We start from the raw sequence: 115,343 nt of genomic DNA on the forward strand, positions 1-115,343 counted from the left end.
CATATGACAATCAGTACAAGTTACGTTGTTTTTACCATGAACGCCTAGTTTCCAAGTTTCATAACCTGGGTGCTGTGCTTTTAACATTGGTGTTTTAGATACTGCATGAGTCCAGTCAGAGAACTCCATAGTGTCATAGTAAACTTCCATCTGCTCAACTGTGGTCCCCATATCCCATGGGAATTTCACAAAGCCAGGATGTTCAGCTGTTTTCTCGAAGTAGTATTCTACGTGACATTGACCACATACCATTGACTGCTTGTCTTTACGAGAAGCTTTATCAAATGGCGTACCAATTGTTTCCATTGCACGTGCAGCGAATGGACGAGATAAACGTAATTTTGCAGAGCCTTTTTCATGACAATCAGCACAACCGATAGTATTCACTATCTCTGGGCCGCCTTTAGCCCACTTGCCAGCAAAATAGCCGTTCTCACCTTGTTCTTCGATTACACGAGGAACGTCAGGGCTTTTACAGCTCCAACATGCCATTGGCATTGGGCCGTCTTCTGCATTTTTTGGCGCGCCAGTACGTAATGTATTGGTTACGTCAGTCACTGCATACATGTGGCCACGAGGTGCATTATAGTCCTTAGCAAAACCATAACCAGCCCATAGCACAACTAGGCTTGGCACTTCTTCAAGCATATCAACAATTTCTTTGCTTTCAGCAGTATCATGCCAAGATTCATATTGCGCAGCATATTTATCTTTGTATACTTCATTGCGGGGTTCAGTTTTATCGCTTGCCATTGCTCCAGCAACCATAAAGCTGGCCGCAATAACAGCACTTAGTGCAGTTGTTTTTACGTTCATCTTCATCACCTTTAACTCCGTGTTACTTTTTATTTAATTAATAACCACGATATCTCCAAGGTCAAAATTAGCTAGTTTAACCCTAATAAAAAATACCCCTTTAGGGGTATAGTTATAGAAGTATGCGCCAGATCAATATGTGAACGTGTTGTAACTCACATTTTTTCAAGTTTGTTAATGTATTAAAGTGACCGCTAATGTAGAACTCTCTGTTTACAAGACTTTCAGCCTGTTTTAAACAGTAAAATATGACACAATAATAACGCAAAAAATATCAACAAAATGGATCAAAAATGTTAAAGCGCGGTAGTCTTACCTCTACAATTCTAGGACTAATGTTAGTCCTCATTTTACTTTCTTCCAGTTTAGCGCTGTACGCAATTGTGAATTTATCATTTAGTTTAGGTGACTCAAGAGCCATTAACGCATCAGGTTCACTGCGAATGCAAAGCTATCGATTACTGATGCTAAACGATTCGGGCAAGCAGATAGTCACAGATAAAATTAAAGAGTTTGAAAACACACTTAATTCACAAGTATTGCAAAACTCCTTAAAGTGGTACACGCCAAAAACCTTATCAAATCAGTATCTGTTAGTTATAGATAAATGGCAGGTTATGAGAGCTTACGCAGAAGCTGCTAATACACAAAAATACAGTGCGTCGTTAAAGGATTTTGTCGACACCATAGATATTTTAGTAATGGAAATTGAACTTTTTGCGGCGTATAAACTAAAACTTTTAGTATTAAGCCAGGTCATAGGTTTGACCCTAATGCTTATCGTTGCAGGCGTGGCGGTTATTTTTACACGCAGGCGAGTCGTAAAGCCTCTACAACTTTTGATGGATAGCGCGCTGACTATTTCACAAGGTAATTTCAAGGTCGATATGCCTAAAACAGATTATATCGAACTCACGGCATTGAGTAATGCATTGAAAAAAACGGCCTCTGAACTATCCAATTTGTATGAAGATCTTGAAAACCAGGTTGCGGAAAAAACCTTAGCGCTGACTCGCACCAATAATGAGCTGAATTTCTTATACGATAATCTGATCATGTTGCATTCAGACCGATTAGATTATAAAGCGCTTAAATTAGCTTTGAACCAACTGCAAAATTATGAAAATTTGAATTTTCTCCGATTAGTTATTGAGCATGAAGATCAGTCGCAGGATATTATTGAAGCCAGTAATGGCTGGCCAGAAGACAGCAACAACAGCGTATGCTTCCATTTACAGTTAGACAAAGTCCGTAAAGGCTACTTAGAGGTTATCTCATCAGAACAGCTCAATAGCCCATTATTTAACAATTTTGCCGTGATGTTAGCTAGGTCGATCACTATTCATAATGCCACCGAGCAAAGACAACAACTGGCCTTGATGGAAGAACGTGCAGTCATTGCGAGGGAGCTTCATGATTCTCTGGGGCAATTACTCTCATTTTTAAAAATTCAGGTCAGTTTGTTACGTAAAAAACTGCCCGACAATTGTCGTAATGCAGAAGTCGAGAATCAGATTGTTGAAATTAATGACGGGGTAAGTTTTGCCTACGTTCAACTGCGGGAATTATTGTCCACATTCCGCTTAACCATTAAAGAGCCTAACTTAAATCACGCATTAGAAGTGATGCTTGAACAATTAAGGTCGCAAACGGATATTCAGTTAAGCTTGCATTACAAACTGTCAGCGCATTTGCTTGAAGCAAAACAACATATTCATATTTTACAATTAACCCGTGAAGCAACTTTAAATGCAATAAAACACGCAAAAGCTAAACATATCGTGATAGATTGTCAGCTATCAGCTTTAGGAATAATCAATATCGCTATTTCAGATGACGGTGTTGGGGTATCGCACTTAAAAGAACGTGATCAACACTTTGGTATTGGGATCATGCATGAGCGAGCCAGTAAATTAAATGGACAATTGTCTTTTAGTGCCAATAAAGATGGCGGCACAACAGTCACTCTTAGTTTTCCACCACAGCAGGAGCCTTTAAATGGGTAAGCCATATTCAGTACTCGTTGTCGACGATCACCCCTTACTTCGTCGTGGTATTTGCCAACTCATTACATCCGATGGCGATTTCACTTTATTTGGTGAAGCTGGCACAGGTTTAGATGCCTTAACCGCCTTAAGTGAAAATGAACCCGACATCATCCTGTTAGATCTCAATATGAAAGGCATGTCAGGCTTAGATACGCTTAATGCCATGCGCCAAGAAGGCGTTACAGCAAGAATAGTCATTCTAACAGTATCGGATGCAAAACAAGATGTCATTCGTTTATTACGTGCAGGCGCTGATGGCTATCTACTAAAAGACACTGAGCCAGAATTGTTACTTGAACAACTTAAAAAAGCCATGTTAGGCCATCGCGTGATCAGCGAAGAAGTCGAAGCCTATATGTATGAATTAAAAAATGCTACCGATGACAATGAGTGGATTGGCAGCCTGACACCACGTGAACTGCAAATTTTACAAGAGCTAGCTGAAGGTAAAAGTAACCGAGTGATTTCAGAACACTTGCACATTAGTGAGGGCACGGTAAAAGTGCATGTTAAAAACTTACTGCGTAAAGCCAATGCTAAATCTCGCACTGAAATGGCGGTTAGGTATTTAAATCAATAGGCTGAATAAGTTACTTTAAGTTTGTTACAGCAGCGATCACGATGTTCGTGTGGGCACCGTGATTGCTTTTCTTGTGACACTTGATGTTGTGAATACTTCGCTCATTTCAATAAAGATGTGTTTTAAGCGCGAAGATATCACTCAGGTGTGCGCGTAATGACATTATTCTTGAATAAAAACCAACCAGCTTTTCAAGGCTTTATCAAAATCTTCAAGTCCGCAGTAGCCTTCAGATTCAGCATCATATAATCCCATGCCGTCTTCGAAGTCATGTTCTTCATCAAAATCTATCGCATTAACAAAAATTCGCACCTGCTCCGAGTCAGCATCTATGGTCAAATCGGTACCTATATCACGCCAATGATTAGCGGCTCCTGATATCAATTGTGAAATACTGGCAACTATCTGCTGAGTTCGGCTGACATCTGCTCCTAACTCTTCAGCAAACCAACGCCCAAATACCTCATGATCCATTGTAAAATTGGCAAACACAGTGCCATCAAGACGATTACGTCGAAATTCGTATTCCATTTTCTACTCTTATCTAATTGAGAATAGCGCTCAAGCCCGTTTCATCTTATTTTAAACCATAAATGGCATTTTGCTGCAGATGAAAACACGATAACTATTGGGGTAATGCGTAGATATATCGTAAAGTATCAATATTAATAACAATTAATTGCTTAAATTTACTAACAAAGGATATTCAATGCACAAAGGATTTATTTATTGTTTGCTCCTAACTGGCCCCAATGCAGGTCAAGCCTTAACCGAAGAGCAGCTGGCCGATTGGAAGCCTGAAGACGGTTTACTTTGGGTGCATTTGAAATATAAATCCACAGATGCGCGTCATTGGATTTCAAAACAGAAGTTGGAAGTTGCCGAGCGCGATACCCTATTAGCATCAGATACTCGCCCCCGGGTCGTTCACTCAAATAATGGCATACTGTTAACTTTACGTGGGGTTAATTTAAACCCCAATTCAGACCCTGAAGACATGGTGTCAATTCGTATATATATTGAAGAACACCGCATTATTTCGACCTGTGAGCGCCAATTACAATCTATTGTCGAAGTGGCTGAAAGTATTAAAGCGTCTAAAGGTCCTTTTGACAGCGCAGGGTTTATTTTATCTGTGGCAGAGCATCTCACACAGCGTCAAGTCGGTTATATCAACAAACTTGAAGAACTAATGGATGAACTAGAAGAGCGGGTAGTAACGGATACCAATAAATCTCTTCGTATGGATATTGCTGAATTACGCCGTCAAACTGTGGTACTAAGACGATACCTCGCTCCACAGCGTGAAGCTTTAGGGAAAATTTTGCATGAAAATAGCCTTTTATTGGATCACAATGACAAGATTAAATTAAGGGAGACACAAGAGAATCTGATCAGAGTAATTGAAGATCTCGACGCTATTCGCGATAGAGCAAGTGTTACCCAAGAAGAACTTCAATCCAGACAAGCAGAACAGCTTAACCAAAGATTATATTTTTTATCGCTTATTTCAGCAGTCTTTTTACCACTGGGTTTTTTGACCGGCTTATTAGGCGTCAATATTGGTGGTATACCAGGCGCTGAAACCGATTGGGCATTCGCCGCTTTTTGCGCAGGATTACTGACTTTAATCGGTTTGCAAATGTATGTGTTCTATCGTTTAAAGTGGATTTAATTATTCCATTTTAAGTTATAAAAAAGGGCGCTATCTGCGCCCTTTTTTAATACTAGCAAAGCTAATTATTGAGCAGGAGCTTCAGCAGCAACGGCTTTTTCAATAGACAATAATTCAACTTCAAATACTAAGGTTGAGTTAGCAGGAATAGTACCAGTATCGCGATCGCCATATGCTAATTCAGCAGGGATCACAAACTTGTATTTAGCCCCAACACTCATTAACTGAACGCCTTCAGTCCAACCTGGAATAACACGATTTAATGGGAACTTAGCGGGTTCGCCACGAGCATAAGAGCTATCAAACTCAGTGCCATCTGTTAAGGTACCACGGTAGTGAACTTCTACAGTATCTTCTGCAGCAGGTTTATCACCTTCGCCAGCCGTTAATACTTCATACTGTAAGCCAGATTCTGTGGTAACAACGCCTTCTTTTGCTTTGTTATCATTTAAGAATTTTTGACCTTCTTCAACCGCTTTAGCTGCCAATGCTTCAGCTTGCTCAAGGCGCTTATCATTTAATTTTTTGTCTAAGCCTTGCAGTACGGTTTGCATTTCTTCTTCTGTCAGATCAGTTTTATCCGCTAAACCATCACTGAACCCTTGAATAATCAATGAACGGTCAACAGCAAATCCTAATTCTTCTTGTTCTTTGATATGACCAGACATGTATTTACCGATAGATGCACCAACACTATAAGCTTCTTTTTGCGCTTCAGTTGTTAGCTCAACTTTTTTCGCAACAGCTTCTTCTTGATTACATGCAGAAAGACCAACAACGGCCAATGCAACTAACGATAATTTATAAATTGATTTCATTAAAGCTTCCTCAGCATCCTTAAGTGGTTACAATAAGCACATGACTGTCCGTATTTAGACAATTAGGCTAATGTTAGTAGGCCACTTTATACTAACTATTTCTGATATACCATTGGGTTGAGTCCTTATGGACAACTTTTTAAGGAGCAAGTTCATGTATCGCGTTTTACTGACTATTTTTTGCTCAATCCTGCTCAGTGCTTGTCACCCTAATGCTGATCAAACTTTGGTATTAACCACTGACGCAACTTATAGCGCCACCTTATCTGAAGATGGCCAATATGCGCTTATTAGCACCGCCAATAATGGGGTCCAGCTATGGTCATTACCCGAAAGCAGCATCAAGTATCACTGGGTACATGGCGCAACAAACGACAGTAATGTATTTGATACTGCAATTTCCAATAATAATGCCTTTGCGGCTACCCTTTCGAGTGATTCTCTCGCTCTTTGGGAGCTTGCTACCGGACATTCTGTTGGCTGGTGGACATTACCGTCTTACGCTCAAAGTGTTGCTGTGGCTAATAATGGGCATACATTGGTGGGATTAGCTGATGGGTCGGTTATGTCACTTCAGCCTGAAAACCAAGGCTTAATTCAATTCCTAGGTCACCAGGAAAAAGTCAATAGCGTGGCCATTTCTAATGATGGTTCAGTCGCGCTCAGTGGCGGTAATGATGGACAAATTAGATTATGGCAAACTCAAACCGGACAACCACTACAGCAATGGCAGCTTAGCTCTCGCATTACCAGAGTTGCCCTGAGTGGCGATGGCAAATTAAGTTTTGCCTCAGATATAACGGGTAATGCAGCAATATGGCAGTCATCAACAAGTGAATTCGTCAGTAAGTTAGCCATAAAAAGACGTCAAATGAACTTTTCAACCGCCAGATTTGTCAATCAAAATACGCAAGTACTCACAGGAACGCCATCAAAAGAAATGTTTTTATGGCAAGTCAGTTCTGGTAACCAAATGCAAAGATGGCAAGTGCAAGTGACTAAAAACAGCCAAAATCGAGGTGCTGTAGTATACTCGGTTACCCAAGCCACACCCCAAACGGTAAGCAGTGTGAGCAGCCAAGGTTTGTTAGAAACTTGGCAATTATAAATGTTATTTACGAGGTTTTGATGGAACAGCTGTTAGCCAAAATTGATGACTTAGAAACTAAAATGTCATTTCAAGAAATTACCTTAGAAGAATTGAATCAAGAAGTGATCAAACTCAACGATCTTGTTGCGCGTCAGCAACACCAGATCATGTTAATGGTCAGTAGATTACAAGCCATAGAGCCAAGTAACATGGCCAGTCAAGCGGATGAAACGCCACCCCCACATTATTAAAACCCATCCATATTTAGGTGTTTCATTAGGAAATGATCATGTCAAACTCAGCGGTATTACCCATTGCCACCGTAGGCGAAAAAATATTAGATCGACAGGCACAAGCTGTTACTGAATTTGATCATTCCATCCAATCACTTGCAAGCGATATGCTTACCACCATGATTGCGGCAAATGGGGTAGGTATTGCGGCGCCGCAGGTATTTAGCTCTGTGGCCATGTTCATTATGGCATCCAGACCTAATCCAAGATATCCAGATGCTCCGAACATGAGTCCTATCGTTGTGGTCAATCCACACATTATTGAAGCCTCAACGCATATGGAACTCGCTGAAGAGGGTTGTTTATCTATCCCAGGTCAACGGATAAAAATATGGCGACATGCACAGATAAAGGTGCAATACCATGATCTAAATGGTAATTTAATCTCTGATACACTCGTTGGTTTTATTGCGCGTATTTTTCAGCATGAGTATGACCATATTCAGGGGATAACCTTACTTGAGCGCAGTAAGATGTCTGAACAACAACCTGAGACAGTTAATTAACTGCGGTGTTAAAGCATTCCATTAGTAAGTGACCCAAGGTGATAATGAATGAAACTGTGTACTGACTTGATCCCTCGTTCAACCATAATCATTATATTGATGTGTTTGACCTTATCAGGCTGTGCATTTAACAGTATCTTTATTAATTACCCATCCCAAATCGCCCCCTACAAACAACAATTGAATAGCCCTAGCCCCACGGTTAATCTTGAAGAAATCGTCAAAGAAATTAGCTCAAATGACGGCCTACTTTACGCACAAGAGTCGGGACGAATTGCACAAGTCAATGGTCAATTTGATCAAAGTAAAACCTACTACCAACAAGCTATTTCTGCCTACAAAGCGTTTGATGTTCAAGCAAAGGTTAGCGTTTCAGATATGGGCGCAAAAGCCAGCAGCTTACTACTCAATGACAATGCAATCCCCTATCGTGGTCCAGGCTATGAGCGGATCATGCTGCACCAATATCAAGCGCTTAACTATTTATTTGCCAACGATGCACAGGGGGCAATGGTTGAAGTCAGACGCAGCAATGAATTACAAGCCAGCGAACAGGCTCGCTATCAAAAATCCCAAAAATCCGTACAATCCATGGCAAATGGCACCATTAATGCCGAAATCGATAAACTGGGAAAAGCTGCAGGAACTGTCACTAGCTCGTTTTTAAATGCTTACAGTTATTACACCACAGGGTTACTCTATGAATTACTAGGTGAGCCCAATGACGCTTTTATTGACTATCGCAAAGCGGCACAAATATCTCCTGACAATCCATTTTTACAACAAGATTTAGTCCGACTTGCAAAACAACTGGCCATGCCACAATATGATGAATTTAAACGTCGCTGGGGTGATGCTACATTAGCAAAAGCAGGGCAAGGACAAATTGTCATGCTAATTGAACGCGGCTTTGTTCCTGAAAAACAAAGTCTCACCGTCCCCTTTACTATTGATGGCAACTGGCAAACGATTTCATTAGCAACCTATCAGGCTTCAGGTCGACAAGTTGCTCCAACTTCGATTCAAGGGCTTGGAACGGTATTAGAAGCCGCTCCTATTGCCAACATTGATGCGCTTGCCATTAACGCCTTGAAAGAAGATTTACCCGCCGCCTTGGTAAGACAGGCATTACGGGTTTATGCTAAAGCAGAAATGGCACAAAGTGTAAGAAGCGACAGTAAGCGTCGCAATGATCAAATTGATGCAGGCGCTATAGCGATGCAAATTTTTAACGTGGTAACCGAACAAGCTGATCGCAGAAGCTGGTTAACTTTACCTAAACAAGCACAAATTGCGAGGCAGTACCTTGACCAAGGGCAATATGACATTAGCTTAGGTAACGCGCAAAACACTAAAATTGAAGTAAAAGCTGACAAAACCACATTAATTTGGATTATAGATACTGGTAATCGTACCCGTTTTTATTCAATAATCCTTTAATTGCACTATCAACTAATGGAATTGATTATGAAACCAATGAAACTAATATTTGTTCTTGCTGCCGTGCTAGGTTTAGCGGCATGTCAATCGAAAGTAGAGTACGGCGATGCTACTGAAGTTGAAACCGTTAATGAAAACTTTGGTTCAACCGATTTACAAGCCATTACTGCTAAAATGGTTGATAGCATGTTGACCTTTCCACCTGTGATTGCCATGACACAAAATGATCGTCCAATCATTTTTGTCGATAAAATTAAAAATAAAACTTCTGAACACATAGATACCGAATCGGTAACAGACAGCATTAGTAATAAACTATTACGCTCAGGTAAATTCCGCTTTATTGATATGACTAAAGTGGATGCTGTTCGTAAGCAATTAGATTATCAAAACAATGCCGGTATGGTTGACCCAACTACCGCCATTAAATTTGGCCGCCAAATAGGCGCTCAGTACATGCTTTATGGCAACTTATCTAGCATCGTCAAGCAAGATGGGAGCACTACAGATGTGTACTACAAAATGACTATGCGTTTAATGGATTTAGAAACCGGCTTAATTGAGTGGTCGGACGAAAAAGAAATTCGTAAAACCCGATCTAAATCCTTTTTAGGCATGTAACACACCAAGCATTATTTATAAGCCGACATTCGTGTCGGCTTTTTATGTTTTAACGACTTTTATTACCGCTGTTAGGGAACACTTACGTGAAATTGCGACACTCTTCGATATTAACACTGGCCAGCATCGGCTTATTGGCATCTACTTTATCTGGCTGTATGAGCACTTCATCTACCACTGCAAGCCAAAGAGATAATTCTCCTTATATTAGCCAATTTCAAGCAAGTGAACGCTCTCGGGTGATCACCAATGTCGATTATCAACTGACGTTTTTTCTCAGTGAGCAGAGTCAATTTCGAGCAAAATCTGTGGTCAACTTTGACCTCACTGGCACAGCTAAAAACCTCACTCTCGATTTAAACAAAGCCAATATTTTATCCATGCTAGTAAACGGTACTAAAATCTACCCGAATTACAACGGCAGTTACATCACCTTAAGTCCGTCCTTGTTACAGTCTGGTTTAAACAGTATTGAAATTGAATTTACCCGAGAACACAGCACTAATGGTGAAGGCCTGCATAGATTTGTCGACCCGGTTGATGGCAAAGTCTATCTTTACTCGCATTTTGAACCAGCAGCGGCTCAGCAAATGTTTGCAGTGTTTGATCAACCTGATTTGAAAGCGACATTTCAATTAACGGTTCAAGCCCCTAAAGATTGGCATGTGATTAGCGCAATGCGCGAGTCGAGCATTACCCCTGACGGCAATAATAATTTATGGGCATTTCCAGCAACACCTAAATTAAGCCCATATAATTTTTCACTGCATGCGGGTCCATACCATGTTTGGCAAGATGATACAGGCCCTTATCCAATGCGCCTTTTCTCGCGTCAATCGGTCACTGAACAAGTCACTCCAGAAGACTGGTTCCACTATACCAAACAGGGCCTTTATTTCTTCGATCGCTATTTTGGTATTCCTTATCCTTTTAAAAAGTACGATCAAGTTTTAGTCCCTGATTTTTTGTATGGCGCAATGGAAAATGCTGCAGCCATTACCTTTGCTGAAGATAGATTTCTGTTTAATGCCAAAATGACCGCCTCGCAAAAAGAACGCTTAGCGGGCGTTATCATGCATGAAATGGCGCACCAATGGTTTGGCGACTTAGTCACCATGAAATGGTGGAATGGTTTATGGCTGAATGAGAGCTTTGCAGCCTTTATGGGGACACTTGCTACTGCCGAAGCCACCGAGTTCAGTCATGCTTGGCGCACCTTTTACGCTTCAGGCAAACAGCGCGCTTACGAGTTAGATTCACTGGTAACGACTCACCCGATAGAAGTCCCAGTTGCAACCACCCAAAATGCGTTTGATAACATAGATGCTATTACCTACCAAAAAGGCGCATCAACCTTAAAGCAATTACGCCACTTACTCGGTGAAGAAACATTCCGACAAGGTGTGCAGCAATATCTAACCAAATTCAGTTATCAAAATGCCGAATTAGATGATTTTATTGGCAGCTTGGCTAAAGCCAGTAATCTAGACCTCAGCCAATGGACTCAAGAGTGGTTATACAAAGCCGGTGTAAACAGTATTCAAGCTGAATATATGTGTGCTAATGGGGTCATCAGTGAATTCCAACTAGTGCAACGTCCTGTCAGTGACGAGTTTCCCACATTGCGCCAGCAAAAAGTGAAAATAGGCTTACTTTATCAACGCCGCCATGGCTTAGATAATCACCAGACAGCAATTGTAACTTACAAAGGTGAGCACACAGAAGTACCTGAATTAGTAGGTGAAGCCTGCCCAGACTTGGTGTATCCAAACATAGATGATTGGGGCTTTGTAAAGGTAAATCTAGATAAGCGATCAACAAATACCGCTAAACAATCACTCAACAAAGTGAATGACCCATTACTGCGTTCAATGCTATGGCAAAGTATGTGGGACAGCGTAGTTGAAGGTCAGGCACCGCTGAATGATTTTATCAATGTGGCGCTGATTAATGCGCCGCTTGAGCAAGATTACACCATTTTGGGACAGGTTATTTCCAACCTTTATCGAGCGAAAACAATGCTTGATTTAATGCAACCGACTCACAAGCAATACAATGAAAAAGTGAGCCGCGCGTTAAGCCAAATGAGTTTACGTATGGCAATGGAGCATCATCAAAACAGTGACTTCCAACGTCGTTGGTTTGCCGCATACATCCACTTCTCATCTCAAGCGGCATCCTTATCCCACCTTGAACAATTATTGATAGGCAAAACAAAGATCAAAGGGTTAACTTTAGACCAAGATTTACGTTGGGATATTATCAAACAACTTAACCGCTTTGATTATGGCAATGCCAATCACTTATTAATGCGAGAAAAAGCCAAAGATAACTCAGATTCAGGGGAAAAAGCGGCATTAGCCGCAGAGGTGATTCGCCCACATTCTCAGCTTAAACGCCAATGGCTTAATACCATTGCGCACAACGAAGCTGTGCCATTTTCTAAATTACGGGTTGCCATGTTTAATTTGTACCCTTCAGAGCAAAACTTGCTTAGCGCAGCGACTGCCGAGCAACGTTTAGCAGAGCTCATCGAGCTTGATAAAAAAGGCCCAGTATTTATGCGCAGCTATACCCAAGCATTGATCCCTGAGGCTTGTTCAACGGATAATATTTCCATGATAGATCAGGTGCTCAATACCCAAACAGGATTGTCTAAACTCACCCGCCGCGCCTTATTAGAAACCCGTCAAAATGAGTATCGTTGCATAAACATTAAACAACAGCTAACTCGATAGACGCATCGTTCTCGATAAAAAATGGCCAGTAATTACTGGCCATTTTTATAGTTTTCCGGCCAAACTCAATGGCAAAATTCATGGGAAAATTAATTAACGTAAGCTGAATGTCATCATAATCGGGGCATGATCGGTACTGTCGCTGTCACGCTCAAAATCAGGGCGAACTAAATGCCGATCAAAGGTTTGATAATCTTCTATGTGGGCTAAGTTTTTCAATTGTTTAGGGTCAAACTCACTGGATACCAAAATATAATCTAATACAGAGCCTTCGCTGCCATAATAATGGGTTGCTTGCCGTGAACTAACGGCTGAATGCTCAGCAAAGCTTGTCGACTCATCTTCATCGGAAGCCAAACTGACATTACATTTGCTGGTCGCTTTATGTAACTCATAGCTATCATAAAGACGACATTGATTTAATTCGGCAAATAATTGCTGCTCACTTAAACCCGCTAACTGTTTGTCTTCAATATCACTTCGATAAACCCGTAAATTTTGATGAAACGCAGCCAGTAAATCACTGTGTAATTTATCATTAAAATCGCCCATTAAGATAAATGGATGACCTTTCAAATGGCGCCGAACTAGCATTTGATGGCACAGTAATGTTGCTTCGTTTCCTCGCTGTAAACTGGATGCCCAACGTCCTAATACTTGCCTTGCGATAAAGTCAGCCGCACCTGACGAGCCAGAGTGGGCTAAATCCTCTTTATCAAAACCACTGCGTTTAGACTTTAAATGAATTACATAACAATCACATGGGCCAAATTGGGGTAAATCAATGGTCGCACGCAAAGGTTGGCGGCTAAATGTAAACTGCGCTAGCCCTAACGCTTCACAAGCGGCCGGATCCACTGTCACATTGTCCATTTCAATGATCGGATAACGTGAAGCTAATGCGACTACGGGATGACGATAAACATAGTCGCTTTCTATCTGCGGCTCATCTAGTACCGCAAAATGTTTATAGCCTAATGGTCGCAATAATGCCTGTAACTCATCCGGACTAAACACCTCTTGGAAACCGATTATGTCAGGTTGATTTACCAGCATAAAATCGCTGATCCAGGCACACTTTTTCTGCCATTGTTGCTTACTATAAATGTTTTCAAAATCGTAGTAGGCATTAGGTGGCGCAATAAAGTTAAACAAATTTATTGAGGCAACACGATATTGGATGACAGCGGGAGAAGATGACAAATTAAGTGATTTTTGTTGTTCCATAATGGCAAACATCATAGGCGCAAACCGTAAATGACTCAATCACCTTAAAAAATATTAAACACATTAAATTAAAAATCAGTCATTTAGGATGATTAATAAATAAAATTAATTTATTTGTTAGTTTTTTGTGAACCGCTAAAAAAATCTTCCCGTATTCAAAATGGTCACATTACTCTACGAGGAATTACTCAAATGAAACGGATTTATCCTTTTGCGTTATGCGTATCAATGCTTGGTTTAACTGCTTGTTCAGATGATGATAATGCTGCAGAACAAGTCACTCCGACACCTGCGCCAGTAGAACTTTCCCATGTCCGAGTCATTCATGCTGGCAGCGATGCTCCAATGGTGAACATCATGGCCAATGGTGCTGAATTGCTTGCCGATGTCGACTACGCAGTGTCCAGTGGCTTACTTGAAGTCAACTCAGCAACCTTTGATATTGATGTCGATGCCATTTTAGCTGATGGTTCAACCGCCACAGTGCTTGAAGCACAGTTAGTCGCTGAAGATAAAATGGAATATACCGCTGTCGCATTAGGCAAGGTTGCAGATGAAAGCTTAATGCTAAAGCTGATACAAAACCCGATGGCAGAGATCGCCAGTGGTTATTCAAGAGTACAGGTACTTCATGCCTCTCCAGCTGTTGGATTAGTTGATGTTTATGTAACAGCACCTGGCGATGATATCAGCAGTATGTCTGCAACACTTTCAGCCGATTACATGGATGCCAGTCCGCAACTTGAAGTCGCTGCCGGAGATTACCAAATCCGTATCACAGCCGCTGGAATGAAAGACGTTGTATACGATTCAGGTACTGTGTCATTGGCTGACATGCAAGACTACTTTATCAGCGCGATCCCAAATACCTGGTCAGGAATGTCACCTGTAGCGCTTCATGTGGCACTACCAGAAGGCCAGGTAATATTAAATGACATCAATAGTGGCGCTGATTTACGTGTTGTTCATGCGGTTGCTGATGCACCTGCAGTAGATGTGTTCCTTGATGGCAGTACAACTCCCGCTGTAGACATGTTGGAATTTGGGGAAATCGCTGGATATGTCAATGTAGCAGAAGGCGCGCACACAGTGACTGTCGCAGCAGATGCTGATAACAGTGTGGTTGTTATTGATGAGGCTGAGGTCGATTTAACCCTAGGCATGAGTTATAGCACCCTAGCGGTAGGTTCATTATCAGACAGTATGATTGAACCCTTAGTTTTAATGGACAACACCAGACGTGTTGCGACTGAAGCAAAACTTACCGTAACTCATGCAGCTTACTCAGCACCTGAAGTGGATATTTACCTCACGGCATCAGCAGATATCAGCGAGGCAAGCCCTGCCCTTGAAGATGTGCCATTTAAAGCATCATCTGGCAGCATTAGCGTGACCCCAGGCACTTATACCATCAGTGTTACAGTGGCGAATACTAAAGATGTTGCCATTGGCCCATTAGAAGTCACTTTAGACGCTGCTGGCGTATATGGTGTGGCGGCGGTTGACAATGTTGGTGGCGGCGCACCTTTTAGTGTGATCCTTTTAGATGACTTCAACGTAATGTAGTTTGTTCATCCACTTTTTCTCTGTAAAACCCTTTAGGCTTATCTCTGACCCAGATAAGCCTTTTTTTTAATGAGAACAACCATGATAAAATTTATCAGTGCCAGTATTTTTTGTATTTTCTGCCACACTGCATTGGCGGCTAACTTATCGAATGAGGAAACCATGAGATTAAATTTTGCCAAAGACTTCGATTTACGTCAGATCCAAATCAATAACGATACCGTGATGGGTGGCCTATCTTCAAGCCGGATCAGTATCAATAACAACGCGGTTAATTTTAGCGGCTTAGTGTCACTCGATAATAACGGTGGCTTCGCCTCAACTCAATTTAATGTTATAGGTGACATTCCTGACACCATACGCTGTAAGCTAATTGTTAAAGGTGATGGCAAACGCTATCAACTGAGATTAAAAACAGCCGCATTACAATTTGGCGAAGCATTTATTGCGGAGTTTACTACACTGGATGGTGAGATCAGTGAACACATCTTTACAATTGATGATTTCCGTATTGGCTTTCGTGGACGCACCATTCAAAATGGTCCTGCGCTAGACTTTGCCAAAGTGAAACAAGTGGGCATCTTGATCGCAGACAAACAACAAGGCGGCTTTAGTATTGATTTACATACTGTCGCATTTGAACAATAAGGTTAATTGCCCCTATGATCCACGGTATTATTTTTGATCTAGACGGAACATTAGTCGAGTCCAGTTTAGACTTTGCCCTTATAAAGCAACAAATAGGCTGCCCAGCCGATCTAGATTTATTAACCTTTATCGACCAAATAACTTGCCCTATTACTCAGCAGCAAGCGAATGAGATTGTGCTTCAACATGAAAATAGCGATGCCAACACAGCAAAGGCGCTCACTGGCATGGGTGAACTATTAAACTACATTAATCGCCAAAATTTACCTTGCGCGATTGTGACACGTAACAGTAAAACAGCCAGTGAAATGAAATTAAAGCAAAACAATATCAACATAGATATTGTTCTCACCCGCGAATGCTACCCCGCAAAACCCGCACCGGACGCGTTGAACGCCGTTGCGGAACTATGGCAAATACATCCCAAAAACCTCATCTATGTCGGTGATTATTTGTATGATATCCAAGCGGCAAATAATGCAGGCATGATTGCATGCTTTATTAATCATGGTATTGATACTCACTATCAACACTTAGCGGATGTCATTGTTAAAAGCCTTGCTGAGCTTTTAACAATCCTCAAAAAACATAGCATAAAAAAGGCGCTATAACAGCCGCCATTGCATGGTTTTCAGTCACACGCTTTCATATTGAAAACTAAATAAACTCACAAATCTGATCCAGTGCTTTTTTATCTAATGCATGTAAAGGCACTGTCGCATCCTCAGCGGGATACCCTGCAATAATCAACATATATGGGCGTTCATTGTCATTATCTCGGCCACAAATTTTAGATAAAAAACTCATAGGTTTTGGGGTATGCGTTAAGGTGGCAAGGCCAGCATGATGCAATGCTTGAATTAAAAAACCGGTCGCGATACCCACCGACTCATGCACATAATAATTTGTTTTTTGCTCACCCTGTTCTTCTTTACGTTTTTGGCTAAAAATAGCAATTAACCAAGGCGCATGTTCTAGGTAAGGCTTACTGGCATTGGTACCTAAGGGTTTTAAAGCATCAAGCCATTCTTCACCCGCTCGCCCTGCATAAAAAGCCTGCTCTAATGCTTCTGCTTGTTCGCGAATTTGCGCTTTAATCTCAGGACTTTTAATGGCAACAAAATGCCATGGCTGATGATTAGCACCATTAGGTGCTGTACCGGCGGCCAAAATACATTGTTCAATAATGGCTTGGGGCACGGGACGGTTGGAAAACTTACGAATCGAATGACGGCGTTTTACCTGTTGATAATTATCTTGCGCCCTAGCTAACATTTCATCTTGGGAATATTCAATAAAATCGTTTAGCGGAATGTGTTCATCTGACATTGTCGGTCCTTGAAAAATGCTGAGTTTTAGCTAAGAAATACTATGCCATAGATAAGCAATAAAAAGAAAACCGACTTCTTTCAATCCTTTGATTGCAACTGATTCATTAGCTAGATACAGTTAAGTGAGATTGTTTTCTAAAGGTGTCATAAATGATAGCTGCGATCGTAGGCGCAACAGGGTTAGTCGGAAAATCGTTACTAGAGTTATTACTAGACAGCGAAATTTATCAAAAAGTCTATGTACTGGGGCGCGCTAAACCCCAACTTGCCGCGCATCATTGGGGCGAGGAAAAACTCCACTACATTGCATGTCAGTTAGATGAACTGCATGAAATTGAACTGCCAGACACAGTCGACCACGCCTTTTGTTGCCTAGGTACCACAATCAAGCAAGCTGGAAGCCAACAAGCCTTTATTGAGGTTGATAAGCTGGGCGTACTGGCCTTTGCAAAACTGGTGCATAAACAACAACACCCAAAACTGGTTTTTCAAGTAATAAGCGCCCTTGATGCAAGCCCAAAATCCAGTATTTTTTATAATCGAGTTAAAGGTGAAATGGAGCAACAACTGACACAGTTACACTTGCCTCATTTACATATTTTTCAGCCCAGTTTATTAATAGGCCAACGAGAAGAAAGCCGCCCAGCAGAGCAAATTGGCCAATGGCTATTCGCTTTTACGTCATTATTTTTTATCGGCCCTTTACTGAAATACAAACCTATTCATGCCACTGACGTTGCCAAAGCCATGTTTGAATACGCTCAAACAGCCATGCCACCTCTGGCCATTATTGATAATAAAACCTTGCATCAATAACGCATTTCCCAACGTTTCATTGCAGATTGTCTATACTAATAAAAAACAAACATCGAGTAATATTTACTGCCGGAGAACACAATGAGCGATAAATTATTAACCCTTGAAGAAGTGTGCAAAATTTTAGATAAAAGCCCTGCCACAATTAAGCGTTACGCTAGAGAGAACCTATTATCCAGCCACCAGGATGGTGACGAACTCACTTTCCCCGAAGGTGAAGTTATGCGCTACTTAGATTTTTCTAAACGTCTAGGTTAATGCTAACGGAAAACTCCCGGCAGCACTTTAGGTAAAGATCTGATTCAACGATATAAAAAAAGGGAAAGCTATGCTTTCCCTTTTTTGTGCTATTTAACTGGCGATGCTAGCGTCTGTATGTGGCCTTAGTCACCAAAGTCATCAAGAAGAATGTTTTCTGACTCAACACCTAGACTTTCCAATAACCCAATAACCGATGAGTTCATGATTGGAGGGCCACACATATAAAACTCACAGTCCTCTGGTGACTTATGGTTTTTAAGGTAGTTCTCAAATAATACATTATGAATAAAGCCCGTATAACCAGTCCAATTATCTTCAGGTAATGGATCTGACAGAGCAACGTGCCATTCAAAATTATCATTTTCAGCCGCCAGCATATCAAAATCTTCTTTATAGAAAATTTCACGCTTTGAACGAGCACCATACCAGAAGGTCATTTTGCGTGTGGTTTTAACCCGTTTCAACTGATTAAAAATGTGCGAACGCATGGGGGCCATACCCGCACCACCACCAACAAAAACCATTTCGGCATCGGTTTCTTTGACAAAGAACTCACCAAATGGACCTGAAATAATCACCTTGTCGCCGGCTTTTAAATTAAAGATATACGATGACATTTTGCCCGGTGGTAAATCATCAGATGGCGGCGTAGCAATACGCACATTCAACATGATCCGACCTTTTTCATCGGGATAGTTTGCCATTGAATAAGCTCGTAATACGTCTTCATCAACCTTTGATACGAGTTTGAATAAATCGTATTTTTCCCAATCATCACGGTACTCAGCTGGAATATCAAAATCAGCATAGCGGACTTCATGCGCTGGTGCTTCAATTTGAATATACCCACCCGCTTTAAAGAGTACCTCTTCACCCTCAGGCACTTTAAGCAGTAATTCTTTAATGAAAGTCGCTTGGTTATTGTTTGATATAACCTCACACTCCCACTTTTTCACGCCAAAGATTTCTTCATCGATTTCCAACTCCATGTCGCTACGTACCGCGACCTGACAAGCCAGACGACAACCTTCTTTGGCTTCTTTTTTGGTAATATGTTCAAGCTCTGTAGCAAGAATATCGCCGCCACCAGACTTTACGGTGACACGACATTGCCCACAAGTACCACCGCCGCCGCAGGCCGAAGGAATAAAGATATTATTCCCCGCTAATGCGCCCAGCAGTTTATCTCCCGCTGGGGTGCGAACAGCCTTTGACTCATCATCATTTATGCCGATGGTCACAGCACCTGTGTTCACTAATTTACTTTTGGCGACTAAAATCACCATCACTAGCAGGCTTACCACTATGGTAAACATGCCAATACCAATTGCCATTTCCATTAAATGCACCTTCTCATTAATCTGTCATTCTGCTGTAAGGAATTCATATGCTGTTTCCCAATGCTTTACAGCGTAATGCCAGCGAAAGACATAAAACCTAATGCCATCAAACCTGTGGTAATGAAGGTAATACCAATACCTTGCAGGCCTTCTGGAATTGCGTTGAACTTCATCCGTTCCCGCAATCCCGCCAATAATACAATCGCCACAGCCCAGCCCACTGCACTGCCCGCAGCAAACACGGTTGATTCAGCTAAGTTATAATCGCGGTTAGCCATAAAGATCACCCCTGCAAAAATCGCACAGTTAACCGTCAATAGAGGTAAGAAAATACCTAGGCTCTGGTACAAAGTTGGGATGTACCTTTCTAAGAACATCTCTAAAATTTGTACTAATGCTGCAATCACACCGATGAAGGTAATTAACTGTAAATAGCTGATATCAAGATCTGCCATTCCAGCCCATGCCAGCGCACCAGGCGCAAGCACATTGACATAAATGAGCTGGTTAATTGGCACGGCTAGCATCATGACCACAATCACAGCAATACCCAAACCAAAAGAGGTGGAGACCTTTTTTGATACCGCTAAAAACGTACACATACCCAAGAAAAACGACAGCGCCATGTTGTCTATAAAAGCTGCTTGGATAAATAGATTAATATAGTGTTCCATGCTTATCCTCGCTTACGCTGAACAACGTTAATGGCCCAAATCATCACACCAATCAAGAAGAAAGCGCTCGGTGGTAAAGTGAACATTTCGTTAGGTAAATACCAACCATCATTCGCTACCGTGGTAAATATCTCATGGCCGAAGAGTGAGCCTCTACCTAATAGCTCACGCACAAAGGCAACCCCAAGTAAGATGACGCCATACCCCATGGCATTACCAACAGCATCGACAAATGCCAAATGCGGCGGGTATTTCATCGCAAATGCTTCCGCGCGCCCCATGATGATACAGTTAGTGATGATCAAGCTTACAAAAACAGATAACTGTTTTGACAGCTCATACGCCACATCTTGTAGCACCATATCCACGATAATGACCAAAGAGGCTATCACCGTCATTTGCGCAATAATGCGCACACTGTTTGGAATAAAGTTGCGGATGGTTGAAATAATCAAATTAGAAAATACCAACACGAATGTTACCGCAAGGGTCATCACTAATGCGGTTTGCATTGAGTTACTGACCGCAAGGGCTGAACACACACCTAACACCTGCATAGCAACAGGGTTATTCGCAAAAATTGGCGAAGTTAGTATGTCTTTTGTAGAAGTTGACCGACTCATTTACTTCACCTCCGTTTTGGCAAATGTGTGTAAAAAGTTTTGATAACCTTCAACACCAAACCAGAACTCAACCGCTTTTTGAATACCGACACCCGTTCTAGTGGCACCTGAAACGCCATCAACACCGTGTACATCACCCGCTTTGGCACCACCTTTAACCACTTTGATAGCAATCTTGCCTTTTTCATCAAAGAGTTTCTTACCTTGCCACAATGCATTCCATTCTGGGTCGGTCACAAAATCAGCGATACCTGGGGTTTCACCATGTTCATAAAACACAATATTCTTAATGGTGTTTAGATCAGGCTCTACCGCTAAGTAGCCATACATCATTGACCACAAACCTTTACCATAAATTGGCATAACAATACTGCTTAGCTTACCTTGGTCATCAAACACTTCAAAAATACGTACTTGATCTGCACGGCTTTTAATTTTGGCAGTGTCTTTTTTGGGTTTGCGCGAGGTTTCAGGATTAATCGCCGCCATACGGCCATCAAAATCTAAAATATTCTCTTGCTCAATGAACTGGCCGCTTTCTAAATCCACAAGTTTAGCTTGTACTCGGTTGGCAAATAATTCACGGAAATCACCTGAATTGCTTTCAACACCCGCCGCTTTTAACACAAACTGTTGTACTTCATCGCGCTTTTTAACCAGCTTTCTTTCTTTCAAAATCTCGGCTGTGCCAGTTATCATGAAAGAACACACTAAACTCAGGCTGATAATGAAAACCATGGTTCCCACTACTGAATCTTTTTTAAAGGCCATGGCGTTTTAGTCTCCGCTTGATGTTGGCTCTCGCCACCAGATAATCGAATAACGGTGCCCATAAGTTGGCAAATAAAATGGCTAACATAACGCCTTCTGGCAGTTTCACGTTAAGCACTCTGATCAATACCGTCATAAAACCAATCAATGCACCATAGGCATATTTGGCATTGCGAGTGTATGAGGCCGTTACTGGGTCTGTTGCCATAAACATCATCCCCATAGCAAAGCCACCTGTGACTAAGTGCCAAGTCCAAGGCATGGTTGCCATCGCATTTTTAGCAGGGCCAAATAAATTAAACAAAATAGCCGTGGCTATCATGCCCAATAACACCCCAGCAACTACACGCCAATCTGCTACGCGGGTCATCAGTAAGATGCCGCCACCGAGTAAAATAGCTAACGTGCTGGTTTCACCGATTGAACCGACAGTAAACCCAAAGAAGTTTTCCCACCATAATGGGTCACTTAATGCGCCAATCCAGCTCACATCTGCAAAGCTAATTTTATTCGCTGCAGCTAAGCCTAAGGTTGTTGCCCCAGAATAACCGTCTACCGCAACAAACTGGCTTATCGCAGCGACTTCTGTTGGATATGCAAAATAGATAAATGCATACCCCGCTAAAGCTGGGTTTAAGAAGTTGTATCCCATGCCGCCAAACATTTCTTTGGCAACAATAACGCCAAAACTAATGCCTAACGCCATGATCCACAAAGGTGTCGATACAGGTAAAATAAGCGAAAATAATAACGCGGTAATAAAGAAACCTTCATGTAACTCCTGGCCACGCATTCTGGAAAATATCACTTCCCAGAATAAGTTAACCAGTAAGGCAGTCAGATAAAAGGGTACGTAAAAGCTGGCACCATATGCGAATAAACTTAATACACCCGATTCAGACGTTAAGCCTGAAAACAGCATATTGAAAATCGCTAAATGCCATGATGCTGGAGCGGTTGCCCCTTCGATAATCGCCAGTTGAGCCTGCAAACCAATGTTGTACATACCAAAGAAAACGGCAGGTAATAAACACATACCCACAATATGCATAGTACGTTTTACATCAATCGCATCCCTTACATGAACCTGTCCTTTGGTGCTACGACCATGGGCAATCCATAACGAACGTAAGTATTTGCGCATCGAGTCGCCGTGCTCATAATACTTGTCTTGGGTTGACGGTTTTTTAATTGGCTTACTCATTAACCTTCCCTCTCGATAATATCTAGGCAAGCACGTAATTCTTTACCAAAATCATACTTTCCGGGACAAACAAAGGTGCATAGCGCAAGATCTTCCTCATCTAATTCCAGTGCACCTAATAACTGAGCTTCATCGGTATCACGAACCACAAGGTCACGAATAAGTAAGGTAGGTAAAATATCTAGCGGCATAACCCGTGCTAACTGACCAAATGCCATCATGGCGCGGGCAGAACCACCAGCATGGGTGGTGAAATCGAATAATTTTTTAGTGCGGCTAAAGCCCGACATCATAATGCCTGTTAAGCTGAATTTATTTTTATCGTTGCGCACCCAAGGTAACAATTCGTGTTTGTCATCTTCAGACAACACACAAATTTGATTATGGAAACGTCCTAAATAATCATATACACCTGCTGCGGTATGGCCGTTTAGCACACTGCCAGATACCACTCTAGAATGAACGTCTTTAATTTTATCTGTAACGATGGGCGTGAGTTGTGCGCCTAATTGAGTACGAATTAAGCATGGTTCAAGCACGTTAGGACCAGAAAAAGCCACTACGCGATCGGTATATAGCTCACCGGTCAAAAATAATTTGCCGTAAGCTATGACATCTTGATAACCCAAATGCCAAACCGGACGTTCAACGCTAGCAGGTAATAAGAAATGAATATGAGTGCCGACTAATCCAGCAGGATGAACGCCATTGAACTGATGAACTGAGACCTGTGTCAATTTAGCTGCAGCTTCTGCACTGAGTAAACAGGTTTGGTCGTCCTGACACAGAAACACCTGACCTTCAGTTAAATAACTCAGCACTTGTAAACCTGCTTCAAAGGCTTGGCTTTGTTCAGCAATAACAATGCGAGGATCAGCTGCAAGTGGGTTGGTGTCGATAGCGGTGACAAATATGCCCGCAGGTTGACTGTCTAACTGGGGCACGCGAGAAAATGGCCGAGTACGTAATGCCGTCCATAAACCGCTGTCGACTAAGTTATCTACCACTTGCTGGCGAGACAATTGGCTTAAGTCATCATAGCAAGTAAAGCTTTTCGCTTGTTGCACTTGATCGCATTCGATCACCACAGCTTGCAAAACCCGCTTTTCACCGCGTTGTATCGCGCTGACTTTGCCGCTAGCTGGCGCAGTAAATTTGATCCCTGGGGTTTTCTTATCTTCAAAAAGCGCTTGCCCTTTGATGACATGATCACCTTCCTCGACCAACATGGTAGGTTTTAAACCTACATATTCTTCACCTAATAAAGCTACGGTAGTGGCTTTTTCACCGTCAAACACTTGCTGAATGGGCTCGCCTGCAATAGGCACATCCAAGCCGCGTTTAATGGTTATTATTTGGTTTGAAACACCTGCCATTTGTATCACCATCAAGAAAAATTCGATGAGTAATTTTAAATCTTTGCTAATGCTAATGTACGAACCCAGATCACACTAACGAGGTATTGTGTAATTTTAAAACATGATAATTGGCGACTATTGTGAAGCAGATCACTTGTGGGGCTTAAGAATACAAAAAAATGTCATTTTTACTACAAAAACAATATCCATCTTAGTAGGTAAAATAGCCTCGCCTAAGCCCGTAGATTAAGGGTTTAGGCGGCTCATTTTAACAAGGCAATGGAAAACTTTGTAACTTACCATCAATAAGTTGATAACAGCCATCCATTTGATTTAGTGCTGTGGTGCGGTGACTTATCATCAACACAGTTTTATGTTCTGCAAACGCAAATAAAGTGGCTAGAATTTCGCGTTCAGTATGCTTATCTAAGCCTTCTGTGGGTTCATCAAGCAAGAGTAATGGCGCATCACGAAGCAGTGCTCTGGCAACACCAATACGCCGTTGCTCGCCGCCGGATAACTGCCTACCACCCTCACCCATCCACATGTTCAACGGTTTATCTCCCATTAACAAATGACCTAAACCCACTTGTGACAGCACCTGTTTTAGTTTGTCATCGTGTGCAGAGCGTTTTTCATTAGCGATATAAGGTAATGCCAGCACTAAATTGTCTCGCAAGGTACCACTAAATAGGTGCACCCTTTGGCTGACTACCGACATTGCCGCGCGTAAATTTGCCTCAGTGTAATTGGTAATCGACTGACCATCTAAAAGTATCGAGCCTGCATTTGATTGCCACTCTCGGGTGATCATATTCAACAAACTGGATTTACCACAGCCTGTTTTTCCTAAAATTGCCACTTTGTCTCCCGCGGCTAATTTAAGATTGATCCCTTGTAATATTGGCTGATTTTCTTGATAACTAAAATGTAAATTACAGATATCTAATGCCCCTGTTTGGGCAATAACATGCTGCTCTGTAGCAAACTGCACCGCAGGAGCTTGTTCAGTTAGCCCACTGACTCGCTCAGCAGCCAGCACGGTACTCGATAAATGTTGAAACGCTCCAGCTACTGGCATCATCATTTCTAAACAGGCCATAGTGGCAAACACTACCATCGCAAATAAGGGACCTGGAGGAACTGCCTCACCGACACCTTTTGCGGCAACATATAACATCAACAATACCGCAAAACCATTGGTTAGAATTAAGATAGCTTGGCTTAATCCGGTAATTTTTGCCATGGTCAATTGGCTGCTAAAAAAGCGATGTTGTTGTTGATATATTCTGGCTAAATAATCTTGATTCGCTGCAAATAAACTTAACTCAGCCTGCCCTTGGATCACATCAAGCAGTTGCACTCTAAACCTTTGCTTTGTTTCAATTAACGTCTGGCCAGGCACTTTACCTAATCGATAAAAAACAGCCGGCAACACCAATAAAACCACCAGCAAAAAACCACAAAGTGTTAACGCTAAACTTGGATCAAACCAGGCAATGAATACGTATAGCGCAGCTATCATTAATAATGATGCGCTCATTGGGATCAGTAAACGTAGATAAAGATGATCTAAGGTATCGATGTCGGCAACTAAGCGATTCAATAAATCGCCTTTTCTTAGGCCCTGTAAATTGGCGGCACTAAGAGGTAATAACTTTTGCCACGCCCAAACGCGTAAATCAGTTAATAACTTAAATGTTGCCTCATGGGTAGCCAAACGCTCACCGTATCGACTTGCTGTGCGAGCTATCGATAAAAAACGCACTCCACCTGCTGGAGTGAAAAAATTAAAAGATTGTGCTGTCAGTACAGTTAAACCCGCAACTGCTGTGGCAGATAAAAACCAACCAGATAAAGATAACAACCCGACCCCAGCCAACAGAGTAATAAAGCTGAGCAACAAGCCCGTTACCATCATTAACCACTGGCGCCGGAACAGTTTTAGAAAAGGAAGCAAGACCTTCATACGTTGGCCTCCTGTTGGATCAACTGATAAAACTTGCCCTGTGTGGCCATTAATGAGGTGTAATTTCCCTGCTCAATCAACAACCCTTTATCAAGCACGATAATGCTATCAAAACTCGTCAATTCTTCGAGTTTATGGGTCACCATAATCGCGGTGTTATCGGTAATGGCTTGCGAAAGCGAGTCCATCACGGCATTTGCACTTTGTTCATCTAAACTGGCTGTCGGTTCATCCAGCATAAAAACACTGGCTTGCTGACTCAGTGCTCTGGCCAATGCAATACGCTGAGCTTGTCCAACCGATACCCCTGATGACTGATCGCTAATCATAGAATGTAATCCTTGGGGATGTTGCTGCACAAAATCGGCAAGGTGCGCTTTTTCAAGTAAATCCATGATCGCCGACTCACTCAAATCAGCTCTACCTAAAGCAACATTTTCGGCAATCGTGCCATGAAATAACTGCGGGTCCTGGCCTAACCAGGCAAGATGCCTGCGCCAATGGGTCATACTGATTGTGTTAAAGGGTTTGCCATTAATCAGTAACTCTCCCTTGTAAGGTAAAAAGCCCAACAGTGCTTGTAACAGGCTGGTTTTACCTGCACCGCTAGCGCCAACAACCGCAACATGTTGCCCAGCTTTGATTTGAAATGACACGGGTCCAAGTAGACACTGTCCATCTGAACTCATTACCCTTAAATTATTGGCAACAATGTCGACCTGACGAAGATCAATCATCTCATCGCCGGATTGCGCAGCTGTATGCGTTAGCGGGTAATCAAGTAATTCAACTAATGACTCTGCGGCACCAATAGCTTGTGCTTTTGCATGGTAATGGGTACCTAAATCTCTCAGGGGTTGGTAAAATTCGGGGGCTAATATCAGTACAAACATACCGGTAAATAAACTGATTCCTAAGCCATAATGGCCAAAATCTAGATGGTGTAGATAACTAAAACCGAAATATACTGCCAATACGGCAATGGATAACGCAGCAAAAAACTCTAACACGGCTGAACTTAAAAAAGCTAAACGTAAAACCGACATAGTGCGGCTTCTAAAATCTTCTGACGCCTGATGAATTTGGGTCACTTCCGCTTCACCACGATTAAACAGCTTTATCGTGGTTAACCCTTGTAAGCGATCCATAAAGTGGCCACTTAAACGGCTTAGGGCGGTAAAGTTTTTACGGTTGGCATCAGCAGCGCCCATTCCGACTAAAATCATAAACATTGGGATTAACGGAGCCGTTGCTAATAACACTAAACCCGCAGCCCAATTTAATGGAAATACCACCACTAAAATACACAGGGGGATGAATGCCGCTAACATCATTTGTGGCATATACTTGCTGTAAAAGTCATGTAAATCTTCGACTTGTTCAAGCACAATACTGGCCCAGGCACCTGCGGGCTTACCTTTAATAAACGCCGGGCCTAATGCCACCAACTTATTTAACACGGCTTGCCTTATGTCTTGGCGTAACCGCTTACCAGCCTCAAAGCTAAATCGTTCTCGTCCATAAGCTAAACCCGCTCGAGCAATCAGCAAGGTGGCTACGCCGATAAAATAGGGCATTAATTGATTAACGGCTAGCTCTGCCATAATCACACCCTGTAGAATTTGGGCTATGCAGTAGGCTTGACCAATAATGGCAACACCGTTAAGTAAACCACAAAGGATAGCGAGCTTTAGGTAAATACCGCATGCAGATTGCTGAGACTTAAGCCATTTAGCTAATGTCTTTTCTAACGACTTATCCATGAAACTCCAACAACATTTCTTGATGCCAAACCATAATGATTGGCAAAAAGAAAACAGATTATAAACTAGATAAAATAGCGTGTTAGCAAGCAGTATCGCAGTAGTGGCTTATCTAATACAGTTGATCAATTAATAATGTTAACTGCCGCACAGTTTATGAGAAGTCCCCTTAATTAATCTAAGGGAATAGCGCCGTATTTTACTAATACATGCCATAACAATTTTAAATCTTGAATTTTTTTAGCATGGCTGGAGCGCTCGCTCCAGCTAGTAGGTTGTTTGCACAAAACATAAGCTGCGTCGCCAATAATGGCAGCATTGATAAGCTGTTCTTGAGCAACGGCATGTGCCACATTAGGCATATTTGCACCGCGAAAATCACTAGGCACGTCATCAAGCAGAAGTTGATAGCCGCCGTGCCAGGCTAATTGAATATCATACTCGTCGCATAAAGCTTGTAACGATTCGCCTACTTGAGTTTGTTTAAAACTTGGGTCAGCTACCAACATGTCGATGTCATCATCTAACGACACTTCACCATGAATTTGAGCTTCAATATAATGATCAAGGTTACAGCTAGGCTGTCGCTTAAATCGGCCTTCTAACGAGTCGGCTAATTCAGCCACTAGGTGATCAATCAATATTGTCGGTTTAAGCCCTGTGATCCCCAAAGCATAATGGCGCTCAAAGCTTTCACTTAATAATGCCGCCAATACACCATCAAAACAGTTAATGGTGCCTTTCTCTTTAGGTAAGCGATACGAGTCCATATAACTAAAAGTACAACGAGACAATATTTGCGGGCGGGTGACAAAATAGCAACTGCCAAAACGAGGCGCTGGCCCCAATGCACACAACCCTAAATCTAAAGCACCATATTTAGGACGATGCTTAATGCCTGAATAGCATTGGCCAAATAGCTGGTTCTCCCAATGATCCCTTGGACCGCCTAACTCTGGAGAAAGCTGACCGTTGGAAATATGCGTCTCAAACTGACTTTTGTAGTGACCGTCTTTAATCAAGCCATCAACCACTTTTAAGCCGCGACTGTCTAATCTATCGGGGTGAAAATGCAATGCCACTCGCCCATGCTGTGTTAATTGGCGCATAGCCACTTGTAAAGTATGGGTAGAAATATTAGACATTAACAGCACATTTTTAATTAACGCATGGGCAGGATCGCGAAGCCCTAAAGCGATCTTTTCAATATGTGTGAGTGCCGCTAATTTTGAAGTCATTGATGCCTTAATAGCAAATAAGATGAAAATAAACGCGAAATAAACCAAAGTGAATGCGCAATAATCGACAGCCGCATCACAGTATTTGGATTTTAAAATGCACCAAGTAATTCATTGTATGCAATATTGCATCATTTCGCACTGATGATTAACACTTTTTCACCCTTTGCTACAATGTGTTTTAATAGCACTGGTAAGGCTTTTCAGGTAAGATGCACGCCCGCCGATATTGGCCACCTTTAATATATTTAACCGCTTAGGCTGTTAATTGAGATGTAATCTATGAGTTTTGAAAACCTAGGACTAAGTGCTGCAATTTTAAAAGCAGTTGCCAAACAAGGTTATGACACCCCATCCCCTATTCAAGCCCAAGCCATTCCAGCAGTGTTAAAGCGCCAAGATGTCATGGCCGCAGCCCAAACCGGAACCGGTAAAACAGCGGGATTTACACTACCAATCCTCGAATTATTATCTCAAGGTACTCCTGCTAAACGCGGTTATGTACGTACTTTAGTATTAACGCCAACCCGTGAACTAGCAGCGCAAGTACAAGAAAGCGTGGCAACTTACGGTAAGCATTTACCGCTTAAGTCTGCCGTGGTATTCGGTGGGGTTTCTATTCAGCCTCAGCTTGCGGCATTAAAAAATGGCGTGGATATTCTGGTTGCGACACCAGGCCGCTTATTGGATCTATATCAGCAACGTGCAATTAACTTTGATCACCTTGAGATCTTAGTGCTTGATGAAGCCGATCGCATGTTAGACATGGGCTTTATTCGTGACATCCGTAAAATTCTGTCTTTCTTACCAGCGAAGAGACAAAATTTGATGTTTTCGGCCACGTTTTCGGATGAAATACGCGAACTAGCCAAAGGCCTAGTGAACAACCCAGTTGAAATATCGGTAACGCCAAGAAACAGCACAGCCAATAGTGTTGAGCAAAGCATTTATGCATTAGATAAAACGCGTAAATCAGCGGCATTAATTGAACTCATAAAAATCAATGATTGGCATCAGGTGTTGGTGTTTTCTCGTACCAAGCATGGCGCAAATCGTTTAGCCAAAAGTTTAGAAGCCGCAGGCATCACAGCCGTTGCAATTCACGGTAATAAAAGTCAAACAGCACGCACCAAAGCGTTAGCCGACTTCAAACGTGGCGCAGCTCAAGTGATGGTTGCCACCGATATTGCTGCACGCGGTATTGATATCGACCAACTCCCGTTTGTGGTTAACTTCGACCTTCCTCAAGTGCCTGAAGACTATGTTCACCGTATTGGCCGTACGGGTCGTGCGGGTGCTTCAGGGCAAGCTGTTTCGTTAGTAAGCGAAGAAGAAGGTAAATTATTACGTGACATTGAAAAACTGATTAAACGTCAAATTACCCGTAATGTCTTACCGGGTTTTGAAGCCAACTTTAATCTTGCTGACACCCAGCTTAGTGGTGGCGCAGCGAAGAAATCGACTGGCCGTTCAACCAGTTCACGTACAAAAAGCTCTGCCTCTGGACAGGATAATAAAATTCACCAAAGAAGAAGCAATAATAGTGAGCCCAAAAGCCACAGTAGTAATACATCGTCTGAAAGCGCAGCAACAAAAAGCCGCCCACCTAGACGTAAAAAGCCATTGGTTGATTTAGGGCCTAAATTTGCTAATAGAGCGCAAACACCAAAAACGAGTGAACCAAAAGCCACTGACACTAAGGCGAATAAGCCAAATAATCCTAAGCCACAAAAAGCACCAACTGGCGAAGGCGCAGCGTCAAAGCAAAAGGTAGATCCTTATGTCAATGCAAGATTAAAGCTAAAGTCGAAAGAGTAAGCTTAAATCGGGCAAGCACCGAATCGCAAAAATGAATTAAAAATGGAGGCCTAGGCCTCCATTTTGTTATTTAACCTGTCTTAGCTGAGCGATAAATCTAAAGCTTATTTATCGTTATAGTCTGAAATGGTAACCCGCTCTTGATTGGATAAACGTATTTCAATGCCGTCCACTGTGGTTATTTTTCGCGCGTGGATATCTTTTTTACGTACTTGATATTGGCTCGACATCGCTTCGATAGGCGAGCTAATTTGCACAGTAACTATGCGATTATCGTCATATAAGTTCCATCCCCAAAAAACCGCCGTAGACAACATAGAGAGTGCAATTACGCCATAAATAATCACTTTATTCGTTAGAGGATGCTTGGTTTGTTCAACTATTGCTTGTTGTGTTTTAGTGGGTGTTTTTCTGCCGCGACGTAAATAAAATAACGCCCCAATAATCACCAATAGTGTGACTAAAATTTTAGTTAGCACATAAAACTCCTTTTAATAAGAAGTACTATTGTACATAAAAACCATCACAATACTGTGACGCTTACACGCATTAAAGAGGCCTGCACTCTACCGATATTGAACAAGACTAAAAATGGTGAGAGTTATTATTAATAGGAAAATGATGCAGCAATTCAAACCGTTCTAAAAGGCAAAATATTGGCAGTATTAAAACCCTTTAAACAACTGTAATTATTAGTGATAAATCCTTTGTAAATTTATGAAGACATTTTTATGACGTATCTAACCCGCAAAATGATAATGATTTGTTAAAAAATTTGAACAAGTTGTCACAATTGGTTATCTTGTGCGCTGCAAAGGAAATGCGTAAACAATATTTTTACGCTCAGCAATAATTAGAATCAGAAAAAATGGTCATGGAAGATGTAAGCAGAGTAACGTTTTGTGAATCATCACATTCTGCGTTTTAGGGTATTTTTCTCTTACATAATGGGCTCAAATGACATACGCAGCCACTTTCTGAATTTTTACTTCCGCAAACTGAATACCAGTATTTACTAATTTGATCTAACACATGATAACGCTAAAGCATCAGCCGCACTGTAATTGGCGTTAAATAGCGATAAAAATAAAAATAAAAGTCTATTAGTTACATATTTGCAAGGGTGAATAACAATGAACGAAGCTAGTCAACCTAGCCAACAGAACACGATTATCGAAGAAATTAAACATCGTGTATTAGAAGTAGACGCCCTTCGAAATGGCGCTAAGCACCCAGATGACATTGAATTACCGCTTGACTATATTGCGGCATTAGATGAAATCACTACCATCGATCGAGAAGAAATTGAAGATATTGCTCGTGATGTCATTGCCAAGCACAAAAATATTACCCGCATTATTCCGCAGAAAAGGCAGAAGAATAAACAGCGCGATATGAATCAGTGGTTAATTAATATCTCGTTGTTATTAATTGTCAGTGTGGCAGTTAAAGTGTTATTTCTCGATGACGGCAGCCCCAAAGACCCCAATGAGAAATCCTTCGCCACAAAAATAGCTTCTACCGATTTCAACGCATTACAACAAGATGCAAGTGATATATTGAGCGATGTAGCCCGTTCTGCCGAGGCGTTAATCCCAAGCTCTGATGCTATCACAGACTTGCCCTTTACTTTAGATGATATCCAAAAATCAGCGACATCGACCTTTTCCTCGATAGTACAATCTACTCAAGATTTATTCCCTGAAGCTGAAATGCTTACAAACGAATCGGCAGAGGTGAGTGCTGTAACAACTCCCTCACAGGTTATAGAGACATCGGCGTCAAAAGAAACCGCTTCTGCAAACAACAAGCTGACAGAAGATATTGCGCAGGCCAGCACACTCGCACTTAACACCAACACTACAACTGCAGATGAGGTACTTTTAACTGAGAATGCTCAACCTGTTGTCGCAATCGAAAATACACAACCGACTGAAACTGAAATTGACGCAGCCACACTAGAGGCTGCAAACAAAGCAATTGAAACCGCGATGACCAAAGGCACAACCGTTGCCGAAGAACTGGAGAAAATTGCTTTTACTGAGGTTATAGATAATAACCCGGATACTGCCAATATCGCATTAACTGACGATATCGAGCATGCTGCCAAGCAAGGTAACCCAATAAACTCAGATGAAATGGCAGTCCAGTCAGATGAAATACTGTCTCTCGCATCTAAAGCGTCATCGGATCCAGATCCAGTCGCTAATATAGCCCATGCTAGCGAGATTAATCCTACTGAAACGAATTCGATTGAATCTCTATCTAGCAAATCAATCTCTAGCAAACCAATCTCTAGCAAACCTATGACTAGCGAGTCTGAGTTGATTGAAATCACCTCCACTCAGCCGACGAATGAAGCGAGGGCTTTGGTCGCAGAACAATCCAGTTTAATTGTCGATGCAAACACTGAGAAGTCGCAACCTGCAGAACAACCCACTGCTTCTTCAGAGGTAAACATTGCTGTAGAGCCTGAATTACAAGTTGCGGAGCTAAAAGCTGTTACCGAAGAAAACAAGGCACTAGCCGATGATACAGCTTCACAAGACACCGAAGAGGTAATACTCGCCTTAGAGAGCACTACCACGACTGATACTAATACTGATACAACAAAAGCTGATACTGTAACGGCTAATAATGTAGATATAACTGAGACCAGCGCAATTGAAGCTCAGTCGAGTACAAGCATAACCAAAGACAAGCCAAAGCCAACCTCTCAACAGGCATCTGAAATAGCTTCCACACAAAAAAAATCCAATGCACCTAAAACCGCTGAGGAATATATTTCATCAAGCGTAATGCCTGAAACTGGCTTATTAACAGCGGTAAAACAGGCTTTTTATCAATTAGCCAATATAAAAGCTTTACCGTCATCAAATACCATATTGGCTAACAACTCAATAAACGAAAAGACCTCTGCAGACAAGACTGAAGCTGTTGAAGCTGTTGAAGCTGTTGAGATTACCGACACAGAAATAGCCGCTAGTAACATGCCATCAGCAGAAGTCATTAATAACAGCGCGGTTGAGAGTAGTGAGGTAGAAATTGACCCAGTTACTGAGGTGGAGGTTGTAACAGCTAAAGCGGTTGAAATTGCTAAAGTGAATAACGAAGCTGATGTCCAGGGTATTGAGAATATTCAGGTTGCTGATGTTATTGAGGTTGCTGACAATAGCCTGGTAGAAAATACCGCCGCAGTCACAATCGCTGAGTCGCCAAACACAGCTGTCACTTTACCTGAACCGCTAGTCGTAGAAGAAGCCAGCATTGCGACCATAGGTAACTCTCAGCCAATTTCAACTGCACCGATTGAGCCATTGATGACTGAGATGCCAGCCTCAGCTGAATCTTCATTAGCGATAAATACTCAAAAACCAACATCGAATGACAAAGTATCGATAGCGGAAAATAACTATCCTTTAGCCACAACCATTGCCGCGAAACCCATTTCTACTGAACCTGAAGTGTTAGCAACGACATTAGTGACAAATGCGGCAGAAAAACAACCAATGCTTAGTGCAGATAAGACCACACTGGCTGTAAATGAAACAGCCAGTACTCTGCAGACTCAAAGTGGTCCACAAGTATTGCGGGTCACACTCGGTAATGATGATGCCATAGATGAAGTGACCGAAAAACTTATCGCCGCCCAACAAGCGCCGCTAACCACTAACACCGTAAATGCAGAGATAATTCAAGCACCAGCATCAGTTGCAACGGTACAAACTGCATCGAATAATAATATCTCCACCGCCAAGGCCCCAAGTGCTAGCTTCAATGGGTTAAATCTTAAATTACAGCTAAATTCGATTGTCGATTTATCACAACTGGCCAAAATGTCGGTTTCACAATTTTATACTTACCAAGCAAGGTTACCTAAGCCGGCTGACAAAATTGATTTACCTATTAATGATCTTAAAGCACATCCATTAATTAGTGATATTTTCTTGTCAGAACAGAGTGATGTGATTGTAAAATTAGCAAAATATTATGGTGAAGGTTCACAACTGACTTTTACTCCCAGCATTGACAATGATGGTAAATTGATTAACTGGAAGTGTAATGCCAATATCGACCCCGCATTACTCACAGGCCCAGGAGAGTCACCTTGCCAGTTGACCAAGAGTGCTGCTTTGCCAGCAGTAAACACCAAGCTGTAATTCCTAGTCGAACTGCGGCGCTACAAATACCAAAGGCATAAGCTTTCGCTTATGCCTTTATTTTTGTTATCAATTTATCAGAATATTTACACGCTAAGCATTAAAATCGACTCTTCTCTTCCATACACTTTAGCTAGTTTTAGTTAATGATTCTCCATGCTTTCACACTGATAGCCTTGACGCATTGAATCAAAACGACAGCGTAAACCACATTGCCATGGTGCCTGTGCAAATTTATCCGATAAGCGAGTCGCAAATGACTTACATGAAGGGTAATCCTCAAACCCATCTTCCATTTCGTACTTTGCCGATTGGTAACCATTCTTATAAATGAATGCGGTCCAGGTTTCTGGAGAAGTTTGTTGATGGCTATGATTTATGCTGTACACCGCTATCGATGTACTCAATAACAGAACCACGACAAAAATGATTGCTGGCAAGTTATTGGTTTTATGAGTCTCAGTATTCATAAAGCTTATTTTGCTTGGTTTAAATAATGTTTACCGTTAAGTCGCTCAATAATTTGTGTTGCGGTTAAATCATGCACCACATTGATGACGGTAGAAGCGGCGTCGGTAATGGCCCCTAACACCACTAGAATAGGGATCACTTCCAATGGTAAACCGAGTGTCGTTACAATAAAAATCTCACCTAAAAATGCCCCACCGGGTACTCCGCCAATAATGAATGCCGATAACACAGAAATAAGCACAGTGATCATAAATACATCGGCGCTAAAATCTAGACCGAGTAAAGAATAGATGAAGACGATTTTTAGTGCGGTAATCATTGCCGCACCGCCTTTATTCAAATTAACCAACAAGGGCAAACTGATTTCACTGATTTGTTCGTTCAACCCCATTTTATTAGCACTGCGAATGGTAACAGGCAAAGTGGCGAGTGATGAACTCGTGCCTAACGCGGTAACAGCTGGCTCTAACATATTTTGCCAAAAGCGTTTTATGCCTTCAACACCACCACCAAGCCAGGCATAACAGGTTGAGCCAATAGTTAAATACAATACCGTCGCCAGCATAAATAAACCCACTGCGCGGGCAAATGTTCCCATTAACTCGGCATCTTGGCTCGCCATGGTAGAGGCAAAATAAGCGCCTAATCCAACAGGAGCTGCATACATTAAAATAGCGATAATCTTCATAATGACAGTGTTCAAGCTATCTAATAAGTCAGCAACCTTGCGACCATCCTCTCCAGATTGCCCTATCGCAATACCACTGATCACCGACATAATAATTAACGCCAGAATGTTTGATTTCGATAACAAGCCGACAAAATCATTGGTGGTCAGTAAACTGACAAAGTCCATGGTTCCACCGGCGTTATCAATGGTTTCTGCCAATTCTAATGTAACGCCTTGGGCTGGGTCGAATGCAGATGCCAACAAGATAATTCCGATAGCGGGAATGAGTGCCATCATGATTGACACCGCCATAATAGAAACCAAAATCGCGCCTAATTTTTTCAAATCTGTCATTCTGGCAATAGAGGACATCACACTGACCGCCACCAATGGCACTATGATCATAAATAGTAAATTAAGGAAAATTTGTCCTATGGGTTTAAGTCCAAGTGCAAATTCAGGTTGCCATAATCCTAATGCGCCACCGAGCATCAAAGCCAACAGTAATATAATTGATGATTGGTAAGCGCGAAGCGTGTTCCACATGAGATGTCCAGAATAAAAAAGAATAACATGACTAACTTAAGTGAAATTAACCCATAGTACAATTGTATTAGTGAACAAGATGATAACTGGTGACTGGGTGATGTATCCTCAACCATAATTAACGAGAAAGCCCGCATGAGCTAAACACGCGATCATTTAACAGTTTCAAACATCTCCCTAATAAATCGGTCAATTTATTGCTCTGAATCAATACCATGGCCGCACTGTAAAAATACTATTCACCCCACCCTACAAAGCAAATATCCGTATGCCTATCGATCTGTCTACCCAAGTTGCAGGGGTCAAACTGCAAAGTTACCTGATGAATGCCTCAGGGCCACAATGCACTACATTCGATGAACTGGAACGTATTGCGCATTCAAATTCAACGGCCATTGTCACTAAATCATGCACCCTGCTCCCACGGGAGGGCAACCCTGAACCTAGATATCAAAACCTACCCTTGGGCGCTATTCAATCTATGGGATTACCCAACTTAGGATATCAAGCATACCTTGAAATGATCCCTGCGCTAAAAGCAATGAATAAACCCGTGGTCGTCAGCATTTCTGGATTTAGCATTAATGACAATATTAAAATGGTGAGCGCTTTTCAAAAAAGTGCCGTTGATTTAATTGAAGTCAATTTCTCTTGCCCAAACATTCCAGGCAAAGCCCAGGTTGCTTATGATTTTGAACAAACAGATCAAGCGTTAGCTGCAATTACTGCGCTGGGTGACAAACCCATAGGTATCAAACTTGCGCCCTATTTTGATATGTCACATTTCACTGCTGTCGCTAATATCATTAAAAAATACCCGGTAAAGTTTATTACCTGCATTAACTCAATCGGAAACACCTTAGTGATTGATCCTTATACCGAACAACCTATCATCAAACCCAAGGGTGGCTTTGGCGGCTTATGTGGCGATTATGTCAAACCGATAGGATTGGCCAATGTCAGAGCCTTTAGGGAATTACTTGGTGATGAAATCAGTATTATCGGTGTTGGTGGCATTAAAAGTGGCATAGATGCGTTTGAATATTTGCTTGCTGGGGCGGATGCGGTGCAAATTGCTACCTGTTTAGAAAAAGAAGGGCCTAAATGCTTTGCCAGAATTGAACATGAGCTCAAAGCGTTTATGGCCGCAAAGGGCTATACGCAATTAAGTGATGCTAAAGGTAAACTAAAACCAATGTAATTGTTGCTAACTAAACTCAGAGATTAACAATAAACTAATATTAAACAATACCTTGAACAACTAACTGTATTAAATTGTCTTACAATAGGCTGGGATCCGGTGTCCATATCAACAGCTAGTTTGATCAAAAAGATCTTTACTGGCTGGGTATGAGACAAAGGTACAAGTTGAGCAATTGAGTCACTGCTTGCCTAAATCAGCAGCTAACGCTTTTATTGGTTTTGACAGTAAAGAGTTATCAATTGCATACAAGGCGTCGGCTTTGCTAAAAGCTCCTTGTTGTAACACAGCTCCAAGCAACTCAAGTCCTTTGGTTAATGTCGAGCCCCTGCGCAGCCATAAAAAGAAAACCAGTTGAATAACAACTGGTTTTATCTGTTTACTGTTATTTAGTTAAATCTAGGCTGGTGCGCTTTGCTTAGCCGCAATATAGCTGTCGATAACACGTTCCAGTAAATCTAACGGCATAGCCCCATTTTTCAATACCGCATCATGGAACTCACGCAAGTCAAACTTATCACCTAAACTGTCTTTGGCTTTTTGGCGTAAGGATAAAATTTTCATCATGCCCACTTTATAAGATGTCGCTTGCCCAGGCATCACAATATAACGTTCGATTTCAGCAACAACGTCGCGCTCAGCACGACCAGTATTATTAGCCATATAGTCGATTGCCTGCTCACGAGTCCAACGCTTATGATGTAAGCCGGTATCAACCACTAACCTTACCGCTCGCAATAATTCATCCGTCAGACGACCAATATTATCGGCGGGTGTCTTTTGAAACCCTTGCTCATAAGCCAAACGCTCCGCATACAAAGCCCAACCTTCTATATAAGCGGTAAAAGGCGCAAAACGGCGAATAAATGGCATATCTTCAAGCTCCATTGCAATAGAGATTTGAAAATGATGCCCTGGGATCCCCTCATGGTATGCCAAGGTTCTCATGGCATATTTAGGGGTGGTTTTCGTATCATATAAGTTGGCAAAAAAACGTCCTGGTCGAGAACCATCCAACGAAGGTGCTTGATAATAAGCACCAGGTGCCGTTTTTTCTTTAAATTCAGGTATGCGTACAACTTCCATGCCCGCTTTAGGCCTGATATTAAATGCATCCCCCAATCCTTGGTCAATTTCATCAAGTATGGTTTGGTAGTCCGCTAAAATCTGCTCGCGACCTGTGTCTGAATCTTCATAGTAAAACTCAGGTCTGGCAGAAAACTCATTCATTGCAGCCAAATACCCATTTGAAATGTCAACGCCCTCTGCCTTAAAAATGGCGAGCATTTCCTGATGGATACGTGCAACCTCAGATAAACCTAACTGGTGGATCTCATCGGCACTGTAATTGGTAGTAGTAAAAAACCTTAGTGCCAAAGCATAGGCTTTATCGCCGTCTGGTAATCTCCAATACCCATCATCAGTCCCCGCGGTCGTCTTTAACTTGTCGAAGTAATCGATAAATAATCCATACGCGGGATACACTGATTCTCGAATTGCGATATCGGTTTTTGCTAGGATGGTTTGCTTATCTTCGGCACTAAAACTGTCAGCCTTATCCATTTTGCTTTGTAACGAAGTATAAAGAATATTTTCTGTGCTTGGAGTGGCGACAAAACTCCGCATTTCATCTAATACTCGATCGATCACAAATCGTGGCGGAATAATCCCCAGCGACTCTCGTTTTTCGAGGCCTATCAGATGTTGAGTATATTTTCGCTTCACCTCACCTAATCTAGACAGGTAATTGTTTGCATCTTCTAAGGTATTAACTTGGTGCGATGACTCCATGAAGCTAGGGAAAGCACTTTGAATACCAAACATCTGATTTGCAGGGTAATTATGGTATTGATATTTTTCAAACTCATCTAACATATCTAATAAATAAATTGCGATATCTTTAGACAGTTGCTGATTTTCATCGAGATCAGCATCTTGATATTGCATTAGCCCCTTTCTGAAGGTAATGAGCTCGGCAAACAGGGCTTTATCATTGGCTGGATCGACATCATCCAAGTGGGCATTATGGCCTTTGATACCAATGGATTCTAAAAAACCTAACGAGGTTAACGTTTCAGGGTTTTCGAACGCCATTTTAACCATGGCACGATCAAGATATGCCCTGAACAGGAAAGGCTTTTCAGCATACCATTCATGCGCAGCAAAACTGGCTCCCAACGTTGTAATACTTAACGCACTAATTCCAATCCATTTTAATGTTTTTTTGATCATACCCTAACCTTTGAAAAACCAATCTATTGATGAGTTATCAGGAAAATATCCTGTTTTTTGTCGTGTATACCCCGACAAAATGTTAACGGTAAGTTAACACGGTAAAATCTTATTTGCTGATTTTTGCACAATCTTTGAAGATAAAATAAGTAACAGAGTATTAATTCAACTTTTGGTGGTTAGCGCTAAGCTAAGGTAAATCAAGAATAATTGCTGGAGGCTGCTTAAATGCATGATAATCATGCCCTCATGGAGGTTATTTATGCTAGCCGCTGTATATAGCTGTCCTTGTTTAGTTGTTGTGGCGACATGACTGCTGCAGCAGGCTTTGAACATGGAAGATTTTAATCGATAAATTAACAAAAAACCATTACACCACAGTAAGATAACAACTGAAAAACAATTGCCTTACAAGTTAGTGTTCAGCGCACATATTTTAGATTACCATCAACTTTCAGTTTCCACCCGCTTGCCATTTCACGTAGAATTTAATTGAATATAGTGTGCGCTACCAAAAGACAAAGCAACTTCAACACACTTAATGCACAAAGCTTAGTCTTATACTCAATCATTGAACGGTAATAGTGAATGAAGAAACAAGCAGGGTTTCAACAGTCTTATGCAGATGCCGAAGCGGAAACGCTATCATTAGCAGAATTACTCGATTCGGTTGAAAAAACGGCATCGCCAGCAGATGACGTGTTAAATAAAAACCAAGCTGCTATTGAACAAACCAATGATCGTCTTGATTTTATCGTCTATTTGACCATTAAAGGGATTGATATTACATCCCAAGAAATGATTGCGAAAATTGCTTACAAGTTTGACTGTGATCCACATCAGATCATTGAAGACATGCACACACTAACCAACAAAAATACCTGGAAACAGCATAAAGTCCGCTTAAAAGATAAGATCAATCAGCAGCTGTTACGTAAGTCAGCCTTAACCGCAGCGAGAAAGAATGATATATCGAATAAAATGCTACAGTCTTTTTCGTTTGATGCTGAAACCTTACTTAATCTGTCGACGCAATTTGAATGTCGTCCCGTACACATAGTCGATGATATTCGTCATTTCAAAAAATTCTCAACTCAAAAACAATTGTTAATTGAGCAACGCAGTAAAGCACCGATTATCCGTGCATTTACCCGTTTTGCACGTTTCAATATTCAATATTAGTGCTTCGTTTTGATAGCATCATCTGCCTCACTACTACACTAGATAAACAACACTCTCACTCCCAAGTGATACTCTCGCCTCATTTAACATCATATTAAGCTCAGATTAATCTGTCCCCTATAGGCTGTAATTTAAAATTTGCTAACAATTCAATGTTTGACTTTTAAACTCATTCTTAGAAGATGAGGGTGAATTTTTAGCCCTAAAAAGCCAGTAAGGAAATAGATAACAATGAAAAAGTCCTTAATTGCCATCGCACTAGCAAGCACCTTTCTTAGCGCATGTGGCACCTCAGAAATCGCCAAAACAGACAGTCCAGCCGTGAAAAACATTGCGGTAAAAAAAGCTGAATTAGGTGAATTTGGTATTGATTTAACCGCCAGAAACGAAGCCGTTAAGCCAGGCGATGATTTCTTTATGTATGCCAGCGGCACATGGTATGACAACTTTGAAATGCCTGCAGATAAAACACGTTATGGTGCATTTACCGCATTAGCTGAACGCAGTGAAGTACAAGTCAAAGCCATCATTGATGACATTACTAGCCGTCAAGATTTAAACGCCGAAGAGCAATTAATTGCTAATTTTTACCATTCTTACATGGACACAGACACCATAAACAAACTTGGTGTATCGGCAATTCAACCAACTTTAGATCAAATTAGCGCGATCAAAAATACCGATGACTTAACCAAGGTATTTGGCCAAGCTTGGTTAACTAATACGACATCACCGATTTATGGTGGCATGTGGTTTAATCGTCTTGATCCCAACCAATATGAGCTTTCTGTCGGAGCAGGCGGATTAGGCTTGCCCGATCGCTCATACTATTTAGAAGACGATGAACGCTTTATTAATATCCGTAGCGCTTATGTGAACCACATTGCCCAAATGCTGACCTTTGCAGGCATAACAGAGGGTAAATCCCGTGCAGAAGCAATTTTAGCGCTGGAAACCAAAATTGCCCAAGGTCACTGGCCACGAGAAAAGCGTCGCGATCGCGACTTAACACTAAACCAAGTAAAGCGTGCAGATTTAACTCAAGCTTATCCAAATTTTAATTGGGATCTTTATTTCGAACAAACGGGTTACAAGGTGCCGCAACTTAACATGTCGCAGCCTGAACCGATTAAAGCAATGATTGCATTAGTGAATGAGCAACCATTGAAAGTATGGCAAGACTATTTAACCTTCCATACCTTGAGCAACAACGCAGACTTGTTATCTGAAGACATTTACCAAACCAACTTTGACTTTTATGGCAAAACCTTAAATGGCCAAGAAGAACCACGCCCTCGTTGGAAACGCGCTGTGGATGAAATGTCAGCAACTGAATCATTAGGTTTTGCAATTGGTAAAGTCTATGTAGCTCGTTATTTTCCTGAATCATCTAAAGCTCAAATGGCTGATTTAGTTGAAAACTTACGTACAGCTTTAGGCCAACGTATTGATGGGTTAACTTGGATGAGCGATGACACTAAAGTCAATGCTCACGCCAAACTGGCAGCTTTTAATCCTAAAATTGGTTATCCAGATGTATGGCAAGAATTTGATGGTTTAACACTATCGAGTGAAGATTTAGTGGGCAATATTCACAAATTACGCCAATACTTCCATGCCGACAGCGTCGCTCAAGAGTTGCAAAAAACTGACCGTAACCGTTGGGGCATGACACCTCAATATGTTAATGCTTATTACAACAGCTCATTCAACGAAATTGTGTTTCCAGCGGCCATTTTGCAACCGCCATTTTTTGATCCAAATGCCGATCCAGCCGTCAATTATGGTGGTATTGGTGCGGTAATTGGTCACGAGATGGGTCATGGGTTTGATGATCAAGGATCAAAATCTGACGCTAACGGTATTCAACGTAACTGGTGGACCGATACCGATCGCGCGGCATTTGAAGCCAAAGCAGATCAATTAGCTGCGCAATACAGCTTATATGAACCAATCGCAGGTAATTTTGTGAATGGTCGCAACAGCCTTGGCGAAAATATTGGTGACGTAGGCGGTATAGCAATGGCTTACCATGCCTACCAGTTAAGTTTAAACGGCAAGGAAGCACCAATCATTAATGGTCTAACCGGTGACCAGCGCTTCTTCTTAGCGTGGGCACAAGTATGGAAAGAGAAACGTACTGAACAAAGCATGCTAAGTCAGCTTAAAGCGGGCACCCATGCACCAGGTCATTATCGTGCACTTGCGCCTCGAAATCATGATGCTTGGTACAAAGCATTTGATGTAAAACCTGGCGATAAGTTGTATTTACCAGAAGATCAACGCGTACGTATTTGGTAATCCAGTCCTTTACTGAGGATGATTCTCGCGCCGCATTGTTTTGCTAATCAATGCGGCGTAATAAGTAGATAAATCCATAGTACAGTCATTTACAGCTTTAAAAAACTAACATGCCAGTCAGCTAACTGACTGGCATTTTTATAGTAATTTTAAATCTAACCAAGGCTATTTTCTGGTTGAATTGGGTTGGTGTGAAAACGTTTGCCTTGAGACGGATGGAGTGATGATTAATCACCTAAGCGTGAACATTCAATAAAGAGTAAAGTGTTTTTAGCCAACTTGGACAAGGATACGTCCGCGAATATTACCGGCCATCAAGTCATTTGCCCCTTGGATGACTCCCTCCAGTGTCATCTCAGTAGCAATATCAGCCAACATTTGTGGTTCAATAATGTCAGCAAGACGCTGCCAGGCCGCTTCACGATCAGCAATTGGACGCATTACACTATCAACACCAGCTAATGTTACGCCACGTAAAATAAATGGCATAACAGTGGCAGGAAGATCCATACCTTGTGCCAAACCGCAGGCGGCCACAGTGCCACCGTATTTAATATTGGCACAAATGTTGGCTAAAGTATGACTGCCAATAGAATCAACAGCCCCTGCCCAGCGTTCTTTGGCCAATGGGCGTCCTGGCTCAGACAATAAATGGCGATCAATGACTTCTTTGGCTCCTAATTTATGTAAGTAAGCAGCCTGTTCAGTGCGTCCCGTTGAGGCCACCACGTGATATCCTAGCTTAGCTAGAATCATCACGGCAAAGCTGCCAACACCGCCATTTGCGCCCGTAACTAAAATGTCGCCTTTATCTGGTGTGACGCCATTTTTTTCTAATGCCATGACACATAACATGGCTGTATAGCCCGCCGTACCAATAGCCATCGCCTGACGAGGAGAAAACGCTTTTGGCAATGGGATCAACCAATCACTTTTTAAGCGAGCCTTTTGTGCCAAACCTCCGCAATGGGCTTCGCCTACGCCAAAACCATTTAATAATACCGTATCGCCTATCACAAACTCGTCCGAATCTGAATGTGAAACAAGCCCTACAAGGTCAATGCCTGGCACCATAGGAAATTGTCTCACAACAGGAGCTTTACCTGTGATCGCTAGACCATCTTTATAATTTAATGTGCTACAAAGAACATCGACACACACATCGCCCTCTGGCAACACAGATTCATCAATATCTTTTAGGGTTGCACGATAACCTTGTTGATCTTTTTCAATTAAAATGCCACGAAACATAAAACCTCCAATTTAGACCGACCGTCTATTTAAATGCAAAAAATTTTTATTACCACCACTCAATCAACAGCAAACAGCTAACATCCAACTGGGTTTATTTCGATTGAGTGACTAAGCCCGCGATAAAAAAATCATAATAATCTTGTAATGGCTTGGCACTTTGTACCAATTTTGCACGACTAACCGCACCTTCCCAACCTACCCAAAATAGTTCAGCTAATAGGGCACAGTCGATATGAGGGTGAATATCCCCTTGGTCTTGAGCCGCTTGAAAACACATGGCTAATCTTGTCTGCCAACTGACAAAGATATCAATCAGTTGTTGACGGTAACTTTCAGGTAATAAATCCACTTCTTGGCCTAAATTACCTATCAGGCAGCCACGTTTAAATTGATAATTTGTCATGCCAATTTTGGCTTTTGCGACAAACAAATTTAAGCGATTAATTTCTGCAACTGACTCATCCGCTAAGCACTTATCCAGTTGGTGCATGAAATAGGCAGCATAGTTTGCGATAACTTCCTGACCAAATGCTTCTTTACTGGCAAAGTAATGGTAAAAAGACCCCTTGGGTACGCCGACCTTCTTCAAAATAACATCAATCCCCGAACCGGCAAATCCCGTTTCGGTTAGCTGCTCAAGCCCGCTGCGAATTAAAGCCGCTTTGGTATCTTGATTATCTCGACTCGCGTTAGGCGGTCTACCACGACGTGGTTTAGTGATTATTTCATTCATGCACCAATATTAGACTGACTGTCTAGTTAAAGGCAAGCTGGCAATTCAAAAGTGTGAAAAGCGCACGAATAGATTGTGCCCCTTAAAAGGATGATTCGATAATAATCCAATGATGAAAGCAATGAGCGTTTAAATACCATTCATAATGGTTGATCTAGATTAGTCATCTGAGTGAGAAGTTTAGGGAAATAGAAATGCTAAAAGTATTAACGCCAGAACCTCAATCATTTAAGCGGCTTGCTATTCATCCTATTGACAGCACAAGCGATGGCATAAAACATAAATTATCGATTTTACAACGCACCATTGCAGTGCACCAATTTACGCCACCAGTGCACTAAAATAGTACAAACTCAAACATCCTAACTTATTAAAAGCATTCAATTAGGCAGATTTTTGCACCAACAAGGCACATCACAGTTATACATTTAATTAACATTTTCATTATGTTGCACCAATGACAAACATCTTTTTCCTTATCCTGAATAAACAGGAATGATTTTTGCTTTTTAAGGCTAAGATTGTTTCCCAACCACATCAGGACTCTTAATGGATAATAATATTAGTGATGCCATTGGCGTGATCGCTCAAAGTGCCGATACCGTGTTTATTTTATTGGGTGCCATTTTGGTACTCGCAATGCACGCAGGTTTTGCATTTTTAGAGGTAGGTACGGTTCGTCATAAAAACCAGGTGAACGCTTTAGTTAAAATCATTACTGATTTTGCTTTTTCTGCTGTGGCTTACTTCGTGATTGGATATCAAATTGCTTATGGCTCACATTTTTTTGTCAGTGCAGAAACATTAGGCGCAAACCATGGTTATGAGCTCGTGAAGTTTTTCTTCCTGCTAACCTTTGCTGCAGCGATCCCCGCCATTGTCTCTGGTGGCATTGCCGAACGCGGTAGCTTTAAACCATTTCTGTTTGCTTCAGCCCTCATTGTGGCATTTGTTTATCCGTTTTTTGAAGGGATTATTTGGAATGGTAACTTTGGTTTTCAAGCGTGGTTAGAATACACTTTTGGCGCACAATTCCATGACTTTGCTGGATCTGTTGTTGTACATGCTATGGGCGGTTGGCTGGCGCTGGTAGCCATTTTATTATTGGGTTCAAGACGTGGACGTAAACCCGGTATCGCTTTTGCTCCTTCAAATATTCCATTTCTTGCATTAGGCTCATGGGTACTGATTGTAGGTTGGTTTGGATTTAACGTCATGTCAGCACAAACATTAGATGGTATTAGCGGCCTTGTTGCGGTTAACAGTCTAATGGCAATGGTTGGCGGTACTATTATTGCCTTAATTGTGGGTAAAAATGACCCAGGTTTTATTCATAACGGCCCTTTAGCTGGTCTGGTAGCGGTTTGTGCAGGCTCTGATTTAATGCACCCTGTGGGTGCATTTATTGTGGGTGGTGTGGCAGGTGGATTATTCGTGGTGATTTACACCAAATTACAACGCAGTTCGAAAGTAGATGATGTACTCGGGGTATGGCCTTTACATGGACTATGCGGTGTATGGGGCGGTATTGCTGCAGGTATTTTTGGTCAATCGGCTTTTGGTGGTTTAGGTGGCGTCAGTTTTAGCGCGCAAGTGGTGGGTACCATTGCTGGCGTCATTGTTGCCATCATCGGCGGGATATTAGTTTATGGCACCATTAACAAAGTTAGCAGTTTACGTTTAAGCCAGGAAGATGAATTTCACGGCGCTGATATAGCCATTCATAAAATAGGCTCAACCAATTCAGACAAATAACTTGTATATACCCAAACAACCTGAAGATGCTCGATTTCAGCAAGAATTTACACGCGTTTAGGCAAGGCATTGATTGCTGGGAATGGTTATTCCCTTTTCAAAATCAATAACGCAGCATAAACGCGTGTAAAACTTGCCCTCAGGGAGTTTCACCGTGTTCCCCTGATTTTTAAATCAAGAGCGTTGTTGCGCTAATTTATAAGGTACCTACATTACCGCATTAACGCGCCTAGTATTGAAAACACGGTGAAGCTCTGAAACACGTATCTTCAAGTTGTTTGGGTATAAATAGCCTAATAAATCGACTTATTAATTCACCTAGGTAACTAGCCTGGTGCAAATCACTGTAACTAAGTGCAATAACGCCAGCTCGTCTAGACTCATACACATCAAGACTTTTTAATACGGGCGATATATAGCCCGTATTAAACTACAGAGCAAATATTTCACTGCTCAATTTCCTGCCATTGATGTTGAATCAATACCTAAACGCACTAATAATGTAAGGTATTACCCAGAACTAGATATGTTGGGTTTTAATCTAATAGACATTATAGCCTGCACCATTTGTATTAGATTTTGTAAATGTAAATCCATCATTCAGCATGCCACTCTATCTATCACTAGGTTAAAAGACCGGATGACACTCCAGCTGCAACTACTTTACGATAGTCATCTATGGTGCTGTCAGGCTTATAATATGCAATGAATAAGTGGCACCTGGTTGGTTAAAGTGATGCATGAAAGCGTTGCTTTCGGCATCACTTTCAATCAAATCTACATTCTTCCGACAACAGATAATAGCGAGCTAATCAGTTATCAAATAATATAACAACATCAATTAACTGTGCGTTATCTTCATATGAGTCAAAAGTAGCAAATAACTGCTTATTACCTTTAAACACCATCACAGTGTCAAAATTGTCTTCTGCATCTGGGTACAAGGTCAGAAATTCAGACTTTAACATTGGTATATTATATCCCGACAATACCTGGTTAAACTCTTGCTTGCTTTGATCTCGAATAATTGACTCAGTCACTCTTATTTTATTAACTAAACCATCATCATTAACCGAAAAAAGAAGGTTCTCATTGCCAATCACCCAAATGCCTTCTTCAGTTAAATTAATTTGGTTGATACGTTGTTGATTATTTAGTTGATATACATCTTGGGTGTCCATAAAAAAAGCATGGCTAATATCGATAGATGCCGTCGCTGAAAAGTCAAGATTGGCAGACTTTTTTACACCACCTAAAGGCAATACCGTAAAACCATTTAATAATAGTTCTGCTTCTTTAGACTTATCTTTCTTGAAACTCTCAAAATTTAATAAAAGTTGGGATTGTTTTCCATAAACCACGATATCATTATTACTATTAACCAGATCTAATATTTTACTAGCCTTTTGGTATGTATCTCGGTAATTCACACTTCCAATATACCAATCATCGATATCATAGTTCTCGCTAAATTCGATAAGATTTGTTCCGTGACTGTTCAGAATATTATTACTTTTTTCAATGCTAATTACTTTATCATTTTTTACATGAAACCATAAACTTCTGCCATAACCTAAAATTTTAGTATCATCATCAGTTAATAATTTAATGCTTTCTGGCCCCATTTTTTCTGTTAATTTTAAAAAAGAGTCACCTAGTATTATTTCGTAAGCTCCATTTACCGACACACTGGATTTAGGAGGGGTATGGTTTTGTGCCTGACGAATCAACTTTTCACTATCAGGTAAAGCCATGGCTATAGAAACATTAGTTGAAATAATTTTCTTACCATGACGATTAAATGGCGTTGACTTATTACTAAGTTGTTTATTATCACAAAGTGAAATATTTTTTGTTTTTATTGTAATGTTAAATTTTCTAATTTCATTTTCAAGCCTTTTGCCACTATCAGAATAAGTTTTTAATTTTCTAGCAAAACTATTAACTAATAACTGCTCAACAATTATAGCTTCAGCTCCTGATTTCTTGCCATTTTCTTGAGCGGACAACAATACATTATTAATCGAAAGTTCTCTAAACTGTTCAAGACCTAGTTTATCTGGATTATCTTCATCTACATCACTTGAAAAACTAAATTCCTGATTAAATTCACTAAGGACTGTCGGTTCACATATAGGCAAGAAATCCAGAATAGTAGGGAGTTCGGCGGCTACAGTAATATTGGATAGGCTGGCTAACAAAATTGTATTAACTAAAATCTTAGGCATAAATCATCCTTGAGGTTGTTTAAAAATTAAATCATTCCATTTAAAAAAACTTCTTACTTGAATTCAGAAATACTTTTCAGAATCCTGAAAAGGCGATATTAGAATGGATAGTAGTACTACAATAAGTATGAGTATTTCATATCACAATAAAATAACAACCTTTATATTTACATTTTCTCAACAAAAACAGTTGTTAACAGGGTTTATTGATTAGAACTTAAACTACAAGAAGAAGTAATAAAGTCATTGATGGTTCAAGCCTTGTTTTGATAGCAAATAGCTCTCTCTCATTTTGATAGATTAATTCGATTACAAATATTCACTGAGAAACACAAGGGCACACCAAAGACGAGAGAACCATAATCACCACTCATTGAAATCTATAAAATTTGATTCAAATCAATGCAAGACAACTTTGTTGCAAAAAAGTTCACAAAAAGTTGCACTAATGAATAACTATCCTAATCTTAATGACGAATATACCTAACTTTAAGGTTTTTCTATGAAAAAGAAGATAGCAATTGCAATAAGTACCCTACTACTTTCATCCTCAGCAGTAGCCGAAGTGCATATTTCAGGTTTTGCATCTGTCGTCGGCGGTAAAGTATTAGATGGTACGGGTGTAGAAGAGTTTGATTTAGGGCCCTCTTTTCTAGCGGATTACCCGTTAGTGGGAGTTTACGAAGAAGAAATAAGCTTTAACCCTGATACCTTATTTGGGCTTCAATTTAGTGCAGATCTCATGGATGGATTATCTGCAACTGCACAAGTAGTATCTAGAGGGGCAAACGACTTCTCAGCAGACTTTGAATGGGCTTATATTTCCTATGAAGTCAACGACAACTGGACTTTTCAGGGCGGTAAAAAACGACTTCCTTTATACTACTACAGTGACTTTTTTGATGTAGGTTATGCCTATACTTGGATACGCCCGCCAGCAGATAACTATACTTGGCAGGTCTTTAATTATACAGGGGTTAGTGCACTTTATAATTATCTCGTCGGTGAATGGACAGTATCAGGTCAAGTATATTATGGCCGAGAAGACAGTGATGATAATAAACTATTATCTGAGTTTTTCTTTTTAGAAAGTACCCGCGAAATATGGAAAGACATTGGCGGTATTGTTGTCCAGTTTAATCGCGAATGGCTAGATATCCGCCTAACACACATGCAGTACACTAATGAGAGATACATTGGTGATGTACAGCAAGTATGGGATGGCAGCACTGAACGGAAAGGCAAATTTTACGGTTTATCAGTAAATATCGATTATGAAAACTTTTTACTGTTAACAGAATTAAATCGCCTTTCTTTACAAGGCTCTGATCTTGATACTTATCTAGTTACCCTCGGCTATAGAATTAAAGATTTTACGCCTTATGTATCTTATTCAGATTTCGATGATGGAGAGCAAGGCGAGGTCCACAATACCACCTCATTCGGTGTTCGTTGGGACTTTCATCCTTCAGCAGCATTTAAACTTCAATATGATGACGTCGAAGATAATGGTGGTCCGGGCTTAAAAGTGGCCGGTGACTCGCAATCCATTAGTTTCGGTATTGACTTAGTATTTTAGGAGGGAGACATGAATAAATTACTTTGCTCAATCCTGTTGAGTTTTGTTTCGCTGCAAGCTTCTGCTGCAATTGCAGTAATTGTTCATCCAAGTAATGCAGATAATATCGATAAAAAGGCAATCGAGAATATTTATCTAGGTAAGACAAAATCATTTCCTGGTGGTGAACAAGCTGTACCTGTAAATATGGATGCTTCACAAAGTATTAAAGAAACATTTGATACCACTGTGGTAGGTAAATCTTCTAGCCAGCTTAAGTCTTATTGGTCAAAGAAAGTGTTTACAGGTAAAGGGACTCCCCCAAAAGAAGTGCCGAATGCCGAAGATATGATTAAATTAATTTCCTCCAACCCTAACATGATTGGTTACATTGATAGCAGTGCGGTAAACGATACCGTAAAAGTTATCGGCGAATTTTAATTTATAGTAAGTAAAATGCCAGTCGATTACTCGGCTGGCATTTTTATTTAAGATAACTACCATTACAAAGCAGCAATTATCTTATGTCATATTGTGCTCATGCTATTCAGCAGCACCTGCTGTACTACTTTAACTTAGCGACAGCTTTACGCGCCTGATGTAATTTTTTATAACTTTCAATCAAACGTAAATGTGGTTCAATACCCTCTAACTTCATGCTGGTTTTAGTTAAACCATAAAATCGCACTTTTCCAGTAACAGAACCAACAACGTTTTCCATCACTTCTTTGCCAAACATACGGTTAAAGTTATCAATGAAGTGCTCTAGCTCTAACTCTTCATCTAATGTTACTTCCAGTACCGCATTAATGGCTTGATAGAACAAACCCCGTTGTACTGTATTATCGTTAAACTGAAGAAACTCGCCGACTAATTCAATTGCCTCTTCATGCTCACCTAAAGCTAAATAAATCAGAATTTTAAGCTCTATAATAGTCAATTGCCCCCAAACCGAATTCTCGTCAAATACGATGCCAATTAATGTAGGGATATCGGTTTGGTTATCTAGCTGGCTTTCTTCTAATCGATTAACTAATTTACCCAACGCTTTGGTGCTTAAAGAATGTAAATTAAGAATATCTTCACGGTATAGCAGCGCCTTGTTGGTATTATCCCAAATCAGGTCATCAACTGGGTAGACTTCAGAATACTCTGGTACCAAAATTCGGCATGCTGAAGCACCTAAATCAGTAAACTCAGCAATATAAACTTCTTTGCCCATTGCCGATAAAATACCAAATAACGCCTCAGCTTCTTGTTCATTCGTACCCGAAAAATCCCATTCACAGAAATCAAAGTCGAACTTACTGCTAAAGAAACGCCAAGAAATAACGCCTGTAGAATCGATAAAGTGCTCAACAAAGTTTTCTGGTTCGGTCACAGCCATACTGTTAAACGTGGGCTTAGGCACATCATTTAAACCTTCAAAGCTTCGGCCTTGTAATAACTCGGTTAAGCTGCGCTCTAATGCCACTTCAAAACTTGGATGTGCACCAAATGAGGCAAAAACTCCGCCTGTTCTTGGGTTCATTAGGGTTACGCACATCACAGGAAATTGTCCAGCCAACGATGCATCTTTCACAACAACCGGAAAGCCTTGCTCTTCGAGGCCTTTAATCCCTGCAAGTATGCTTGGGTATTTTTCTAACACAGCCATAGGGACATCAGGAAGAACAATTTCTTGCTCGATGATTTGACGTTTTACCGCTCGTTCGAAGATTTCTGATAAACATTGAACATGCGCTTCTTGTAAGTTATTACCCGCACTCATGCCATTACTTAAAAACAAGTTTTCAATTAAGTTTGATGGAAAATAAACGGTCTCACCATCTGATTGGCGCGTGTAGGGTATAGCACAAATACCGCGTTCTTTATTACCTGAATTGGTATCAATTAAGTGTGAACCACATAATTCTTCATCTGGGTTATAAATATCTAAACAATACTCATCTAAAATGCCTGTTGGTAATGCATCATCGTCTTCAAGTGCAAACCACTTTTCATTTGGGTAATGCACAAACTCACTAGCCGCAATTTCTTCACCAAAATATTGATCATTATAGAAAAAATTATTATTTAGACGCTCAATAAACTCACCCAATGCTGAACACAGTGCGCTTTCTTTAGTCGCTCCCTTACCATTGGTGAAACACATAGGCGATGCCGCATCGCGAATATGTAACGACCACACATTAGGTACAATATTTCGCCAAGATGAGATTTCAATCTTCATCCCCAGCTCAGCTAACATGCTGGTCATATTTTTGATGGTTTGTTCAAGCGGCAGATCTTTGCCTAAAATAAAGGTACTGCTATCGCTATCAGGCTGCCCTATTAACATCGCATTGGCGTCGGCATCTAAATTTTCAACGGTTTCAATTTTAAATTCAGGGCCCGTTTGCACCACTTTTTTAACGGTACAGCGATCGATTGAACGCAGAATACCTTCACGGTCTTTGTCAGAAATATCTTCTGGTAACTCAACCTGAATTTGAAAGATCTGGTTGTAGCGATCTTCAGGATCTACAATGTTATTTTGTGATAATCGAATGTTTTCAGTAGAAATGTCACGAGCTTTACAATACACCTTAATAAAGTACGCCGCGCACAATGCTGATGAAGCTAAAAAGTAATCAAAAGGACTCGGTGCAGAACCATCGCCTTTATAACGAATGGGCTGATCTGCTGTCACCGTAAAGTCGTCAAACTTGGCTTCGAGTCTTAAATTATCGAGAAAATTTACTTTGATTTCCATTGAATACACCTACAGTCATTCACAGCCTAACGGCCACATTATCTAATTAAAGTGAATTATCGGTGTTTTTGACCCAATAGTCTTGGTTTTATTGAATAAATGACCCAAGAAGACTTTTTTGAGGTGAATAATTAGACCAGTAATTGACAATAAAATACCAAATTGAATGGTGCATACCGAATTAATGTCGACTATATTAGGATAAGGAAAAGTTCAGTGGCTCTAAAATCATTGATAAAAGAAGGAAAAGGAAAAGGAAAACCATTTGAAATATATCTGGCTAACGCTGTTACTGATTTGTTTTGACCTATGGGGCGCATCACCGCCTCAACGTAAAGTCATGTATCTTTACACATATCATTATATGCCCCCTTATGTTATCAATAGCTCAGAAAAAATTGGTTTACTATATGATATTGAACAATTTTTTAACACTCACCAACAAACTTATCAGTTCAGCGTCTCTTACATTCCTCGTAAACGCTTAAATTACTTGCTCAACTCCGACCAATTTGAAGGGATGGTAATTGGAGTTAATCCGATTTGGTTTCAGGATGTTAAAAAAACAAAATATTTATGGTCTGAAGCCTTTATTAACGATCAAGATGAAATCATTTCGCATTCGAATAACCCGATTGAATTTAGCAGTAAAGAAGCATTGATAGGCAAAAGTATCGGCGGTATTTCAGGTTTTCGCTATCACACAGTCGATACATTAGTTGCTGATGGTTTAATGACCCGAATTGATACCGCAAATGAATCTCAATTAATCAACATGCTACTTAAAAAGCGCTTTGATTGCGCTATCGTCTCGAGGGCCACCACAATTTATTATCAACAATTATTAAATGCTGATACCCCTATTTATTTTTCATCTAAGCCGCATGACACCTTTACCCGACATATTTTTGCCCCTAAGCAACTACAAGCCGAGTTTGAAACTGTCATTAGCTTAGTAAAACAATTAAACGCTGATCCAGCCTGGCAAAACAAAATGCAGCAGTATCAAACCTACCTATTACCAGAAACACCTCTGCCAAATAGTGGTTCAGGGCAAGCAACACCTTAAAAGTTGGCCTTGGGATTGTGTTAATATTGAGGGATTTGAATTTCTGAGGGTTTAAGATAGCCAGATGCAAAGGCTTAAAGCTGAAGTTCACATCAGCACTCAATCACAAAAGATCTGAAGCTTCGCAATATCAATGAGTTTAAATCAAAATCTAAACCATCCCCCAGAGATAAACCATTAATCTATCGGTTATTGCTCTTCTCGCTTAACTAACAAAAAAGTCAGGTACATTTTGGTAGGCAATGACAACACCATGCCAAATGCCACGCACATAGCGCTAATAATAATGCCCCGTACGCCCATGGCTTCAATAGTCTCATTAAAGTTATGCAGGTATATACCTAATAATATTAAGCATATACCAATAGTAATAGAAGTTTTGAGCAAAAAAATTAACGTTTTATTGGTCACGATATTCACTTAAGCCAATTTGATATAGCTAGGGTCAGCTAACCTTTTAAGATTAAATTTTGTTCGAGATAGAATCGTTTTAGGCGCGGCAAAGAGCATGTAGCCTAGCAGGCTAAGTAAATATTTCTTAACAAAGCATAAAGCGATTCTAGCCGCCCCCTTCGGCCAGCCTTTGTAGTCCATTTCTACTACGTTATCGGCTTTTTAAGTAGGCCAGCTAAACGTCAAAGCCTCTGCCTAGTATAAATTCCCACAAAGTGCTGCTAAAACCAGCTTAAAAGGTCAACAGATCCTAATATAGCGTGATTTATCGTAAGTGTGTTGATGTGGATCATTTATGTGTTTGTAACCTTTAACTACCTTCACCATCTAGGGTTAAACAATGAAGCTCTTTATCGGGTTTAGCATAACTTAGTCTAGTTAACCTTCGGGTTATGTGATAACAATCAAGCCCTGATACTGTAACCGTTTCAAGTGATTCAATATCAATATAGCCATCCGCTTTGATGGCATCGGGCATACAATATAAGTGGCAGATCTCACCGATTACTAATATGGTATTGTTAGTTGATAGCGGGATTATTTCACGCATTTCAACTGCAAATTTGAGCTGACTTTCAGCCACAAAGGGCGCACTAACACCTTGATGATATTCTGGTGTGAGTCCCACTTTTTCAAATTCGGATTCCTGAGCATTATAACGAGCTGATGCTTGATGGGCTTGCTGAAAAATACCAAGACCGACATGGTTAATGGTATAAAAACCGTTATTTTTAATATTGGCTAAAGTGTCTCTTGGTACTTCATCAGGACGTATAATCATCCCTACTAAAGCTGGATCTGCGCCAATATGAAATACTGAACTTACCATTGATAAATTTGTGATCCCCAAAGCATCTTGCGTTCCAACTAAATTCGCACTTTTAAAACCCGATAAACTGTTAATTAGTTTGGCTCGATATTGTTTATCAAGAATGGCGAAATCTTGTGTTGAAAAGTGCTTCATGATATCTCCTAAATGAAGTCCTAAGGTTAAATCGGTAGTCAGCCAAATGGAGCTTAAATGTTGTGTAAATTATTCAGCAAATACTCTGCTCGTTTTAAAATAGCTTGCTGATCATCAATTGGTTTTTTTTGCCAATTAGCAAAAACCATTTTGTTACGTGGATTATTGGAAAAAAGTTGTTGATGTTTAGCCATAAAATTCCAATACAAGGCATTTAATGGGCACGCATTGTCGCCAATTGTTTTACTGACGCTATATTTACAATCACTACAATAATCGCTCATTTTATTAATATAATTACCACTAGCAGCATAGGCCTTAGAACCAACAATACCCCCGTCGGCAAACTGACTCATGCCTCGAGTATTTGGCATTTCCACCCATTCAATCGCATCGATATAAATGCCTAAATACCAATCATCGACCTGCTTGGGATCAATCGCAGTTATTAAACAAAAATTACCAGTTACCATTAATCGCTGGATGTGATGTGCATATGCATATTGAAGTGACTGTTTGATCGCATAATGTAAGCAATTCATGTTGGTTTTGGCATTCCAAAACCAGTCAGGAAGTAAATTATCGGCATTAAGCACATTCAATTGGCCATATTCAGGCATATTGCTCCAATAAACGCCCCTAACAAACTCTCGCCAACCGATAATTTGCCGTACAAAACCTTCAATTTGTGCCAGAGATATTTCGCCTTCAGACGACACATACTGTGCAATGGCGGTATCAACAACACATTGAGGACTTATCATTTTAGTATTAAGTGCGAACGACAATCTAGAATGATAGAGAGCCCATTGCTTAGACTCGCCTAGGGCATCTAATTTTGCTGTCATGGCATCTTGAAACTGACCGAATCGAACCAAACAAAAACGACAAAAATAATCTAACAACAATAAAGATTGTTTGCGGTTGACGGGCCATAATAACGCAGTATTCATCTCACCTATGGTATTGATGTTATGCCTCTGAATACGCTCCCATATTAATGTAACGTCATGACTAAATAACAAGGGTTCTGGTACCGCTACAAAGTCTTTAGGTTTTATTTTTTGACGATTTTGCTGATCAAAATTCCATTGACCACCTAAAGGTTCATCACCTTCCATCATAACGTTAAATCTAAGCCGCATTTTGCGATAGAAATGTTCTAACCGATGCTTTTTCCCTTGCTGGAAATAATGAGCTAACTCTGCATCTTTTAAATAAAAATGTTCGGTTTCATAAGGTGTTACCTTAATAGTTAACCCTTGAGTAAAATTCTCAAGTTGATGACGTAAGCGGTATTCATCCGCGAGTTGATACTCAAAATGGTCGACGTTATGGCGCTGGAATAATGCAGCTAGCAAAGCCGGTAAATCTTGGTATTGGGCCGTTTCATCTAAAGTCAGGTGCAATACACGATGACCGGCTTGCTCAAGTGCATCTGCAAATTGCGACATTGCGGCAAAAAAAGCCGATATTTTTTGTGCATGATGTTTGGTATAACTGGCTTCTTGGTGCAACTCGGCAATCACATATAAAGTACCCTGATGCTTTTCTCGAAACCAAGAGTGTGAAGCATTCAGTTGATCCCCTAAAACTAACCTTAATCTTGTTGCTGATTTCATCTCTTGCCCCAACACTTTTCATCGATCTGATTTGGTGACTTTGAGGTAGCTTGGCTCAAGTGAGGTTTATCGGCTGATAAATGCCCACGAACAAGGTGACTATCATTAGCTATACCAACTAGTATGCGGTTTCTTCCTCCCGCACAACGTTTTGAACAGTACTTCACATTTTGCCAATCCCTTTGCCATTTTTTGCGCCAATTAAAAGAACGTGAGCAAGTCAGGCACACCTTAGATGGGAGCTGTGATTTTTTCATTGAGTCAGTCCCCATATTTTGTTGCAATCGTCATTATCACTATCTGTTGCTCTCATGCTTAGCGCGTTAGGTTAGAGTAAACATTACCCTGCTTTATCAGTTTGGAATAAGTCATCAAAAAATGAACAGTAATCTTTACCTATGCTCACTTAATAGGTAAAGGCCTCTATGGCGGAAGCTGCTATAGAGACAAATTCAATCGAACGTTTACCTGAATGCCAGCTAATAAATACCCATTGATGTCTGTTGAAAATGAATGGGGTTGCAGCTATGGATATCAAAAACTGCTGCAAAAATATCGAAGTTATTGTGTATCAAGGCCTTTAATTTCAGAACAACGGTTAATCTAAGCTCATTAAAAAACACCGAAGGAGTGATATGAGAGCATGAGGCATTCGGGCATAGTAATTACATACCGACCATTACGTGCTGAAAGCCAGAAAAGTTTACCTTTTTAAGAAATAATGCCTTTAACCGCTATTTATTCGAAGAAATCAGCCAATAAAAAAGCGCCAGCATTGCTGGCGCCTTCATCAATTCATGTTGGTCGTACTAAATAATTGAATCTTAGCGTTTAGGTTTTCTTGACGGCCCTGGTTTACCTTTACCCTGCTGTGCCTGACCTTTAGTTTGCCCTCGTGGAGCGCCTTTAGCCTGGCCTTTATGTTTAGTGCTGCGGTTGTGTTGCATAAAGTGTTCTGGGCCTTCGATTTTATCCCGAAGAGATTCTGCTTTAGGTTTTGGTTTAGATTTTTTCTTCGTTGCAGATTTTTTATCTTCTGAAGAGGAGTCTTTGATCATCTCAAACAATACATCAAGTTCTTGCTTATCGAGATCGCGCCACTCACCAATCGGCAAACCTTTAAGGCTGACATTCATGATTTTTTGGCGTTCAAGCTTAGTGACCTCAAAGCCAAAATATTCACACATGCGACGAATTTGGCGATTAAGCCCTTGTACTAAAATAATTTTAAACGCATAAGGTGATACCTGCTCAACCTTACACTTTTTTGTCACGACCCCAAGGATCGGCACACCCGCGCCCATACCTTTAATAAAATCATCAGTAATGGGTTTATTTACCGTTACCACATATTCTTTATCGTGGTTATTGCCCGCGCGCAATATTTTATTAACCAAATCACCATTATTGGTTAAAAAAATCAGCCCTTGCGAGTCTTTATCTAACCGACCTATTGGGAAAATACGAGTTGAGTGGTTTACAAAATCAACAATATTGTCGCGCTCGGTGCCTTCTGTGGTGCTGACAATACCCACAGGTTTATTTAAGGCTATAAATACTAAGTCTTCCGCATCTCGTGGCTCAATATCATGACCATTCACTTTCACTTTATCGCCAAAATTGACCTGATCACCAACTTGAGCACGTTTGCCGTTAATAAATACATTACCTTGCTCAATATAACGGTCTGCATCACGTCGAGAGCAAATGCCACTTTCGCTGATGTATTTATTTAGGCGCATCGCTGAATCTGTCACGTTGGTTTCCTATAAATTAAGGTCTTCTGGTCAATAAGTTATGCATAGACATTAAAAGTCGCGGTAGAGTTTAGCAATTTTTAACTAAGTTGCCTAAGGCTGAATAAACAAAATAATGCTAATTAAAAGGGGGAATTAAAAGCGGAAGGATTAATTTAGCGGCAAATAACAGATAAAAAAAAGCGCAAACAGTCGTTAAACCATTTGCGCTGTCTTTAAAAATAGAACTTAGATAGCAGTAACGTTAGCTGCTTGAGGACCTTTTTGGCCTTGTTCTACTTCGAAAGATACTTTTTGGCCTTCAGCTAAAGTTTTGAAACCTTCTGAAGTGATTGAACGGAAATGAACGAAAACGTCCGCGCCGCCGTTATCAGGAGTGATAAAACCAAAACCTTTATCTTCGTTGAACCATTTTACTAAACCAGTAGTTTTAGACATTTTGTGTCCCTTATATAATAAATTAATAAATCTATCGCGATAATGCGATGCACTGAAGCTTGAATTATTGAATGTGACTATGAAGCTAAGGGAAACACTTTGGATAACAACGATAACGCAGAGATCTAGAGCTTTACTTTTACTTGATATTCATTAATAACTCTGTTTGCCAGAGCAGGCTATAGAATACATCAGTTTTAACTATTGTAAAGACAAATAATAAAATAATAACTACAGCCATCTAACTCTATGATGTAAAAGTAATGTTCAAAATATGCAAAACACTCACTTAAGCCTACTCCGCCTTGCTGGCGCACCTTGCCACTATCTGTTCTACAATTTATTGAGCATAAAAAACTTAAAGACCACAATATGAAATATCAGATTTACTCAGCCATATTTATCTTCACTTTCGCCAGCGCTGTGATGGCTGAAAAGCAGTAAACCACTTTCATTACTGAAGCCGCTTACTTACAAAGTCAGTCTGAATGGCAATTCACTCTAGATACTCGATTTCAACAATTGCATAAGCCTAATGTCAGTAAAACGGCATACTCTTTTACTGTGGAATACGGCATAACTGAAAATTTACAAATTGAGCTTGGCACGGAGCGCGCGACTACATTTGATAACATTGATGAACAAGAAACGGAACATGAATGGGAATTAGAGTTTGCATAATCTATGAGCTTGAAAATGATTTAGTTGTGGGTTTCGCTTACGGGGTGTTCGATCCTAAAGACGATTTAAACAGTGAATTAACTGTAAAAGTCAGTTACGAATTCTAAACAAAAATGCCGCAAAGTTTGCGGCATTTGGATAACGACCCAATATTAAATTATATTGGTCTAAGCCATCACTGACTTAATTACCCCAAGGATTTTTAGGGTCCTGTGACGGCGCGGGGCGCTTGCTGCTGGTACGCTTATTTTGCGCGTAGTTATCTTGCGCTTTTGGCTTATCCTTACCGAATTGTGGACGTCGATTATTACGCTTCATTTCTTGATAATCCGTCGCGGCTTTATCGCGCATTTCAGCAATTAACTCAACCGTCAATTCTTGGGGTTTACGAGGCATAATGCCATGAGCAAAACCACGTTCACGCGGCTTTAATTCAAACTGCGCCGCACTTCCCTTAGGCATACGCTTAAAGCGATAAAGGTAAAAGCTTTCTACTCTTTCTCTGGCCCACTCGGTCTTCTTTAAAAATTTTAGGCACGCTTCCATACTTGGGTTGGTATTAAAGCATTCTAAACGCAGTGCTGCGTAGAGGATTTTCCAATCATAAAAGTCGACCAGTTCTGCCACCATGGTCTCTAATTTCAAGCCATGTAGCGGGTTATTCTGTTGCAGTTCAATCATGTAAAATTCCAGTGTCTAACAATTGAGAGTTATTGTATCAATTAAATAAGACAAAAACGCATTGTTTCGTTTAATGACAGTATAAAAACACATAACATCGAAAGTGAATCGTAGCGATTAAACAGGTTAAACAACCTCAATCAAAAATGCCGTTATGCGGTGTGATATCGTTCTAGAATCTTACCTAAACTTTCTGATGCTTGAGACAAATTCTTTACACCTTCTGAAGACTGTTTCGCAAGCCCTTTGATCGCATTTGCTTTTTGACGAATATCACTTAACTCTGAAGCAATATCGTTGGCAACCGCACTTTGTTGTTGTGAAGAAGCTGCAATTTGGAAGCTCATATCTATCACGGTTTGTGACGACTCATTAATTGAACTTACATCGGTGCCAATATGGCTGATAAGTTCACTACTGGTTTGAGCTTGCTTCACCGTATTTTGAGTGATGCGATCCATATTATTAGTTTCCGCTTGTAAATTTTCAATCATAGATTGAATCTCTACGGTAGCCGCTTGTGTTCGGCTTGCCAGTGTACGCACCTCATCAGCAACAACGGCAAAACCACGGCCCATCTCACCAGCTCGTGCGGCTTCAATGGCAGCATTGAGTGCCAGTAAGTTAGTTTGTTCAGAAATAGCATTAATGGTTGTAATGACTTCATTGATATTTACGGCATTGGTTTTCAATGTGGTCACAGAGTCTGATGTTTGTTCAATCAATGCTGATAACTGCTCAATTTCACCAATGGCTTTTTGCACTCGCTCGAAGCTTTGGCTAATCGATTTTGAATTCAGTTCAACCTGACTAACAGAACTTTGTGAAATATTAGACACTTCAGCTGCTGAAGCGGTCATTTCTTCCATTGCTGTCGCCACTGAGTCTAATGATGAATACTGATGATCAATTTGAGATTCGCTTTCGCGATTTACATTAGCGAACGAAGTTGAAGTGTTATGCAAGGTTTTGGCGTTATCTTTTACCGTAACGACAAGCTCTGTTAATGTGTCCATCGCCTTGTCTAAAGCACAGCCGATCGTACCAAATTCATCTCGCCCAGGATGAAATCCTAATCGCGATGTTAAGTTACCTTTGCCAATATTTTCAGTGGTATTCCAAAGCACCCATAATGCGCCGCCAATAAATGTGGCATTCCAATATAAAATCAAGCCAAAAGGTAACAACCACAAAGTGGTTAATAATAAGCTGGTAAAGGCATCATTTTTAGCCGACTGTTCGGCATTTAAAACAGACTCTGTTAAAGAATATATCTCACCAGAAGAGGCTCTGACCACCGCAGTAACAGAGTTACCATTGCGAAATGACTCAGTTACACGCGATGATTGGATGTTAAGACTGTCCAACTTTTCGGCTTGTCCGTCACCGTCTGTGGCTTGCAAAATGCCTTTTAACTGACTTTCAAGCCCAACCTGTGACTGCTGCTGAATTAAGTCAATATTGTCTTGGTATCGTAAGGCTGCCACGCTTGTTATGGCTATTGTAAAGGCGATAAAAATTACCCAAAACTTGTCATTGATAGACATCTTAATAAATAATTTATCAATACTTCTAAAATCAACTTCTTTCATGTTCAATTCAATCCTAATTCATACATGCCTGAGGCAATCTTAGATGATAAATTAAGAAATAACAGTAACAAGATGCATATTGTTGAGCAGAAAAATAACTACATTTTTGATTCCGCTAGCTCGTTTGCTGTACAGAACAAAAAACCAAAATGCCTGCTTTAACAGAAAACCGATTTAGAGCATTCCATCCTGTGCAAAATTACGGTATAAGGACGCAATGAAAATCCCGAAACGAATCCAACCTCTGGTTGAAGAAGGCTTAGTAGACGATGTCCTAAGTCAATTAATGAGTGGCAAAGAAGCCAGTGTTTATGTCGTCCGTTGTGGCGAGGATATTCGCTGCGCTAAAGTCTACAAAGATGCCGACAAACGCAGCTTTAAACAAGCGGTTCAGTATCAAGAAGGCCGAAAAGTGCGTAACAGTCGCCGTGCCAGAGCAATGGAAAAAGGGTCTAAATTTGGTCGAGATCAACAAGAAGAAGCTTGGCAAAATGCCGAGGTAGATGCCCTGTATAAGTTAGCGGATGCGGGCGTGCGAGTACCTAAACCCTACGGCTGCTTTTCCGGTGTGTTGTTAATGGAATTAGTGACAGATGATGATGGCCTAGTTGCACCTCGATTAAATGATGTGGAAATGAGCCATGAAGAAGCTGTTCGCGATCATGCCAGCATGATCGAATATACCAAGTTAATGCTGTGCGCGGGCATTGTTCATGGGGACTTATCCGAGTTTAATGTACTAGTAGATAGCAAAGGCCCGGTGATTATCGACTTGCCCCAAGCTGTTGATGCTGCTGCCAATAATAACGCACAATGGATGTTTGCCCGCGATGTAAACAACATGACAAGTTATTACAGTCAATTTGCCCCTGAGCTAGCAAGCACAAAATTTGCTAAAGAAATGTGGGCATTGTTTGAGGCGGGTGAATTAACGCCAACATCAAAGCTCACAGGTGAATTTGCTGAAAGTGAACATATTGCCGATGTAAACGCCATTCTTGATGAAATCTATGCCGCAAAAGAAGAAGAGTTAGAGAGATTACAACGAATCAGTGATGCTAACGATGAAGATTAATTGCAGGTCTTATTCAGCTTGATTGGACTAATTAGCTATACCGTCAACTTTGATTAAAATCCATTGATTGATAAAGTAACAAACTCATCGTCACAGCCCAGCTCACAGCAGTTCACAATATCAAGGATGATATGTTGAGTTTAACGCCAATAAATTCAATGTATTTCTCTTCGCTTTAACTACCCTGATTATATTTCAGCATTAAAGCGAGCCAGTCTTACTTCAGCCACAGAGCAATTGGTTAGTTGCATCAACTCAGTCAATGTCATATTGGGATATTGAGCAATCAACCGCTGTAATTTCACCTCTATCGGCTCTAACTTATCCGCATGATTCTGTAGGCTTACTTCTATCTTGTGAATTAAATATCTAAACGCCTCTGAATTGTCGGCTTGCCATCGCAACAAACAAGATTGAATCATCTTTGCATCGCCCCGCAATAGCCAGTTTCTTGAACGTCGCACACGCTTAAGCTGGCAATCGTATTCTTGTAATAGCATTTTTGCTTGCTTAGCATTTTCACCACCCATTCGCTGAATAAGCGAAGGCAATGCAATATCAATAGGTTCATTCATCATGGATTTTCACAAAATTTTTAAACATAAACTAGCAGCTTGTTAAGACGATATAACTTACTATCATATAGTTCACTTAACCTTTACCAATATGACTATTCCATCAACAGCATCAAAACAACTTCAGCTAAAATAGTAGATACATCGACTTATTCAAGTGAATACATGCCACTAAGAAATTCAACAATTTGACCTTCAGACATCATTTAGGTTAACTCAATTAGATTTTGCGTTTAACATCTTCCGTTACAAGGAGTGATTTTTTATTGTCTGGTAAATACACAAATACAGGGCTAAGATAAATCTAATATAACGATTTTAGACTTAATTATAGGTACGCTAACACCAATGCAGTCTATTTTAGAAAGACTATACGTGAGTGATATATGAAATCTATCACACTGAAAGTTTTACTATTAACACTTTTAGTACTTTGTGGACAACCTAGCGTCGCCCTTGGGCAAGATGCAGAATTCGTCTGCCCCGAACCAATCCAAATAGGCTTTAATGATTGGGCTCCTTACGCTTGGATTGATGAATCGGGTAAAGCCGTTGGCTTAGATGTGGATATGCTCACACTAGTAGCTAATAATCTTGGCTGTAAAGTGGAATTTATTCCAATGCCCGTTAAGCGAGCCCACCAGATGCTAAAAGTCGGTTCTTTAGACATGATGATGGGAGCCAGTTATACCTCGGAAAGAGAGCAATATGCCTACTTTTCAGAATCCTACAGAGATGAAGAGGTCAGGCTGTTTGTCGAAGCAGGAAATACCTCAAGTATTACAGTTGATAAGTGGCAGGACATTTTCAGTAAGAAGCTAAAATTATTAGCCCCTTCTTATGGTTGGTATGGTCAGGACTATTTAGCCACTAAAGATGAGTTATCGCGGCAGGGGTTATTAATTACTAGCCCTAACGCAACACAATCAGTACAAATGCTTGCTTATAAAAGGGGGGATATATTAATCGGAGATTCGGTTTCCTTGCCTTATATCGCGAATCAATCTGAAGGGCTAATTCTGTCACCTTTAGCTCTGGTAGTAGACACGAATCAAATCCACTTTATGATCAGTAAAAAAGCCGATAATGTCGCCTTACTAGGTAAGATCAATCAAGCTATTTCGACGCTCTCAAATCATGGAGCCCTAGCAAGAGTAATGATGAAATGGCAACAAACTTCTGTTGCCAAAGCCCAAGAATCGCAACAAAAAACCACTCCGATTGATGGTTCAAATGGTGTCATGAACATCACAACAGACGGCTTAATTGCTGTAACTAATCGCCCCAAACACTATCTAGCTGAGTGAGCTTTCATCACTGCAGCGGCAGACTAAATATCCTCTGGCAACCCGACATGTAAGTGACCTGATTTATAATCGATGGTTAATACAAAATGTTTCAGTACATCATAACCAACAAGGCCTTTAATATTTTTGCCTTTGATGCGCGAAAAACTCACTTGGTCTTGACCTGAAATCGATTCAGCTTGTCCTTCAGCTGGAACACTGACCTGAACATTTTCAATGGTGAAAGGTCCAAACTTTACTTCGGGTAAACGAAAATTATCAACAGTCCCGATATTATTAACTCCCGCTATAATACTTGATTGAGAACCGTAAGATTCCAACCAGTTTGAGTCGGTTGCCATTGTGCGTTTTAAAAATAGTCCACCGTTATTGCCTGTATCAAGGATTAGCCACGCATTCTTCTCACCATTCAGATCAACTTTTACTATGGGTTGCCCTGAACCTCGGTCAATCTGCATTTGAATATTCTCAAGCTTGGCTAAATCCACAGAGCCTCTTTCAAACAGCCTTAAACGGTTATTTGGATAATCTATTTGAAAAATAAACTGCTCTAACAATCCCGCACCTAAAAGAAGTTGAACCTCATGATGACCAAGACGAAGCCCAGCTAAGTTATCTAACTCTAAATCAGTATTAAAAAGTTTCACTTGCACATTATTAAATAATCGCCGAGTTTCAGTGCCATAAATACCTTCAACATTGACCTTTCCACCTTTAGGGAATTCAAATCCATGTCTATTTATAAAACTTAAATTAATAGCATTTAACTGCGCACCGCTGTCTAAAATCGCCCGACCTTCGATGCCTTTAATTGTCACAGGTAAATTAATATGACCATTGATTATTTCAAAATTCACCCAGTTAGTGACTGCAAAAGCATTAAGCGAGAAAAGTAAAAAAGAAAAAAGAGGAAGTGTTTTAATTATTGTCTTACGCATTATTCATCCTTAAGTTGCGTAAAGTGAGACTAGAAAAATACATTAAACAGCAAAGAAATCAAATAAACTAGAAACAAATTAAATACAAACTTGTATTAAATTACCAAGCAAGATTACATAAGTTATCGTAACAATGCCTAAGGTTTGCTATTTAGTAAACAACACCTCTTGATGAAGTAATTTCACAATTTATTGAATACTTTGGAGCTATTCTTAGGATAAGCTATAGATACATTACATCGTCGTTATCAAGAACATTTTCCTAGGCAGTCATTACGATTCCTAAAAAGATTAAGGCGTTTTAAAAAGATCAGCCAAGTAAAGAAAGCTAAAGTTGAGACTCATCTTCAACCTTGTACTAAAAGCTGTGATTTTTTATAATGCCCTACGGATAATTTATGGCTTAATATCATGGAAGAACAAATGCTTTATTACCGAATAGTTCGCAACCTTAATCTTACAAAACAGCTCACTCTTTTAACATTTCTATGTTTTGGGAGTGCCCAAGCAGCAGAACAATCTCACCACCTAGAACATGATAAGTCTCAAACATTAAGCACTTTGCCTGAATCTTATTTTTATTTGGGTGGAGAAATAGGGATAAATTATTATCAACATGGTTGTGAGTCTTGGAGTATTAGTTGCGACAAAAACAGTACAATGTCTGGTTTTTTTGCAGGGTATCAACTGAATAATAATTTGGCTTTAGAAGCAGCCTATCTAGATTTAGGAAAAGCTGAAGCCACTTATCTGGAAGCATCAAATAAACATATTTATCAAGGAAGCATGACAGGGATAAATCTATCTGCTGTCGGTTCAATTGATTTAACGGCTGACTTATCACTGTTTGCTAAAGCAGGGTTATTTAACTGGTATGGTGAAAATAAAGGCCCATTCTCCACTATAAAGGCTGATGATTGGTCACCCTCACTTGGAGTCGGTATGAGTTACCAACTGAGTGATTCTTGGCAGGCGCGATTACAATATGAGTACTTTCATCATTTGGGTGATGACAATATTGGTGGTTCTAACGCCCACACAACAAGCATAGGCATTAGCTATCAGTTTGGTCGAACTAGGCCAGTTATAATTACTAATACGGTAACAAATACAGTAACAAAGATTGTAATGGAATCGGCACCAATCGAGCTCGAGGAAGTCACTTTCCCAGTATTATTTGACTTTGATAGCAGTAAGCTAATCAGCGCAGACTCTTTGCAAATGATTGTTAATCGTTTAACAAAGTACCCGCAAGCCACTGTTCTTTTGCGGGGCTATTCTGACTCTCAGGGCAGTAGTGACTATAACTTAGCACTTTCAAAGCGACGTACTGACAGCATTACTGAATACCTTGTTACACAAGGCGTGCAACAGCAGCAGATTACTGTTGAGTATTACGGCGAACAATATCCCGCGGTAGACAATATTACTGAGCAGCATAGGCATTTAAATCGCCGAGTTCAGGTGTTACTTCCTAAAACGACAATCCAGCCGCTAAAGGATCACCAATAATGATTTCTCTATCCCATACCAAATATTTTTTTCTATCAATATTGCTGCTGTTATTAAGTGCGTGTGGTGACGGTAATAATTCAGGCTTTCCAACTGGTTGTGGTAATGAAGCCAACTTATGCGTGAGTCAGTTGATTATTACGCCTAAAACTGCAGCTGTGTTAGTGGGTGGTCAGCAAAGCTATCAAGCAATAGCGATCTTAACGGATGGTAACGAGCGCGATATTACAGAAAAAGTCACTTGGATTATTGACGATAGCAGTATTGCAACCTTAGTGGTGGCAGGAAATCAAGTCGTAGCCACTGGCTCCGCGAATGGTTTAGCAACAATTTCAGCAAGCTATCACGACCTAAATACTAGTGCACAGTTATTGGTGGGTGCAGTTAGTGTCAATATTACCCCGAGTGTTAGCACCATATTGACAGAGATGGAGCAACGCTATCAAGCATTTGCGATTTTCTCCAATGGATTACAAGTTGAGGTGACTCAACAAGTGTCTTGGCAATCCGATAATCTTGCGGTAGCAAGTGTCAGGGTTGTTGGCGATAAAGTGTTAGCTGAAGGTTTAACCGAGGGTGTCGCCAATATATCTGCGAGTTACCATGGCAAGTCAATTTATGCTCAACTGAATGTGGTGAATAGCGCAAGTGAAACCTTGGTCATTGCTCCTGCAAGTGCTGTACTCCCGAAAGGAACAGCGACACAATATCAGGCTTTTTTAACGACAACTGCTGGTGAAGTGTTAGATGTTACAACGACGGCAACCTGGCAAGTCGCTGACACGAACATCGCAGCCATTGATGCTAATGCATGGCTAAGTGCGGTAAATACGGGGTCAACGCTAGTCACAGCAAGCCTCGTTCATCGTACCAAAACATTAACGGCGAGCGCGGCATTAACGGTAAGCAACCCGCAACTTAGTTCGCTATCAATCACCCCCGTGAATGGTATTTTCCCTGTAGGTAAAATAGGAACCTATCGTGCCAATGCTTATTTTTCTGATGGTAGTGTGGTGGATGTGACCCGAGCTTCAACTTGGGCAATTGCAGATGGCAGTGTGGGAGCGATTGTGACATCGGGGATTTTTGCCGGCGACAGTGTGGCTTTATCACCAGGAAAAACAACGGTTAGTGCCAATTTTCAACACTTAACCGTAAGCACTGAGTTGGAGGTGACTAACGCCAAAATCATGGGAATTAGCATCAGCCCGCTTAATTTTTCCACCCCGCTAGGCACCACAGTCGCTTATCAAGCCTATGCCCGTTATTCTGATGGTTCAAAGCATAACATTACTCACTTAGCAGCTTGGTCAAGTGATGAGCCTAGTGTTGCTGCCATTCAATTTGGCGGCGCACTATCCGGTGTCGCAAATACCCTCTCTAGTGGTATCACTAACATATCGGTGAGCTTTGAAGGCATCAGTCAACAGACCTCGCTAACGGTAAATCAAGCTGTGGTTAAATCACTGCAAATCACACCACAAAATCCGAGTGTACCCGTCGGGATTGAAGGACAATTTACCGCCACGGCTTTTTACTCAGACAACACCATCAAAGATGTCACCCAGAGTGCCAATTGGCAAGTTGATGATTACAGAATTATTACCGTTATCCCCAACGGTAATTCTGCGGGTTACGCTAAAGCTTTGACGGAGGGAACAAGCCAGTTATCGGTGAAGTTTTCAGGTCTAACGGCAAACACCTTAATATCTGTGACACCCGCTAAGTTAGATGCTATCTCCTTAACACCATCAATTGCAGAAACACCTGCTGGCACTAACCTACAATATCAGTTATTTGGTGTATTTTCTGATGGTACCAGTCACGATTTAACCACATTTGCTCACTATCAGACCAGTGATAACGCCATAGCTTCCATTGATAGCCAAGGTTTAGCCACTGCCCATAAATATACGGCTCAGCCTGTTACTGTGATGGCCAGCTACAACGGCTTACAGACAACCGCAAGCCTCAAGGTGACAGCCGGTTTGCTCGACCATATCGAAGTCACCCCTGCCACGCAAAGCATCGCGATTGGTCATAAAGGCGTACTTCAAGCTCGTGCTTTTTATTCTGATAAAACCAGTAACGATATTTCAGCATTAGCGACATGGAGCGTGGATGATGGCGAGATAGCGTCGGTTGATAATACTCAAGCTGAAAGCGGTAGCGTTCTGGGGATTAGTGAAGGTGTAGTGACAGTGACAGCCAGTTTTGAAGGCAAAACTGCATCAAATATCACCACAGTCACTGGCGCAGTCCTAGAAAGTGTTAATATTACCCCCATTAAACACACTATGGCGGCAGGTTTTACTCAACAATACGCATTAACCGCACAGTTCTCTGATAAATCTAGCTTAGATGTCACGAATCGAGGACACTGGCTGTCAAGTGATCATACGATAGCTTCAATAGAGAGAATTGGTAGAGCAAGAGGCTACCAAGAGGGAGAAGTGAGCATCACGGGCGTATATCAAGGTCAATCAGCAAGTGCAAACTTGACGATAACTGAGGTGGTATTAACCGACTTGCAAATCACCCCAGAGCAACCAAATGAGCCTTTAGGGAGTACAGGTTATTTTACTGCAACTGCCTATTTCAGTGATGGCAGTAGTGGTGATGTAACTCGCAGCGCAACATGGAGTTCTTCTGATGCAAATATTATTAGTATTGTTGCCAGTGGTGATCTAGCAGGCAAAGCCAGAGCCAATCAAGTGGGCACTTCGACTATTCGAGCCTCATATGGTTCTATAATCGATACGACCCTTGCGACAGTAACAGCAGCCGAACTTGTCAGTATCGTTATTACCCCAGCTGTAGCAAATGTCTCTCAGGGAATGACATATCAATTTGATGCCACCGGGATATATTCTGATGGTCTTCAAAAAAACATCACTAATTCAGTGCATTGGCAAGTAAGTGATACTAGTTTGGCTAGCATTACGAGCACAGGTTTAGCAAAAGGAGAACAACAAGGTTCTGTTATCGTATCAGCCGACTATCTTGGTAAAGAGGCGATGGCAACCTTCAACATTTCAGCCCCGATTGTTGAAAAATTGATCATTACCCCAAGCACTAAAGAGTTGCCTGTTGGATCAAGTATTTATTATCAAGCGATAGCCATTGATTCAACTGGGAAAGAATATTTAGTGAGCAATGATGCCGATTGGCGCATGATGGACCAGACAATTGCTCATGTCGACAATACTGCGTCTAATGGTGGTTTAGTGACTTCGCTGTCAGTAGGGACAAGCCTTATCGAAATCCATTTCTTAGGACTTACCCAGACTGCTACTGTTGTGGTCACCCCTGCAATACTCAGTTCATTAACCATTGCGCCAGCGAATGCCGTTATTATTGATGGTAAAACTCAAGCTTATACTGCCACGGCTCACTTTACAGATGGCAGTAACCTTGACGTCACTAAAGACAGTGGTTGGCAGAGTAGTGATGTTAATATCGCGACGATTACAACAAATGGCAGTGCTCTAGCACTAGGTAAAGATCCTGGGGTAACTTATATTCGAGCAACCTACCTTGGTATGACCACGCAGACCAGTTTAACTGTACAGGAAAAAGAAATAGATAATCTACAAATCATCCCTCATGTTAATTACATTGATATTGGGGAGCAAGTACAATTAAAGTGCTCAATTATCTATGTTGATTATAGTCTAGGGGATTGTACTGATGAGGCCTTATGGACAATTTCAGATACCAATATTGCCCATGTAGAACCCTCTGGTGGTTTAGTTACCGGCTTAAATCCAGGAACTACAAGAGTATTTGCTTCTTATAAGGGCCTGACAAGTAAGCAAACCGATGGCCAAGTTACGGTAAGGACGCCAGCGCTATAATTGATTAAGGTCAATCTGAGCCAGATAATTCTGGCTCAGATTTGCCTCAAAAGTACCAAGCAACAGGTATATATTCAGGTCATTTTGTAAGGGTATTTCAACCATGGTGACTTGGTCTGAAGCCAGTAATATCGATATTACTTACAGATCGAACAGAAGCTTGGCTCATTAGACAAACATTACCGCGCTCAGTAATACACCTGATAGTACAAGTCTGTTAGTCGTAACCTAAACGGCTCGATAAAATGAACCGCTCCACTATCCAAATATCAGCTTGGCTCTTCCATCCCCTACTTTCATTGCACAACAATCAGTACGGATAAAACTAATAGAGCCCTTCGGTCAATCCTCGAATATTAATGAGATAAAGGCCATCTACCGACTTACCATGAAATACATCAAAATTGAGATGCCATGCCTGTTAATTCACGCCAAGTGAGCTAACTTGCTTAACGATCTACTACGCCAAGCGTGAAAGATGAGTAAACAAAGTATTATTGTTATCAACTTTATAGCAACAACAAAAACTGACTACCAGCAAGCCTTGGTTTAAAGGGAATTAACCTAAATTAATATAAGTTAACTCCCTAAAGATAAACATAACCATTTCAGCTTAATCAGTGAGTAACCAGGATCATCAACGATGGGATAGCAAAGAAAATCGTGCCGATATAAGCCACCACAGTGAGTTTGTTTTTCTGTGCTTGTTCCGCCAGCCATTCAGCACAATTGATTGGCCAATCTCGACACCAAGGCACACCGTACAGCACTGCGACGCCCAAAACATTAAAACACAAATGGACTAAGGCAATTTGCAAACCCAATATAGCATGCTCTCCCGACACCGCCATTGCGGCAAGTAACGCGGTAATGCAGGTACCTATGTTTGCCCCTAAGGTGAATGGGTACGCCTCTCTTAACGTAATAATATTATTACCAATTAATGGTACAATTAAGCTTGTGGTGGTCGATGACGATTGGACCAAGACCGTGACCGTAGCGCCAGCAGCAATACCGTGAACAGGACCTCGTCCTAATGCGGTTTTCAACATGGTTTCAGCACGCCCTACCATGAGTTTTTTCAACTGTTGCCCCATAAAAAGAATGGCAAAAAACAGAATTAAAATACCCACCATAATCACAATGGCACCATTTACAACCGGACTGGTAAAGTGTAACTGACCAGCTAATAACTCAGTAATTGGTTTGGTAATTGGCTTAATAAAATCAAAACCAAAGCTACTGGAACCACCGCTCATTGCAGCAAATGGTGCCACTATCCAACCACTGAGTTTCTCTAAAAAGCCAAACATAATTTCTAGTGGTAAAAACACACATACAGCTAATAGGTTAAAGAAGTCATGAACAGTTGCCCCCGCAAACGCGCGGCGAAATTCATGCTGACATCGAAGATGCCCTAAACTGACTAACGTATTAGTTAATGTTGTGCCAATATTGGCTCCCATGATCATGGGAATCGCGATAGGTAAAGGTAAACCACCAGCCACTAAGCCAACAATGATACTTGTGGTAGTACTAGAAGATTGAATCAATGCGGTGGCGACTAAACCAACCATTAACCCAGCAATAGGATGTGAAGCAAACTCGAATAACGCTTTGGCTTGTTCGCCACTCGCCAATTTAAAACCTGAGCTTATCATTGCAACAGCAAGCAATAATAAATATAAAGATGCGACTAAGCTGGACCAACGTAAAACATTGCTTAGCGCAGAAGGGGAACCGTTCATACAACAACTCCAAAGTGACACTTATGTGACGCGCGGCATTCTAGCAGAAGCTTTAAAAAAGTAATTACTTTGGAAGGGTTAAATGAAAATATATATATCTACAAAAGGGCTTGTTTTTCCCTTTAAAAACAGTATAAAAAATTTGTTAACGATACTTGTTAACCAGTAACAATATCATTATCAATAGCATCAATAAGTTGTAGTTGCATAAGGTATTTAAGTTAACTCGGCTACTGAAAATTATTCAAAATATCAAAGATAGTTAAAGCATCCCAATTGAGTATATTTTGCTACTTAACAACCTAAAGTAAAGGTATGCATTTACCCCTTCATCAAGAAACACAAAAAGAATAACTTATACTTTTTAGTTATATAAATTCTTGATACCGACAGAAGTGAATAAAAACTCAATAATATCGAAATCTATGTACCAAATAGAAGGCGCATTTTTTTAAAAATTAACTTTTTGACACACACTGCCATTTTTTAAAGAAGGTTATATTTCTAATAACTAGCAGCATTCACAAATTCTCATAGCGCCAATACCTTAAGCTGAGAAAAATCATCCTTAACTTTGGACAACTTGTAATCAAGTTGTTGTTAAATTGGATTTAGATAATTTTGTTTCTCATCATTACATCCTGTATTTGACTCACTTATTCTGTCGAGTTCGTTTCACCTTTAAGTTGAAAACCCCTTTGTTAGACTTGATCTACTTCAGCTTGCATAGACCCCCCCTGCTTTAACTTTAGCCATTTAATTGACAACTGAATGCACATTCATCTTCAAAAAAATCTGAGTCGAAAAATCGTTTTTAAGATGATTTTTAAACTTGATACTGGATATTGTATACATTATAAATTATACCAATCTTTAACATAAGATTAACAACCCTAAGTATCACAATAAAATTCACGACGATAAAAAACATAATAGTCTGAACATCACTTCCTTGAATTAGGTGATTTAACGACATTGTCGTAATTAACTGGAGTTTAAAATGCCAATAAAATCATCGCTATTAACAGATGCCAGAACAAAGTTTACCCTTCATGCTGTAGCACTTGCATGTTCAACTATTCTTTTACCATTGCATGCATATGCAACTAGCGAAGCTCCACCAACGGTTAAGGAATCTTCAACCGTTAAGGCGTCTTCTGCTGCAAAGAAGTCTTCGGCATTAAAACCGGCAGCAAAAACAGATCAACTAAAAGCAACCACAAACCGCTTTGAAAAAGGCGCCAACATCCCTGGTCAACAGAAAGACACCAAAACAGATCCACTTTTGCCCCAAGCTGAGGGCAAACCATTAAAAAAGATTGATGGGCCAATGGGCGCATTAGCGCCTGCTGCAGAAGCGGCAACCAATGTATGTAGTAGTGAAATGGCTAACTTAAATGGCCAAGCATTATTTGATTTTGTAAAGCAAGCAGAGCTGTCTTGTATTTCAGAATTATATTCAAGAAATGATGCGATCTCGGTAGCTGTATATCAAACTGCAAATGTAGTGTCGGTAGCGAACCAAGCGAAAAGTATTGCGGCAAGTTACGATAGCCGTAATGGCGATGAAATGCGTAATCTGTTCTATTTTTTGCGTGGTGCATTTTATATTGAATTCTATAACGATAACTTAACTTACAGCGACACTCAGGCTGCGGATGCGGTTTATGCTGCATTGCAGGAATACACTAAAAACCCTCATTTATTTGATTTAAGCCAAAGCTCAGGAGACACCTTATCGGAATTTTTTACTTCATGGGCGAGTGCGAGTCATATTCTAGAAAGTGTGCCGGTTATTACCGATTACTTACAACGATTTAATGCAGAGTACTTAGCCAGTAATCGTCACCGTGCGGCGCTAACCAATGCTTTGACCACGCTTTATTACGGTACATGGGAAGATGAGTACAGCCAAAATGCCCTCGCCCACAGTGATTTAATTGATGCTTTACTCAAAATTGCCACCTCAGAATATATTTATAATTCTGCCTACCAATATGAATCTACCGACGCTTTTCATGAATTTGGACGATTTTATGGCTACCAAAAAAACTGGAACTTACCTGCAAGCTTCAAAACTCGTTTAAACGATGGCGTACAACTTTACATGAGTAAATTTGAACGCATGTCAGCTGAATGGGCTGATGGTGCTGGATACCTTGATTATTATAATCCTGGTGAGTGTGAAGCCTTCGGCATTTGTGGATGGGAAGCTGAGCTTGAACGCACGGCGTTACCTATAAACTACAGCTGTAGTGACACCATCTATATCCGCGCACAGGCACTAACTGACACAGAATTACAAAGCTCGTGTGATCTAATGGGCTTAGAAGAAACCTTATTTCACAATGTACTTGCAACGGGATACCAGCCTGTTGCTGACGATTTCAATGAACGTCTCGAAGTGAATATTTTCGATAGCTACAATGATTATGTTCAGTACGCTGGCGTTATCTTTGGCATAGGCACTAATAATGGTGGCATGTACTTAGAAGGGACTCCATCACAAGAGGGTAACCAAGCACGATTTATTGCCCATGAAGCCACTTGGACAGAAGACATTTTAGTCTGGAACCTTGAGCACGAATATGTGCACTACCTCGATGGACGCTTCAATCTTTATGGGGCATTTAATTACTTCGACATTGATACAGGAAAATCAGTGTGGTGGGCAGAAGGTTTAGCGGAATACATCTCCAAACAAAACCGCAATGATGGCGCAATAAACCTAGGACGTTCGCAAGCATTTAGTCTTAGTGAAATTTTATCAAACACCTATGACAGCGGCACTGAGCGTGTTTATAGCTGGGGTTATCTAGCCGTACGTTTTATGTTTGAAAAACATAGAACAGATGTTGATGCACTGCTAGTGCTTGCACGAAGTGGTGATGCAGCAGGCTGGCTCACTTATATCAATGATACGATTGGGCAGCAATACAACAATGAATGGAACACTTGGCTTGCCTCAGTATCTAGCAACGATGACACCATTGATACCGGTATTGTTGCGCCCATTGATTCTGATGGTGACGGCGTAAATGACAACCTGGATGCTTTCCCGTTTGATCCGACAGAAACCCGAGATACAGATGGCGATGGCGTAGGCGATAACAGTGATATGTTCCCTGCCGATCCAACTGAAACTACCGACACCGATGGCGATGGTGTTGGTGATAATGCCGATGTATTTCCAAACGACCCAAGTGAGTGGGCTGATTCAGATGGTGATGGTATCGGTGATAATGCTGATACAGATGGACCAATTGATCCGATTGAAAACTGTGGTACTCCAACCATTACCGACGGCAACTTAACCAAAGATCAAACCGAATGTGTTAGCGGCCAAAGTATTAACTATTTCTACACTTATATTGAAGCAGACAATACGCCGCTTTATATCTCAACCGCAGGCGGAAGCGGTAATGTTGATATTTACTTTAACCAAAATATTTGGGCAAAAAAGACGACTTATGATGCAAAAGCAAACACGGCCAATAATGATGAATTTCTCAGTGTCACCGCAAACCGAGGTTGGGTATATATCAGTCTAGTGGCAGAACAAGCCTACGAGGGTGTGAGTTTACATGTCAGTCTAACTGACAATGATAATGACACCCCTGCTGTAGCAATCGAAGACGCCTGTGCCACAAAAGCGCCTTACAGTTATGGTGCTGTAGAATTTGGACAAGCTATCTGTATTGCTGATGGTCACTCAAGTTACTACTTTTATGTACCTGCAGCGACGGAAGAAGTCACAGTAACGAGCGGCAACGGCACTGGAAATGTAAACCTTTACGGCAATAAACAAACATGGGCGAATCCAAGTTCATTTGATGTCAAATCTGAAAATCAAACCAATGAAGAGCGCTTAACCATTACCGCACCTAATGAAGGTTGGTATTACATCAGCGCCGATGGTGCACCATCAAGTAACGGAGCAAGTTTAGTCGTCAACATGAAATAGCGGTTAGGATGGCATAGTGGTTAAGATGAAATAGTGGTTAAGATGAAATAACGTCTGCCCTTTATCACTCGCCTTCATTGCCAACAAATAAAGCCGGCTTGTAACAGCCGGCTTTTTCGTTTAAAACCCAATAAAGCATAAATCAGCGTCAGCGAACTTGCTTGTAAAACGATTATTGCACTTTACATTAGCGATTATATGCAGGTGATTATTGGGTCTGGCACTCTAACAATAATTGCTTAAAGTGACCGCCTAAATCTTGAGTAGCGTATTGCTCACTGGCCAAAGCCATTTGCTGCATACTGGCTATCGCGCCAGTAACACCAAGTTGCTCTATCAAAGCTTTGGCATAAGACGCGGCATCAGCACCCTGTTGCAGTAAACTCGCAACTTGATCAAAGCTAACATCTTGCTCAAGTAATTTTTGTACCGAGCCAATAAGTTCAGCAACCTGAGCTGACTCAGCTAAAGCCCCCTCGACACTAACCAATTCGCCCAGCGGGTCTTCACTCAATTTAGCCGCTACACACGCCGAAACACTGCCAGCCTCAGCACCGTTAATTACCGCATCTATCCCCTGGTTTCGCACGGCTTCAACGGCTAACTTCAGCTGTTCGTCTTTAGCTAACCAAAGTGCTTCTGCTTGTTGCTTTTCATCTGAGCCGATAAAGCCACAACCTGACAATATAGCGCTAGCCACTAAGCAACTGCTTAATGTCATCGCACGTGTTTTTGATAAAAAAATCAGTGACATTATTACTCCTGAAAATCAAACATGATTTATTACGGGAAACTCACGCCATAATATGTCATAGAGATTAACCCAGAATTAATTCCTCAAGTGTTGCTACATATATCGCCTGCAATCATTACGCGGTGAATAGCAGATTCAAAGATTGTATATTGTTGGCAAACTATTTAGGATCATCCAATCGATCGCTAACAAGAATTAACTTAATGACCACCGAGCTTTATTTTATCTACGACTCACACTGCCCCTGGAGCTACGCCACCACGCCTTTAGTGAATGCGTTGCAAGCAGCCTATCCCAAAATGAATGTAAACTTATTACACAGCGCACATTACATTGGCACAGACAGTGCAGGCGAAGAACAAATGGCTGCTGCGGCAAAAATAAGTGGGCTCAAGTTTGGTCGCGACCATATTCGTTATGTGAATAGCCCTAAAAACTCAATCAAAACGGCAAACTTAATGGCATGGATACAGGCTAAACAGCCTGAAAAACAACTTATCACCCTCAATGCGATTCAAAGAGCTCACTTTATTGAAGGGAATCCACTCGATAATAAGCATGATTTCAACGCCATAGTAGAACAGTGCAAACTTTCACCCTCGAATAAAATATTTAAAGATGAACTCAGTATGGAAGCAGAATATGTCCTTGAGAACATTATTGAAATACAGCAAGTTATTGGTACAACAGGCTTCCCTGTGTTAGTGATGACGGTTGATGATAATGCCATTTTTATCGATCATTCTTTGTATTTAAGCAATCCACAGGCCGTTGTCGGAGCCGTTGAAAAAGAGATCGCTGCAATAAAATAACCATCAACAGATTACACCGCAGCATTGGCTGTCGATTGGCAATCTTAGGCCTGATGATGAGGTTTATTGCAAATAAAAATAAAGCGCTGACCATGTTTCATGGTAGCGCTTCATTTTTTAGTACTGAGTTCAATATGAACTTCAGTCTTTGGCACATTAGCAGGTTATGTCAGGGCGTAAATCTTAACGATAAAACGCTTCAACTTTACCTTTCATCGTCATGGTCAATGGTTGGCCGCGGCGATCTAACGCTTTACCAGCTGGGACTTTTACCCAACCTTCACTGATACAATATTCTTCAACATCAAAACGTTCTTTACCGTTTAAGGTAATACCGATTTCATGTTCAAAAATAGCAGCCACATGATGTGGGCTACGTGGATTAACGCTTAAGCGATCGGGTAAAGCAGGTTGTGAAGTCGTGTCGTTCATAGTCGTTGTCTATTGTGAATAAAGCGTGCGTCATTGTAGGCAATACATGTCGCCTGCTCAAGTATCGAAGTCATAATAAATACCGTCTAAACGAATAAATACCCATAAAAAGCCTAAGTCGCTTACAAACAAACTCAAAGCATAAGATTAAGGTGGCTAACTCAAACGCATCAATCAAGTGATGATAACCATCAAAAAGCCAAAGTTAGTTTAGCAGCTCGTGATCTTTAGGTAATTGTTTACTGATCCACAATATCAGCTTGTGCTTTCTATTCGGGCCGTCATCCTTATCTTCCGCTAAAGGTTGAATTAACTTATCTTGAACTAATAACCGATAAATACATTCCACTTTATCTTTAGGCGAAATACCTTTACCAAAATCAGCAAAACCACGTTTGTGGGCATAACCCATGCCAATATCCATTGCGAGCTTAAGCAGTTTTGTATCGTGTTTACCTGCTTTCATTTAACCCCCTAGTCATGTATTTCTATCATCCCTAAGCTACGCGAATATCAGTAGATTACCACCATAATAACGCAGAATATGGCGCAAAAATCGATTCAGATAAACGAGCAAGATGATTTAACCCGCGGTTATGCGGATGCTTATTGTTAACGATGATGGATCTTAAGGATTCCTCCTAGGCGAAAAGACTAAGGCTTGGTATTGTATTCGCGTTGTGATGAATCCCATCCAACATCAGTAGCTCAACAACACAAGCACATATCGAACAAATACACCGAAAGGGCAAAGACCCAAGGATATTTCAATGCGTAGAACTCTTATCACTACAGCAATCAGTGCAGCACTGATGCTTAGCGCCTGTTCAGAATCATCAACAGACACAGCTATCGTTAGCAAAACGACCGCAGAGACACCAACAACAATGACGAAAGCACCTGCAACCGCCGCAAACGTCCTACTGACACCAAGCCCATTGCAATATATGGCTCCACAGTTCGACAAGCTACAAGCCAGTGACTATTTGCCAGCATTTGAGCAAGGCATGCAACAACATAAAGCTGAAATTGCAGCGATAACTAATAACAGCGATGCAGCGACCTTTGAAAACACCATTGTGGCTTTGGAAAAAACCGGCGCGATTTTAGACCGCACTCAACGTATTTTCTTCAATCTTTCGGGGTTAATTTCAGACGACAACTTTACCCGTGTTGAAGAACAAATAGTGCCTCAATTAACCGCACATCAGGACAACATCTATCTTGATGAAAAGCTGTTTGCCCGTATTCAGGCCATTTATAAAACCAAAGCAACACTGACTGGCGAAGACCTGCGTTTAGTTGAAGTGTATTACTCTCGTTTTGTTCGTGCAGGTGCTGAACTATCAGCAACAGATAAAGCCACCATGCGCGAACTCAACGGTGAACTAGCTAAACTTGAAACCAGTTTTTCCCAAAACCTTTTAAAATCATATAAAGATGATGTGATTATTGTTGAAGATAAAGCGCAACTTGATGGTTTGTCAGACAGCGATATCGCCTCACTTGCCGCTGCAGCTAAAGATGCGGGTAAAACCGGTTACATGATTACCTTAGTTAACACCACAACTCAACCGCTGCTATCTAGCCTTAAAAACCGTGACTTACGTAAAAAGCTTTGGGAAACATCAGCCTATCGTGCAATGGCAACCAATGCTCCGCTCAACATAAACATAGCCAAATTACGCGCTCAAAAAGCCAAATTACTTGGCTATTCTACATGGGCGGCTTATTCTCTTGGCGACCAAATGGCTAAAACCCCAGACGCTGTTTACGGCATTCTTGATGATCTTGCTCCAAAAGCACTGCTTAAAGCCAAAGTGGAAGCGGCCGATATTCAAGCTGAAATCGTTAAAGATGGTCAAACTTTTGAACTCGCGCCATGGGACTGGGCTTACTATGCGGAGAAAGTTCGTAAAGCCAAATATGATCTAGACGACAGCCAAGTTAAACCGTATTTCGAAATGAACACAGTATTGAATGACGGTATGTTCTTCGCCATGAATAAGCTGTACGGCATTAGCGTAAAACCACGTAATGACTTACCTGTATGGCATAAAGATGTCAGCGCCTATGAGATATTTAATCAGGATGGCAGCTCAATTGGTTTGTTCTATCTAGACCTCTATGCCCGTCAAGGTAAACGTGGTGGTGCATGGATGGATGAACTTGTCAGCCAATCATTCTTAAAAAATACCCAGCCTGTGGTTTACAACGCACTTAATGTACCTAAGCCAGCTGAAGGGCAACCTACCCTAATGACATTTGACGAGGTCAGCACACTATTCCATGAGTTTGGCCATGCTATTCATGGATTATATTCACAGGTCAATTACCCAAGTCTAGCTGGTACTTTAACCGCGCGTGACTTTGTGGAATTTCCTTCACAGGCCAACGAAGATTGGAGTATCGACCCACAAGTGCTAGCCAACTATGCTAAACACTATCAAACTGGCGAGCCTATTCCTGCAGAGCTATTAACTAAGGTACTAAAAGCCCACACCTTTAACCAAGGCTTTGGTACAGTTGAATACTTGTCAGCGGCGTTACTCGATATGGAATGGCATTCAATTGCTGCCGACACTGAGATTACCGATGTGGCCGCCTTTGAAAAACAAGCCTTGGCAAAACATGGCTTAGATTACGCGCCTGTTCCGCCACGTTATAAAACCACTTATTTTAGCCACAGCTTTGGCGGCGGTTATTCTGCGGGTTACTACGCCTACCTGTGGACCGAAGTGTTTGCAGCAGACTCATTCTCTTACATGATGTCACAAGGCGGATTAACCTTAGAAAATGGTCAAAAATACCGTGACACGGTTTTATCAAAAGGTAACAGTCAAGATTTAATGCAAAGCTATATCGACTTTGCCGGTAAAAAGCCTTCAACTGACGCATTATTAAAACGCCGCGGTTTAGTGCATTAGTCATAGGTCAACATGCAGGGTTTAATCACTGCTGATATCTATAAAACAGGGGTCTTTAGACCCCTGTTTATCGTCGTTTGAGGATTGAAATGATGACGAACAACCGCTTCTAATCAAGCATAATCGCCCTTATTACCATAGGGTGATGCTACGCTTACATTCAGTAATGATGGGGTTCTAAAGGCAATGGTTAAGTTGCTTAACAGGCGACATCCATTTCACCACTCAAGGCTTTACTAAAAAATAATGGCATACCTTCTGTGATTAAAGGGCTATTCACTTGAGGTAAATCGCCACCTCGGCTCGGATCACCAGTTAATGCTAACTTGCTCACTAAATGTCTTACATCTTGCGGCATTTTGCTGATTTATTCTGTTGATGCGTCACTCTCATTACGATAGTCACAACCACCTAATCAGCATTAAACTCGCTATTGTGATAGCACTAAGTTTGAAATGGGTTGGCAGATTATTTCCGTGGGATAAAAAGGCAAATCTGAGTATAACCACATCAAAATGTTAATTAAATGTAGCACAATGGTGATTCAAAATAATTATCAGCTTAATATTTAAAAACAAAATAAAATCTGCAACAAAATAAGTAAGTAACTGAAAAGCAACACCTAATAACTCCACCATCTTAGGTGAAACACATCAACTATCAATATGAACATTTTGTAAAATTACAGAAACAGTATTTTATAATACGTTTCGTTAAAAAATTGTTAACACTGATACATTATGATACTTTTGACTGAGCTACACTTAAGACCTTATATAAAGTGCTACCAAAGCTTGCAAAGACAGGCGAATGTGGCTGGTGGTAAAACAATAACTAAAAAGAGAAAAATCATGAAATTATCTTTACTTTCAAGTGCAATGTTAGCTCTTACTGTAGGCGTAACTGCCTCATCACAAGCTGCGGATGATCGCTATGTCATTCAAGTCGACCAACAAAAAAAAGGCATAGTTAAGGCTCTAGCCAAACAATTAGGTGCACAAATCCATGTTGATGGTGAAGGTTTTATCGCTGCCACCTTTACCGGTAAAGATTTAGCACAAGTAAAAGGACTATTAAATAATCCACACGTCAAACTGGTTGAATTAGACCAACCGCGCCATTTGATGTCTGTTTATGCCGATGACATTGGTAACCCAATGACCCAGCAAGTCACCCCATACGCGGTATACCAATCTCAAGCAAACCAAGTCACCTTTAACCCAAATGCAGGCATCAAAGTCTGTGTTATTGATTCGGGTTTAGACCGTAGCAATAATGATTTCCAATGGAACAACATCACAGGTGATAACGACTCAGGTACTGGTAGCTGGGATGTTAATGGTGGCCCACATGGTACTCACGTAGCTGGCACAATTGCGGCAGCAGACAACGGATTTGGTGTTGTAGGTATGGCGCCAGGTGTTGATTTACACATTATTAAAGTGTTCAACGAAGCTGGATGGGGTTATTCATCAGATCTCGCGCACGCAGCAAATTTGTGTAGCGCTGCTGGTGCTAACATTATCAGTATGAGTCTAGGTGGCGGCGGTTCTAACTCAACAGAATCTAATGCCTTTCAAGCCTTTACTGATGCTGGTGGTTTAGTGGTCGCTGCAGCAGGTAACGATGGTAACAGTGTCCGTTCTTACCCTGCTGGTTACCCATCTGTAATGATGATTGGTGCAAATGATGCCAATAATAACATCGCTGATTTCTCGCAATTCCCAACCTGTTCTTCAGGTAAAGGCCCTCGTGCAACCTCAGATGAAACCATTTGTGTTGAAGTGACTGCGGGTGGTGTTGATACCTTATCAACTTATCCAGCAGATATGGCTACGGCATCTTCATTAACAGCAGATAACGCATTCATTGCTTCTTCTTCTATGGAGAATTCAGGCAATGCATCTGGTTCAACTTATTACATGGGCACTGCTGAAACGGTAGACAGCGGCGCAAATGGTAATGTTTGTGTAATCGATCGCGGCGTGATCTCTTTCTACGATAAAGTAGCAAACTGTGAAGCTTCTGGCGGTGTGGGTGCGGTTATCATTAACAATGAACCTGGCATGCTTTACGGCACATTAGGCGATGCAAACGCCACTAGCATTCCTGCGGTTGGCGCAGCATTTGAAGACAGAGCAACATTACTTGCCGCCTCTACTATGGCCATAAACATAGGTACATCGGACTTTGGCTTTATGAGTGGTACATCAATGGCTACGCCTGCGGTGTCTGGTATTGCGGCATTAGTATGGTCACAACACAATGAATGTACTGGTACTGAAATTCGTAATGCTCTTAAAGCAACGGCTCAAGATGCAGGTGCAACAGGCAAAGATGATTACTTCGGATACGGTATTGTTAAAGCTGCTGCGGCACATGCATATTTAACAACCAACGGTTGTGAAGGCGGCGTAACGCCACCACCGACTGGCGGAGATATTACTTTGAGCTTAAATGGCGTGAAGAGTAAAGGTGCTAAGTCGATCAACTTAAGCTTTGCTGGACTATCAGGTAGCAACGTTGATGTTTATCGTAACAGCAGTAAAATCGCCACCACAGCTAATGATGGTGCATATACAGATGCAATAAGCTCTAAATCTTCTCTTACCTACACTTACAAAGTATGTGAAGCTGGCACTGCAACTTGTAGTGCTGACAAATCTATTACTTTCTAAATGTCGCCATTAATGGCGTAAACGAGATAAAGTAAACGCCATTTAACAGTATAAAAAGCCAGGAAACTGGCTTTTTTTATGCAAAAAATTTAGCCGCCAGAACGATAATGGCTTATAGCCCTTTAAATATTCATATTTTATACTGACTGTCATTGCTATCCTGATAATTGTTGTTAGATCTGCAAGGAACTCTGAATGGCAAAATTTGATGTATTTGGCACGACAATGATAGCAATACAGTGTCATGGTCAATGGCGACTCAGTATCGACTCAGGTTTAGGCTTGCGACGTCCGGTAAAAGATGTGGTGTTCCTACCTTCACTCGATGAAAATGAATTGGTGCAATATTTAGCTGATATCTACCATGAATGGGCCACAAACCGTCATCCGCACATTGTGAAGTTATCCAAATTATCCGCAGCATAAATCCAAGGAACAGGAATGATGATCAGAAAACGTTCAGATATATGGCATTGGTTTACTGAGGGGAAAATCGCCGCCAATAAACTGAATGCAGCCATGCTCGTTGCTTACCCTCATCCGACTCAACACAATTGGCTGCAACTGATTACTCATCTGGTGTTATTTCTTGGCATTTTATTGCTTAGCGCTGGGGTGATTTTTTTCATGGCATTTAATTGGGATGCATTAGCCAACCTAACTAAATTTGCGATTGTTGAAGGGTTATTGATTGCCTTTATCTGTGGGTTCTATGCCGCGAATCGTGCTTCAAATACTTCCATCCCCTTTGAGTTTAGCCCGTTAAATGCCGCTTGGAACCTAGCCAACGCCATGTTATTGGGTGCCAGCATTATGGTTGGTGCATTGTTAGCATTAGTCGGACAAACCTATCAAACAGGGGCAGATCCCTGGCAATTGTTTGCACTATGGGCGGTGCTGATTTTGCCTTTTGCTGTTATTGCTGGGTTTGATCTATTGTGGTTGCTAGTGGTGGTATTAATTAATATTAGCTTAGGCATTTACTTTGATTCATTTTCACATGTATTCGGGCTATTGCTAGAAGATATTCAGATCCTTGCGATTTTTGGTTTAATTAACTTAACTATTCATGTTCTTTTTAGTCTCGCACGCAGGTTAACATGGACTGCTCAAGCTCGTTTTCATTGCCCTGCAGTAGAGGCCACCAGCATATTAGCTGGCGTAGTATGCTTAACTTGGTTGATGATTTGGGTCGTGTTTGATTTTGATTCTACCGCCCATTTTGGTTTCTATACCTTGGCTTATGTAACACTAATGGCCACTATGTTTGGCTGGTATCGCTACCGCTCGCCTGCGCTTTATCCACTGACGTTAGTATTAACCAGCCTATGCGCAGTAATCGTGGCGTTATTATCTAGGGGGTTATTAGAAAATAATGATCCGGTTGGGATCTTCTTGCTGATCGCCATGATCATAGTTGGCCTGACTAGCGGCTGTTTATATTGGTTAAAACAAATTCAACAGGAATTTACCACAAAAGCCTCCCTTAACGATGGGGATGCCAATCATGAGTAACCTGGTAAATCACCCAATGAGTCAATCAGGCAAAGCCCCAGTTCAAGCAGCACCAGCACAATTATGGCGCTCACTATTCAACCAGGGACTGGTTGATAATGACAGTCCACCCGCGATGAAGCTATCAAGCCCTTGGTATATCATTGGCGCCCAAATGATTGGCGGCTGGATTGCTGCATTATTTCTGTTGGCATTTTTATTAACGAGCATGGCCTCAATCGACAACATCGAACAGTCAATATTGGCAATCGGAATATTAATTACGCTGGGATGCTTGACCTATTATCGAGTGGGTAACCACAACCAAGAATTTATACTGCAGATGGTATTTGCCTTTAGTATAGCCGGCCAATTAATGCTGCTGTGGGGGATCCACGACACGCTAAAACAAACAGATGATGACATTATAGCCTTGATGTACGCAGTGGTTTTTGCATTACATTGGTGGCTTATTCCGCACAAGACCAACCAATTTATTGCCGCTATCGCTATGGTGCCTTGCCTGTTAGCCATACTGGTCATTCAGCAACTTACCCAGCTAGTTCTGCCACTGCTCATTGTCAGTTTAATGCTTGTCTGGTCACAGCGTTACTATTGGCCAAAGTGCTATCAACGTATGCGAATGTTAGGTTACGCCCTAGGCCTTAACTTACTGTTTGCGAATTTTGCCTTATCAGACATGGGATTGTGGATAGACCTTCCCCAAGTTCTGATAACATTCGACTCCCGCTTTAGCCACTACCTTGCTGTCATTATGGTGCTGTTATCTGCACTGTGGCTAATTCACAATATATTTAAGCAATTAAGCAGCCATCTTATTGCGCCAACAAACACAACACAGCTTCGCCAAGTTAAAATTATTTCCATTTTAAGCGCTATATTAATCAGTTTATTATCCATTCCCATGGCGGGGATCAGCACCGCGTTACTTATGTTGCTCATCGGCTTTTTTTACAATGAATTAAAGTTGTTTGCTCTAGCCATCGGCGCATTAGTGAGTTTTATTGGCCTATATTACTACTCGTTACATATTAGCTTATTCGACAAATCACTATGGTTAATGGCCAGTGGAGTGATGTTGTTACTGATCCGCTGGGCACTGGCTGTCAGCGTCGGCAAAACGATCAGCAATCAGGAGCAACGCCATGACATTCAGTAAAAGTACGCTTAGCGTGATAGTAAGTGCTTTGGTCATTTTGGCACTGATAAACTTCAACATTTATCAGCAAGAACAACAACTGGCTAATGGCGAAATTGTGGTATTTGAACTGGCCCCAGTAGACCCCCGCTCATTAATGCAGGGGGACTATATGGCGCTCAACTACCAGATAGCCAATAAAATTAGCCAAGCAACTCACTTAGAAAATGATTTAGAGAACTATGATGGTTTGTTTGTTGTTACCTTAAACCAACACAAACTAGCCCAATTTGATGACCTCTACCAAGGCCAAACTCTGCTGCCAAATCAACACATAATCCAATATCGAGTAAGAAGCGGCAGAGTGAAACTTGCCAGTAATGCCTTTTTCTTTGAAGAGGGCCGCGCACAAGAGTTTGCCAATGCTAAATATGGCGAATTTAGGGTTAACCCTGCGGGAAAAATGCTATTGAGCAACATGTTAGATAAAGATTTTAAACGGATTTAATTGCAGCTCCCCTTAATCCAGTAAAGTACAACTCATTTTCTGCAAGGCGTTGAGTTTGGAGTGGCGTTAGCCGCAGAGCAGTCTGCAACCATCGAATCTCTCATTCGTCTTGCCCTGTTGTCAGAGAAATAATCTTGTTGCCCACAGATATATCAATCAATTGATTTATCTTAGCGATAACGCTAGGTTACTTAACATACGTTAATTTACCCTTTGGATAACCCAGATGTCGATTAGGTTTAAGTACATCAAAGCTGCCGCTCTTGGCATAGTCATCATTCTTTCCCTGATCGTTGCATTTAATTGGCAAACCCTTAATCGTTTGCACAGCGTAATCACCTTGTTTGATAAAGCATTAATCGTGAATAACTTTTCTCACATGAAAGAGGTGTTTTTTAACTCTAAAATTGAACAACAAGGTACGCCTTATGTGTTTAAAAGTCGCTTACAGCCATTACCGGAGTCATTCACTTACCGCAATAAATCGACCAATACCGACTCCTTTTTAACCCGCCGTTCCACCACAGCTTTGTTAGTGCTAAAAGATGATCAAATTAGCTATGAACAATACTTTTTAGGCACCCATAGCGATGACAAACGCATATCTTGGTCAATGGCAAAATCCTTTGTGTCAATCTTGTTTGGTATGCAGGTCGATGCTGGCAAAATTGATATTGAACAAACCGTCGATTTTTACCTGCCAGAACTGGCTCACTCGGGTTATGCCAATGTAAAAGTAAAGCACGTTTTGCAAATGTCGTCGGGCGTGAAGTGGAATGAAGACTATCAAGACTTTTATTCTGATATCAATAAAATGGGACGCATTTTAGCTATTGGCGGCTCGTTAGATCACATGACCAGCGAGCTGGTCAACGAGTCAGCACCAGGCAAAACGTTTCATTATGTCAGTATGGATACCCATGTTATTGGCATGATAGTAAGGCGCGTGTCAGGCAAGTCATTAATCGAGCTATTACAACAAAACCTCTGGGGACAGCTAGGCATGGAAGACGATGCTTATTGGCTTACCGACTCACAAGGTGTGGCTTTCGCATTAGGTGGATTAAACATGACCACCCGCGACTATGCTCGTTTTGGTCGTTTATTGCTAAATAACGGTGCCTATAATGGCCAACAAATTGTCTCCGCGCAGTGGATAAAAGCCGCTACTACCCCACAAGCAGATTACCTACAACCCCAAGCTGACAAACTGGGCTATGGCTACCAAATTTGGTTACCACCCGAAGCTGAAGCGGGAGAGTTTTTTTGTGTTGGGGTATACGGGCAATATATTTACATCAATCAAAAACACCAAGTCGTGATTGTGAAAAACAGTGCCGATTTAGGCTTTCAAGATGGGTTAATTTCAAAACACGAAACCATCGCATTTTTCCGAGAAATCGTAGCGTCGTTGAAATAGTGCATGAGTTCAGTTAGCTTAGCCCGTCCGATACGTTGAGTTCTTGAGAATGGCCAATTATTGTAATAACTGTAATAAATGCAGGTTATGTGACGGTCTTTGGGGTTGCTAATATCAGGGTGAATCGATACTTCGGGTTACCTTTAGCGATAAAAGCATCTTTCTCAAGGCAAGTTGATAGGGCTAGCTAGCATTAAGTGAATAATGCCAAGCTATCAAAGTCGAAATCTACTCAGAAATACAAAGACGATAAATGTAAGCTTACAAACGATATTAACAACCGAAAGTAAAATATTAGGTGAGGTCTGGATATACCCTCACTTAATTTATAACTAAGCTCAGTTATTCAGCAATCTTTTATCATGTTGGATGAGCAACATGTCTAATACATCAGGTGATAAGCTAAAAATTTGCACCACATACTCACCAGAACTTGAAGTTGTTGCTTGCTCACCTTCAAAAGTAATATTTAACCCCAACTGCTTTAAGGTTTGCAGATCATAACTAAACAATGGGGCATCTCTTTTATTCACAAGCTCAGGCATCATACCTAACACAGTCACAGTCTGATTCACCTTGATCAGCTTAAAGAAATCCTCCTCAGCTTGACGCCAGTTAGTTATATACTCAACTTGTTTTGCATCTAACTTAACTTCAGATCGTTGCTTTTCTGATAACATTAAAGATTGGTAAAAGGGTTGCAAGGCACCACCGTGCCAACCTAGTAATCCACCGCTTTTAACGATGACATCATCACTTGCTGTCACTACGTAGTTTGCACAAGATGATGCACATACTTTATCAACCACAACTTTCAATTTGTACTGATAGACAAGCCCACCAAATCGAAGGCCAGCAAAAACATCTCCGCCACCACTATTGATGATCAATGAATCTATTCTTGTGGGAGCATTGGCAATCAGCTTTTCAAATAAAGTAACATTTTCAGGGTTAATCTCGCCGCTATAACGAATACTAGAAGGCGATAAGGGATCAATAACCACACTAAAAGGTTGGGGCTGAACTGCACAACCAGATAAGGTTAACAGTAACGTGACAAGTAGGTAGCGCATTCATATTCCATCATGATGATTAGTTCGAGATAAATTATCATAAACACCTAATTTTACAATACAAATTAATTTACTCTGTAAAAATAAATGACTCGAAACGCTTGGGTTTTATAGATGTTTTACAATCAAAATTCAGCAGTACTTAGCTCATTGATAAAAAGCGCGATTCATTATCACCTTTTTATTCACTCAAAACTGACCTATCTGATTAAAGCCTTTCCATATGAAGCCTATCGTAACGATTCAAGCCATTGGTTAAATGATGAGGCAGGCATAGCGCCCGATTGTTGCGCAATCACTTTACCTTGCTTAAATACCATTAAGGTTGGAATAGAGCGGATATTAAATTGCGCCGCTAATGTCTGTTGCTCTTCTGTATTGAGCTTACCGAAACGGAATCTAGGCTCCCACTTTGCAGCGGCCTGACTAAACACAGGCGCAAAGCTTTTACACGGCCCGCACCAGCTAGCCCAAAAATCAACAACAAGCGGAATTTCAGACTTATTAGCGTGGTAGCTAAAGTTTTCAGCGGTTAGTGTTATCGCTTCACCAGTAAAAAGGCGTTGTTTACACTTACCACAAGTCGGTTGTTGCTCAAGTCGTTCTTGCGGCACACGATTTAAAGTATCGCAATGGGGGCAAGCTATTATCATTTTTACTCCACGTCACTTATCTATAAAAAACGCCCAAATCTCAAAAATCATGTTACCACAATGTGTCATTTGTTCATTATCTGTTTTAGTCGTGTGTTTTTAGCATTTAACTCTGTATGCCATCCGTTAAATAGTTAAAAAAATTGATGTTAATCACCTGTTATAGCGTTTTTGTCTTTGAGGGATTGATATTCTTTTGCTAATCTCAAATGCAACTCAAGTAGGCATAGAATAATGAGATGCAGCTTGCAGACTCAATCAAATAAGGTTAATACCACATGAAAAAGACACTCATAGCCACCACGCTTTCAGCACTATTTATTGCCCCTACAGTATCGGCAATTGAAATTTACAAAGATGATAAAAACGCGGTAGAAATTGGCGGTTTTGTTGATGCGCGTATCATTAATACTCAAGGTGAAACAGAAGTAGTAAATGGCGCTTCACGGATTAACTTTGGTTTTAATCGTGAGCTTACCGATGGCTGGAAGGCGTTTACTAAATTAGAGTGGGGTGTTAACCCTGTTGGTAACAGCGATATCGTTTATAACAACCGCTTTGAGTCAGTGCAAGATGAGTTCTTTTATAACCGCTTAGGTTATGTTGGACTTGAACATGACACCTATGGCTCATTAACCATAGGTAAGCAATGGGGTGCTTGGTACGATGTGGTTTATAACACCAACTACGGTTTTGTTTGGGATGGTAATGCCGCTGGCGTATATACCTATAACAAAGACGATGGTGCCGTGAACGGTGTGGGTCGTGGTGATAAAACCGTTCAGTACCGTAATAGCATTGGTGATGTCAGTTTTGCCATTCAAACCCAACTTAAAAATAGCAGTTTTTATACCTGCGATACGACTGAAGAAATTAGCCAAGCTGATTGCGAAGATCAATTTTTAGGTGGTGCTAAAGAAGCGCAACAAGTTGAATTTAATTACACCTATGGCGGCTCGGTAACTTATAACGCCACTGACAAATTAACCTTTACCGCGGGTGTAAACCGAGGTGAGTTTGATGTGACCTTTGGTAATGGTGAGCAAACAACGGCTATTGATCTTATTTATGGTGCCGGTGTCACTTGGGGTAATTTTGAAAATGAAGGCTTCTATGCTGCAGCCAACGTTAACAAGCAAGAAAATCACGACACAGATAACATAGGCCGCTTAATCAAAGAAGCCTATGGTATTGAATCATTGTTCTCATACAAGTTTGAAAACGGTCTACGTCCATTTGTGTCTTATAACATGCTAGACGCCGGTGATGACTACGTGATTCAGCCAAACTTTAACGCAGATCCAAACGATGTATTTAAACGTCAATTTGTTGTAGTCGGTTTGCACTATGTATGGGATAGCAACACGGTTTTGTATGTTGAAGGCCGTAAAGACTTCAGCGACTTTACAAGTGACAATAAAGAGCAAGAAGCAAGAATGTCGATTTCTGAAGAAGATGGTATCGCTATTGGTATTCGCTACACCTTGTAATCGCTTTAACCCAAGTTGCGGTTAATGACTAAAAAGCCCGAAGTGATCACTTTGGGCTTTTTTGTTGTGCGATGCACCGGATAAGTCTTGGGTCTGTTGACCTTTTAAGATTATTTTTGAATAAGCAACAAGCGCTGGCAAAGTTTAACAAAATCAGATGAAGTAACCACGCCAAGTACCTTGTTATTATCATCCACCACAGGTAAGCAACCCAGCTTATTATCAATAAAATACTGCACCACAACCGTAAGCGGCTCATCTAAGCCTAACTTTTGCGCCTGGGTTTCCATCACATCTGCGATAGGCGTGTAACGCTCTTTTCTATCTAATGCCCCTTGGCCATATTTATTCAGCATAGTTAACACACTGGCGATCATTTTTTTATGCGTCAATAAACCGATAAACTCTCCGGTCGTTTCAGAAATCACTGGCAAATGGCGTACATTACGACTTTGCATCAATTGATGGGCATCTTTCAAGCTGGCCTCATCACTTATACAAACAGGATTTGGGGTCATGATATCGCACACTTTCATGGTATTACTCCTTATACCTAACGATGATTAAAGGTTAGTCAAAATAGAAATGAATAGCGAGTAACAAGTGACTATAGTGATTAATGGATCTCACTTTTAAATAGCTTGCTTTTGACTAAAATTGCCACGTCAGCCACATTCTCTTCTCTGGTGTCGCTGAGGTAATACGCCAACATCAGAAAATGTTCAGGCTCAACGTCATTGCTGGGTAGGGTTAAGAATCTTGCCTAAACTCCGCTTCAATATTGCAAAACAACCGAGCCAAGTTCAACGACCCACACGGCAAGGGTGAGATAGGCAACACAAAGCTAGGCCACCAATATAAACCAGCCTGTGTTAGGGCTGCTCAATGGACTCATTGAGCAGGAACCGTTTATACATCACCAGTCACGAGAGTGTGGTTAAGCAGCTGATGCCAAAGTCCACCTAGGGTTGCTAAACAACCTCGACCATTGAGAATAAACGCAATGGAGAATAGCCCAGTTACCATCAACCTATGTGTTTAATTGACCTCAGCTGAGTTCTAGTTGCGCTTTGCGGGAGCTAACAATATTAAGCAGTAATAAACTGAGTATCACGGCAGGAACAGCATGGGTTACCGCATCAAACACAAGATGAAAATAAATAGCACCAAGCATAATAGTAATTAACCCTGAACAAGCATAAAGACTTAATTTGCGCATCCAAATACCTACCGCACCAGCAACCTCACAGGCCCCAATAAAATAACCAAACCAAACGGGTAATCCCATAACAGCAAACGACATATGCAGTTGCTCAACACCGGCTAACTTAGCCAAGCCCGCAGCTAAAAATGCCAAACTGGCCAACACTAAACTAAACCACATACCGATATTTCTTAGCTTACTCATATTTTATCTCCGCTTAATATTCACCAATTTAACGAGTGGCATGCCACTGTTCCACTAAGAGATAAATATTAACCACCCAACATGATAAAAAATATTGAATAGATGTTAATATCTTATAAATTTTTAATTTACATCAAAGGCATCAGATGAAACTTGAACAACTGAGTATGTTTAAAGCCGTCGCGGAATTAGGCTCGTTGCGTCAAGCCAGTGAATTAATGCATAAAACTCAACCCGCCATCAGCCAAGGTATACGACAACTAGAATCGATATTAGCGGTGAATTTATTTAATCGCTCCGGTTATCGGCTAGCATTAACGACTGAAGGAAAGGTGCTGTACCAACATGCACTACGTGTTTTAGATGAAGCCAATGCATTACGAGAAATGGCGAGGCATATTCATTCAGGCAATGAAACCAGCGTCACTTTAGCCACAGAAGCCTCATTCGATTTAAAAAGTATTATTCCGTTACTGACTAAGGTACAAAATCAATTTCCTGATACAAAAATCGTCCTAAAACAAGAACACCTAACAGGGGCTTTTGAGGCACTAATGCAACAAGAAGCTACTCTGTGTATTTCACCCATTAATGATGAGTTTTTTCAAGATTCCAACGTCGAGTTGCACTTGTTAAATTCAGGTCGTTTAGTCACCGTCGCCTCGCCTGTAATGCTAGCACGGCATCCTAATTTGCAATTTAAGGCACAACTGACCAACGAATATCAGATTGTGCTTCAAGACTCAGGTAAAGGCTCATCAAATAAAAGTTGGGGCATCCAACAAGGCCAACGCTGTTGGTATGTGAGTGACTTTGCCACCAAAAAAATGTTAATAGAAAGTGGTATGGGATGGGGAAGTATGCCTTACCATCAAATACAAAAAAGCATAACCAACAATGAATTAGTTGTGCTTAATTTGGCCGACAGCGAAAGTGTGATGAATTTTAATTACTACATTATTAAAAATAAACAGCAACTGTTAGGACCCGTAGCCCAAAGCCTATGGCAACACTTCAAAGCCTATACAGCTCACCCTTTAAGTTAAATTTGCTCTAACGGAGTAATTAATACGTATATTGTTCAGTTTTTTTGGTTGTATCAGAGGTACATTTGGCTACACGGCATTCATTATTGCATCACCAACGTCATTTTGAACGTATCGGCCCTGATTACCGTCATGGTGAGTCGGTGAGCTTTTTAGATATTAAGCATACCTTTGGCTTACAGCATATTCGCGTCGGCAAATGGGTTAATCGCACCGAATCGGCCTTAGCCGCAAATTTGATATTTGATGCATTGGCAGACTTAGCCAATATTTTACGTGTGCCACCTGAATTAATTGGCCTTCGTGGTAGCTTACGTTTTGCGTTTGGTCATGGTGGGCAAAAAGGCGTACAGGCGCATTACTCACCGGCCTACCGTGAATTAGCGTTAGCCAAAAACGCAGGAGCAGGCGCACTAGCCCATGAGTTTTGGCATGCGTTTGACCATTACATTGCCGATAAAATGTATCAAAACGACAGCCTACTAAATCCATATCATAATACTGACAAGGTGTTATTTAACCCGCAAATTACACAGCCTAGCGATGCATATCACCTTAACCCTTATGCCTGCGCCAGTGACCATTGGTTAGCCGATAAACAGCTCATCAACCATCCACTTAATCAGCAATTGTCGAAGTTGTTTGAGGTAACTTTACTAAGCAACAATAGCCAAAACCCCAGTGATTATGTGCGCCGCGCCATTGCACTTGATAAACAGCAACAAAGTTTATACTTTGCCAAACCCACTGAAATAATGGCGCGCGCCTTTGAATCCAGTATTGAAATGTACTCACAGACACATGCCGCTATAGCCAACCCATATCTGGTCAACAGCACCATTAATTCGCCCTTAGCAAAACTGGGCGCTTACCCTGACGCAAACCATTGCGCCGCCATTTACCAAGCCATCATGGCTTATTTTGAACCCTTAGGTAGAGCATTCGACAAACAAGGGCGATAATCCCCCATCACAATAATGTTAAGCGCATTTAACTGGCTAAAATAAGCAGTTCAACTGGATACACACTGATACAAGTCATTATTATGCAATGATATTTTTAGTCTAACTGTCACAAAAAACACAAATAGAGATTGAATAAAAGCGTTAAAATCGGTTATTGTCAGAGCACACAAGGAATGCAGGCTCAAATGCAGTCAAAGCGGTAAGTGATCAAATCAAAATCAGGGATGAAACCATAGCTACCACGCTATCGTTTACAAAAAGCCACAGCACAACGCTTAACGCCCTTCCCCCTTTGATTTTTTTGATGCATTTCCATTAAGCGTTTGGGAAATTGAGTCCGTTTTGAAAGTGACTACTCTCCCACTTATTTAGTCCGCTCAAGGAAGATAATGACAGAGCTATCAACCAGCATAATCGCAACGGCCATTTTAGTTTCAGGCATATTTCTGATCGCACTGATAATGCACTTACTGCTTAAATATCGTGACCACACGGTAAAGCTGCCAGTTGATCGTGAACAGCTATTACGCATCCCTGCATTTGGCTTACAGAATCAAATACAAGACTTGCAGATAGATTTAATCACGTGCATGACCATGGCAGTGATAGTAATCAGTTTTCCATTAGCGTATGAAAGTATTCAATCGCATATTTCAAACAGCACATTTCCATACGTATTCGCCACAGTATCTGTGCTTGGCTTAGTTTATTGCGGCTACAAAACATGGAAAACCTTTTCAAAGCTCACCAAATTACGTTTAGGTCATACCGCAGAAATCGCCACAGCAAATGAGTTAATCGGCTTACAAGCTTTGGGTTATCAAGTGTTTCACGACATTCAAGCCGACGGCTTTAACATCGACCATTTAGCCATAGGCAAAAATGGTGTATTCGCCATCGAAACAAAAGGCCGTCATAAACGACATAAAGACCATACTCAAAACAATCAAAATGGTGGCAAAGGTTACGAGCTTTTCTATAAAGACGGACGCTTATGCTTTCCATCGTGGACTGAAACCAAACCAATCGAACAAGCTACACGCCAAGCTAAATGGGTCAGCCAATGGCTCACTAAAGCCACAGGTGAGCCAGTATTTTCCAGTCCAGTATTAGTCTTCCCCGGCTGGTACGTTACCAGCCAAACAAAACCCCCGTTTCCGATCATAAACCATAAACAGCTGGTTAAAACCTTGCCCTCTGTTAGGACACAATTACTCAGTCAACAGCAGGTTGATGCGATCGTGTATCAAGTTGCGCAGCGGTGTTTGGGTAAGAGCGAGGTTGGGAAATGATGGTTATTGAACAGTTTTAATCACAAAAAAATTATTATTGTAACTTATAAGGATATATATTTTGAACAAAAAATAGACTAATTATCAGGAAGTTATTATTGGATTAGTTGCACCTATTGGTGTTGATTTAGATAAAGTTATAGAAAAATTAACAGAATCAATTAATAGATTCAATTTTATATCAGAAGTGGTACAAGTAAGTAATTTACCGAATTTATTAAATGGAAATACTGAAACCCTAACACGGAATGAGTTAGATAGCACAAGCATTTCAATGGGGAGCATTCGAGAACAGAATGCTAATAATATTTATTACCTAGAGATATTCTCATCCCTAGTAATTAAACATTTAAAAAACAATAGAGAAAAAAATAACAATTGCAAAGTTTATATACTTGACAGTCTAAAAAGACCTGAAGAGATTGAAAGATTAAAACAGATCTATGGTAAATGTTTTTATACCATAGGAGTAACCTCACCATATGAAGATCGATTAAAACAGAAAACAATTGAAACGGCTGACTCCGAACTAGCAAGAAAAATGGTCGATGAAGATTATGATAAACAAGCCAAAAAAAATAATAAATACGGAAATCAAACAAACAAAGCATTTCAGCTTTCTGATTTATTTTTAAACCTTAGTGAAGATAATAGTAAAATTGTATTTTCGTATTTAGAAAGATTTGTTGATTTGATTTTTGGCGCACCTATTGTTACACCAACACCCGATGAACATAGTATGTTTCTTGCCTATATGTCTTCACTTCGATCTGCTGACTTATCAAGACAAGTTGGTTCAGCAATAGCTAATGAACATAATGACATTATTGCAATGGGCTCGAATGATGTACCTAGATTTGGCGGTGGGCACTATTGGCCTGATATACCATATATAGCTTATGATCAAAACGGATCAGAAAAACCTGAACAGTTTAAAGATAAACGCGACTATACACTTGGTGGTGATAAAAATGCTGAGGAAAAAGATAAGATTATCAATGAAATTATTCAAAGCTTACAAGATAAAGTGCCAAATCTCGAAAGTGAGGAGTTATTTAAATTAATTGACTCAACAAGACTAGGCGATATTACTGAATTTGGTAGAGCGGTACATGCTGAAATGTCAGCACTAATGTCAGCAGCGAGAAATGGAATACCAGTAAATAAGGCAACAATGTATTGCACTACCTATCCTTGTCACAATTGTGCAAAACATATCGTTGCCTCGGGTATAGATAAAGTTTTTTATATTGAGCCATACCCTAAAAGCAAAGCGATTGAGCTACACAATGATAGTATTACAGATACTGAGACAACAAGTGACAATAAAGTTAAGTTCGTAGCATTCACTGGTATCGGGCCTAAAAGATATCAAGATTTATTTTCAATGAAACTAGGCGATGGTACACCGATAACACGTAAAAAAGACTCACAATCAATAATATTTAATAGACACAAAGACACACAATTAAGGGTTAAAGTAAATATATTAATCACTGAACTCAATGAAAATGAATACATAAACACTTTGGCTGATTTAATTATACCAGAAGTCTCAATCCCTGATGATAAAACTATTAAATCGACAATAAAGTTTTTCAATAAGAAAGATGAATACGGCTGTATAAATGCATTAACAGAACATGAGAATGATTATTTCTTTCGAGTTAAAAACTTACAGAATCAAAATGATGAGATATTAATATCAAATGATACTAAAGTTAGTTTTAAAGTTGTTAAAGGTAAAAAAGAAGGTGTTTTGTTCGCCGATGAAATAACATTCATTTAATAGGTTATTAGTACACTGATAAAAAAGCGACAAATGGTCGCTACACTTCAATGAAACCCACCACCATCATTGCGTCGCTGGTGAAGCGACTCTTTACATAAATAGCTCGGCGGCAGATGAACTGAAATAGCGTAACTGCCGAAAGTAAGACAAAAAAGCCGCTGCTTTTTGCCACGGAGTTGACTGTTGTCAATGAGTAGCAAAAAGTAGCGGCTGATGCCGTATTACTGAGGTTAAGCAATAAGTGGGGTCAGAGTAAACTTAAATTTCTTAGCTATACTCTCTAGTTCAAGTCACTTTGAACAAGGAAGTTGCTCATGCCAAGGTCCCCAAGAATTTGCCCCATCGGTATTCCTCAACACGTTATTCAACGAGGTAATAATCGCCACGTTTGCTTCACGTCTGAGCAAGACTTTAAAGCCTATGCTGGATGGCTAAAAGATTATTCACGTAAATTTCATGTTGAAATTCACGCGTGGGTATTTATGACAAATCATGTTCATTTGCTTTGTACTCCTCAAAAAGCCAATGCTGTTAGCCTTATGATGCAATCACTTGGTAGGCAATATGTCAGATATTTTAATTACACATACAAACGTACCGGAACACTTTGGGAAGGTCGTTTCAAATCTTGTTTAGTGCAAACCGAAGAATATTTAATCCAACTATATCGTTATATTGAACTCAACCCAGTAAGAGCGAATATGGTTAATGACCCTGCCGAATATGTCTGGTCGAGCTATCAAATCAACGCCCTAGGTAAAGCCTCTCAGCTTTGTACTCCACATCAAGTTTACCTTTCAATAAGCAACGACCCTCAAGCAAGGCAATCATCTTATCGTGCCCTATTTCAATATCAATTAGATTCAAAAATGATTAACGATATTCGTCAAGCAACCAATAAAGGCATGGTAATCGGCAGCGACACATTTAAAGACCAAATAGAAAAACTAACGGGGAAAACTATGCATCCAAAGAAAATGGGACGCCCTTTTAAGCTAATAGAATAAAGTTTACTCTGACCCCACTTATCTGACCCCACTTATCTTCTCATCGGGAAAATGAAGCAACCCATCATTCATATCGATTAGTCAGATGGTAATAGTCACTTACTACCACTTCTACTAAAAATTGGTCAATTCTACTCATACCTCTTGAACTATAAACTAGAAACTTGCATCCTCACCACATAATCTCATACAAAACAGAAGCTTAATATTTGGCATGGTTTTCGCTTATTGATGTTTAACTTCTAAAACTCATAAGGTTATTACAATGAAAAAAATATCCGCTTTAATCTTTCTAGCAACCACACTGTTAATAGGGGCTCAAACTGTTCATGCTGAAGAGCCGGCACAAATTATGTTGTTAGGTACTTTTCACTTTACTAACCCAGGTTTGGACACGGTAAAAACGTCAGTGCTGGATGTTACCTCTGCTGACAGTCAGCAGTATTTACAGACCTTCAGCCAAAAACTGGCGAAGGAATTTGCCCCGACAGATGTTTTGTTGGAGTGTCCTGTAAGCTTTCAGGGCAAGCTAAATGAGCAGTATCAGCAGTATTTAAAAGGCGAGTTTACACTGCCAGTGAATGAGAGTTATCAACTCGGATTCAGGGTTGCTAAAGCCGCAGGCGGTAGCGCCGTGCGCTGCTTCGACGAGCAGGAAATACATTGGAATGCCGAGCTGCTGTTTGAACAAATGCCAACAAAGGCACCAGCCATTCAAGCGGCTTTTGATACCTTGATTGCAGAGGTTACTGCCCAAAGTAACGAAATGCATCAGACATTGAGCCTGGCTGGCGTGTTGCGTGCGATGAATTCAGAACAACAATATCGGCTGAATCAATCCATTTACTTACTCAGCAATGAAGTGGGTGCTGGGGATAACTTTGCCGGCGCAGATGCTGCGGCAAGTTGGTGGCACAGAAACTTTCGCATGTATGCCAATATTCAACTAGCGGCCAGCCCAGGGAAACGAGTTTTGGTGATTGCTGGGCAAGGCCATATTGCTGTTATCAAAGATTTTCTGGCCAGTGACACTCAGCGCAAAGCAGTGTTTGTTGACAGCTTTTTCTAATATTCACGTGTTTTGCTCAACCAAGTTGCTATGTTTTGACCTGGTTGGGCAATGCTGCGGTTCTTTAGTTTGAATAAATGGCTAGAGTAATCCCTATCGGTATTCCTCAACATATCATTTAACGGGGTAATAATCGCCAAGCGTGCTTCACACCTATCAAGATTTTAAAGCCAATGCAGTTAGCCTGATGATGCAATCACTTGGTAGGCAATATGTCAGATATTTTAATTACCCATACAAACGTACCGGAACCCTTTGGGAAGGTCGTTTCAAGCCTTGCTTAGTTCAAACTAAAGACTACTTAATCCAACTATATCGTTATATTGAACTCAACCCAGTAAGAGCGAAGATGGTTAATGACCCTGCCGAATATATAGTCAAGCTATCGAATCAACGCCCTGGGTAAAACCTCCAGTTTTGTACTCCACATCAAATTTACCTGTCAATAAGCCAGAATTCTCAAGCAAGGCAATCATCTTACAGAGTCCTATTTCAACATCAATTAGATGCAAAAATGATTAGCGATATTCGTCAAGCAACCAATAAAGGCATGGTAATCGGTAGCGACACATTCAAAGCTCAAATAGAAAAACTAACGGGGAAAAGTATGCATCCAAAGAAAATGGGACGTCCTAAAAAGATAATAGAATGAATTTTACTCATCTGACCCCAATTATTTTAGTTGCTGTAAACGTTAAATTAGGCATAAACTCGAAACCGAAACAAAGTTGTAACATAAAAATAACATTGTAAGGACGACTTTAATGAACAAAACAAGCAAGCTATCAGCTCTGACCTTAGCATTGGCACTATGTAGCACAAGTGTGCTAGCCGATGGGATACGTGCAAGCTTAGAAATGAGTAAACAAGATTATCAAGCAAACGAAGATGTCATGGTTCGTGTGACATTGACTAACGATGAAAAAGTGCCCGTCAAAATTCTTAAATGGTATACCGCTGCTGATGGTGTTGAAGAATCACTATTTAAAGTGCTTGTTGACGGTGAAGAGCGTCACTATTTGGGCGCGCATTATAAGCGTCCAGCACCAAGTAAAAACGACTATATCAAGTTAAAGTCGGGTGAAAGCGTATCTTATAATGTCGAATTATCTTCTCTTTATGACATGTCTGAAACGGGTAACTACGATATCAGCTACAACGTCAGTTCAATGCAATTATTTGCCCCTAACCCTGGACAAGAAAAGAAGTTAGCGCGTTTAGGTATTGATGGCATTAACTCAAACAATGTTAATTTCTATCTTGAAGGTCGTGAATTCAAAGGCGGAGCCGGTAAAGGCAAGCCTGGTACAGGCGATGGTGGTGGCACAACACCGGGAGATGTTAGCTTCACCGGTCGCTGTAGCAACACGCAGCAAACTGATATTTTGGCAGGCTTAGCAGCTGCAAAATCTATGGCTGCAAATAGTAAATCTTACCTGCAAGGCACCAATGATAAAGCAGGTTCTGTGCGCTACAACACCTGGTTTGGTAACTACGATGCCAGCCGATGGAATACGGTAACCAGCAACTTTAGCAAAATCGATAGTAGCTTAAACAATGAAGCGCTAACGTTCGATTGTAGCTGTAAGAAAAGTTACTTTGCTTATGTCTATCCAACACAACCTTACAAAATTTACATGTGTAACGCATTTTGGACTGCACCAACAACGGGAACGGACTCAAAGGGCGGTACTATTGTTCATGAAGTCAGCCATTTCAACATTGTTGCGGGAACAGATGATGTAGTTTATGGCCAGGCTGGTGCTAAATCATTAGCCGTTAGTGATCCGGCTCAAGCAATTCAAAATGCCGACAGCCATGAATATTTTGCTGAAAACACGCCATTCCAAAACTAACAGGCTTTATTATTAGTTTTTCCAAAAAGGGCAGAGTTTCTCCGCCCTTTTTAACTATAATGAGCACACAGATCCAGTATCGATGACTTATTCATGTTCAGAGTAGCCCAGCCGTTTCAATTTCTTGCTTTGCTGGCACATATACTATTAGCCAGTATGTTGATTTTTAGCCAAAACGCTCAAGGACACAGTGACATGAACGAACAGGTTACATGTGAACTTACCACTACTCCCCAAAATGGACAGTTACAATTCTCAATGCGCAATTCTGGTACTAACAGCTGGCAATTTCTGAGCTGGAATACCCCCTTTGATGCTTGGTTTAGCCAGTTTATGACGATAACTAGAGCTGGGAAAAGCGTCCAATACCAAGGCGCCCTCGCCAAACGAGGCAAACCGCAAAGTGAAGATTTTATCCAGTTAAAACCAATGCAGACTTTAACCGTCGACTTAGATTTAACGCAAGCCTACATGTTGACGCCTGGCACATACCAAATCACCATTTCGCCTATCTTATTAGAAATGCTACCAACGAACTTACCTGACTTAAGCCCTACTGAACAGCATAGGGATAAAATTCAATGCAGCACACAGATGTTTGATATTAGCTATATAAATCAATAAATAAATAACAGCGGCAAGTGGCGTCAAAACTTGAGGGTTCCACTTCTCTACGCGCTTTGAGTTACACTTTTACCTTTACATACTTCTCCAGCGGTGAAATCAACAAATAAATCACCCCGGCAATGACCGACACACTCGCCACAATCGTAAATAACTCTTGCATCGGTAAGGTGCCAGTTTGTCCTGCTGCTAACCCTGCTATTAAATTACCCAGCGATGCCCCCATAAACCAAATACCCATCATCTGACTCACTAAATGCTTGGGTGATAATTTCGACACTGCGCTTAAACCAATAGGGCTTAAACACAGCTCACCAATAGTATGCAGATAGTAGGTCACTACTAACCACATAGGGCTGACTCCCGCTGAATTGACATCGCTAAAACTTGCGCCCCACGCGAGTACAAAAAAGCCTGAACCGAGTAACAGTAAACCCAAGCTAAACTTAACTAATACCGACGGAGTGCTATGCCCTAACCACAACCACAGTCCGCCCATGATCGGCGCCATGATAATAATAAACAGGGCGTTGACTGACTGCAGCCAACTGGCTGGCATTTGCCAATTGAATATTGAGAGGTCGGTATATTGCTTGGCAAACAGGTTCATTGAAGAGCCCGCTTGCTCAAACCCAGAATTAAAAATGGCGTAACCAATAAATAGTAAGAAGATAAGACCGATGCTTTTTTTCTGTGCCGTAGTTAAATGGCCAAACACTAACGCATAAATAAAGAAGCCAATGGCCATAGCAACAATAAGCACTCCTGTGACACTGGCAACGGCGCTTAAACTGAGATTAATCATTCCAGTACTTGCGGCAACGGTAACACCTACAATCAAGCTTATGATGGTGCCCGATATTTTAACAAACAGGCAGCTATCTTTTGCGTGTTGTTGTGGGTTAGTGGGCTGAAACGTACCAGCATCACCAAGTTCACCCATTTTGAATCTATATTGGATCAGTCCGCATACCATGCCAATGCCTGCTGCGCCAAAACCTAGATGCCAATCGATGTTTTCACCCAACATGCCACACACTAGCGGACCTAAAAAAGCCCCTAAGTTTATCCCCATGTAAAAGATTGAAAAGCCGGCGTCGCGTTTTGAGGTGTCGTTGTGATACAACTGGCCAACAATCGCACTGACATTGGGTTTTAATAATCCGGTGCCGATAATGATTAACCCCAGCCCAATAAAAAAGCCAATTTTGCCAGCAATTGCCATCGAAAAATGACCCAACGTAATGAATACGCCACCGTAAAACACCGCTTTTTGCTGACCAATTAAGCGGTCAGCAATCCAACCTCCAGGCAAGGCCAATAAATAAACCAACGCGGTATATAACCCATAAATAGCAGCGCTATCTTCGGTACTCATACCAAAGCCACCTTGCTCAGTGCTGGCGACCATAAACAACAGCAATAATCCACGCATGCCATAGAAGCTAAATCGCTCCCACATTTCGATAAAAAATAAGGTTGATAGCCCGCGAGGGTGTGATTTAAACATTAAGCTCTCCTGCTAACGTTACGAATAGAATGCAAATCGGATTCAAAACGAATGCAAATCGATGGGTTGCAATTATGTTAAGAGAGCAGCCGATGTTGACCAATCGTGCTAAAGCTAACGGATGGAAAAAATAGTTTCGCAAGTTTTACAAGTGACTTTAAATAAGCTTTACAGCTTGATTTACGTTGGTTTTTTAGCTTTATAGACGTTATGCTCAAGCATAAGTATTTTTATCGCTAGCTGGTGTAATCGAACAATAACAAGCGTCTTTACATTAACAAGGTAACTCAATTCAGTGATCCCAATGCCAAATTTAACAGCAATAACCTTTGCCTACCCGCATTGGTATTTAATCTCACAACTTTGTGTTTGTGGCATGGCGAGTATTATTTTTTGGATAACCTATAAATACCCGACCCCAGACATAGCGCCCCAAGATATCCCGCGGCGGGAGAAAGGCTTATTGTTTGTCGCCCTAGCTAGCCTCACTTGGGCTATTTGGCCTGCACTGGCGTTAATGTTTGACGACGTCAATGTGATGCGCATTTATACATCAACCTTAAATAGTGTGTTTTTATTACTCGCGGCAGCTTTTTTTGAATATGGCCCCAGACGGTTACGTTTGTTTCAACTGCATGAACGTTGGGTGTGGATGGTAATCTGCGGCGGCTTAGTCGTAGCTTCAGTCACCTCTAACATTGATAACCGTTATTGGAAATACATCCCAGATGTTATTTTATCTAGCCTAACATTAACTATTTTAGGCTGGGCAATTTGCGTCACTTTCTATCAACGTATCAGTAAACAAGCCGCACTTATTGCTGGTACCATTACCCTCTATGCTTTGTTTGCGCAAATGTTAGAAATCACCCATCTATTTACCAATGCACAGTGGCAACCCCCTAGCGAAGCAAGGTTAATAATTAGTTTAACTTCCAAAATATTGTTATTAATGGTGCTGCTGTTGGTTGCTATTAGTTGGTTACAAGAACAATGGCTCGCACAAGTCACTGAGAATAGTTTATCGCAATTGCCTAAAAATCAGATTGATATTCACATAACTGGACGGCGCGATCCAGACAACCAACGCCGTTGGTTGGTGAGCGTACAGCAACACTCATCGACAAAAGATGAACCTGTAATGCGCAGTTTAACCAGCGTGCCACATTTACTCTTGATTCAGTTTTCCCTGAGAAAACAACTCAATGCTCAAGTTGATGGCGGCATGATGAACACAGTTGAAGACAGTTTTTACCATGCAGATCTGAATAAAATTCATAAAATGCTTGGCTTGAATGTACCCACGATATTTAAAAACTTCGGTCGAAATGGCTGCTATGCCATTCGCAACAACATAAATGTGACCTTAAATGAACAGGAACTGGCCAAAGACCCTGATGTTTTAGGATTAATGAAAAAGGAGCAGCAAAAATTAGCTGCAGTTGCGAAATAACTGGATGTGTATCCTAAAAAAGATACACATTTACAAAAACGTAATCGAATTAAGATACAAAAAGCCACTTAATAACGACCTTTTTATGTTTAAACACTCGCTGAGATTAAGCAGCTAAATAGCGTAGCTGTCAAAAGTAAGGCAAAAAAGCCGCTGCTTTTTGCCACGGAGTTGACTGTTGTCAAACTCTTAACTTCGAGCCATGCAAAAAGTAGCGGCTGATGCCGTATTACTGAGGTTAAGCCTCCAACAAAAAAGCGAACCAATCGGTTCGCTTTTTCACTTTGATAAATAACTAAACTTCAATGGAGTTAGCTATCACGATAATTGCGTCGCTGGCGATGATAAGACAATGAAGTTTGAGGTTTTCGTAGCTGAGTTGACTAGTGTCAATGAGCACTGGAGCCGAGGTTCAACGCCGTAATAGCGAGCCTAAGCAGCCAAATAGCGTAACTGCCGAAAGTAAGACAAAAAAGCCGCTGCTTTTTGCCACGGAGTTGACTGTTGTAAAACTCTTAACTTAGAGCCATGCAAAAAGTAGCGGCTGATGCCATATTACTGAGGCTAAGCCTCCATAAAAAAAGCGAACCAATCGGTTCGCTTTTTCACTTTGATAAATAACTAAACTTCAATGGAGTCAGCTATCACCATAATTGCGTCGCTGGCGATGATAAGACAATGAAGTTTGAGGTTTTCGCCGCGGAGTTGACTAGTGTCAATGAGCAGCGAAAACCTTAAACTGAGGCCGTATTATCAAGACTAAGCAGCAATTATTCGTAATCAGATAATGGTGCGCAAGAACACATTAGATTTCTGTCACCATAAACATCATCAATACGGTTAACCGTTGGCCAGAACTTGTTGGCTTTAACTGATGCTGTTGGGAACACGGCCACTTCGCGGCTGTATGGGCGTGAGTCGAACTCAGCGTCCATAATGTCGGCCATGGTGTGTGGTGCATTGTGCAGTGGGTTGTTGTCTGCTGGCCACTCACCTGACTCAACTTTAGCAATCTCAGCGCGTATAGAGACCATAGCTTCAATGAAGCGATCTAACTCTACTTTTGACTCTGATTCAGTTGGCTCAATCATTAACGTTCCCGCAACTGGGAAGCTCATGGTTGGGGCGTGGAAACCGTAGTCGTTTAGACGCTTAGCTATGTCCATTTCAGTGACGCCTGACGCTTCTTTTAGCGGACGTAAATCTAAAATACATTCGTGGGCTACGCGGTCATTACGGCCTGTAAATAATACTGGGTAATGTGCAGATAGCTTTTTCATCACGTAGTTAGCGTTTAACAATGCCATTTGGGTTGATTGTGTCACACCTTTAGTACCTAACAACTTAATATACATCCAGCTGATAGGTAAAATGCTAGCACTGCCGTATGGCGCTGCTGACACGGCACCGTTGTTGTCGCTTTCACGGCCTGGCTTAACCACAACGTGACCGGCAACAAATGGCGCTAGGTGAGCTTTAACTCCGATTGGGCCCATACCTGGACCACCACCGCCGTGCGGGATAGCAAAGGTTTTGTGTAGGTTTAAATGTGATACGTCAGCACCGATAAAGCCTGGAGAAGTTAAACCAACCTGTGCGTTCATGTTGGCACCGTCTAGGTACACTTGACCACCGTACTGGTGAACAATTTCGCACACTTCGCGGATAGATTCTTCATACACACCATGGGTAGATGGGTAAGTGATCATGATGCACGATAGGCTGTCAGCAAGCTCGCTTGCTTTAGCACGTAAATCTTCTAGATCAACGTTACCTTCTTTATCACAGGCGGTTACCACCACTTTCATCCCGGCAAGTTGCGCCGATGCAGGGTTAGTACCGTGAGCAGATTGTGGAATCAAACAGATATCACGGTGCGCGTCGCCGCGAGACTCGTGGTACTTTTTAATGGCTAATAAGCCTGCGTACTCACCTTGTGCGCCCGAATTAGGCTGGATACATACGGCGTCGTAGCCGGTGATATTCACTAGGTAGTCTGATAACTCAGTAATTAACTGAGTGTAGCCTTGCGCTTGATCTAGCGGGCAGAATGGGTGCATGTTAGCAAATTCTGGCCAGCTGACTGGCAGCATTTCTACTGCAGCGTTTAACTTCATGGTGCACGAACCCAATGAGATCATTGAGTGGTTCAATGCTAAATCTTTATTTTCTAGACGCTTGATATAACGCATCATTTCAGTTTCGCTTTGGTAGCGATTGAATGTTGGATGGGTTAATACCGCGTCCTGACGCACAAGTGCTGCTGGAATAGATTGGCTACCGTTAGCGATAACTTGTGCATCAAGTGCAGCAACGTCTAAGCCATGGCCTGCGCCTAAAATCACATCAAATAATGCAGCAACATCAGCACGTACTGTGGTTTCATCTAAGCTGATACCAAATACGCCGTCTGCGTCGATACGCAGGTTAATACCAGCGGCTAGTGCGCGAGCATTAATGCCTGCTACGTCGGCACCCGCTACGCTGATGGTGTCAAACCAAGTGCTGTTAACTAGGTTTAAGCCTTTAGCTTGTATACCTGCAGCTAAGATATCAGCAAAACGATTAATACGTGATGCAATCGTTTTTAAGCCTTGTGGGCCGTGGAATACTGCGTAGAACGATGCCATGTTGGCCAGTAAGATTTGCGCAGTACAAATGTTTGAGTTGGCTTTTTCGCGGCGAATATGTTGCTCACGCGTTTGCATTGCCATACGCAGAGCTTGATTACCACGGGTGTCTTTTGACACACCAATGATACGACCTGGCATTGAACGTTTGTGTTCGTCACGGGCAACGAAAAACGCAGCGTGTGGTCCGCCGTATCCCATTGGTACGCCAAAACGCTGTGCACTACCAAATACCACGTCAGCGCCCATAGCGCCTGGTGATTTCAGTAACACTAATGACATGATGTCGGCAGCAACGGTAATGATGGCTTTGCTTTCACGTAAAGTGGCAAATAGCTCAGTGTAATCAGTAATTTGACCGTGACGGTTAGTGTATTGAAACAATGCACCAAATAGCTCGTAGTTTACTGCATCGCTTGCTGGGCCAACAACCACTTCAAATCCAAAACATTCAGCACGGGTTTTAACCACGTCTAATGTTTGTGGGAATACATCGTCGGCAACGAAGAAAGTGTTGGATTTTTTAGCTTTAGACACGCGCTTAGCCAGTGCCATGGCTTCTGCTGCTGCGGTGGCTTCATCTAGTAATGATGCTGAGGCTAAATCAAGACCCGTTAAGTCCATCGACATTTGTTGAAAGTTAAGAATAGCTTCTAAACGACCTTGGGCGATTTCTGGCTGGTAAGGCGTGTACGCTGTGTACCAACCTGGATTTTCAAACACATTACGCAAAATAACGTTGGGTACTTGTACGCCGTAGTAACCCATACCGATATAGTTTTTAAAGACTTTATTTTTATCGGCAATGTTACGGATGTAGCTGATACCTTCAGCTTCACCACATGAATCACCAATGGTTAATTCCTGTGGTAAACGAATTTTTCCCGGCACAGTTTGCGCGGTTAAATCTTCTAACGACTCTGCACCAACGAAGTTCAACATTTCTTGCTGTTGAGCGACATTCGGGCCAATGTGACGCGTTAAAAATAATTCGTGCTGTTCTAATTGTGTAAGCGTTTGCTTGGTCATGATTAACCTTGTTCCAAATTTGCCAGTAGTGGGCTGTAGGGCACAGTTACTGGGTATGTGTGAAATAGTGGTACGTGTGAATGTGTGTAATACGTCGATATCTTTCAAAAAGTGTTTTTTTGTTGATATTTTTATCTAATGACGTGTTGCAGCGCGCCACACAAAACAAAGAAGCTCCCGAGGGAGCTTCTCAGTGCCGACAAGATTTACTCTTCGTCGATAACTTCTTGATAGCCTTCAGCATCTAATAGGCCGTCAGCTTCAGACGCATCAGATGGCATTACGCGGAAGAACCAACCGTCGCCGAATGCATCGCTGTTGACTAACTCTGGAGAGTCTTCTAATGCTTCGTTAATGGCAATGACTTCGCCAGAAATAGGAGCATAGATATCAGATGCCGCTTTAACAGATTCTGCAACTGCACAGTCTTCACCAGCGGTAACCGTGTCACCCACTTCTGGTAATTCTACGAATACCATGTCACCTAAAAGCTCTTGAGCGTGCTCAGTAATACCTACTGTGTAGCTACCGTCAGTTTCAAGACGGATCCACTCGTGTGAAGAAGCATATTTCAAATCTGCTGGAATGTTGCTCATTGTCGTTGTCCTTTAATCTGGTTCTGTAATCTGTTGTAAAAATTGTTCCAGCTGGCTAAGCGTCAATGCTGCTTAGCAAACTGCTTAATTTAGAATGCTTGTTTGCCGTTACGTACAAAGCTTGGGGCAATCACTTTAACCGCAACGCGTTTTTTACGCATTTCAACTTCGGCAACCGTACCAATACCGTTTGGTACGCGTGCCATTGCAATAGAATAGCCTAAAGTTGGCGAGAAAGTCCCGCTGGTGATCGCACCTTGATGCTCTACACCGTTTTCATCGGTGAAAAACACTGGCATATCATGGCGTAAAACGCCTTTTTCTTCCATAACTAGACCAACTAATTTGTCGGTGCCAGCAGCTTTTAATTGAGTTAATGCTGCGCGGCCAATAAAGTCACGGTCGCTTGGCTCCCACGCTACGGTCCAACCCATGTTAGCAGCTAATGGATTAATGCTTTCGTCCATGTCTAAACCGTATAGGTTCATACCGGCTTCTAAACGTAATGTGTCACGCGCGCCTAGACCACAAGGACGAACTTCAACGTCTAAAAGTGCTTGCCATAGCGCCTGAGCTTCGTCTTCAGGGACGATAATTTCGTAGCCTGCTTCACCGGTATAACCTGTGGTAGCAATAAATAGGCTGCCAGATTGCACGCCAAAGAATGGCTTCATGCCTTCAATCGCTGCATTTTGCTCGGCATTGAATACTTTAGCGGCTTTCGCTTTAGCGTTAGGGCCTTGTACGGCGATCATCGCTAGCTCTGGACGCTCAGTGATGCTGACATCAAAGGCTGCAGCTTGCTTGTTGATCCACGCTAGGTCTTTTTCGCGGGTGGCTGAGTTAACCACAACGCGGTAGTGCGTGTCGGTTAAATAGTAAGTGATAAGATCGTCGATGATACCAGCGTTTTCGTCTAGCATGCCGCCGTATAAGGCTTTGCCTGGTACGGTCAGTTTGGCGACATCGTTTGCTAATAGCTTACGTAAGAATGCACATGCGTCAGTGCCAGTAACATCGACAACCGTCATGTGTGACACGTCAAACATACCCGCGTCTTGACGAACAGCATGATGCTCTTCGATTTGCGAACCATAGTTGATTGGCATTTCCCAACCGTGGAAATCCACCATTTTGGCGTTCGATTCTAAATGCTTGCTGAAGAGTACCGTTTTGCTAGCCATTCTTATCCCTTATTGTGGGTAGTGCCATGTAAAAAAACACAGCCTAGGTATTTGCTAAAATTCGGCCAAAATTATACTCGGCAGAGTTGGATTGTATACAAAAAAATTTTCTAATCCGACAGGCATATCATTAGTTTAGCTAATGCGATACCTGTAATAAATTTACAACTCTTTTAAATGAAAATCATCTATAGCGCTGGATCACCTGATATATAAGCGATTTTAAAGATTCTTAAGATGAAATTGATTCACGACACAGTTTAGGTAATGTCATCTTGTTGCCCATGGCCTGTCTGACGAACACTGTTTTCAGACCAGCAACATTATCGACCAAAGACAATCCGATGTCGCGGATGGCTTTTTTCACAGGATTGCGTCCAGCAAACAGTCGCTTAAAGGCTTCCATGGTGGCGATCATTTCCATGGCTTCCGTTTTACGCCAGCGCTCTAACGCGCGTAAATGACGATATTCACCAATGTCTTTGCCCTGCTCATGCAGTTCTGTCACGGTTTGAATAATACTGGCAGCATCTAAAAAGCCTAAGTTAACCCCTTGCCCTGCCAATGGATGCACTGTATGAGCCGCATCACCCGCTAACACTAAGCGATGGCGGGCAAAATGACGGGCATAACGCATACGTAGTGGAAACGCATGGCGCTCGCTTATCACTTCACATACACCTAAACGACTGTCTAAGGCTGCGGTTAACGCATGGCCAAAGGTCACATCATCTAAGGCTAACAATTGCTCAGCATGCTGCGGCGAGGTTGACCATACTATCGAACACAGGTTGTCCTCATATAAGGGCAGCATGGCCAAAGGGCCATCAGGTAAAAAGGCCTGACGTGCGGTGGCATCATGGGGAAGTTCGGTGCGAACAGTAGCAACTATCGCGTGGTGACCATAATCCCAAAAGGTTAATGGAATTTGGCATTGTTGGCGTACCCATGAATTAGCGCCATCGGCACCTATCACTAACGCGGCTGACATATTGTCACCGTTTTCCAGGGTTAACCAAGCTTCGCGTTCGCCAAATGCCACCCGCTGCAATTTTTGTTGTTCAATATGGGTGATATTGGTTAGCTCACTGACTCGTTTGGCTAATGCAAAACTAATGGCGTCGTTTTCAATGATCGCCCCAAGATGGTTTTCGCTAATGGCATGGGCGTCAAATTCAATTTTACCCATGCCGTCTTTGTCCCACACCATCATTTTTTGGTATGGACTGACTCGGCTATGGTCAAGGTATTGCCATGCGCCAAGGTTGGTTAGCAGTTGTTGACTGGCTTTATTAATGGCACTGACGCGCAGTTTAGGCTCACCGCTGGGGGCTTGTGTGCTGCTAGCATCAATGACCACTACCTTTAAATTGGCTTCAGCTAAGCCAATTGCGGTAGCTAATCCCACCATTCCGCCGCCAACAATGGCAACATCGAAAGTTTGGCTGGTATACATAGCAGTGTCCTTTTAAAGCATCAGTGAAAAAGTAAATCGGTGCATGGCTTTGGTGTTTGAATATAAAGGGATGATTAACGCCAGCCCATAGCAATTTGTGCCACAGGCCGTTTTAACGGTGGTAACCATGATAATAATCTTAACCCCAGCGAGCGCCCAGCCACGAGTGGCCAATGTTGATTTGAAAAACCACGCACTAAAAATTCGATATTACGCAAAGTGCTGTGGCGATCGTCCTGACGCGCGGCCAAATATTGATGCACTATCTCGCTTGAGCCAACATCAAATACCCTTGAATTATTATCCGCGTTAGCATCCGCTTGTTTAAGTGCGGTTTCAATTACCTGAATAAGTCCCACTACATCACGTAAACCTAAGTTGAAACCTTGCCCTGCTATAGGGTGTAAGGTTTGCGCAGCATTACCTACAAATACACAACGGTGAAATATTGGCCGCGGCATAGTGGTTAGGGTTAACGGATAAGTTACGCGTTTACCGACTTGGGTAAAACGCCC

The 115,343-nt window shown here is 41.2% G+C and carries 94 protein-coding genes and 1 pseudogene (2 of these 95 cut by a window edge); 48 read left to right on the plus strand and 47 right to left on the minus strand.

Annotation, left to right across the window (positions count from 1 at the left end):
* Nucleotides 1-822: the 5' portion of an ammonia-forming nitrite reductase cytochrome c552 subunit gene (nrfA, locus tag IEY03_RS07690; RefSeq protein ID WP_373290845.1), read on the minus strand. It extends 579 nt beyond the left edge of the window; only the first 822 of its 1,401 coding nucleotides appear in the window; the start codon lies at nucleotides 820-822; its stop codon lies beyond the left edge, outside the window.
* Between the two features lie 287 nt (nucleotides 823-1,109).
* Here nrfA and narQ point away from each other — a divergent pair, with 287 nt between their 5' ends.
* Both narQ and IEY03_RS07700 read left to right on the plus strand, forming a co-directional pair.
* Nucleotides 1,110-2,822, plus strand: coding sequence for a nitrate/nitrite two-component system sensor histidine kinase NarQ (gene narQ / locus IEY03_RS07695; RefSeq protein WP_188840780.1), 1,713 nt, complete (start codon nucleotides 1,110-1,112; stop codon nucleotides 2,820-2,822).
* Nucleotides 2,815-3,444 (plus strand): response regulator, encoded by a 630-nt coding sequence (locus IEY03_RS07700; protein WP_188840781.1) that lies wholly within the window; start codon nucleotides 2,815-2,817, stop codon nucleotides 3,442-3,444. Before narQ ends, IEY03_RS07700 begins: the two co-directional genes overlap by 8 nt.
* Before the next feature lie 162 nt (nucleotides 3,445-3,606).
* Here the strand turns inward: IEY03_RS07700 and IEY03_RS07705 are convergent, their stop codons facing one another.
* On the minus strand, nucleotides 3,607-3,975 hold the full coding sequence (locus IEY03_RS07705; protein WP_188840782.1) for a YacL family protein: 369 nt from the start codon (nucleotides 3,973-3,975) through the stop codon (nucleotides 3,607-3,609).
* A 178-nt stretch (nucleotides 3,976-4,153) separates the two neighbouring features.
* Here IEY03_RS07705 and IEY03_RS07710 point away from each other — a divergent pair, with 178 nt between their 5' ends.
* Complete coding sequence (locus tag IEY03_RS07710) at nucleotides 4,154-5,119, plus strand: zinc transporter ZntB (protein ID WP_188840783.1); 966 nt, start codon at nucleotides 4,154-4,156, stop codon at nucleotides 5,117-5,119.
* 65 nt (nucleotides 5,120-5,184) lie between these two features.
* Here the strand turns inward: IEY03_RS07710 and fkpA are convergent, their stop codons facing one another.
* On the minus strand, nucleotides 5,185-5,937 hold the full coding sequence (gene fkpA / locus IEY03_RS07715; RefSeq protein ID WP_188840784.1) for an FKBP-type peptidyl-prolyl cis-trans isomerase: 753 nt from the start codon (nucleotides 5,935-5,937) through the stop codon (nucleotides 5,185-5,187).
* A gap of 154 nt (nucleotides 5,938-6,091) precedes the next feature.
* On the opposite strand from fkpA, the gene IEY03_RS07720 reads away from it, so the two are divergent.
* From IEY03_RS07720 to pepN, 6 genes are all read left to right on the plus strand, one after another.
* Nucleotides 6,092-7,045: a WD40 repeat domain-containing protein gene (locus IEY03_RS07720; RefSeq protein WP_188840785.1), complete on the plus strand. Its 954-nt coding sequence runs from the start codon at nucleotides 6,092-6,094 to the stop codon at nucleotides 7,043-7,045.
* A 20-nt stretch (nucleotides 7,046-7,065) separates the two neighbouring features.
* Nucleotides 7,066-7,278 carry a SlyX family protein gene (locus IEY03_RS07725; RefSeq protein WP_188840786.1) on the plus strand — a complete coding sequence of 71 codons (213 nt, stop codon included), beginning with the start codon at nucleotides 7,066-7,068 and terminating at the stop codon, nucleotides 7,276-7,278.
* 38 nt (nucleotides 7,279-7,316) lie between these two features.
* On the plus strand, nucleotides 7,317-7,826 hold the full coding sequence (gene def / locus IEY03_RS07730) for a peptide deformylase (protein ID WP_188840787.1): 510 nt from the start codon (nucleotides 7,317-7,319) through the stop codon (nucleotides 7,824-7,826).
* A 48-nt stretch (nucleotides 7,827-7,874) separates the two neighbouring features.
* Entirely contained in the window at nucleotides 7,875-9,266 is a 1,392-nt protein-coding gene (locus tag IEY03_RS07735) for a COG3014 family protein (RefSeq protein ID WP_188840788.1), read from the plus strand.
* A gap of 27 nt (nucleotides 9,267-9,293) precedes the next feature.
* On the plus strand, nucleotides 9,294-9,887 hold the full coding sequence (gene lpoB, locus IEY03_RS07740; RefSeq protein WP_188840789.1) for a penicillin-binding protein activator LpoB: 594 nt from the start codon (nucleotides 9,294-9,296) through the stop codon (nucleotides 9,885-9,887).
* Between the two features lie 158 nt (nucleotides 9,888-10,045).
* Nucleotides 10,046-12,625 (plus strand): aminopeptidase N, encoded by a 2,580-nt coding sequence (pepN, locus tag IEY03_RS07745; protein WP_188840970.1) that lies wholly within the window; start codon nucleotides 10,046-10,048, stop codon nucleotides 12,623-12,625.
* A gap of 93 nt (nucleotides 12,626-12,718) precedes the next feature.
* Here pepN and IEY03_RS07750 read toward each other — a convergent pair whose 3' ends face one another.
* Complete coding sequence (locus tag IEY03_RS07750; protein WP_229778234.1) at nucleotides 12,719-13,867, minus strand: endonuclease/exonuclease/phosphatase family protein; 1,149 nt, start codon at nucleotides 13,865-13,867, stop codon at nucleotides 12,719-12,721.
* Between the two features lie 177 nt (nucleotides 13,868-14,044).
* On the opposite strand from IEY03_RS07750, the gene IEY03_RS07755 reads away from it, so the two are divergent.
* The 3 genes from IEY03_RS07755 to IEY03_RS07765 all read left to right on the plus strand — a co-directional run bounded on the left by IEY03_RS07755 (nucleotide 14,045) and on the right by IEY03_RS07765 (nucleotide 16,677).
* Nucleotides 14,045-15,418 (plus strand): DUF4397 domain-containing protein, encoded by a 1,374-nt coding sequence (locus IEY03_RS07755; protein WP_188840790.1) that lies wholly within the window; start codon nucleotides 14,045-14,047, stop codon nucleotides 15,416-15,418.
* 81 nt (nucleotides 15,419-15,499) lie between these two features.
* Complete coding sequence (locus IEY03_RS07760) at nucleotides 15,500-16,066, plus strand: CIA30 family protein (protein ID WP_188840791.1); 567 nt, start codon at nucleotides 15,500-15,502, stop codon at nucleotides 16,064-16,066.
* A gap of 14 nt (nucleotides 16,067-16,080) precedes the next feature.
* Nucleotides 16,081-16,677, plus strand: a complete 597-nt coding sequence (locus IEY03_RS07765; RefSeq protein WP_188840792.1) for an HAD family hydrolase — start codon at nucleotides 16,081-16,083, stop codon at nucleotides 16,675-16,677.
* Nucleotides 16,678-16,723: 46 nt separating this feature from the next.
* Here IEY03_RS07765 and IEY03_RS07770 read toward each other — a convergent pair whose 3' ends face one another.
* On the minus strand, nucleotides 16,724-17,395 hold the full coding sequence (locus IEY03_RS07770) for a nitroreductase family protein (RefSeq protein ID WP_188840793.1): 672 nt from the start codon (nucleotides 17,393-17,395) through the stop codon (nucleotides 16,724-16,726).
* A gap of 152 nt (nucleotides 17,396-17,547) precedes the next feature.
* On the opposite strand from IEY03_RS07770, the gene IEY03_RS07775 reads away from it, so the two are divergent.
* Nucleotides 17,548-18,213, plus strand: coding sequence for an SDR family oxidoreductase (locus IEY03_RS07775; RefSeq protein ID WP_188840794.1), 666 nt, complete (start codon nucleotides 17,548-17,550; stop codon nucleotides 18,211-18,213).
* A gap of 81 nt (nucleotides 18,214-18,294) precedes the next feature.
* On the plus strand, nucleotides 18,295-18,471 hold the full coding sequence (locus IEY03_RS07780; protein WP_188840795.1) for a helix-turn-helix domain-containing protein: 177 nt from the start codon (nucleotides 18,295-18,297) through the stop codon (nucleotides 18,469-18,471).
* Between the two features lie 125 nt (nucleotides 18,472-18,596).
* Here IEY03_RS07780 and nqrF read toward each other — a convergent pair whose 3' ends face one another.
* The 9 genes from nqrF to IEY03_RS07825 all read right to left on the minus strand — a co-directional run bounded on the left by nqrF (nucleotide 18,597) and on the right by IEY03_RS07825 (nucleotide 29,414).
* Nucleotides 18,597-19,814 (minus strand): NADH:ubiquinone reductase (Na(+)-transporting) subunit F, encoded by a 1,218-nt coding sequence (nqrF, locus tag IEY03_RS07785; protein WP_188840796.1) that lies wholly within the window; start codon nucleotides 19,812-19,814, stop codon nucleotides 18,597-18,599.
* A gap of 65 nt (nucleotides 19,815-19,879) precedes the next feature.
* Entirely contained in the window at nucleotides 19,880-20,488 is a 609-nt protein-coding gene (nqrE, locus tag IEY03_RS07790) for an NADH:ubiquinone reductase (Na(+)-transporting) subunit E (RefSeq protein ID WP_188840797.1), read from the minus strand.
* 2 nt (nucleotides 20,489-20,490) lie between these two features.
* Nucleotides 20,491-21,111, minus strand: coding sequence for an NADH:ubiquinone reductase (Na(+)-transporting) subunit D (locus IEY03_RS07795; RefSeq protein WP_188840798.1), 621 nt, complete (start codon nucleotides 21,109-21,111; stop codon nucleotides 20,491-20,493).
* Nucleotides 21,112-21,882 carry a Na(+)-translocating NADH-quinone reductase subunit C gene (locus IEY03_RS07800; protein WP_188840799.1) on the minus strand — a complete coding sequence of 257 codons (771 nt, stop codon included), beginning with the start codon at nucleotides 21,880-21,882 and terminating at the stop codon, nucleotides 21,112-21,114.
* Nucleotides 21,872-23,086, minus strand: a complete 1,215-nt coding sequence (locus tag IEY03_RS07805) for an NADH:ubiquinone reductase (Na(+)-transporting) subunit B (RefSeq protein WP_188840800.1) — start codon at nucleotides 23,084-23,086, stop codon at nucleotides 21,872-21,874. Before IEY03_RS07805 ends, IEY03_RS07800 begins: the two co-directional genes overlap by 11 nt.
* A complete protein-coding gene (locus tag IEY03_RS07810; RefSeq protein WP_188840801.1) occupies nucleotides 23,086-24,462 on the minus strand; it encodes a Na(+)-translocating NADH-quinone reductase subunit A in 1,377 nt (458 codons plus the stop codon). Before IEY03_RS07810 ends, IEY03_RS07805 begins: the two co-directional genes overlap by 1 nt.
* Nucleotides 24,463-24,712: 250 nt before the next feature.
* Nucleotides 24,713-26,413 carry a heme ABC transporter ATP-binding protein/permease CydC gene (gene cydC, locus IEY03_RS07815; RefSeq protein ID WP_188840802.1) on the minus strand — a complete coding sequence of 567 codons (1,701 nt, stop codon included), beginning with the start codon at nucleotides 26,411-26,413 and terminating at the stop codon, nucleotides 24,713-24,715.
* On the minus strand, nucleotides 26,410-28,176 hold the full coding sequence (cydD, locus tag IEY03_RS07820; protein ID WP_188840803.1) for a heme ABC transporter permease/ATP-binding protein CydD: 1,767 nt from the start codon (nucleotides 28,174-28,176) through the stop codon (nucleotides 26,410-26,412). Before cydD ends, cydC begins: the two co-directional genes overlap by 4 nt.
* A gap of 173 nt (nucleotides 28,177-28,349) precedes the next feature.
* Nucleotides 28,350-29,414, minus strand: coding sequence for a DUF3626 domain-containing protein (locus IEY03_RS07825; protein ID WP_188840804.1), 1,065 nt, complete (start codon nucleotides 29,412-29,414; stop codon nucleotides 28,350-28,352).
* Nucleotides 29,415-29,696: 282 nt separating this feature from the next.
* Here IEY03_RS07825 and IEY03_RS07830 point away from each other — a divergent pair, with 282 nt between their 5' ends.
* The gene (locus tag IEY03_RS07830) at nucleotides 29,697-31,232 is read left to right on the plus strand and encodes a DEAD/DEAH box helicase (RefSeq protein ID WP_188840805.1); all 1,536 of its coding nucleotides are present in this window, start codon (nucleotides 29,697-29,699) and stop codon (nucleotides 31,230-31,232) included.
* Between the two features lie 104 nt (nucleotides 31,233-31,336).
* Here IEY03_RS07830 and IEY03_RS07835 read toward each other — a convergent pair whose 3' ends face one another.
* Nucleotides 31,337-31,711: a hypothetical protein gene (locus tag IEY03_RS07835; protein ID WP_188840806.1), complete on the minus strand. Its 375-nt coding sequence runs from the start codon at nucleotides 31,709-31,711 to the stop codon at nucleotides 31,337-31,339.
* A gap of 654 nt (nucleotides 31,712-32,365) precedes the next feature.
* On the opposite strand from IEY03_RS07835, the gene IEY03_RS07840 reads away from it, so the two are divergent.
* A complete protein-coding gene (locus IEY03_RS07840) occupies nucleotides 32,366-35,392 on the plus strand; it encodes a hypothetical protein (RefSeq protein WP_188840807.1) in 3,027 nt (1,008 codons plus the stop codon).
* Nucleotides 35,393-35,535: 143 nt separating this feature from the next.
* On the opposite strand, the gene IEY03_RS07845 is transcribed toward IEY03_RS07840, so the two are convergent.
* Together IEY03_RS07845 and IEY03_RS07850 are read right to left on the minus strand one after the other, a co-directional pair.
* Nucleotides 35,536-35,862: a hypothetical protein gene (locus tag IEY03_RS07845; protein ID WP_188840808.1), complete on the minus strand. Its 327-nt coding sequence runs from the start codon at nucleotides 35,860-35,862 to the stop codon at nucleotides 35,536-35,538.
* 5 nt (nucleotides 35,863-35,867) lie between these two features.
* Complete coding sequence (locus IEY03_RS07850) at nucleotides 35,868-37,079, minus strand: dicarboxylate/amino acid:cation symporter (RefSeq protein ID WP_188840809.1); 1,212 nt, start codon at nucleotides 37,077-37,079, stop codon at nucleotides 35,868-35,870.
* Nucleotides 37,080-37,347: 268 nt separating this feature from the next.
* On the opposite strand from IEY03_RS07850, the gene IEY03_RS07855 reads away from it, so the two are divergent.
* On the plus strand, nucleotides 37,348-38,280 hold the full coding sequence (locus IEY03_RS07855) for a dihydroorotate oxidase (RefSeq protein WP_188840810.1): 933 nt from the start codon (nucleotides 37,348-37,350) through the stop codon (nucleotides 38,278-38,280).
* A 399-nt stretch (nucleotides 38,281-38,679) separates the two neighbouring features.
* Here the strand turns inward: IEY03_RS07855 and IEY03_RS07860 are convergent, their stop codons facing one another.
* Nucleotides 38,680-40,512, minus strand: a complete 1,833-nt coding sequence (locus IEY03_RS07860; protein ID WP_188840811.1) for a DUF885 domain-containing protein — start codon at nucleotides 40,510-40,512, stop codon at nucleotides 38,680-38,682.
* Between the two features lie 588 nt (nucleotides 40,513-41,100).
* Here IEY03_RS07860 and IEY03_RS07865 point away from each other — a divergent pair.
* Together IEY03_RS07865 and IEY03_RS07870 are read left to right on the plus strand one after the other, a co-directional pair.
* Nucleotides 41,101-41,694 (plus strand): hypothetical protein, encoded by a 594-nt coding sequence (locus IEY03_RS07865; RefSeq protein WP_188840812.1) that lies wholly within the window; start codon nucleotides 41,101-41,103, stop codon nucleotides 41,692-41,694.
* A 231-nt stretch (nucleotides 41,695-41,925) separates the two neighbouring features.
* Nucleotides 41,926-43,995 carry a M13 family metallopeptidase gene (locus tag IEY03_RS07870; RefSeq protein WP_188840813.1) on the plus strand — a complete coding sequence of 690 codons (2,070 nt, stop codon included), beginning with the start codon at nucleotides 41,926-41,928 and terminating at the stop codon, nucleotides 43,993-43,995.
* Nucleotides 43,996-44,265: 270 nt separating this feature from the next.
* On the opposite strand, the gene acuI is transcribed toward IEY03_RS07870, so the two are convergent.
* Together acuI and acuR are read right to left on the minus strand one after the other, a co-directional pair.
* Nucleotides 44,266-45,246, minus strand: a complete 981-nt coding sequence (gene acuI, locus IEY03_RS07875; protein ID WP_188840814.1) for an acrylyl-CoA reductase (NADPH) — start codon at nucleotides 45,244-45,246, stop codon at nucleotides 44,266-44,268.
* Nucleotides 45,247-45,340: 94 nt separating this feature from the next.
* Nucleotides 45,341-45,982, minus strand: coding sequence for an acrylate utilization transcriptional regulator AcuR (gene acuR, locus IEY03_RS07880; protein ID WP_188840815.1), 642 nt, complete (start codon nucleotides 45,980-45,982; stop codon nucleotides 45,341-45,343).
* 194 nt (nucleotides 45,983-46,176) lie between these two features.
* On the opposite strand from acuR, the gene IEY03_RS07885 reads away from it, so the two are divergent.
* Complete coding sequence (locus tag IEY03_RS07885) at nucleotides 46,177-46,323, plus strand: hypothetical protein (protein WP_188840816.1); 147 nt, start codon at nucleotides 46,177-46,179, stop codon at nucleotides 46,321-46,323.
* A 208-nt stretch (nucleotides 46,324-46,531) separates the two neighbouring features.
* A complete protein-coding gene (locus IEY03_RS07890) occupies nucleotides 46,532-47,737 on the plus strand; it encodes an ammonium transporter (protein ID WP_188840817.1) in 1,206 nt (401 codons plus the stop codon).
* Between the two features lie 812 nt (nucleotides 47,738-48,549).
* On the opposite strand, the gene IEY03_RS07895 is transcribed toward IEY03_RS07890, so the two are convergent.
* Nucleotides 48,550-49,965 carry a hypothetical protein gene (locus tag IEY03_RS07895; protein WP_188840818.1) on the minus strand — a complete coding sequence of 472 codons (1,416 nt, stop codon included), beginning with the start codon at nucleotides 49,963-49,965 and terminating at the stop codon, nucleotides 48,550-48,552.
* A 502-nt stretch (nucleotides 49,966-50,467) separates the two neighbouring features.
* On the opposite strand from IEY03_RS07895, the gene IEY03_RS07900 reads away from it, so the two are divergent.
* Nucleotides 50,468-51,544, plus strand: coding sequence for a porin family protein (locus tag IEY03_RS07900; RefSeq protein WP_188840819.1), 1,077 nt, complete (start codon nucleotides 50,468-50,470; stop codon nucleotides 51,542-51,544).
* A 9-nt stretch (nucleotides 51,545-51,553) separates the two neighbouring features.
* Nucleotides 51,554-51,964: a type 2 periplasmic-binding domain-containing protein gene (locus IEY03_RS07905; protein ID WP_188840820.1), complete on the plus strand. Its 411-nt coding sequence runs from the start codon at nucleotides 51,554-51,556 to the stop codon at nucleotides 51,962-51,964.
* A 124-nt stretch (nucleotides 51,965-52,088) separates the two neighbouring features.
* Here IEY03_RS07905 and IEY03_RS07910 read toward each other — a convergent pair whose 3' ends face one another.
* A complete protein-coding gene (locus IEY03_RS07910; RefSeq protein WP_188840821.1) occupies nucleotides 52,089-54,278 on the minus strand; it encodes an OsmC domain/YcaO domain-containing protein in 2,190 nt (729 codons plus the stop codon).
* A gap of 265 nt (nucleotides 54,279-54,543) precedes the next feature.
* On the opposite strand from IEY03_RS07910, the gene IEY03_RS07915 reads away from it, so the two are divergent.
* Entirely contained in the window at nucleotides 54,544-55,347 is an 804-nt protein-coding gene (locus IEY03_RS07915) for a transporter substrate-binding domain-containing protein (RefSeq protein WP_188840822.1), read from the plus strand.
* 189 nt (nucleotides 55,348-55,536) lie between these two features.
* Here IEY03_RS07915 and IEY03_RS17065 read toward each other — a convergent pair whose 3' ends face one another.
* From IEY03_RS17065 to cspE, 6 genes and pseudogenes are all read right to left on the minus strand, one after another.
* Nucleotides 55,537-55,758 (minus strand): hypothetical protein, encoded by a 222-nt coding sequence (locus IEY03_RS17065; RefSeq protein ID WP_229778235.1) that lies wholly within the window; start codon nucleotides 55,756-55,758, stop codon nucleotides 55,537-55,539.
* Nucleotides 55,759-56,110: 352 nt separating this feature from the next.
* Entirely contained in the window at nucleotides 56,111-56,764 is a 654-nt protein-coding gene (locus tag IEY03_RS07920; RefSeq protein ID WP_188840823.1) for a flavin reductase family protein, read from the minus strand.
* A gap of 53 nt (nucleotides 56,765-56,817) precedes the next feature.
* Nucleotides 56,818-58,386 (minus strand): cryptochrome/photolyase family protein, encoded by a 1,569-nt coding sequence (locus IEY03_RS07925; RefSeq protein WP_188840824.1) that lies wholly within the window; start codon nucleotides 58,384-58,386, stop codon nucleotides 56,818-56,820.
* 125 nt (nucleotides 58,387-58,511) lie between these two features.
* A pseudogene (locus IEY03_RS17070) lies at nucleotides 58,512-58,643 on the minus strand (DUF2256 domain-containing protein); the annotation flags it as partial.
* Between the two features lie 567 nt (nucleotides 58,644-59,210).
* Nucleotides 59,211-60,143 (minus strand): 23S rRNA pseudouridine(2604) synthase RluF, encoded by a 933-nt coding sequence (gene rluF / locus IEY03_RS07935; protein ID WP_248986378.1) that lies wholly within the window; start codon nucleotides 60,141-60,143, stop codon nucleotides 59,211-59,213.
* A 228-nt stretch (nucleotides 60,144-60,371) separates the two neighbouring features.
* On the minus strand, nucleotides 60,372-60,581 hold the full coding sequence (gene cspE, locus IEY03_RS07940) for a transcription antiterminator/RNA stability regulator CspE (protein WP_188840826.1): 210 nt from the start codon (nucleotides 60,579-60,581) through the stop codon (nucleotides 60,372-60,374).
* 522 nt (nucleotides 60,582-61,103) lie between these two features.
* On the opposite strand from cspE, the gene IEY03_RS07945 reads away from it, so the two are divergent.
* Complete coding sequence (locus tag IEY03_RS07945) at nucleotides 61,104-61,262, plus strand: hypothetical protein (protein ID WP_188840827.1); 159 nt, start codon at nucleotides 61,104-61,106, stop codon at nucleotides 61,260-61,262.
* 183 nt (nucleotides 61,263-61,445) lie between these two features.
* Here IEY03_RS07945 and IEY03_RS07950 read toward each other — a convergent pair whose 3' ends face one another.
* Both IEY03_RS07950 and IEY03_RS07955 read right to left on the minus strand, forming a co-directional pair.
* On the minus strand, nucleotides 61,446-61,943 hold the full coding sequence (locus IEY03_RS07950; RefSeq protein WP_188840828.1) for a VF530 family protein: 498 nt from the start codon (nucleotides 61,941-61,943) through the stop codon (nucleotides 61,446-61,448).
* A gap of 152 nt (nucleotides 61,944-62,095) precedes the next feature.
* Nucleotides 62,096-63,535 carry a methyl-accepting chemotaxis protein gene (locus tag IEY03_RS07955; protein WP_188840829.1) on the minus strand — a complete coding sequence of 480 codons (1,440 nt, stop codon included), beginning with the start codon at nucleotides 63,533-63,535 and terminating at the stop codon, nucleotides 62,096-62,098.
* Nucleotides 63,536-63,752: 217 nt separating this feature from the next.
* Here IEY03_RS07955 and IEY03_RS07960 point away from each other — a divergent pair, with 217 nt between their 5' ends.
* Nucleotides 63,753-64,610: a PA4780 family RIO1-like protein kinase gene (locus tag IEY03_RS07960; RefSeq protein ID WP_188840830.1), complete on the plus strand. Its 858-nt coding sequence runs from the start codon at nucleotides 63,753-63,755 to the stop codon at nucleotides 64,608-64,610.
* 188 nt (nucleotides 64,611-64,798) lie between these two features.
* On the opposite strand, the gene IEY03_RS07965 is transcribed toward IEY03_RS07960, so the two are convergent.
* Nucleotides 64,799-65,185 carry a ribosome recycling factor family protein gene (locus IEY03_RS07965; RefSeq protein ID WP_188840973.1) on the minus strand — a complete coding sequence of 129 codons (387 nt, stop codon included), beginning with the start codon at nucleotides 65,183-65,185 and terminating at the stop codon, nucleotides 64,799-64,801.
* 386 nt (nucleotides 65,186-65,571) lie between these two features.
* On the opposite strand from IEY03_RS07965, the gene IEY03_RS07970 reads away from it, so the two are divergent.
* Nucleotides 65,572-66,492 (plus strand): substrate-binding periplasmic protein, encoded by a 921-nt coding sequence (locus IEY03_RS07970; RefSeq protein ID WP_188840831.1) that lies wholly within the window; start codon nucleotides 65,572-65,574, stop codon nucleotides 66,490-66,492.
* Between the two features lie 23 nt (nucleotides 66,493-66,515).
* Here the strand turns inward: IEY03_RS07970 and IEY03_RS07975 are convergent, their stop codons facing one another.
* Complete coding sequence (locus tag IEY03_RS07975; protein WP_229778236.1) at nucleotides 66,516-67,430, minus strand: aspartyl protease family protein; 915 nt, start codon at nucleotides 67,428-67,430, stop codon at nucleotides 66,516-66,518.
* A 411-nt stretch (nucleotides 67,431-67,841) separates the two neighbouring features.
* Between IEY03_RS07975 and IEY03_RS07980 the strand changes: the two genes are divergently transcribed.
* Nucleotides 67,842-68,942 (plus strand): OmpA family protein, encoded by a 1,101-nt coding sequence (locus tag IEY03_RS07980; protein ID WP_229778237.1) that lies wholly within the window; start codon nucleotides 67,842-67,844, stop codon nucleotides 68,940-68,942.
* A complete protein-coding gene (locus IEY03_RS07985) occupies nucleotides 68,942-72,799 on the plus strand; it encodes an Ig-like domain-containing protein (protein ID WP_188840832.1) in 3,858 nt (1,285 codons plus the stop codon). Before IEY03_RS07980 ends, IEY03_RS07985 begins: the two co-directional genes overlap by 1 nt.
* Nucleotides 72,800-73,416: 617 nt before the next feature.
* Here the strand turns inward: IEY03_RS07985 and IEY03_RS07990 are convergent.
* Nucleotides 73,417-74,547, minus strand: coding sequence for a Na/Pi symporter (locus IEY03_RS07990; RefSeq protein WP_188840833.1), 1,131 nt, complete (start codon nucleotides 74,545-74,547; stop codon nucleotides 73,417-73,419).
* Between the two features lie 1,000 nt (nucleotides 74,548-75,547).
* On the opposite strand from IEY03_RS07990, the gene IEY03_RS07995 reads away from it, so the two are divergent.
* Nucleotides 75,548-78,511, plus strand: a complete 2,964-nt coding sequence (locus tag IEY03_RS07995; RefSeq protein ID WP_188840834.1) for a M9 family metallopeptidase — start codon at nucleotides 75,548-75,550, stop codon at nucleotides 78,509-78,511.
* Nucleotides 78,512-78,719: 208 nt separating this feature from the next.
* On the opposite strand, the gene IEY03_RS08000 is transcribed toward IEY03_RS07995, so the two are convergent.
* Nucleotides 78,720-79,232 (minus strand): hypothetical protein, encoded by a 513-nt coding sequence (locus tag IEY03_RS08000; RefSeq protein WP_188840976.1) that lies wholly within the window; start codon nucleotides 79,230-79,232, stop codon nucleotides 78,720-78,722.
* A 236-nt stretch (nucleotides 79,233-79,468) separates the two neighbouring features.
* On the opposite strand from IEY03_RS08000, the gene IEY03_RS08005 reads away from it, so the two are divergent.
* Nucleotides 79,469-80,077 carry a protein-disulfide isomerase gene (locus tag IEY03_RS08005; protein ID WP_188840835.1) on the plus strand — a complete coding sequence of 203 codons (609 nt, stop codon included), beginning with the start codon at nucleotides 79,469-79,471 and terminating at the stop codon, nucleotides 80,075-80,077.
* A gap of 183 nt (nucleotides 80,078-80,260) precedes the next feature.
* Here the strand turns inward: IEY03_RS08005 and IEY03_RS08010 are convergent, their stop codons facing one another.
* Nucleotides 80,261-80,509: a DUF3297 family protein gene (locus IEY03_RS08010; RefSeq protein WP_188840836.1), complete on the minus strand. Its 249-nt coding sequence runs from the start codon at nucleotides 80,507-80,509 to the stop codon at nucleotides 80,261-80,263.
* 205 nt (nucleotides 80,510-80,714) lie between these two features.
* Nucleotides 80,715-80,975: a DUF5062 family protein gene (locus tag IEY03_RS08015; RefSeq protein WP_188840837.1), complete on the minus strand. Its 261-nt coding sequence runs from the start codon at nucleotides 80,973-80,975 to the stop codon at nucleotides 80,715-80,717.
* Nucleotides 80,976-81,279: 304 nt separating this feature from the next.
* Between IEY03_RS08015 and IEY03_RS08020 the strand changes: the two genes are divergently transcribed.
* Complete coding sequence (locus IEY03_RS08020; protein ID WP_188840838.1) at nucleotides 81,280-83,436, plus strand: M3 family metallopeptidase; 2,157 nt, start codon at nucleotides 81,280-81,282, stop codon at nucleotides 83,434-83,436.
* Nucleotides 83,437-83,635: 199 nt separating this feature from the next.
* On the opposite strand, the gene IEY03_RS17120 is transcribed toward IEY03_RS08020, so the two are convergent.
* Entirely contained in the window at nucleotides 83,636-83,770 is a 135-nt protein-coding gene (locus IEY03_RS17120; RefSeq protein ID WP_268238986.1) for a hypothetical protein, read from the minus strand.
* Between the two features lie 517 nt (nucleotides 83,771-84,287).
* Here IEY03_RS17120 and IEY03_RS08025 point away from each other — a divergent pair.
* From IEY03_RS08025 to IEY03_RS08050, 6 genes are all read left to right on the plus strand, one after another.
* Complete coding sequence (locus IEY03_RS08025) at nucleotides 84,288-86,114, plus strand: S8 family serine peptidase (protein WP_188840839.1); 1,827 nt, start codon at nucleotides 84,288-84,290, stop codon at nucleotides 86,112-86,114.
* A 195-nt stretch (nucleotides 86,115-86,309) separates the two neighbouring features.
* Complete coding sequence (locus tag IEY03_RS08030; protein WP_188840840.1) at nucleotides 86,310-86,540, plus strand: DUF7661 family protein; 231 nt, start codon at nucleotides 86,310-86,312, stop codon at nucleotides 86,538-86,540.
* A gap of 15 nt (nucleotides 86,541-86,555) precedes the next feature.
* Nucleotides 86,556-87,629 carry a DUF2157 domain-containing protein gene (locus IEY03_RS08035; RefSeq protein ID WP_188840841.1) on the plus strand — a complete coding sequence of 358 codons (1,074 nt, stop codon included), beginning with the start codon at nucleotides 86,556-86,558 and terminating at the stop codon, nucleotides 87,627-87,629.
* Nucleotides 87,622-88,788 carry a DUF4401 domain-containing protein gene (locus IEY03_RS08040; RefSeq protein ID WP_188840842.1) on the plus strand — a complete coding sequence of 389 codons (1,167 nt, stop codon included), beginning with the start codon at nucleotides 87,622-87,624 and terminating at the stop codon, nucleotides 88,786-88,788. Before IEY03_RS08035 ends, IEY03_RS08040 begins: the two co-directional genes overlap by 8 nt.
* Nucleotides 88,775-89,275, plus strand: coding sequence for a GDYXXLXY domain-containing protein (locus tag IEY03_RS08045; RefSeq protein ID WP_188840843.1), 501 nt, complete (start codon nucleotides 88,775-88,777; stop codon nucleotides 89,273-89,275). Before IEY03_RS08040 ends, IEY03_RS08045 begins: the two co-directional genes overlap by 14 nt.
* 226 nt (nucleotides 89,276-89,501) lie before the next feature.
* A complete protein-coding gene (locus IEY03_RS08050; RefSeq protein WP_188840844.1) occupies nucleotides 89,502-90,695 on the plus strand; it encodes a serine hydrolase domain-containing protein in 1,194 nt (397 codons plus the stop codon).
* 338 nt (nucleotides 90,696-91,033) lie between these two features.
* Here IEY03_RS08050 and IEY03_RS08055 read toward each other — a convergent pair whose 3' ends face one another.
* Together IEY03_RS08055 and trxC are read right to left on the minus strand one after the other, a co-directional pair.
* Nucleotides 91,034-91,768 (minus strand): Clp protease/crotonase-like domain-containing protein, encoded by a 735-nt coding sequence (locus tag IEY03_RS08055; protein WP_188840845.1) that lies wholly within the window; start codon nucleotides 91,766-91,768, stop codon nucleotides 91,034-91,036.
* 230 nt (nucleotides 91,769-91,998) lie between these two features.
* Entirely contained in the window at nucleotides 91,999-92,421 is a 423-nt protein-coding gene (trxC, locus tag IEY03_RS08060; protein WP_188840846.1) for a thioredoxin TrxC, read from the minus strand.
* A gap of 278 nt (nucleotides 92,422-92,699) precedes the next feature.
* On the opposite strand from trxC, the gene IEY03_RS08065 reads away from it, so the two are divergent.
* A complete protein-coding gene (locus tag IEY03_RS08065) occupies nucleotides 92,700-93,911 on the plus strand; it encodes a porin (RefSeq protein ID WP_188840847.1) in 1,212 nt (403 codons plus the stop codon).
* A gap of 110 nt (nucleotides 93,912-94,021) precedes the next feature.
* On the opposite strand, the gene IEY03_RS08070 is transcribed toward IEY03_RS08065, so the two are convergent.
* Entirely contained in the window at nucleotides 94,022-94,447 is a 426-nt protein-coding gene (locus tag IEY03_RS08070) for a CBS domain-containing protein (RefSeq protein ID WP_188840848.1), read from the minus strand.
* A 512-nt stretch (nucleotides 94,448-94,959) separates the two neighbouring features.
* Complete coding sequence (locus IEY03_RS08075) at nucleotides 94,960-95,319, minus strand: DoxX family protein (protein WP_188840849.1); 360 nt, start codon at nucleotides 95,317-95,319, stop codon at nucleotides 94,960-94,962.
* 146 nt (nucleotides 95,320-95,465) lie between these two features.
* Between IEY03_RS08075 and IEY03_RS08080 the strand changes: the two genes are divergently transcribed.
* The 8 genes from IEY03_RS08080 (at nucleotide 95,466) to IEY03_RS08115 (ending at nucleotide 104,970) form a co-directional block, all read left to right on the plus strand.
* Nucleotides 95,466-96,365 (plus strand): LysR family transcriptional regulator, encoded by a 900-nt coding sequence (locus IEY03_RS08080; protein ID WP_188840850.1) that lies wholly within the window; start codon nucleotides 95,466-95,468, stop codon nucleotides 96,363-96,365.
* Between the two features lie 65 nt (nucleotides 96,366-96,430).
* Nucleotides 96,431-97,327 carry a CLCA_X family protein gene (locus IEY03_RS08085; RefSeq protein ID WP_346055218.1) on the plus strand — a complete coding sequence of 299 codons (897 nt, stop codon included), beginning with the start codon at nucleotides 96,431-96,433 and terminating at the stop codon, nucleotides 97,325-97,327.
* A 392-nt stretch (nucleotides 97,328-97,719) separates the two neighbouring features.
* Nucleotides 97,720-98,622, plus strand: a complete 903-nt coding sequence (locus IEY03_RS08090; protein WP_188840851.1) for a nuclease-related domain-containing protein — start codon at nucleotides 97,720-97,722, stop codon at nucleotides 98,620-98,622.
* 97 nt (nucleotides 98,623-98,719) lie between these two features.
* On the plus strand, nucleotides 98,720-100,411 hold the full coding sequence (locus IEY03_RS08095) for an anti-phage dCTP deaminase (RefSeq protein ID WP_268238991.1): 1,692 nt from the start codon (nucleotides 98,720-98,722) through the stop codon (nucleotides 100,409-100,411).
* A 317-nt stretch (nucleotides 100,412-100,728) separates the two neighbouring features.
* Nucleotides 100,729-101,421 carry a transposase gene (locus IEY03_RS08100; RefSeq protein ID WP_188840853.1) on the plus strand — a complete coding sequence of 231 codons (693 nt, stop codon included), beginning with the start codon at nucleotides 100,729-100,731 and terminating at the stop codon, nucleotides 101,419-101,421.
* Nucleotides 101,422-101,686: 265 nt separating this feature from the next.
* On the plus strand, nucleotides 101,687-102,490 hold the full coding sequence (locus tag IEY03_RS08105) for a DUF5694 domain-containing protein (protein WP_188840854.1): 804 nt from the start codon (nucleotides 101,687-101,689) through the stop codon (nucleotides 102,488-102,490).
* Between the two features lie 764 nt (nucleotides 102,491-103,254).
* Nucleotides 103,255-104,346: a M35 family metalloendopeptidase gene (locus IEY03_RS08110; protein WP_188840855.1), complete on the plus strand. Its 1,092-nt coding sequence runs from the start codon at nucleotides 103,255-103,257 to the stop codon at nucleotides 104,344-104,346.
* A gap of 93 nt (nucleotides 104,347-104,439) precedes the next feature.
* Nucleotides 104,440-104,970: a hypothetical protein gene (locus IEY03_RS08115; RefSeq protein ID WP_188840856.1), complete on the plus strand. Its 531-nt coding sequence runs from the start codon at nucleotides 104,440-104,442 to the stop codon at nucleotides 104,968-104,970.
* Nucleotides 104,971-105,031: 61 nt separating this feature from the next.
* Here the strand turns inward: IEY03_RS08115 and IEY03_RS08120 are convergent, their stop codons facing one another.
* On the minus strand, nucleotides 105,032-106,480 hold the full coding sequence (locus IEY03_RS08120; protein WP_188840857.1) for a peptide MFS transporter: 1,449 nt from the start codon (nucleotides 106,478-106,480) through the stop codon (nucleotides 105,032-105,034).
* 304 nt (nucleotides 106,481-106,784) lie between these two features.
* On the opposite strand from IEY03_RS08120, the gene IEY03_RS08125 reads away from it, so the two are divergent.
* Nucleotides 106,785-107,933, plus strand: coding sequence for a hypothetical protein (locus IEY03_RS08125; RefSeq protein WP_188840858.1), 1,149 nt, complete (start codon nucleotides 106,785-106,787; stop codon nucleotides 107,931-107,933).
* A 770-nt stretch (nucleotides 107,934-108,703) separates the two neighbouring features.
* Here the strand turns inward: IEY03_RS08125 and gcvP are convergent.
* From gcvP to ubiH, 5 genes are all read right to left on the minus strand, one after another.
* Nucleotides 108,704-111,592, minus strand: coding sequence for an aminomethyl-transferring glycine dehydrogenase (gene gcvP / locus IEY03_RS08130; RefSeq protein ID WP_188840859.1), 2,889 nt, complete (start codon nucleotides 111,590-111,592; stop codon nucleotides 108,704-108,706).
* Nucleotides 111,593-111,798: 206 nt separating this feature from the next.
* Nucleotides 111,799-112,188 carry a glycine cleavage system protein GcvH gene (gene gcvH, locus IEY03_RS08135; protein WP_188840860.1) on the minus strand — a complete coding sequence of 130 codons (390 nt, stop codon included), beginning with the start codon at nucleotides 112,186-112,188 and terminating at the stop codon, nucleotides 111,799-111,801.
* Between the two features lie 89 nt (nucleotides 112,189-112,277).
* Nucleotides 112,278-113,372 (minus strand): glycine cleavage system aminomethyltransferase GcvT, encoded by a 1,095-nt coding sequence (gene gcvT, locus IEY03_RS08140; RefSeq protein WP_188840861.1) that lies wholly within the window; start codon nucleotides 113,370-113,372, stop codon nucleotides 112,278-112,280.
* 232 nt (nucleotides 113,373-113,604) lie between these two features.
* The gene (locus IEY03_RS08145) at nucleotides 113,605-114,828 is read right to left on the minus strand and encodes an FAD-dependent oxidoreductase (protein ID WP_188840862.1); all 1,224 of its coding nucleotides are present in this window, start codon (nucleotides 114,826-114,828) and stop codon (nucleotides 113,605-113,607) included.
* A 74-nt stretch (nucleotides 114,829-114,902) separates the two neighbouring features.
* On the minus strand, nucleotides 114,903-115,343 hold the 3' portion of the coding sequence (gene ubiH, locus IEY03_RS08150) for a 2-octaprenyl-6-methoxyphenyl hydroxylase (protein WP_188840863.1). The gene runs 837 nt beyond the window's last position; 441 of the gene's 1,278 nt are visible here — the last part of the coding sequence; the start codon falls outside the window, past its right edge; its stop codon occupies nucleotides 114,903-114,905.

Source organism: Shewanella aestuarii (assembly GCF_014647215.1).
Lineage (GTDB): Bacteria > Pseudomonadota > Gammaproteobacteria > Enterobacterales > Shewanellaceae > Shewanella > Shewanella aestuarii.

Excerpts from the sequence above, each read along its gene's own strand:
- narQ (WP_188840780.1), top strand. The coding sequence starts at position 1,110 with ATGTTAAAGCGCGGTAGTCTTACCTCTACAATTCTAGGACTAATGTTA.
- IEY03_RS07700 (WP_188840781.1), top strand. The coding sequence starts at position 2,815 with ATGGGTAAGCCATATTCAGTACTCGTTGTCGACGATCACCCCTTACTT.
- IEY03_RS07705 (WP_188840782.1), bottom strand. The coding sequence starts at position 3,975 with ATGGAATACGAATTTCGACGTAATCGTCTTGATGGCACTGTGTTTGCC.
- IEY03_RS07710 (WP_188840783.1), top strand. The coding sequence starts at position 4,154 with ATGCACAAAGGATTTATTTATTGTTTGCTCCTAACTGGCCCCAATGCA.
- fkpA (WP_188840784.1), bottom strand. The coding sequence starts at position 5,937 with ATGAAATCAATTTATAAATTATCGTTAGTTGCATTGGCCGTTGTTGGT.
- IEY03_RS07720 (WP_188840785.1), top strand. The coding sequence starts at position 6,092 with ATGTATCGCGTTTTACTGACTATTTTTTGCTCAATCCTGCTCAGTGCT.
- IEY03_RS07725 (WP_188840786.1), top strand. The coding sequence starts at position 7,066 with ATGGAACAGCTGTTAGCCAAAATTGATGACTTAGAAACTAAAATGTCA.
- def (WP_188840787.1), top strand. The coding sequence starts at position 7,317 with ATGTCAAACTCAGCGGTATTACCCATTGCCACCGTAGGCGAAAAAATA.
- IEY03_RS07735 (WP_188840788.1), top strand. The coding sequence starts at position 7,875 with ATGAAACTGTGTACTGACTTGATCCCTCGTTCAACCATAATCATTATA.
- lpoB (WP_188840789.1), top strand. The coding sequence starts at position 9,294 with ATGAAACCAATGAAACTAATATTTGTTCTTGCTGCCGTGCTAGGTTTA.
- pepN (WP_188840970.1), top strand. The coding sequence starts at position 10,046 with ATGAGCACTTCATCTACCACTGCAAGCCAAAGAGATAATTCTCCTTAT.
- IEY03_RS07750 (WP_229778234.1), bottom strand. The coding sequence starts at position 13,867 with ATGATGTTTGCCATTATGGAACAACAAAAATCACTTAATTTGTCATCT.
- IEY03_RS07755 (WP_188840790.1), top strand. The coding sequence starts at position 14,045 with ATGAAACGGATTTATCCTTTTGCGTTATGCGTATCAATGCTTGGTTTA.
- IEY03_RS07760 (WP_188840791.1), top strand. The coding sequence starts at position 15,500 with ATGATAAAATTTATCAGTGCCAGTATTTTTTGTATTTTCTGCCACACT.
- IEY03_RS07765 (WP_188840792.1), top strand. The coding sequence starts at position 16,081 with ATGATCCACGGTATTATTTTTGATCTAGACGGAACATTAGTCGAGTCC.
- IEY03_RS07770 (WP_188840793.1), bottom strand. The coding sequence starts at position 17,395 with ATGTCAGATGAACACATTCCGCTAAACGATTTTATTGAATATTCCCAA.
- IEY03_RS07775 (WP_188840794.1), top strand. The coding sequence starts at position 17,548 with ATGATAGCTGCGATCGTAGGCGCAACAGGGTTAGTCGGAAAATCGTTA.
- IEY03_RS07780 (WP_188840795.1), top strand. The coding sequence starts at position 18,295 with ATGAGCGATAAATTATTAACCCTTGAAGAAGTGTGCAAAATTTTAGAT.
- nqrF (WP_188840796.1), bottom strand. The coding sequence starts at position 19,814 with ATGGAAATGGCAATTGGTATTGGCATGTTTACCATAGTGGTAAGCCTG.
- nqrE (WP_188840797.1), bottom strand. The coding sequence starts at position 20,488 with ATGGAACACTATATTAATCTATTTATCCAAGCAGCTTTTATAGACAAC.
- IEY03_RS07795 (WP_188840798.1), bottom strand. The coding sequence starts at position 21,111 with ATGAGTCGGTCAACTTCTACAAAAGACATACTAACTTCGCCAATTTTT.
- IEY03_RS07800 (WP_188840799.1), bottom strand. The coding sequence starts at position 21,882 with ATGGCCTTTAAAAAAGATTCAGTAGTGGGAACCATGGTTTTCATTATC.
- IEY03_RS07805 (WP_188840800.1), bottom strand. The coding sequence starts at position 23,086 with ATGAGTAAGCCAATTAAAAAACCGTCAACCCAAGACAAGTATTATGAG.
- IEY03_RS07810 (WP_188840801.1), bottom strand. The coding sequence starts at position 24,462 with ATGGCAGGTGTTTCAAACCAAATAATAACCATTAAACGCGGCTTGGAT.
- cydC (WP_188840802.1), bottom strand. The coding sequence starts at position 26,413 with ATGAAGGTCTTGCTTCCTTTTCTAAAACTGTTCCGGCGCCAGTGGTTA.
- cydD (WP_188840803.1), bottom strand. The coding sequence starts at position 28,176 with ATGGATAAGTCGTTAGAAAAGACATTAGCTAAATGGCTTAAGTCTCAG.
- IEY03_RS07825 (WP_188840804.1), bottom strand. The coding sequence starts at position 29,414 with ATGACTTCAAAATTAGCGGCACTCACACATATTGAAAAGATCGCTTTA.
- IEY03_RS07830 (WP_188840805.1), top strand. The coding sequence starts at position 29,697 with ATGAGTTTTGAAAACCTAGGACTAAGTGCTGCAATTTTAAAAGCAGTT.
- IEY03_RS07840 (WP_188840807.1), top strand. The coding sequence starts at position 32,366 with ATGAACGAAGCTAGTCAACCTAGCCAACAGAACACGATTATCGAAGAA.
- IEY03_RS07845 (WP_188840808.1), bottom strand. The coding sequence starts at position 35,862 with ATGAATACTGAGACTCATAAAACCAATAACTTGCCAGCAATCATTTTT.
- IEY03_RS07850 (WP_188840809.1), bottom strand. The coding sequence starts at position 37,079 with ATGTGGAACACGCTTCGCGCTTACCAATCATCAATTATATTACTGTTG.
- IEY03_RS07855 (WP_188840810.1), top strand. The coding sequence starts at position 37,348 with ATGCCTATCGATCTGTCTACCCAAGTTGCAGGGGTCAAACTGCAAAGT.
- IEY03_RS07860 (WP_188840811.1), bottom strand. The coding sequence starts at position 40,512 with ATGATCAAAAAAACATTAAAATGGATTGGAATTAGTGCGTTAAGTATT.
- IEY03_RS07865 (WP_188840812.1), top strand. The coding sequence starts at position 41,101 with ATGAAGAAACAAGCAGGGTTTCAACAGTCTTATGCAGATGCCGAAGCG.
- IEY03_RS07870 (WP_188840813.1), top strand. The coding sequence starts at position 41,926 with ATGAAAAAGTCCTTAATTGCCATCGCACTAGCAAGCACCTTTCTTAGC.
- acuI (WP_188840814.1), bottom strand. The coding sequence starts at position 45,246 with ATGTTTCGTGGCATTTTAATTGAAAAAGATCAACAAGGTTATCGTGCA.
- acuR (WP_188840815.1), bottom strand. The coding sequence starts at position 45,982 with ATGAATGAAATAATCACTAAACCACGTCGTGGTAGACCGCCTAACGCG.
- IEY03_RS07885 (WP_188840816.1), top strand. The coding sequence starts at position 46,177 with ATGCTAAAAGTATTAACGCCAGAACCTCAATCATTTAAGCGGCTTGCT.
- IEY03_RS07890 (WP_188840817.1), top strand. The coding sequence starts at position 46,532 with ATGGATAATAATATTAGTGATGCCATTGGCGTGATCGCTCAAAGTGCC.
- IEY03_RS07895 (WP_188840818.1), bottom strand. The coding sequence starts at position 49,965 with ATGCCTAAGATTTTAGTTAATACAATTTTGTTAGCCAGCCTATCCAAT.
- IEY03_RS07900 (WP_188840819.1), top strand. The coding sequence starts at position 50,468 with ATGAAAAAGAAGATAGCAATTGCAATAAGTACCCTACTACTTTCATCC.
- IEY03_RS07905 (WP_188840820.1), top strand. The coding sequence starts at position 51,554 with ATGAATAAATTACTTTGCTCAATCCTGTTGAGTTTTGTTTCGCTGCAA.
- IEY03_RS07910 (WP_188840821.1), bottom strand. The coding sequence starts at position 54,278 with ATGGAAATCAAAGTAAATTTTCTCGATAATTTAAGACTCGAAGCCAAG.
- IEY03_RS07920 (WP_188840823.1), bottom strand. The coding sequence starts at position 56,764 with ATGAAGCACTTTTCAACACAAGATTTCGCCATTCTTGATAAACAATAT.
- IEY03_RS07925 (WP_188840824.1), bottom strand. The coding sequence starts at position 58,386 with ATGAAATCAGCAACAAGATTAAGGTTAGTTTTAGGGGATCAACTGAAT.
- cspE (WP_188840826.1), bottom strand. The coding sequence starts at position 60,581 with ATGTCTAAAACTACTGGTTTAGTAAAATGGTTCAACGAAGATAAAGGT.
- IEY03_RS07950 (WP_188840828.1), bottom strand. The coding sequence starts at position 61,943 with ATGATTGAACTGCAACAGAATAACCCGCTACATGGCTTGAAATTAGAG.
- IEY03_RS07955 (WP_188840829.1), bottom strand. The coding sequence starts at position 63,535 with ATGAAAGAAGTTGATTTTAGAAGTATTGATAAATTATTTATTAAGATG.
- IEY03_RS07960 (WP_188840830.1), top strand. The coding sequence starts at position 63,753 with ATGAAAATCCCGAAACGAATCCAACCTCTGGTTGAAGAAGGCTTAGTA.
- IEY03_RS07965 (WP_188840973.1), bottom strand. The coding sequence starts at position 65,185 with ATGAATGAACCTATTGATATTGCATTGCCTTCGCTTATTCAGCGAATG.
- IEY03_RS07970 (WP_188840831.1), top strand. The coding sequence starts at position 65,572 with ATGAAATCTATCACACTGAAAGTTTTACTATTAACACTTTTAGTACTT.
- IEY03_RS07975 (WP_229778236.1), bottom strand. The coding sequence starts at position 67,430 with ATGCGTAAGACAATAATTAAAACACTTCCTCTTTTTTCTTTTTTACTT.
- IEY03_RS07980 (WP_229778237.1), top strand. The coding sequence starts at position 67,842 with ATGGAAGAACAAATGCTTTATTACCGAATAGTTCGCAACCTTAATCTT.
- IEY03_RS07985 (WP_188840832.1), top strand. The coding sequence starts at position 68,942 with ATGATTTCTCTATCCCATACCAAATATTTTTTTCTATCAATATTGCTG.
- IEY03_RS07990 (WP_188840833.1), bottom strand. The coding sequence starts at position 74,547 with ATGAACGGTTCCCCTTCTGCGCTAAGCAATGTTTTACGTTGGTCCAGC.
- IEY03_RS07995 (WP_188840834.1), top strand. The coding sequence starts at position 75,548 with ATGCCAATAAAATCATCGCTATTAACAGATGCCAGAACAAAGTTTACC.
- IEY03_RS08000 (WP_188840976.1), bottom strand. The coding sequence starts at position 79,232 with ATGACATTAAGCAGTTGCTTAGTGGCTAGCGCTATATTGTCAGGTTGT.
- IEY03_RS08005 (WP_188840835.1), top strand. The coding sequence starts at position 79,469 with ATGACCACCGAGCTTTATTTTATCTACGACTCACACTGCCCCTGGAGC.
- IEY03_RS08010 (WP_188840836.1), bottom strand. The coding sequence starts at position 80,509 with ATGAACGACACGACTTCACAACCTGCTTTACCCGATCGCTTAAGCGTT.
- IEY03_RS08015 (WP_188840837.1), bottom strand. The coding sequence starts at position 80,975 with ATGAAAGCAGGTAAACACGATACAAAACTGCTTAAGCTCGCAATGGAT.
- IEY03_RS08020 (WP_188840838.1), top strand. The coding sequence starts at position 81,280 with ATGCGTAGAACTCTTATCACTACAGCAATCAGTGCAGCACTGATGCTT.
- IEY03_RS08025 (WP_188840839.1), top strand. The coding sequence starts at position 84,288 with ATGAAATTATCTTTACTTTCAAGTGCAATGTTAGCTCTTACTGTAGGC.
- IEY03_RS08030 (WP_188840840.1), top strand. The coding sequence starts at position 86,310 with ATGGCAAAATTTGATGTATTTGGCACGACAATGATAGCAATACAGTGT.
- IEY03_RS08035 (WP_188840841.1), top strand. The coding sequence starts at position 86,556 with ATGATGATCAGAAAACGTTCAGATATATGGCATTGGTTTACTGAGGGG.
- IEY03_RS08040 (WP_188840842.1), top strand. The coding sequence starts at position 87,622 with ATGAGTAACCTGGTAAATCACCCAATGAGTCAATCAGGCAAAGCCCCA.
- IEY03_RS08045 (WP_188840843.1), top strand. The coding sequence starts at position 88,775 with ATGACATTCAGTAAAAGTACGCTTAGCGTGATAGTAAGTGCTTTGGTC.
- IEY03_RS08050 (WP_188840844.1), top strand. The coding sequence starts at position 89,502 with ATGTCGATTAGGTTTAAGTACATCAAAGCTGCCGCTCTTGGCATAGTC.
- IEY03_RS08055 (WP_188840845.1), bottom strand. The coding sequence starts at position 91,768 with ATGCGCTACCTACTTGTCACGTTACTGTTAACCTTATCTGGTTGTGCA.
- trxC (WP_188840846.1), bottom strand. The coding sequence starts at position 92,421 with ATGATAATAGCTTGCCCCCATTGCGATACTTTAAATCGTGTGCCGCAA.
- IEY03_RS08065 (WP_188840847.1), top strand. The coding sequence starts at position 92,700 with ATGAAAAAGACACTCATAGCCACCACGCTTTCAGCACTATTTATTGCC.
- IEY03_RS08070 (WP_188840848.1), bottom strand. The coding sequence starts at position 94,447 with ATGAAAGTGTGCGATATCATGACCCCAAATCCTGTTTGTATAAGTGAT.
- IEY03_RS08075 (WP_188840849.1), bottom strand. The coding sequence starts at position 95,319 with ATGAGTAAGCTAAGAAATATCGGTATGTGGTTTAGTTTAGTGTTGGCC.
- IEY03_RS08080 (WP_188840850.1), top strand. The coding sequence starts at position 95,466 with ATGAAACTTGAACAACTGAGTATGTTTAAAGCCGTCGCGGAATTAGGC.
- IEY03_RS08090 (WP_188840851.1), top strand. The coding sequence starts at position 97,720 with ATGACAGAGCTATCAACCAGCATAATCGCAACGGCCATTTTAGTTTCA.
- IEY03_RS08100 (WP_188840853.1), top strand. The coding sequence starts at position 100,729 with ATGCCAAGGTCCCCAAGAATTTGCCCCATCGGTATTCCTCAACACGTT.
- IEY03_RS08105 (WP_188840854.1), top strand. The coding sequence starts at position 101,687 with ATGAAAAAAATATCCGCTTTAATCTTTCTAGCAACCACACTGTTAATA.
- IEY03_RS08110 (WP_188840855.1), top strand. The coding sequence starts at position 103,255 with ATGAACAAAACAAGCAAGCTATCAGCTCTGACCTTAGCATTGGCACTA.
- IEY03_RS08115 (WP_188840856.1), top strand. The coding sequence starts at position 104,440 with ATGTTCAGAGTAGCCCAGCCGTTTCAATTTCTTGCTTTGCTGGCACAT.
- IEY03_RS08120 (WP_188840857.1), bottom strand. The coding sequence starts at position 106,480 with ATGTTTAAATCACACCCTCGCGGGCTATCAACCTTATTTTTTATCGAA.
- IEY03_RS08125 (WP_188840858.1), top strand. The coding sequence starts at position 106,785 with ATGCCAAATTTAACAGCAATAACCTTTGCCTACCCGCATTGGTATTTA.
- gcvP (WP_188840859.1), bottom strand. The coding sequence starts at position 111,592 with ATGACCAAGCAAACGCTTACACAATTAGAACAGCACGAATTATTTTTA.
- gcvH (WP_188840860.1), bottom strand. The coding sequence starts at position 112,188 with ATGAGCAACATTCCAGCAGATTTGAAATATGCTTCTTCACACGAGTGG.
- gcvT (WP_188840861.1), bottom strand. The coding sequence starts at position 113,372 with ATGGCTAGCAAAACGGTACTCTTCAGCAAGCATTTAGAATCGAACGCC.
- IEY03_RS08145 (WP_188840862.1), bottom strand. The coding sequence starts at position 114,828 with ATGTATACCAGCCAAACTTTCGATGTTGCCATTGTTGGCGGCGGAATG.